Genomic DNA, 112,475 nt, shown 5'->3' with positions numbered 1-112,475 from the left:
GCGTCTCGTCGACGTCGAGCTCCTTCTCGAACATCGCCGAACGCTCGACGAAGTCCTTCTGGCGCTTCTCCGACGCGTCAGCCTCGGTGAGGATGTCGATCGCCTTGCCGGTCAGCTGCGACGCAAGCCGCACGTTCTGGCCACGACGGCCGATCGCCAGCGAAAGCTGGTCGTCGGGAACGACCACTTCGATGCGCTCTTCTTCCTCGTCGATCACGACGCGGCTGACCGAAGCCGGCTGCAATGCGTTGACGACGAAGGTCGCGATGTCGGGCGACCAGGGGATGATGTCGATCTTCTCGCCCTGCATTTCCTGGACGACGGCCTGGACGCGCGAGCCCTTCATGCCGACGCAGGCGCCGACCGGATCGATGCTCGAATCATGCGAGATGACGCCGATCTTCGCGCGCGAACCGGGATCGCGGGCTGCGGCCTTGATCTCGATGATGCCGTCGTAGATCTCGGGCACTTCCTGCGCGAACAGCTTCTTCATGAAGTCTGGGTGCGCGCGGGACAGGAAGATCTGCGGCCCACGGTTCTCGCGGCGGACGTTCAGGATCAGCGAGCGGATACGGTCATTGACACGCACCACTTCGCGCGGAATCTGCGCGTCGCGGCGGATCACGCCCTCGGCGCGGCCCAGGTCGACGACGACATGGCCGAACTCGACGCGCTTGACGACGCCGGTGATGATCTCGCCCGCGCGGTCCTTATACTCTTCGAACTGGCGCTCGCGCTCGGCGTCGCGGACCTTCTGGAAGATGACCTGCTTGGCGGCCTGTGCGGCGATGCGGCCGAACTCGATCGGGGGCAGCGGATCGACGATGAAGTCGCCGAGCGCCGCGTCCTTCTGGAGCTTTTGCGCGCCCTTGACGTCGACCTGCTTGAAATAATCGTCGACCGCCTCGACCACTTCGACGACGCGCCACAAGCGCAGATCGCCGGTGTTCGGATCGAGCTTCGCGCGGATGTCGTTCTCGGCGCCGTAGCGCGAGCGGGCGGCGCGCTGGATCGCGTCCTCCATCGCCTCGATCACGATCGCCTTGTCGATCATCTTCTCCGACGCGACCGAATTCGCGATCGCGATCAGTTCCGCGCGGTTTGCGGTGACTGCCGTGGCCATCAATGCTGTCCTTCTTCGGTGTCGGCCTCGTGAGCATCGGGCTCATCGGTGGGCGTATCTTGATAGAAAACCTCGTCCGCGCCTTCGGTTGAAAGCGGCGCGGTCGCGGCGATGAGACGGTCGGTCATGACGAGCTTGGCGTCGGCGACCTGCGAAAAGTCGATCGTCATGAGCTTGTGCTTGTTGACGTCGACGGTGATCTTCGTCCCCTCGACACCCATCAGATTGCCCGAGATCTGTTTCCGGTCCTCGAACGGCTCGACGAGGCGGATACGCGCCTCCTGGCCTTCCCAGTCGGCAAAGTCCTGGAGCCGAGTCAGCGGGCGATCGATACCCGGGCTCGACACTTCGAGACGGTACGCGTCCTCGCCGACCGGATCCTTGCCCTCGGCTTCGAGCGCATCGAACTTGTCCGAGATCCGGCGCGACAGCTCGGCACAGTCGTCGATCAGCAGCTGGCGCGTGTCAGGGCGCTCGGCCATCACCTGCAACGTCGGATCGGACTTGCCGCCCTGCATGCGCACACGCACGAGGCTGAGGCCGAGCGCGGTCGCCTCGGGTTCGATCAGGTCGGTCAGCAGGGCGATATTCGCCATCGAAATTCCAAACAGGGCCAAAGCACAGGTGATTGCCGCCGCGGAGCAAGCCCCGCAGCCTCTTCATCTGGCGATGTAGAGAAGTGGTGCCTCTATACGCGGGGTGGCGCTGCTCCGCAAGCGGGAGCAACCTTCGTTTAGTACGCTGCGTTAGCGCAGGGATTTCCGGGAGAAGATCATGATTCGCAAAACGCTGTTCGCCGCTGGGTTGCTGTCCGCCACGCTGCTCGCCTCGACCGCCTGTTCCGCGCAACCGGCAGCGGCGGGCAAGCCGTTCAAGGAGACGGTGGTCGCCGACTTCGATTCGCCCTGGGCGATGACGTTTCTGCCCGACAAGCGTATGCTGGTGACCGAGAAGAAGGGGCAGATGCTGCTCGTCTCCGCCGACGGCAAGTCGCGCCAGACGGTCGCGACCATCACGGTCGATTCGGCCGGGCAGGGCGGGCTGATGGACGTCGTCCTCGCCCCCGATTTCGCGACTAGCAACCGCGTCTATTTCAGCTATTCGACCGCAGGCGAGGGCGGCAAGGGCGTCGTCCTCGCGCGCGGGCGCCTGCGTCCGAACGGCGGTGGCGGCGAGCGTCTCGGCGAGATCGAGGTGATCTTCAGCGCCCGCCCGTTCGTCGAGGGCAACGGTCATTACTCCGGCCGTATCGCCTTCTCGCCCGACGGCAAATACCTGTTCTTCACCAACGGCGAGCGCCAGAAATTCACCCCCGCGCAGGACCCGAAGATGACGCTCGGCAAGGTCCTGCGTCTCACGCTCGACGGCAAGCCCGCCCCCGGCAACCCGCTCGTCGCAAAGGGCTTCGCCCCCGAAATCTGGAGCTACGGCCACCGCAACCTGCTCGGCATCGCGTTCGACGCGCAGGGTAATCTCTGGGAGCAGGAGATGGGGCCGAAAGGCGGCGACGAGGTCAATCTGATCAAGCCCGGCCTCAACTATGGCTGGCCCAACGCCTCGAACGGCAGCAACTACGACGGTACCGACATCCCCGATCACAAGCCCGGCGATGGCTACGAGCCGCCCAAGGTGTTCTGGAACCCGGTGATATCCCCCGGCGGCCTGATGATCTATTTCGGCACGATGTTCCCGCAGTGGAAGGGCGACGCGTTCATCGGCGGCCTGTCCTCGAAGTCGCTGGTCCGCGTCGACCTGAACGGCACCAACGCGGCAAAAGGCGACCAATGGGACATGGGGGCAAGAATCCGCGAAGTAGAACAAGGCCCCGACGGCGCGATCTGGCTCCTGGAAGACGGCGGCGACTCGCAAGGCCGCCTGCTAAAACTGACCGCGAAGTAGGCCTAATTCCCCTCCCGCTTGCGGGAGGGGTCAGGGGAGGGCGCGACATACGTACTGGCGTCCGGTTAATGAGGCACGCCCCTCCCCCGACCCCTCCCGCAAGCGGAAGGGGAGCAGAAGTCAGTCGCGCACGATCAAATAATTCATCCGCGCGGCCGCAATCGGCTTCTCCCGCTCGTCCTGCCAAGCGGTCGCCTCGACATTGGCTACCCGCGTCCCCAACCGAGTCACCGCGCCCGCCGCCCGCGTAGGCTTGTCCCGACCACCCCGCATAAAATCGACCGTGACATTCACCGGCTTGATCCGCGCGTCGGAGCCATCGGGACCTTCAGCCTCCAACGCATGCTGCAAAGCCGCGATCGCCGCCATCTCCAGCAACCCCGAGATCGCCCCCCCATGCAAGAACCCCGGCCGCCCGAGCACGTCATCCGCAAACGGCATCAGCAACACAGGCGGCGCGCCGTCCACGGCTTCGACCGACACGCGGAGAATCTCCGCATAGGGAGGCAAGCCGATCGTCACGCCTCGATCCTTCTGTTGAGACCCATGCCGGCGACATCGCCCACTACCATGAACGTCCCCGCGACGTGCGCGAGCGGATCGCTCGGGTCGCCGTCATGCGCCTGCCCGCGGACGAACGCGATCGAGCGCGTGATCCGGTAGCATTCGCCACGCCCGATCACCGTCTTCCCCGGTGTCGCCGGCCGCAGATAATCCACCCGCAGGTCGAGCGTCGCATGCGGCACGAACGCATTGCGCTTGATCCAGATCGCCAGGCTCGTCGCCATGTCCATCATCGTGATGATCGGCCCCGACGCGATCACGCCGCTTGCCGGATCGCCGATCAGCCGTTCGTCATAGGGCAGCGCAAGCTCCGCCCAGTCGTCGCCATGCGCGTGATAGCGCATCCCCAGCGCGGCGCCGTGCCCGCCGAACCCGCGCGTCGCAAACCATTGTGGATCAAAACCAGCCATTGCCCGCCTCTACACGCCGGGTGGCCGCGCGCAACGTTGCGGGCGGGTCCAGGTGCGGTTAGCGTCCGTGCAAAGATCGAGAGGATCGCCAGAATGAACGACCGGGTCACAATAAGCGTCGCCGACGGCATCGCCGACGTCCGCCTCAACCGCGCCGACAAGATGAACGCGATCGACCCCGCGATGTTCGAAGGCATCGCCGCCGCGATCGACCGGCTCAAGGGGATGACCGAAGTCCGTTGCGTCGTCCTGTCGGGCGAAGGCAAGGCGTTCTGCGCCGGCCTCGACATGGCCTCGATGGCGAACGGTGGCTCGGGCTTGGCACTGGGCGACCGGACCGACGAGGGTGCCAACCTCGTCCAGCAGGTCGCGTGGGGCTGGCGGACTTTGCCGATGCCGGTGATCGCCGCAGTCCACGGCGTCGCGTTCGGCGGCGGGTTCCAGATCATGTCCGGCGCCGACATCCGCATCGCGCATCCGGGCGCTCGCTTCGCAATCCGCGAGACCTATTGGGGTCTGGTGCCGGACATGGCCGGAATCGCCCTCTGGCGCACGCTGGCCCGCGACGACGTGCTGCGCGAACTGACCTACACCGCACGCGAGTTCGACGGTGCGGAAGCGTTGCGGCATGGCTTCGTCACGCGCCTGTCCGAAGACCCGCTCGGCGAAGCGATGATGCTCGCCCGCGAGATTGCAGCGAGGAACCCCCACGCGATCCAGGGCTCGAAGCGCCTCTACAACCTCGCCGCCGACGCCGACGCGACCGCGATCCTCCACGCCGAAACCGAAGAACAGCTAAAGGTCATCCGCACGCCCAACCAGATTGAACAGGTCCGCGCCAACATGGAAAAGCGCGCCGCGGTTTTCGAGGACTGAGTTCCTCCGTCGTCCGCACGAGAGTAACCCGTATCCGTCATCCTGACGAAAGTCAGGATCCAGGGTACCACGCACCGTCCTGAGTAATCCTGGATCCTGACTTTCGTCAGGATGACGGGCAGGGGGCGATTATCGCAAGACGCCACCCCACTTCCAACCACCCCGGCGAAGGCCGGGGCCCAATAGGCAAGGCCAATGTAACGGATCTCCGTCCTCCATCAGCACCGTCTCCCAGTTGGGCCCCGGCCTCCGCCGGGGTGGTACACCAAACGGGGGGCACATTGAGGTGGGACGAGCCCCCTACTTCACCTTGTCATACGGCGTGAAATCCCGAAACCGGCAATACCCCGACGGGATCGACATACCCGCCGACACCGTCCGGAACCGGTCGTTCCGGCACAACTGCCCGCCATAAACATCGACGATCAGCGTATCGAACGGCCGCAGCGAGGGACATTCCCCAACCGGCCCGGTCTTCCAGACCCGCTTGCCAGATTGCCGGTACAGGATCGTCTGCGAATCGACGATCTCCGGCCCGTTGAGCTGTTGAAGATCGATGCACCGCACCGGCGCTCCCGCAGTGCGCCCCGCTAGCGGGTCCGATCGGCCGGCGAGAAAAGGCAGCGCCAAGGCCGCGAGGAGCACCGCGCGCATCATGGCTTCCGATACGGCACGAAGTCGCCGAAGCTGCAGCTCCCGGTCGGAAAGCGCGATGTCTGGTCGAACGTCTGCGCGATATCGCCGCGGCAAAGTTGCCCGCTCGGCGTCCGCGTCACCAGGATATCGCCGCGCGCGATCCCCTCGCACCCTCCGACGGTATCGCTGCGATACACCAGCCCTTTATTCACCCGGTACAGGATCGTCGCGCCGTAGCCCGAACTCTGCTTTTGCGGAAACTGGTTGATGCACGTCTCGGGTTTGCCCGGCACCAGCCCGGCGAGTTCCTTCGCCAGCTTCTCCTGCACACCCGCCGCGCGCACCTGCGCGCGCTCGACATCCGCCTGGGTCTGCGTACACGCGCCAAGCAGTAGAGCCGGCAGCATCAACAGTGGCAGGGTCCGCATCCGCATCGCAACGCTCCTCAAAATCCCCGCCGCCCTCATACGCCTTTTACCCGCGAAAATTATCCTTCGCCGCACGATACGCGGCAAGCTGCTCGACAGATGTCGCCCGCAAGAACGGATTGGTCGCGCGCTCGAGCCCGATCGTCGTCGGTACCGTGGGCTCACCCTCGGCGCGCGCCGCATCGACCTCGACCATACGCGCGACGATGTCGGCATTGTCCGGCTCGGCGACCAGCGCATAGCGCCCGTTGCTCTGCGTATATTCATGCCCGCAGAACACTTCGGTCTCGTCCGGCAGCACCGCATAGCGCTGCATGTTCGCGAACATGTCGGCCGGCGTCCCCTCGAACAGCCGGCCACAGCCCATCGCGAACAGCGTGTCCCCGGTGAAGATCGCCGCGTCGTCGTCAAAGTGGAACGCGATATGCCCCTGCGTGTGCCCCGGCACCGTCATCACGGTCGCCTCGTGCGCACCCAGCCGGACGACATCGCCTTCGCCAACCTGCTCGTCGAGCGTCGGTATCTTGTCCGCCTCCGCCGCCGGGCCGACGATCGTCGCGCCATACGCCTTCATCTCGGCATTGCCGCCGGTATGATCGGGATGCCAGTGCGTCGTCCACACCCGGTCGATCCGCCAGTCGCGCATCTTGGCCGCGGCGATCACCGGCCCCGCCTCGCCCGGATCGACCACCACCGTCTCGCCCGAGACGGTGTCGTGGATCAACCAGGCATAATTGTCGGAAAGCACCGGCACGCGGACGATATCGAGCATCAGCGTGTCACCACTTGCCGGTGTTCGGCATCGACGCCCACGGCTCGGCGGGATCGAGCGCGCCGTTCGCCTGCAACAGCTCGATCGAGATGTTGTCGGGGGTCCGGACGAACGCCATGTGGCCGTCGCGCGGTGGCCGGTTGATCGTCACGCCGGCATCGTGGAGCCGCTGGCAGGTGTCGTAGATATTGTCGACGCGGTAGGCGAGATGCCCGAAATTACGCCCCTCGCCATAGACTTCCGGATCCCAATTGTGCGTCAGCTCGACCTCGGCGCCCTCGTCGCCCGGCACCGACAGGAAGATCAGCGTGAACCGACCCTTCTCGTTCTCCATGCGCCGGACCTCCTTCAGCCCGAGCAGTTCGAAGAACGCGATGGTCTTCGCCGGGTCGCTCACGCGGATCATCGTGTGGAGGTATTTCATGCTTGCTCCGAGGGTTGTTCGGAGAAGCAGATAGGGATGGGGGGAGTGGGGGGAAAGGGCCGCAAGTGATGGAGGGCATAAAGCCACCACCCCGGCGAAGGCCGGGGCCCAGGTGGGGGACGTTGCTAATTGAGGACGGCGCTTCGTTACAACCACCTTTCCAACTGGGCCCCGGCCTCCGCCGGGGTGGTGGCGCTAGCGGCCGATCGGAGCGCCGCTGTTCGGAGCGCTGGGCCGAGGAGCGCTGCCTCCCGTATCGAACTGCCGCAACGCCGTGACCGCACTCCGCCCCACCGGCGTATCCGGCGCCAGCCGCGCCGCCTGTCCCCAGGCTTCCCGCGCCGCGGTCTCGTCGCCGGCCATCGCCGCGATATTCCCCGCCTCGAGCTGCACCGAAGCATCGTCCGCCGATCGCTTCAGCGCCTCGCCGATGTCCTTCTTCGCCCGCACCGGGTTCCCCTCGCGCCGCGCCAGCGTCGCCGACAACAGCCACGCCAGCGGATCGTCCGCTGCATTGGTCAGCGCCAGATCGATATCGGTCCGCGCCGATTCCAGATCGCCGGTCGCCACCAGCGCGCGCGCATGATCGAGCTGCGCCTCACCCAGCGGCAATCCGGTCAATGTCCCCGCCGTCAGCGCCGAATCCAGCGCTGTGCGCGCCTTGGCTGGCTGCGCGGCGGCAAGCCATGCATTCCCGGCCTGCGCCCAATAATTTCCCGACCGAGTGTCCTTGGCGATCTGCGCTTCGCGCGCCGCGTCCTCGAACTCGCCGGCCGCCGACGGCCAGTTCTTCTCGGCCGCAAACGCGATCCCCGCACATTCCCGTGCGAAATACCGGCCCCCCGAAATTCGCCAGCGCCCCGCTTCCGCGTGCGCCGCGGCCGGATCGGTGCCCGCCAGCGCGATGCACCGACGGAAGCGACCCTCCTGGACGTCTGCCGGACCGGCCTGCGGCACACTCGCCTTGGCGGAGGGCCCTTGTATCGGGGCGACGGCGAGAAGCAGGGTAAGGATCATAGCGCGGCGATCACATCTTCGACCGCCCGGATGATGAGGGAAATGTCGCTATCGCGCGACAGGCGGTGGTCGCCGTCCTTGACCAGCCATGTCTGCACATCGGCTGAACGCAACAACTCGGCCAACCGCGCGGTCCGCTGCCACGGCACGTCCGGATCGCGCTGGCCCTGGACCAGTCGGACCGGACCATCGAACGCGATCTCGCCGAACATCAGCCGGTTCGCCTCGCCCGACGACCAGAAGGCGCGGGTGTAGACAGTCGGCTCCGGGCCATAGGGGTTCTTCCGCTCGATCCGCCCGTTGCTCAGCAACGCCATCTTCTCGTCGGTGGTGAAGCCCCAGTCGGTGAAGTCGGGCGCGGGCGCAACGCCGACCAGTCCCTTGACCAGGTCAGGGCGCATCTTCGCCGCGAGCAGCATCAGCCAACCGCCCATCGACGATCCGACGAGGATCGCGGACTCCTCCACCAGCGCATCGATCATCGCCAGCACGTCGTCGCGCCAGTCGACCAGGGTCTGGTCCTCGAACGCGCCCTCGCTTTGCCCGCAGCCGCCATAGTCGAACCGCAGGAACGCACGGCCCTCGGACTTGGCCCAGGCCTCCAGCGTCACCGCCTTGGTCCCCATCATGTCCGACGCATAGCCCGACAGGAACACGATCGTCGGCCCGGTACCGGGGCTGTGGTGATAGGCGAGGCGAGGGCGCTCCTTGGCAGGGGGCGTCTCGGCGGCGGTGGCGGTGGCGGGGGCGATATCGGTCATGCCGCCATCCTTAGCCGCGCGTCACGGACGGAGAAAGTCGTCCAATGCAGCCTGGAACGCGACAGGCTGATCGAGCATCACGAAATGCGCCGCATCGCCGATATCGACGAAGGTGACGTGCGGCGCAGTGGCGTAGGCCTTCCGATAGAGCGCGTCGGCCGCGGGCTTGGTCGGGCCCACCGTGTTCCACGGATAGACCAGCGTGATCGGCGCCGCGATCGACGCGATGGCGGGACGCAGGTCGGTGGTCAGATCCTCGTACATCGCCTGCGCCGAGACGCGCGCATCCGCCTTGGCCGCCCAGTCGGCAACGGTCGTGCGCGAGGCGGGCTTCAGCGCCATGCGCGCGGCAAGCGCTTCGTTCGCCGCCACGTTTGCCGGCTTGCCATACGCGGCGGCCATGCCCGCGCGCATCGCCTTGGCCTGCGGTTCGAGTGCCGCCACGGTGGCACCAGGCGCAAAGATTTCGCCGATATAGGGGAGCGAATCGACGATCATCAGCTTGCCGACCACATCCGGGTGCGTCTTGGCCAGCATCAGCGCGACCAGACCGCCCATCGAATGCCCGACGATGGCGGGCTTGCCGAGCTTCGACTGGGTGATCAGCGTGTGAAGATCGGCGACGATCCCGTCGAGGATACCGGGCGACAGGTTCGCGCGCGGATCGTCCCCGCCGAAGCCGTTGACCTGCACGACATACACTTGATGCGTCTTGGCGAGCGTCGGCACCACGCCGTCCCACACCGCGCGCGGCGAGGAGAGGCCGGGAATGAGGATCACCGGCGTGCCCTTGTCGACCTTCTGAACTGAGCCTGCTGTCCGAACGGAGATGTGGGGCATCGTCGTTTCGACCGAAGCATGCGCCGTGCCGGGGGCAGCCTGCGCATGGCTCGCGCCCGGATGCAGGACGATCATAAGCGTGACGGCGGTGGCGGCAAGGCGCGTTTTGAGATGCGAGATCATGTCACAGGCTCCTTCGACGGGCTGGTGAAGATATCCTCGATGGCGAGGTCGAACAGTTCGGCGATCTTGAATGCGAGCGGCAGCGACGGATCGTAGCGTCCCGTCTCGATCGCATTGACGCTCTGCCGCGAGACTTCGAGGCGCTCGGCCAAGTCGCCCTGGCTCCAGTCGCGCTCGGCACGCAAAACTTTCAAGCGGTTCTTCATGCTTCGCGGCGCATCGTGGTGATATTATAGCCCCAGCCGATCCACAGCCCGGCGAACCACAGCACTGCCGCGTAATAAGCGGGGATGTGCGGTACCAGCCCGAAGCCTTCGAGAAATCCCCATGCGGTCATGACGCTCAGCATGAACCCGCTCGCGACCAGCGACTGGCGGATCATTAGCATACGCAGATATTCGTCGGTCTCCTCGACGATGTAGCGGCCGAGCACGAGGAAGATGCCGATCAGCGGGAGGGCCGGCAGCAGCGCCGCGACATAGGCGATCGGTCCGTGCACCGAGCCATGTACGAACAGATAGATCGTCGCGAACAACAAGGCTGCGTAGACGAGACTGAGTAGCATGACGCGGCGGTTGTAACGGCGGATGGCGGGATTCGTGAGCATGGAAAGCGTCCTTTCGAATCAGTAAAGGAGGCTTGTCATTGCAGACGTATAGAGTCAATGACGCTTTACAAGTGATCTCGATCCTCCCCCGCCAGGGGGAGGTGGCACCGAAGGTGACGGAGGGGGAGGACACGGAACCGAGGTTGGCGCTGGCCTCCCCATCCGTCTGGCAAGCGCCAGCCACCTCCCCCTGGCGGGGGAGGATCGATGAGACGACCTCGCGCCTCGCGTCAGATGATGAATTCGACCGTCTTCATCTGCGTCTGATCCGCCGCGACCGCGCCGCGCTTCTCGACCATCTGGCGGTGCAATTCGGCGACCGTGTCGCTGCCGCGCGTCTTGCACAGCGCCGGCACGAAAGCATGGACCAGCGCGCCGAGCCCGCCCTTGATCATCGTCAGCCCGAAGCGTCCGGCGACGCCGAAATGCTCGGCATAGCTCTCGCCGACGGTGGCGGGGTGGTCGAGGAACAGGCGGCGAAACATCGGCAGTCTCCTGCTTGCTCTATATCAGGCGGCGGCCAAGGCGTCGACCATGCCCGCCGCCAGCACGCTCAGCGAGTCGTCTCGTGCGCCCATCACGACGATCCGGTCGCCCGGCCGTGCCTCGGCCACCAGCGCGGCGGCCGCCTCCGCACGGTCGGCGATGTGCCGCGCGTCGCGACCGCCCTCGACGATCTGCGCGACGATGTCGGCGCTAGTGACTTCCCGCGCGACCGTCCCGCCATAATAGGCGGGGTCGGGGAGCACGAGCACATCGTCCTCCGCCATCCGCTCGACGAACGTGGCGACGAGTTCGCGGCCCATCACCTTCAGCGGGCCATAGCCATGCGGCTGGAAGAACAGCAGCAGCCGGCCGGGAAACGCGTGTAGCGTGTCGAGTGTCGCGGCGATCTTGTCCGGGTTGTGCCCGAAATCGTCGATCACCGCGACCCCGCCGGCCTCGCCGACCAGATCGAAGCGTCGCCGCAGGCCCGTGAACCCCGCGATCGCCTTCACCGCATCGGCCAGCGACACATCCGCCGCCATCACTGCCCCGATCGCGGCGAGCGCGTTCGACACGTTATGCCGACCCGGCACTGCCAGCTTCACCGGCGTCCGCACGCCGCGCGACACGAGATCGAAGCGGATCGCGAACGGTTCGGGCTTGAGGTTTTCGGCACGTAGATCGGCCGAAGCGTCGATCGCGAACGTCGTGACCTGGCCGCGCGGCAGGCGTGCAGCGAGCGCGGCGGCGTCGGGATCGTTCGCATTCACCACCGCCGTCTCGGCCTTCGCGATGAAGTCCCCGAACAGCAGGCGCAGTTCCTCCAACGACTTGTGGTCGAGGCTGACGTTGTTGAGCACCGCGATCTTCGGCGCATAGCCCGCGATCGAGCCGTCGCTCTCGTCGACCTCGCTGACGAACGCCTCTCCCTCTCCGACCAACGCGCTGGCGAACGGCGCGTCCGGCGTGGCGAAGTTCTTCATCACCGCGCCGTTCATCACGGTCGGATCGCGTCCTACGGCGTGCAGGATCCAGCCGATCATGCCCGTGACAGTCGACTTCCCGCTCGTCCCGGCGACGCCGATCGGCAACCGGCTGTCGTTGAACAGCGACGCCAGCATCGCCGCACGGGTCGAGCGGGTGCAGCCGAGCGCGTCTGCTGCGATCATGTCGGGCACGGTGGCCTCGATCGCGGCGGAAGCGATCACCAACTGGTCCGCCGAGACGATCCCGCTGCCATCCTGTGGGAACAGCGCGACGCCCTTTGCCGCGAGGTCGTCGAACTTGGCGGGCACGCGGCCCTGGTCGAGATTGCGGTCCGAACCCGCGACGGTCGCGCCGCGGCCCGCGAGGATCATCGCGAGCGGCATCATGCCGGATCCGCCGATGCCGACGAAGAAACAGGGTTTGCTGATATCCATGCCGCCGCGATATGGGCGGTTTGGTAACGGGGCAAGGTCGGGAACACGAACAATGCGCATCGGTGTCCTCGCCGCGTCGAGCCGGACCAATCCCGCGGCGATCGCCAAGATCACCGCCTATGCGGCGACCGCGTTCCCGAAGGTCGAACTCGTCTTCCACCCGCAATGCCTGGAGACCGACGGCCACTTCGCCGGCTCCGACTTTCGCCGCGCGGCGGCGTTCCTCGAATACGCCAACGATCCGGCATTCGACGCGCTCTGGTTCCTGCGCGGCGGCTACGGCGCCAACCGCATCCTCGCGATGGTCATGCCCGAACTCGGCCGCGCGGCGCGTCACAAGACGTATCTCGGCTATTCCGACGTCGGCTTCCTGCTCGGCGCGCTCTATGCCCGCAGGATTGGCCGGCCGGTCCACGGGCCGATGGTCAGCGACATCAACCGCCACGACGGCGAGGCGACGGTAGCGCGGTCGCTCGGCTGGATGGTGCGAGGCGATCGCGAGGGACTTGAGCCTGGGCTGGATGGGCGTCCTTCAGCGGCGTTCAACCTCAGCATCCTGACCTCGCTGATCGGCACACCGTGGCTGCCCGATCTCGCCGATCACGTCCTGATCGTCGAGGAGGTGTCGGAGCCGATGTACGCGATCGACCGCATGCTCTTCAAAGTCGCCAACGCCACGCAGTTGAAGGGTGTCGCGGGGTTGCGGCTCGGCGCGGTGACCGCGGTGCAGGAGAACGATCCGCCATGGGGCGAAACGCTGGATTACATGATGGTCCGCTGGTCGCGTGACATGGGCGTGCCGTATCTCGGGCGGGCGGAGATCGGCCACACGCAGGCGAACCGCGTGGTGCCGTTCGGGGTGGTTTGAGAGGGTCTGGCTAGCGGGGGCTGCGAGGGCAGCGAGGAAGTCCCGTCCGTGCCCGGCTTCGACCGTCATCCCCCCGACCGTCAACCCCGCCCGACCGTCCCACCCCCTCTACCGTCACCCCAGCGAAAGCTGGGGTATCCCCGTTGGCGTATGTCGCGGCTCGAACCGGGAGATCCCAGCTTTCGCTGGGATGACGGAGGGGCTGAGCGAGAACGCCGAGCGCTGGCGTTTCACCTCGCCGTCGGATCGATCACCTGCATCCCCCCGAACCGCACCTTCGGCTGCCCCGGCACCGTATAGCTCTCCGCCGCCTGCTCCACAGCCCAGGCGCGCAGATTCGCCACCACCTCCACTCGCTGCAAGCGATCCCGCTCGCGCATGAACACGACCAGATCCTCGCGCCGGTTGCAGTCGCGCGTGTCCGCCGTCGCGCACGGCGAATACAGGATCGCCAGCGCCACGATCCTGCCGGCGGGGTCGAGCACCGCCGCGCCCTTCTCCGGGCAGCTGTGCGCGCGACACGCGGTGAAGCGGTACAGGCTCCCGATCCGCGTCGGTTCGTCGGGTGGCCCGTGCAGCACCTCGATCTGCTGATCCGCGACGTCGCCGTTTGCATACAGATACGACGCCTTGCGCTTGCCGATGAACCGCCGGATCGCAGCCGTGAACGCCGGCGTCACGATCAGCTGGTTCGTATCCCGACACGCCGCCAACCGCGTCGGCGCGCATGTTGCAGCAGGACCCGCAGCAGCGGACAGCATCATCACCAGACCCAGCATCGCACTCTCCCAAAGCGCCCAGCCACTCCCCAATCCGGCGCATGTCCGTCTGGAGTAGCCCTGTGCGCGTATCGTCTTATATACACGCCGTGCGCGGATCGGTCCGCGCGCGTCACCCTGAGAGAAAGTCTCCCATGTCCGCAATGTTCCGAATCACGCTGCCCGACGGTTCCGTCCGCGAGGTTGCGCCCGGGACTACCCCCGCGGATGTCGCCGCGGCGATCGGCCCCGGCCTCGCCAAGGCCGCGCTCGCCGCACGGATCGACGGTCAGGTGCGCGATCTCAACCGGCCGTTCGAAGGGGACACGCAGCTTGCCCTCGTCACCGCGCGCGACGAGGCCGACGCGCTCGAACTCGTCCGCCACGATCTCGCACACGTCATGGCGGAGGCGGTCCAGCACCTGTTCCCCGGCACGCAGATCACGTTTGGTCCTGCGACCGATGACGGCTTCTATTACGACTTCGCACCGAAGGACCGCCCGTTCACCGACGAGGACCTCCCCGCGATCGAGGCCGAGATGCGCGCGATCATCGCCCGCAACGAGCCGTTCGTGCGCGAGGTCTGGTCGCGCCAGCAGCTGATCGACCGCTGGACGCAGCAGGGCGAGAGCTTCAAGGCCGAATGGGCCGCCGAACTGCCCGAGGGCGAGGAACTGACGATCTATCGTCAGGGCGAGTGGCTCGACATGTGCCGCGGGCCGCACATGGCCTCGACCGGCAAGCTCGACCCCGCCGCGTTCAAGCTAACGCGCGTGAGCGGTGCGTATTGGCGCGGCGACCAGAAGAACGCGATGCTCAGCCGCATCTACGGCACCGGCTGGCTCAACAAGAAGCAGCTCGACCAGCACCTCTTCCGCCTCGAGGAAGCCGCCAAGCGCGATCATCGGAAAATCGGCGCGGAGATGGACCTGTTCCACCTCCAGTCCGAGGCGCAGGGGTCGGTGTTCTGGCATCCCAACGGCTTCGTGCTGTGGCGCCAGCTCGAGGCGTATATGCGTCGTCGCCTCGACGCCGCCGATTATGCCGAGGTGAAGACCCCGCAGCTGATGGACGCCAAGCAGTGGGAACAGTCTGGCCACTGGGGCAAGTACCGCGAGAACATGTTCGTGGTGCCGGACGAGATTCCGAATGCCGAGGACGAGGGCGCAATCCTGTCGGGCAAGGGCGACCTGATGGCGCTGAAACCGATGAACTGCCCCGCGCACGTCCTGATCTTCAAGCAGGGGATCAAGTCGTACCGCGACCTGCCGATCCGGATGGCCGAGTTCGGCTGCTGCCACCGCAACGAGCCGCATGGCGCGCTGCACGGCATCATGCGCGTCCGCCAGTTCACGCAGGACGACGCGCACATCTTCGTCCGCGAGGACCAACTCGTCGAGGAGGTGCGCAAATTCTGCGAGCTGCTCGACAGCGTCTACAAGCATCTCGGCTTCGAGGATTATGCGGTGAAGCTCGCGCTGCGCCCCGACAATCGGTTCGGCGACGACGCGATGTGGGACAAGGCCGAGGCCGAACTGCGCGAGGCGGTCATGCAGTCGGGTCTTAGCGACACGATCAAGGCGAACTTCGAGGAATTGCCGGGCGAGGGTGCCTTCTACGCGCCGAAGCTCGAATTTCACCTGACCGACGCGATCGGCCGGACGTGGCAGGTCGGCACGATCCAGTCGGACCGCGTGCTGCCCGAGCGACTCGACGCATCGTATGTCGGCGCGGACGGCGAGCGGCATCGTCCGGTGATGCTCCACCGCGCGATCCTCGGCACGTTCGAGCGCTTCCTGGGAATCCTGATCGAGCATCACGCCGGCCGCTTCCCGCTCTGGCTCGCACCGGTGCAGGCGGTCGTCGCGACGATCGTGTCGGATGCCGACGACTATGCGGTCGAGGTCGCGGCCAAGCTGAAGGCGGCCGGGATCCGCGTCGAAACCGATCTCCGTAACGAGAAGATCAACTACAAGGTGCGCGAGCACAGCCTCGCGAAGGTGCCGAACCTGCTGGTCGTCGGCAAGCGCGAGGCCGAGGAGGGCAAGGTCGCGCTGCGCACGCTCGGCAGCCAGGCTCAGACCATACTGACGCTCGACGAGGCGATCGCGCGTCTTGCGGACGAGGCCCGCGCACCCGATATGTGATCCAACGGGGCCGGCTTTCCGAGCGCGGGTTTCTGCGCTATACGCCGGCCCAAATATTGTCAGAAACTTCAGGAGCAAACCCCATACGTCCTCCCACGATGCGCCGGCCGATGCAGACGCCCGCAATGAACGGCCCGCGATTCAACGAATTCATCCAGAGCCAGAAGGTCCGCGTGATCGATCACGAGGGCGAGAATCTGGGCGTGATGTACACGCGCGAAGCGATCGAGCAGGCAGCCGAGCATGGCCTCGACCTGGTCGAAGTGTCGCCTAACGCTGATCCGCCCGTCGCCAAGTTCCTCGATGTCGGCAAGTTCAAGTACGAGGCGCAGAAGAAGGCGAACCTCGCACGCAAGTCGCAGAAGACGCAGGAGATCAAGGAGATCAAGATGCGTCCGAATATCGACGACCACGACTACGACACGAAGATGAAGAAGGTGAACGACTTCATAGGCGAGGGCGACAAGGTCAAGATTACGCTGCGGTTCCGCGGTCGCGAGCTCAGCCATGGCCAGCTCGGCATGAACCTGTTGAAGCGCGTTCAGGACGACGTCGCGGAGATCGCCAAGATCGAGGCGTACCCGCGCATGGAAGGTCGCCAGATGCTGATGGTGCTCGCACCGAAGTAAGGCTGCAACGCCACCGATCAGGGTGCGCAGGCTATGAGGCCGGTTCGACAGGGGTCGGACCGGCCTTTTTCGTGTCTGCATCGCTCCCGGACATCCGGGCGGTAGCGGAAGCGCCACTCAGCCCCTAGATTCCAGTCGATGTCCGCTCCCAATTCCCCCGACCGTTTCAACGAAGACAAATCCACCTTCGCCGTCCGCGGCGGCGGGGAGGCGCCCGATCTCGCGGCGGGCGTGGCCGCGATCCGCAACGTGCTCGACACGCTGCCGATCCGCCCCGGCGTCTACCGCATGCAGGATGCACGCGGCGACGTGCTGTACGTCGGCAAGGCGCGCGCGCTGCGGAACCGCGTCGCCAACTACGTCCAGGTCGAGCGGCTGACCAAGCGCCTTCAGCGGATGGTGTCGCAGACCCGGTCGATGACGATCGTCACGACCAACAACGAGGCCGAAGCGCTGCTGCTCGAATCGCAGCTTATCAAGCGGTATCGCCCCGCGTACAACGTGTTGCTGCGCGACGATAAGAGCTTCCCGTTCATCCTCCTGCGCGACGACCATGCCTTCCCGCGCGTCCAGAAACACCGCGGCGCGCGGCGCGCGAAGGGCAATTACTACGGCCCGTTCGCCAGCGCCGGGTCGGTCAACAACACGCTCAACGCGCTCCAGAAGCTGTTCCTCCTGCGCAGTTGCACCGACAGCTTCTTCAAGACCCGCGACCGGCCGTGCCTGTTGTATCAGATCAAGCGCTGCTCCGCGCCGTGCGTCGGCCGAATTGACGAGGCCGCGTACCGGGAACTGACCGAGGATGCGAAGGCGTTCCTCGGCGGCAAGTCGACCGGCGTGCAGGCCAAGCTCGGCGCGCAGATGCAGGCCGCCGCGGAGAACATGGACTTCGAACTCGCGGCTTTGCTCCGCGATCGTCTCCGCGCGCTCACCTTCATCCAGGGCACGCAGGCGATCAACGCGGAGGGCGTGGGCGACGCCGACATCTTCGCGATGGCGTGCAAGGACGGGCTGATCGGCATCCAGGCGTTCTTCATCCGCGGCGGCCAGAACTGGGGGCATCGCAGCTTCTTTCCGCAGCACACCAACGATGTCCCCGAGGATGAGGTGCTGACCAGCTTCCTTGGCCAGTTCTACGAGGACGTGCCGCCGCCCAAGCAGATCCTGCTCGACCGCGAATTGCCGGAGGGCGCGCTGCTGGTCGAGGCGTTGGGCGAACGCGCCGGCTACAAGGTCGCGATCCAGGTCCCGCAGCGCGGCGATCGCCGCCGCCTGATGGACCAGGCCACGCGCAACGCGGTCGAGGCGATCGAGCGCCGCCAGGCCGAATCGACGACGCAGGCGAAACTCTTGCGCGAAGTCGCCGACCTGTTCGATCTCCCGGAGCCGCCGCAGCGGATCGAGATCTACGACAACAGCCATATCCAGGGCACCGCGGCGACCGGCGCAATGGTCGTTGCCGGGCCTGAGGGCTTTCGGAAAGGCCAGTATCGAAAGTTCAACATCAAGAACAAGGATACCGCGCCGGGCGACGATTTCGCGATGATGCGCGAGGTCTTCACCCGCCGCTTCTCGCGCGCGCAGGCCGAAGACCCCGATCGTGACTCAGGCGACTGGCCGGATCTGGTGCTCATCGACGGCGGCAAGGGCCAGCTCAATACGGTCAAGGCCGCGCTCGAGGAGATCGGCGTCGAGGACGTGTGCCTGGTCGGCATCGCCAAGGGGCCCGAGCACGGCCGCGACGGCCGCGAGGTGTTCCACATGCTCGACGGCCGCGAGTTCCAGCTCCCCGTCAACGCGCCGGTCCTGTTCTACCTCCAGCGCCTCCGCGACGAGGTCCACCGCTTCGCGATCGGTGTCCACCGCGACAAGCGGAGCAAGGCGATCGGCGCCAGCCCGCTCGACGAGGTCCCCGGTATCGGTCCGGCGCGGAAGAAGGCGTTGCTGATGCACTTCGGCACCGGCCGCGCGGTCCGCAATGCCAGCTTGCAGGATCTGCAACAGGCGCCCGGCGTGTCCGCTGGCGTCGCGCAACAGGTGTATGATTTCTACCATTCGCGCTGATCGGTGGCCGTCGGCGACGCTCGCGGCCTGCGATCGTAAGGAAACGAAACCCGATCTTCATTATCCTCGGATAGAGAGGGCGCAGTGACCACGCCCGTCTTCCTGACTATTGATACGGAGTTCGCGTGGCGGCATCACGTCGCCGGGCTCGATTGCGACGCGATTTACGCGCGGTCGCTTGAGCCGGCCGGCGTCGGGCTTGCCTATCAACTGGGCGAACTCGCGCGGCACGATCTGAAAGCGTGTTTCTTTGTCGATCCGATGCCCGGCATCACCTTCGGCCTGGCTCCCATTCGTCGCATGATCGAGACGATCCTAGACGCGGGGCAGGAGGTCCAGCTTCACCTTCACCCCAACTGGACGACCGCGAAAGCCGGTGACCGGGGTGTCGCGCACGACCGGTTCTCGCTGTTCGACTATAGCCTGGCCGAGCAGACCGATCTGCTCATGCGCGCCACCGAACTGCTGGTCGAGGCAGGAGCGCCGCATCCGATCGCCTTCCGCGCCGGCAGCTATGCCGCCAATGACGACACGTTGACCGCGCTCGCGGCACTCGGGTTCAGCTACGACAGCAGCCATAACGGCTCGGAAGCCCCGGGAATGAGCCGCATCTCGCTGCCTGCGCAGCAGATCTCCCCGGTCCGCCGTTCGCAGGACAAGGGCGTGATCGAAGTACCCGTCACCGTGATCGAGGATCGGCGCGACAAGATCCGCACCTTCCAGCTCTGCGCGCTGTCGGCTGGCGAGACCTATGACGCGCTGGAGCATGCCGCGGTGTCGGGGCATGCGGTGGTGACGATCGTCAGCCACGGCTTCGAACTGGCGAACCGGAGCGGCACGCGGCCCAACGCGGTCCATGTGCGGCGTTTCACGGCGTTGTGCGGAATGCTGTCGGAGATGCGCGAAGTGTTGCCGACGCATCATTTCGCGGATCGCCCGCCGCTCGCGCTCGACCGCGCGGATACGCCGCTCGCGCCCGATCAGTTGCGGACCCGCTGGCGGCAGGCCGAACAGCTCTGGTCGAACTGGGTCGAGGAACGGCCGCGATCGCGCGGGCTGTAGTGGCGGACGATGCGGTTCGACGCCTGCCGCTGAAGTTCCAGATCGGCGCGCGGACCCTCGCGACCATTCCCCGGCGCCTTGTGCGCGTGTCGTTTTCGCTCGATGCCGTGCTCGCGCCGATAGCACCGATCCTGCCGCCGCTGCCCGACGATGCCGATGGATATCTGGTGACGTCGTTGCCCGAACTGATGCTCGCCGGTCTCGATCGCCACGGCCTGCTCGCGTTCGTTCGGCAGCACTATGTGCGGTATCATATCGATCTTGCGGCGGGGGAGGCGGCGTGGCTCGCGGGATTGTCCGGCAGCGCAAGGTCGGGGATCAAGCGCAAGGCAAAGAAGCTCGCCGCAGCGAATGGCGGCGTGCTCGATATCCGGCGCTATCACGATGTAGCGGCGTTCGCCGACTTCCACCCGCTCGCCCGCGCGGTGTCGGCGACGACGTATCAGGAGAAGCTGCTCGGATCGGGACTGCCCGACGATACGGCTTCGGTGCGCCATCTCGTATCGCTCGCGGCGCAGGACAGGGTGCGTGCTTGGCTGGCGTTCATTGCAGGCGTGCCGGTTGCGTATCTGTGCTGCACCGCCGATGGCCAATCGCTGTGTTACACCTATGTCGGGCATGATCCGGCGCAGAACGACCTGTCGCCGGGCTCGGTTTTGCAGGTCGAGGCGATGCGCGCGCTGTTCGCGGAGAAGCGGTTCGCACGGTTCGACTTCACCGAGGGGGAAGGCCAGCACAAGCGACAATTCTCGACCGGGGGGACGGCGTGCGTCGATGTGCTGCTGTTGCGGCCAACGCTGGCGAACCGCGTGACGGTGATGGCGTTGCGCGGGTTCGATAGTGCGATTGCGATGGCCAAACGCGCCGCAACGCATCCGGCGTTGGCCACGCTCGCAAAGAAGATCCGCCGCTGATCGTCTCCCCATCCTGAGGGAAAGAGGGGTGGAGACCTTTTTACACTCTCCCATGCGGAGCGGGGTATAGGACCAGCATGCACCTCCGCGCAGCCGCCATCGTCGTCGCCGTCCGCCAACACGGCGAGCACGGCGCGATCGTGCGCGCGCTCACCCGGAACGATGGCATCCAGCCCGGCTACGTCCGCGGCGGGCGATCGCGCGCGATGCGCCCGGTGCTGTTGCAGGCGAACGTCATCCAGGGTGAATGGCGGGCGCGCACCGGCGAGCAGCTCGCGTCGCTAACGGCTGAACTGATCCACAGCCGCGCGCAGATGCATGGCGAACCGCTCGGCGCCGGCGCGCTCGAATGGACCACCGCGCTGACGGCGGCGGCGCTGCCCGAAGCGCAACCCTATCCGCAGATCCACGATGCGCTGGAGGGCGTACTCGGCGCGATCGAGGCAGCACCATCGGCGCGCGGCTGGGCGGCGGCGCTGGTCCGGTACGAATTATTGGTGCTCGCCGAACTCGGCTTCGGCCTTGATCTCGACCGCTGCGTCGCGAGCGGAATCGAAGAGGATCTCGGCTTCGTCAGTCCAAAGAGCGGCGCGGCCGTCTCGCGTGGGGCGGCGTTCGGCTATGAGGCCAAGCTGCTCAGATTGCCGCCCTTCCTTCTCACCGGTGGCGAAGCGGTTTGGCCGGATATCTTCGACGGCCTGCGGTTGACCGGCCATTTCCTGGCGCGCGACATCCTCGTCGACCGTCGCGCCGATCCGTTGGCGGCGCGCGACCGGCTGGTCGACCGTCTCAAAAGGGCGGTTGCGTGAGCGTGCCTCGCCCGGCAAGGGCCGCGCAGGAGGAACGCACATGCCCTTGATCGCGATACTGGCCGGCGACGGCATCGGACCCGAAGTCACCGCGGAAGCGCGGCGGGTGCTCGATACGCTCGGCCTCGACCTCACCTACGAAGAGGGTCTCGTCGGCGGCGCCGCGTACAAGGCCGTAGGCCATCCGCTTCCCGCCGAGACGCTCGACCTCGCCCGCCGTGCCGATGCGATCCTGTTCGGGGCGGTCGGCGATCCCGACTGCGATGCGCTCGAACGCCAGTTCCGCCCCGAGCAAGCCATTCTCGGCCTGCGCAAGGAGCTCGGGCTGTTCGCCAATTTGCGCCCGGCCAAGCTGTTCGCCGGCCTTGAGGACGCCTCCGCGCTTCGCCCCGAGATCGCCCGGTCGATCGACATGGTCATCGTCCGCGAACTGACCGGCGACGTGTATTTCGGCGCCAAGGGCATCCGCACCACCGCCGATGGCCTGCGCGAAGGCCATGACGAGATGCGCTACGACGAGGCCGAGATCGCGCGCATCGCCCGCGTCGGTTTCGAGACTGCACGGACCCGGAAGGGCAAGCTGCTATCGGTCGACAAGGCCAACGTGCTGGAGACCTCGCAGCTGTGGCGCGACGTCGTGATCGAGGTCTCGGCTGACTATCCCGATATCGAACTCAGCCACATGTACGTCGACAACGCGGCGATGCAGATGGTGCGCAACCCCGGCCAGTTCGACGTGATCGTCACAGGCAATCTGTTCGGCGACATCCTGTCCGACGAGGCGTCGATGTGCGCAGGCTCGATCGGCATGCTGCCGTCCGCCGCGCTGAACGACTCTAACAAGGGCATGTACGAGCCGATTCATGGGAGCGCACCCGATATCGCCGGGCAGGGCAAGGCCAATCCGTGCGCGGCGATCCTGTCCGCGGCGATGATGCTGCGCCACTCGCTCGATCTGCCCGAAGTGGCCGACCGGATCGAGGCAGCGGTCGCCGCGGCGATCCTCAAGGGCGCGCGCACGCCTGACCTCGGCGGCACGCTGTCGACCTCGGCGATGGGCGACGCCGTTCTCGCCGAACTCGGCTGAGCCTGTGATCGCCGACCTTCTCGAACTTGCGATCGTCATCCCGACGTTCAACGAGAAGGCCAACGTCCCGACGTTGATCGCCAAGCTCGATCAGGCGCTGGCCGGGCGTAACTGGGAGGCGATCTTCGTCGACGACGACAGTCCCGACGGCACCGCCGACGCCGCGCGCGAGATCGCCCGCCTCGACAAGCGGGTGCGCGTGATTCAGCGGATCGGTCGACGCGGGCTGTCGTCGGCGTGCATCGAGGGGATGTGCGCGACGGCGGCGCCGGTCGTCGCGGTGATCGACGGAGACCTCCAGCACGACGAGACGTTGCTGCCGGCGATGCTCGACCTGTTGAAGGACAGCGAGACCGACGTAGCGATCGGCTCGCGCTTCGTCAGCGGCGGCTGCACGGGCGAGTGGGACAGCGACCGCGTCGCCAAGTCGGCGCTCGCCACCCGGATGTCGCGCCGCGTGCTGAAATGCGATCTCAACGATCCGATGAGCGGCTTCTTCATGATCCGCACCGACATCGTCCGCCGCCTCGCGCCGTCGCTGTCCGCGATCGGCTTCAAGATCCTGCTCGACCTGCTCACCGCCTCGCCCACGCCGCTGCGCTTCGTCGAAGTGCCCTACACCTTCCGCTGCCGCACCGAGGGCGAAAGCAAGCTCGATCACGTCGTCGCGATGGAATATCTGATCGCGATCTACGACCGGATGTTCGGGCGGGTTGTGCCGGTGCGGTTCGCGATGTTCTCGGCGATCGGCGTGCTCGGCGTCGGCATCCACATGGCGGTGCTGACCGCGTTGTTCGTCGGGTTCGGCACGCACTTCCTGGTTGGCGAGATCGTCGCGACGCTTGCCGCGCTCACGTTCAACTTCTTCCTCAACAACGCGCTGACCTATCGCGACCGGCGCTTGAAGGGCTGGCGGCAACTGGTCGATGGCTGGGTGTCGTTCGCGGTGATCTGCTCGGTCGGCGCGGTCGCCAACGTCGGCATCGCCGCGTTCCTGTACGAGATGCGCGACGGCGCCTGGGCGGCATCGGCGCTGATTGGCGTGCTGGTCGGTGCGGTCTGGAACTACGCGCTGTCCTCGAAATTCACCTGGGGGCGGTACTGAGCGAGGCACTCGGCCCGCTCTCTTCGCACCCGCAAGGCTTGTCATCCCGGCTCCCCACCGGCAAAGCGGCGCGCATGAAGCGCAAGACCGGCCAGGATCGTTCGATCACCCAGAATTGGCGTCCCGCGACGCGCGCCATCCGCGGCGGCACCGCCCGCAGCGAATATGGCGAGACGTCGGAGGCGTTGTTCCTCACCTCGGGCTATTGCTACGACAAAGCGGGCGACGCCGCGGCGCGCTTTGCCGGCGAGCAGGAGGGGATGACGTATTCCCGCTTGCAGAACCCGACCGTGCAGATGCTCGAGGAGCGGATCGCGCTGCTGGAAGGTGCCGAGGCATGCCGGACGATGGCGACCGGCATGGCGGCGATGACTGCGGCTCTGTTGTGCCAGCTCCAGACCGGCGATCACCTCGTTGGTGGCCGTGCGGCGTTCGGCTCGTGTCGCTGGCTGACCGACACGCTGTTGCCGAAGTTCGGGATCGCCACGACGATCGTCGACGCGCGCGACCCGCAGGCGTTCCTCGACGCGGTTCGGCCTGAAACGAAGGTGTTCTTCTTCGAGACGCCCGCCAACCCGACGATGGACATCGCCGACCTCAAGGCGATCTGCGACATCGCGCGCGAGCGTGGCATTACGACGGTGGTCGACAATGCGTTCGCGACGCCGGCCTTGCAGCGGCCGATGGAGTTCGGCGCGGACGTCACCGCCTACAGCGCGACCAAGATGATGGACGGGCAGGGCCGCGTGCTCGCCGGCGCCGTCTGTGGCACCGAGGACTTCATCACCAACACGCTGCTGCCGTTCACCCGGAATACGGGGCCGACCTTGTCGCCGTTCAACGCATGGGTGGTGCTCAAGGGCCTCGAAACGCTCGATCTCCGCATCCACCGCCAGTCCGAGAACGCGATGAAGGTCGGCGAATTCCTCGAAGGCCGCGTCCCCCGCGTGCTGCATCCCTTCCTGCCGAGCCACCCGCAGCACGAACTGGCCAAGCGCCAGATGGACGCGTGCGGACCGATCTTCGCGTTCGAGGTCGAGGGGCGCGAACAGGCGCACGCGTTGCTCGACGCGCTCGAACTGGTCGACATCTCGAACAACATCGGCGACTCGCGCTCGCTGATGACGCACCCCGCCTCGACCACGCACGCGAGCGTCTCACCCGACAAGCAGATCGAGATGGGCGTGACCGAGGGGCTGTTGCGGATCAACGTCGGGCTTGAGGATGCGCAGGACGTGATCGACGACCTCGATCAGGCCCTGAGGCAGGCTGGCCTGTGAAGGCGCTGTTCCCCAACGCGGCGACGACCGATGGGGTGACGGTGCGCGTGTCGGTCAGCTACCTCCCCGAACAGTCCGAGCCCGAGCGTGGCCGCTGGTTCTGGGCGTATCACATCCGCCTCGAGAACGAGGGCACCGAGACGGTCCAGTTGCTGACCCGCCATTGGGTCATCACCGACGGCCGCGGCGCGCGCCATTCGGTCGAGGGTGAAGGCGTCGTTGGCGAACAGCCGGTGATCGAGCCCGGCGCGAGCTTCGACTATGTCTCGGGCTGCCCGCTGGCGACCCCATCGGGGGCGATGCAGGGCAATTACCGCATGGTCCGCGAGGACGGTGCGCTCTTCGACGTCGAGATCCCCCGCTTCTCCCTGTTTGCGCCTGCGGTGCTCAACTGATGCGCCGTGCACTCATTAGAAGCGCGCGCCTCGAAGACCTCCGTCGCCTGACCTCATTCCGTCACCCCAGCGAAAGCTGGGGTATCCCGGTTGGCGGTCGTCACGCCCGCCCCACGAATATCCCAGCTTTCGCTGGGATGACGGTTGGGGTGAAGCTGCTGGCAAAGGGGCGAACCCAATGAAGCGCACGCATCTCCCGCTCAACGGCCTGCGCGTACTCGACGCGGCGGCGCGGCATCTGTCGTTCACGCGCGCCGCGGACGAACTGGCCGTAACGCCGGCCGCTGTTGGGCAGCAGATCCGGGCGTTGGAAGACACGCTCGGCGTCGTCCTGTTCCGCCGTACCACGCGCGGGCTTGAACTCACGCCCGAGGCCGAAGCCGGCCTCGGCGCGCTCCGCGGCGGTTTTCTCCAGTTCGAGGAAGCCGTGCGCGCGATGCAAGCGGGGCAGTCGTCGAAGTCGCTGACGATCGCAGCGCCGCGCGACCTGACCGAGAAGTGGCTGATGCCGCGGCTTGCGCAGATCGCCGAGGCGGATCCCGAGCTGCGCTTCGTGCTGATCACTGCGGATGAGAATGTCGACTTCACCGAAGCCAATCTCGATCTCGCGATCCGTTGGGGCGATGGCCCGGGCGAGCATGAGGGCGAGGCGCTTGAGTCGGAGGGCATGGTGACGATCGCCAAGCCCGGTACGGATAGCGAGGCGGCGATCGCATGGTCGGGTGAGGACGGCGTAGCGTTGGTGCGCGTCACCGATGCCGGGCTCGCGATCGACGCGGCGGCGGCGGGGCTCGGTCGCGCGACCGTCCCCGAACTGCTGGCGCGGCGCGATCTTGCGCAGGCCCGCGTGCGGCTGATTGGCGAGTCGCAGCCATCGAAGGGGGGGTATTGGCTGGTAGCCCCGCTCCCGCAGTGGCGCCAGAAGAAGGTCCGCGCGCTCGTGGATGCCCTCACCGCGTGAGACAGCCTGGACGGAGACCATGTCGCGCTGGAGTATCTCCGGTCCTCAAGACACGGCGGCTGCGGTTGCGGCCGCTTGTTGAGGGCGACGCGACCGCGTTGCACCCGATGCTCGCTGATGCGGAGCTGATGGCCTATTCCGCCGACGGTCCCCTGGGTTCGGTCGACGACGTCCGCACCTACCTCGCCGAGGAAGCCGCGCCGGGCAACCAGCGCACCTGGGCGATCACCCGCACCGGCGACGACCGCGCGATCGGCTGGGTCTCGGGGAGCGAGGCCGATGGGGCAGGGGTGACGGAGATCGGCTTCATCCTCGCGCGAGAGGCCTGGGGGCGGGGAATCGCGCGCGAGGCGGTGTCGGCCGTGATCGACCGGTTGTTCGCGGAGGGGCGGAGTCGCGTGTTCGCCGACGCGGATACCGAGAATACCGCGTCGATCTTGTTGTTGGAGCGGCTGGGCTTTCGCCGTGAACGGCTGTTGCGCGACGAATGGGAGACGCATTTGGGTCTGCGTGACAGCCTGATCTACGGGCTCTGCGCGGATAGTTGGCAGGCGGCTGGGAGGGCTTAGCGCCGATACGCCCCGTACTGATATCCACCACCCCGGCGAAGGCCGGGGCCCAATTGGCAAGGTGGATATAACGGAGCGATATTCCCCGTTAACAGCGTTTCCCAATTGGGCCCCGGCCTCCGCCGGGGTGGTGGCACGAGTTAGTGGCTCTTCAGATAAACTAACCTACCGCGCAGCCAACAACGCCAACGCCCGTCCCATCAGTCCCGCGAACCGAACCTCGTTCACCGCATCGTCAGCCCGATGCCAGTTCCCGGTCGCCGCATACCAGCGCCCGTCCTTCGCCTGCACCAGATAGTTCAGCGTCAGGACCCCAGGCTCGCCGCCACCCTTGAACCCGACATACCCAAACCGCTTGGCGATCGCCGGATCGACCCCCGCATTCACCGCGAGCACCGCTCGGGTCGTGGCATCTGCCCCGCGCAACCGATCCAGAACTCCCGCCATCGCCGCTGGGCTCGCAAACCACTCGACGCTGTCGATCGCCACCGGCTTCCCCCCGAACACGGCCGGATCCAGCTTGGCGGTGGAAATCTTCACCGCATTGTCGACCAGCAGCGCCCGCCGCTCGTCCACCGACCCTGCCGCCCACGCCTTGGTCAGTGCCGGATCGCCTTTGAGCGCAAACATCTCCCGCGTCGTCATCACCGGCACGCTGCCGCCGGCCGACGCCGCCATGGCGTCAACCTTCGCGCGCCCGAGCGTCGTCAGCAGCGTATCGGTCGCGGTGTTATCGCTGATCGAGATCATCAGCGTCGACAGCGTCTGCACCGTCACCGGCGACTCCGCCGGCCAGGTCTGCAACACGCCCGACGGCAACGATGGCGCACCCACCTTCACGACATCCGTCCAGTGACGCTCGTCCGCAGCCACCTGCCGCGCGAGTTCCGCCAGCACCCACAGCTTGAACGCCGACCCGAGCGGTGCGGCGATATCCGCCCGGTATTCGAGGATCGGCGCAGGCTTGCCGTTGCCCAGCGCATACAGCCCGAACCCACTAGCCCCCGGCAGTGCGCGAAATTCCGCTTCGATCTTGGCGAGGCTGTCGTCGCGCGCGCCCGTGCCGGTGATCAGCAACCCGGTAGCCGCATGCGGCGCGGCCGGGTCGAGCGCGAGGCGAACGCTCGCCGTTCCCCGTGCGTAGCCGACGATGAGATCGGCGCTCCACGCCGACGTCGCGGTCAGCGACTCGATCTTTTCCGGCGCGCCGAGTGTCGCCTTCAGCTTCTCGACGATCGTCGCGAACTGCGCCTTCGGCACCTTCTCACGGAAGCTCGCGGCGAAATACGCGTCATACGCGCCACGCCCGTCGAGGATCGCGACCAGCGCATCCGCCTTCGCCCGCAGCGCCGGATCTGCCACCGCACCCTGCGCCACCGCACTAACCGGCAGCAACGCCACCGCCAACGCCATCAGCCAGAGTGCCAGCCCGCGCATCAGTTCTTCAGCTTCCAACCACTCTTCAGCAACCGGTAGCAGAGCGTCGCCAGCACCACGTCGATTACCAGGATCACGATCCCGCCGATCATCACCGGCGAGTCGGCAATCCCGAGGAACCCGTAACGAAAGCCCGAGATGATGTAGAAGAACGGGTTCGCATGGCTGAACGCGCGGAACGCCGGCGCGAGCTTGTCGACCGAGTAGAACGTCCCCGACAGCAGCGACAACGGCGCGATCACGAAGTTGGTGACGGCCGCCGCATGATCGAACTTGTCTGCCCAGATCGAAGTCAGCACGCCGAGCAGCGCGAGGAACACCGCGCCGAGCAGCCCGAACCACACGATCGCGAGCGGCGCATGCGGCGTCACGTGCACGCCCGGATACAGCGCCATCGCCGCCCACACGACGATCCCGACGATCACCGCGCGAGTCACTGCCCCACCGACCAACGCCGCCAGGAGTTCACCCGTCGACAAGGGCGGCTGGAGGTAATCGACGATCGTGCCCTGCATCTTGCCGACCAGCAGCGAGAAGCTCGCATTGGCGAACGCCGGCCCCATCATGCCCTGCGCGATGATCAGCCCCGGCGCGATGAAATCGGCGAACGCGACGATCTGGCCGTCGACCGGCACCGGGCTTTTCGCGCCGGTCGCGATGGTGAAGACGATCAGAAACAGGAGGGTGGTGATCGCCGGCGCCCACACCGTCTGAAGCTGCACCTTGAAGAACCGGCGCACCTCCTTGATATAGAGGGTTCGCAATCCCTCCCAGTTCACGCTCTTTATGACGGGAACGCCGGGGGCGGAATGCACCGCCGAATGGATTTCACCGATTGGGGGCTGGCTGCTCATAGGCGTTGCGGGTAATCGCTGCCGCTTCCGCCCGCAACCCGGCTGAGCAAGACTAAGGAACGAACATGTCCTGGACCGACGAGCGCATCGAGACGCTCAAGACGATGTGGGAGGCGGGGCAGACCGCCAGCCAGATCGCCGAAGCACTGGGTGGCGTCAGCCGCAACGCCGTGATCGGCAAGGCGCATCGCCTCGAGCTGCAGGCGCGCCCGTCGCCGGTGAAGCCGAACGATCCCGAGGCGAAGGCGGCAGCTGCGGCTGCAGAGGCGTCGGCAGCGGTCGTGGCGGACGTGGCTGAGCCGGTGGCAGAGCCAGAGGTCGAAGCGCCCAAGCCCGCACCGGTCGCGCCGCCGGTCGTCGCTGCGCCAAAGCCGGCCGCACCGGTAGCGGCCGAGCCCGTCGCGGACGAGCCCGAGGATGATGAGGACGAAGACGAGGAGGAGGTTGCTCCGGCCGTCGTCGCCCCCGTCCGTGCGCCGCAGCCGATCCTGCGTTCGGTCGGCCCCGGTGGCTTCCTTCGTCAGGCTCCCGGTGAGCAGCAGCCACCGAGCACGCCGGCGCCGCCGCGTCGTCTGGTGCCCGCCAAGCCGTCGCCCGAAATGGCGAACAAGACGAGCCTGCTCGAACTGAACGACCGCATCTGCAAATGGCCGCTAGGCCATCCCGGCGAGCCCGACTTCCACTTCTGCGGCAAGGCGGTGAACCCGGGCTTCCCGTATTGCGTCGATCACTGCGGCCATGCGTACCAGGCGCAGCTGCCGCGTCGCGATCGCCGTCCGACTCCGCCGCTGCCATTCGGCGGTCCGCGGCCGAGGTGAGGCGCAGGGCGAGTCCTGCGCCAACTTGGCGCAGGACTCGCCCAAGCCCGGCCGGCGTGGCTCGCCGCGTCCGACGACATGGGCTTTGCCCATGGCTAGCGTGATATAGAAAGGCAGCTTCCTCAGTGAGGTGGCGGCCTTTTTCAAACAGGCTCCACCCCGGCGGAGGCCGGGGCCCAGTTGGAAAGGTCGTGGTAACTGAGCGCCCGGCGCGTTTAACAGCGTTTCCCAACTGGGCCCCGGCCTTCGCCGGGGTGGTGGGCGTGGTTAAGGGCGAGCATCCTTACCTTGTTCTCCCGCGAAGGCGGGAGCCCGGTCTGGGTCCCCGCCTTCGCGGGGACACAAGCTTCGGTTGGTAACGGGCTGCCGAATGTGGGGAGCCTAAGTACAGCGGACAAGAATAAGGCCGCTTCCCCGTGTGAGGAAGCGGCCTTTTTCATGTCACGCTAGCCATGGGCAAAGCCCATGTCGTCGGACGCGGCGAGCCGCGCCGGCCGGGCTTGGGCGTGTCCTGCACCAGCTTGGTGCAGGCCGCCCTTCGCCTCAGAACCTAAACGCAGCCGTGGCGCGCAGGCTGTGCCAACGGAAGTCCTGCGAGTCGCGACGGAAGTCGGTGCCCGCTGCGTTGCCACGCGTGAACGGACCGCCGGTCGGGCCGCCCGAGGCGCGGACGCGGTAGTCGTTGTCCTGATACTGGTGATACTGATATTCCAGACCGACCGAGAAGTTGCGACCCAGCTTCTGCTCGATGCCGCCGCCACCGACGATGCCCCATTCCTTGCTGCCACCGTTGGTGGTGAAGGTGTTGGCGGTGTTGCCGGTCGTGAAGCTGTTGTCGATGTTGGCATAGCCGACGCCGAACGTGCCGTAGAACAGCGTCGTGTTCGCCGCATAGCCCAGGCGGCCGCGTGCCGATGCTTCCCATTTCAGGTCGCGCGTCATCGTGTAGAAGGCGGGCGTGGTGCTGAAGGCGGTGACGCTGTCGCTGATCTCGTTCTTGCCGAACTCGCCGACCACGCCGACGACGATGTTGCCGCGCTGGTAATCCGCGCCGACCCGTGCCGAATAGCCGATGCCGTCTTTGTCGCTACGGCAACCACGACCACCAGCGGCGGGCGCGGTGTTGCTGGTCGCGCGACCGTTGCAGAAGCCCGGCGAGAACGCGTTGGCGGCGGTCGCAGTCGAGATGGTGTCGCCGAAGACGCCATCCAGATTGCGATCGAATGCGATCGTCTCGCCATTGTCGTTGGGCTGCACGTCATAGCCGAACGAGCCGCCGACATAGACTCCGCTGAACGGCGCATCGTCGGTCATATCCTGTGCAGCGGCAGGTGCTGCGAAACCCAAAGCGGCAGCGCCTGCAAGCGCCACCATCATCGTCTTAGTCATATTCACTCCCGGAAACTTCATGCCAGGTTTTTCATAAACGGCTGATCGGGGAAAATTATGCAGCAAGCATAACAATCTGCGGCAATGTGGCTTTCCAGTAACAGGGAGAACAAACAGAGCCTGTGGCTTTGTCCAACGCGTGCGGCTACGCTCTCGCCATGGCTGAAGATCTGTTCGCGTCCCCGGGCGCACCCGGCGTCGGCAAACCCGCCGCCAATACCTATGACGCCTCCTCGATCGAGGTCCTCGAAGGGCTCGAACCCGTCCGCCGCCGCCCCGGCATGTATGTCGGCGGCACCGACGAGCGCGCGCTGCATCACCTCGCCGCCGAAGTGCTCGACAACGCGATGGACGAAGCGGTCGCCGGTCACGCCACGCGGATCGAGGTCACGCTGGAGGCAAACAACCGGCTGACGATCGTCGACAACGGCCGCGGCATCCCGGTCGATCCGCACCCGAAGTTCCCCGACAAGTCCGCGCTGGAGGTCATCCTCTCGACGCTCCACTCGGGCGGAAAGTTCGCGGGCAAGGCGTACGCGACCTCGGGCGGGCTCCACGGTGTCGGCATCAGCGTCGTCAACGCGCTCTCGTCCGACACCGTCGTCGAGGTCGCGCGTGATCGGCAGCTCTACCGCCAGCGCTTCGCCAAGGGCCAGACGCTAGGCCCGATCGAGCATCTCGGCCCGACGCCGAACCGTCGCGGCACCAGCGTCGCGTTCACGCCCGACACCGAGATCTTCGGCAGCGAACTGAACTTCAAGCCACAGCGCCTCTACAAGCTCGTCCGGTCGAAGGCGTATCTCTTCGCTGGCGTCGAGATACGCTGGCACTGCACCCCCGACCTGATCGGAGACGACACCCCCGCGCAGGCCGTGTTCCAGTTCCCCGGCGGCCTAGCCGATCACCTGCGCGACCAGATCGCCGGCCGCGAATGCGCGACCTCCGACTTCTTCTCGGGCTCGCAGGATTTCCCGAGCGCGAACGGCGAAACCCAAGGCCGCGTCGAATGGGCGGTCGCGTGGCCGCTGTGGAGCGACGGCTCGTACAGCTGGTATTGCAACACCATCCCGACCCCCGATGGCGGCACGCATGAGCAAGGCCTGCGCCAGGCGCTGGTCCGCGGCTTACGCGCGTTCGGCGATCTCGTCGGCAACAAGAAGACCAAGGATATCAGCGCGGACGACGTCATGGTCGGCAGCGAGTTGATGCTGTCGGTGTTCATCCGCGAACCGCAATTCCAGAGTCAGACCAAGGATCGCCTGACCAGCCCTGAGGCCGCCGGCCTCGTCGAGAAGGCGGTGCGCGATCATTTCGACCATTTCCTCAGCCACAACATGGAGCGCGGCAAGGCGCTGCTGAACTATGTGCTGGAGCGGATGGACGAACGCCTGCGCCGCAAGCAGGAACGCGACGTCAAGCGTAAGACCGCCACTTCCGCGCGGAAGCTGCGCCTGCCGGGTAAGCTCACCGACTGCTCCGCCAACTCGCCCGAAGGCACCGAACTCTTCATCGTCGAGGGCGATTCGGCAGGTGGTTCGGCGAAACAGGCGCGTGACCGGAAAACGCAGGCGATCCTCCCGATCCGCGGCAAGATCCTCAACGTGGCGTCGGCCACCAGCGCGAAGATCTTCGCCAACCAGGAAATCGCCGACCTGACGCTCGCACTCGGCTGCGGCACGCGGAAGGACTGCACCCCGGATACGCTGCGCTACGAACGCATCGTCATCATGACCGACGCAGACGTCGACGGCGCGCACATCGCGACGCTGCTGATGACGTTCTTCTTCCAGGAGATGCCAGAACTGGTACGGCGCGGGCATCTCTACCTCGCCCAACCGCCACTCTACCGCCTCACCGTCGGCACCAAGAGCATCTACGCGAGGGACGACGCGCACCGCGCCGAACTCGAACGCACCGTGTTCAAGGGCAAGAAGGTCGATGTCGGCCGCTTCAAGGGCCTCGGCGAGATGAACCCGAGCCAGCTCCGCGAAACCACGATGGACCCCGCCACCCGCGGCATGCTCCGCATCACGCTCCCGCAGGAATATGAGGAGCGCGCACAGGTGAAGGACCTGGTCGACCGCCTGATGGGCAACAACCCCGCGCACCGCTTCGCCTTCATCCAGGAAAACGCCGGCCGCATGGACGAGGAAGCGATCGACGCGTGAAGCTAGTGGCGCATTGGGCTCGCGCGCACCTAACGTCACGGCCCAGGCGCAATCGAGGTCTGCGAGCCGGTGATGGCCCGCAGACGGCGAAAGTCACTGTCTGTAGGCGATCAGCGTTGAGGTCTTGCCGTATTTGATGTCGTTGACGTCCATCGTCATTTTCTTGCCGTCGGGCGAGATCGTCATGACGTATTTGCCGATCACCTTGCCGTCGAGATAGTCGGTCTCATGCAGCGTGTTGAGATCGGATTGCCGTAGCGACACCGTCGTCCAGCCGGCATCGCCGACGACCGCGACCGACGGGCCGCCCGTCGTCGCCACGTACGATGTCCCGGTCGGCGTCGAATAGGTCACGACCTTGCCGGTCTTCGCGAAGGTAAACACGAGGCCGCTGTCGGACACTTGGGTCTGGTTCGTCTGCAGCCACGATCCCGATGCCGCGTGCGACCCGGACGGGCCCGCTGCGACGCGCTCGCTGATGGTCGTGCCGGTGATCGGGATCCCGTTCGGCGCGCTGGTGTCGTTGAACACCGTGGAGATCGAACTGTTGTCGGCGGACAGCGTCGCGGTGGCGTCGCTCATCGGCTTGCCGGCCTTGCTCGTCGCATATTTGACGGTCGCCGGATCGACGACGGTGACCGACATCGCGTCATAATAGGCGTGGCCGGTAACCGGATGAAGCGCACCATCGGCAGCGATCTTGACCACCGGAATGCAGGTTGAACAGGTGTAAAACCCGTTCTCGATCAATGCGACCGAAGGTTTGGTCGAAAGTTCGCTCTCCTTGATGTCGCCTTTCCAAGTTCCGGTGAAGACGTCCTTGGCATAGGCCGGTGATGTCGTGGCAAGCATAAGTGCGATGCATGGTAGTAACCTGGACATGGTTCTCTCCCCTATAGTGCGGCGGGGCGATTCGAATCGAACCAAAGCGCACAGGATCCTGGCACCACGTCTTGCCGATCATGCGCCTATTCGCGTGCCTATTCCAGTGAATGCCGCAAACGCAGCGGCGAATAATCGGGATCGGCCATGTCGGCGTTCGCCGCGCGATGCCACGCGGTGTTGCCCCCGGCGTCGCGCGCTCGTATCAGGCGGTTCGGGCGGCCGTGTGGGTCGCCCTCGCTGTTTGAAGGAGCTTGCCGTCGTGACCATCACCCCGCTCATGCCCGTCTACCCGCGGTGTGGCGTGCGTCCGGTCCGAGGCGAGGGCGCGTACCTCTTCGGCGAGGACGGCCAGCAATATCTCGATTTCGCCAGCGGCATCGCGGTCAACGCGCTCGGCCACGGCCACCCGCATCTGACCAAGGCGATCGCCGAACAGGCTGCGACGCTGATGCACGTGTCGAACCTGTACGGGTCGCCGCAGGGCGAGCATCTCGCACAGCGGCTCGTCGACAACACGTTTGCCGACACGGTGTTCTTCACCAATTCGGGCGCGGAAGCGGTCGAGTGCGCGATCAAGACCGCGCGGCGCTATCATTTCGCCAACGGCAATCCGCAGCGTCACACGCTGATCACGTTCGACACGGCGTTCCATGGGCGGACGCTCGGCACGATTTCGGCGACCAACCAGGCGAAGATGCGCGACGGGTTCGAGCCACTGCTGCCGGGTTTCGCCTATGCGAAGTTCAACGATCTCGAAGGCGCGCTGGCGCTGATCGACGACAACACCGCGGGCTTCCTGGTCGAGCCGATCCAGGGTGAGGGCGGTATCCGCCAGGCGACGCCTGAATTCCTGACTGGCCTGCGGAAGGCCTGCGACGAACACGGCCTGCTGCTGGTGCTCGACGAGGTCCAGTGCGGCTATGGGCGCACCGGAAAGCTCTTCGCGCACGAGCTGTACGGGATCACGCCCGACATCATGTCGGTCGCCAAGGGTATCGGCGGCGGCTTCCCGCTTGGCGCATGCCTCGCGACCGAGGAGGCGGCCAAGGGGATGGTCGCGGGAACGCACGGCTCGACCTATGGCGGCAACCCGCTGGCCATGGCGGCGGGCGAGGCGGTGCTCGACGTGATTCTCGACGAGGGCTTCCTCGACAACGTCACGGCGATGGGCGACCGGTTGCGGCAGGGGCTTGAGCAGATGATCCCCAACCATGATCACCTGTTCGACAGCGTTCGCGGTACCGGGTTGATGCTTGGGCTGAAGCTGAAGAGCGACAGCCGCGCGTTCGTCGCGTTCGCGCGCGATCACCACAATCTGCTGCTGGTATCGGCGGGCGAGAATGTCATCCGCATTCTGCCGCCGCTGGTGATCGACGAGAGCCATATCGCCGAGTGCATCGACAAACTGTCGACCGCCGCGCGCGTGTACGTTCCGGCTGCCGACGACTGACTTAAATCCTCCCCGGTACGGGGAGGGGGACCATGCGAAGCATGGTGGAGGGGGCTTTCCCCGCAGCGCAGCGCCTGTGGAGGTCCCCCTCCACCCCGCTCTGCGAGCGCGGTCCCCCTCCCCGTGCCGGGGAGGATATTATGACCCGCCATTTCCTGAATCTCACCGACGCGGGCGCCGACGGCATCGCCGCGATGCTGGCCGACGCACTCGACCGCAAGGCGGCGCGCGCTGGCTTCCGCAAGGGCCGCGCGGACTCGGACGCGCCGCTCGCCGGCCACACGCTCGCGATGGTGTTCGAGAAGAATTCGACGCGCACGCGCTTCTCGTTCGACATGGCGATCCGCCAGCTCGGCGGTACCTCGATCGTGTCCGACGCAGGGTCGATGCAGCTCGGCCGCGGCGAGTCGGTCGCCGACACCGCACGCATCCTGTCGGGCTATGTCGACGCGATCATGATCCGCACCGACGATCACGCCAAGATCGAGGAGATGGCGCATTACGCGTCGGTTCCGGTCATCAACGGCCTGACCGACGCGTCGCACCCGTGCCAGATCATGGCCGACCTGCTGACGATCATCGAGAGCGGCAAGACGCTGCCTGGCCTGAAAGTCGCGTGGCTCGGCGACGGCAACAACGTGCTCGCCTCGATCGTCGAGGCCGCCGGGCTGATGCAGTTCGACGTCGTCGCAGCCTGCCCGCAAGGATATATGCCGACCGACGCCGAAGTCGCGCTGGGCAAGGGCCGGGCGCGTATCGTGTCGACGCCGCGCGAGGCGGTCGAGGGGGCGGACATCGTCGTCACCGACACCTGGATCTCGATGGGGCAGGCGCATGCCGAGACCAAGCTGGCGGCGCTGACGCCGTACCAGGTCGATGCCGCGCTGATGGCGCTGGCCAAGCCCGACGCCAAGTTCCTCCACTGCCTCCCCGCGCACCGCGGCGAGGAGGTGACGCCCGAGGTGATCGACGGCCCGCAGTCGCTGATCTGGCAGGAGGCGGAGAACCGCCTCCACGCGCAGAAGTCGGTCTTGCGCTGGTGTTTCGGCCAGATCGGCTGACGGACCGGCGGTAACACGCCGTTCACGCCACCCCGCGCCCCATCCGTCATCCCAGCGAAAGCTGGGATCTCCCGGTTCGAGCCGCGGCACCCGCCAACGGGGATACCCCAGCTTCCGCTGGGGTGACGGAGATGGGTGGGTGACGGATGGGGGATCGGGTTGACCCGCCGCCTTCGCTCCCCATCTTCCCTCCGATGAACGACCCCAACATGACCGATCTCGACCGCGCGCTGGCCTTCGCGATCCCGGCGCGCAGTGCCCGCGGCCGGATCGTCCGGCTCGGCACCGCGCTCGACGAAGTGCTCGCCGCCCACGCCTATCCGCCTGCGATCGAAAAACTGCTCGCCGAGGCGCTGACGCTCGCCGCGCTGATCGGCTCGACGCTCAAGGACGCCAGCGGCCAGCTGACGATGCAGACCCGCACCGACAACGGCGTCGTCCAGCTGCTCGTCTGCGATTACCGCGGCGGCGAAGTGCGCGGTTACATCGAATACGACGCCGACAAGCTTGCCGAAGCACCCGCCGAGCCATCGTTGTTCGCGCTGTTCGGCGCCGGCTACCTCGCGATCACGTTCGACATGGCGACCAGCAACGAACGGTACCAGGGCATCGTCCCGCTCGATGGCGATACGCTGTCGCAGGCCGCGCAGAGCTATTTCACACAGTCCGAACAGATACCGACAATGATTCGGACCGGTATGGCGAAGGGCCCGGACGGGCGCTGCGTCGCAGGTGGGCTGTTCCTCCAGCATCTTCCCGAGGGCGAGGATGGTCGCGAGCGGCTCCACACCAAGCTCGACCACCCGGAATGGGAGCATGTCGCTACGCTCGGCAACACGATCGGCGCGGACGAACTCACGAATGCGTTCCTGCCGCTGGAGACGCTGGTCTGGCGCCTGTTCAATGAAGAAGACGACGTCCGCATTCTCGCGGATATTCCGATCTCGCGTGGATGCCGCTGCGACCCTGATTATATTCAGGGGGTGATCTCCAAATTTCCCATCGAGGAGCGGCGGTCGATGGCCGACGAGAGCGGTTTCATCATCGTCGATTGCGCGTTCTGCGCGAAGAAATTTCCTGTTCCAGTCGGCGCCTGACTTGCAGGATTTTTTCCCAGCAACGATAACTTAAGAAATTAACTCCCTATTCACTTATGTTGGGTATAGAAGGGACTGTGCTTTTTATTCGGCACGTTTTTTCTCCCTTGTGGCGCGGTTCGCGCCAACCTTAGGGGGCTGCCTTACCGGGCGGCCCCTTTCTTTTTGCGCGCCGCTGGCCTAGCGCATTGCGCATCATGACATCTCCTGCTCCCTTTGCGGTCGCGCTCGTTTCGGGCGGGCTCGACTCGATGGTATCCGCCGCTTTGGCGCGCGAAGCCGGCCAGCGCGTGCTCGCGCTGTCGTTCGATTATAATCAGCGCCATCGGATCGAACTCGACGCCGCCCGCCGCGTCGCCGCCGCGATCGGCGCCGAACGCCACATCGTGTTGCCGATGGATCTCTCCGCTTTTGGCGGGTCGGCACTGACCGCCGATATCGACGTGCCGAAGGATGGCGCGGGCACTGAGAATGGCGGTGGCATTCCCGTCACCTACGTACCCGCACGCAACACCATTTTTCTCAGCCTTGCGCTGGGCTGGGCCGAGGCGGCGGGCGCGCGCGACATCTATATCGGCGTCAACGCGCTCGATTATTCGGGCTATCCCGATTGCCGCCCCGAGTTCATCGCCGCGTTCGAAGGCTTGGCCGAACTCGCCACCAAGGCTGGCGTCGAGGGCGAACCGTTCCGTATCCAGGCGCCGCTTCAGATGATGACCAAGGCGGATATCGTCCGCGAAGGCACGCGTCTTGGCTTGGATCTCGGGCTGAGCTGGTCATGCTACGATCCGACGCCCGTCGGCGAGCATTGCGGCCTGTGTGACAGCTGCCGTCTGCGCTCCAAGGGGTTCGAGGACGCAGGCATTGCCGATCCCACCGTCTACGCCGTGCGTCCTGGATCCGGGCTGGCCTGAGCGATGAGCTACGCGGTTAAGGAAATGTTCCTCACGTTGCAGGGCGAGGGCGTGAACGCCGGCCGTCGTGCGGTGTTCGTGCGATTCGCCGGCTGCAACCTGTGGTCGGGTCGCGAACAGGACCGCGCGACCGCGGTCTGCAAGTTCTGCGATACCGAGTTCGTCGGCACCGACGGGCTAGGCGGTGGCAAGTTCGCCGATGCGCAGGCGCTCGCAGCGGCGGTTGCCGACTTCTGGGGGGACGGCACGAGCGATCGATTCGTCGTCCTGACCGGGGGGGAGCCGATGCTGCAGATCGACGACGCGATCGTCGATGCGCTCCACGGCGAGGGCTTCCGGATCGCGATGGAGAGCAACGGGACGATTCGGGCGCATCCGGGTATCGACTGGGTCTGTATCAGCCCCAAGGCCGGCAGCATCGTCGTTCAGCGCACCGGCGACGAACTGAAGCTGGTCTGGCCGCAGCCGGGCACCGATATCGACGATGTCGAGACCTGGGCGTTCGCAAACCTGCTGCTCCAGCCGCTCGACGATCCGCAAGCCGACGCGAACCGCGAGGCGTGTGTGGATCTGGTCATGCAGCGGCCGCAGTGGCGCTTGTCGCTGCAGACGCACAAGCTGCTGGGCCTGCGCTGATAATTTAAGGCGCGCTATGTAGGGGACTTCATTCTTTCCCCACCATCATCCCAGCGGAAGCTAGGATGACCCCATGAGACTCTCGTCGCTCGCCTCGTGAGATACCCCAGCTTTCGCTGGGGTGACGGCCGAACGCGAGGATAAAATCATCCGGTAATTCGGGTGAGACGGAGACATTACCGCCCGGCGATGCCGACGCCAACCGGCGGCCAGTTTTGGGCGCCGCACTTCTTTTCGACCCACTCGCCCTTCTTGTTCCAGCAGATCGTATCGAGCCGCGGCATTGGCGCATTGCGATCGCGGCCGATGTAGCGCGGGAAGCGCTGTTCGCCCCAGGGGATCAGGCTGTTGCGCAGTTCGCGCGACCGCGCCAGCGCGACGTCGGCAAAATGCCCGCGCGGTGCGAACACCGCGTCGCGTCCGATCGAGGCTGCGGTCTGGCAGAACCCGTATTGCGCGGCGACCGTGGCGAAGCTGGAATAGGTCCGCGTGCCGAACTGGTCGAGCGCGGCCTGCCCGGCGCGGAGGCCCGAGGCCTTGTTCACGCGGATGAAGTATTTGGTCAGCGTATCGAACGCACCCTTCAACTCGTCGCCATGATCGGCGAGAATCGAATTATAGTTCGGTACGGTCAACAGCGTCGGCTCGAACTGGCATTGCAGGGCCGCCACGTTGAGCGCGGCGCGCATATGCCACACCAGGGCGGCACGCGTTTCCGCGGGCGTCGCACCCGGCAGGGGCTGGCCGAGATCGGCTTCGTCGCCGGTCACCGCGGCACCGGAAAAGTCACGCGACTGCAAAAAGAACTGCGCCGACGCCGACTGCGCCACAGCGAGACCGCTCGACGCCACGCAGAGCGCGAGCGCGGTACGCAACACTTTCATTCAAACCTCCCCAGGGGCATTCCAAGTCGACGAATCTAAAGCGTTTCCGCCAAACCCCCAAGCGATTTTAACCTTTTGCCGGGATCGATTTTGCGAGCAGAATACCCCGATCCGGTATGCAAACCGTCGCATCCGAAACGACCGCGGTTTGCCGCCATTCGACGTGCGCAAACGCGCTGACCGGCATCCAGGGTCGGCGTTCCCCATCCCGCAACGATAAAGGGCCGCCCGGTTGCCCGGGCGGCCCTTCACATCGCATAATGCCGTTGAAGGTCATCCGCCGTAACGGTCGACCTTCGCGACCATCACATTGCGTTGTTGGTCATCATGGTGTCGTTCGACATCATCGTGTCGTTCGCCATCATGGTGTCGTTGGCCATCATGCCACCGTTCGACGCGCCGTCGACTGCGGTCATGTTGTCGGTCATGGTGTCCATGCCTTCAGTGGCGTTCATGTCGGTGACCATCGTGTTGTCGGTGGTCGTCTCGGTCTTCGGACCGCAAGCCGAAACGGCGAGTGCTGCGCTGGCGATCAGCGAACCGGTCAGGACCTTGGAAATGAGTGCACGCATGTGGAAGCTCCCTAGATAGAGGATTTGGCTGGCTGCTCGCCCTTAATACCCAAATCGTAGTGGACATTAATCCGATAACGCTTTGTCCTCAAGCCTCGTTTTCTTGAGGACAAGAAACTGTTTCAAGGAAAGCATCGGCCGTCAACGCCAGGGCGGCGTCGAAGGTTGCAAGGTCGGCGGAAATGCCCAGCGATTGCAGGCTGGTAACGCCGTACTCGGACAGGCCGCAGGGCACGATGCCACCAAAGTGCGACAGGTCCGGATCGACGTTCACCGAGAAGCCGTGGAGCGTCACCCAGCGTTTTACCCGTACCCCGATCGCGCCGATCTTGGCTTCCCGGCCCCGATCGAGCGTCCAGATGCCGACCCGGCCATCGACCGCGAACGCCTCGACGCCGAGCTCGCCAAGCGCCGCGATCACCCAGGATTCGAGCGCGTGGACGTAACAGCGGACATCCCGTCCGCGCTTGGTCAGGTCGAGCACGACATAGCCGATCCGCTGGCCCGGCCCATGATAGGTGTATTTGCCGCCGCGTCCCGTCGGGATCACCGGGAAGCGCGCGTCGATCAGGTCGCCCGGATCCGCGCTGGTGCCCGCGGTGTAGACCGGCGGATGTTCGAGCATCCACAACAGCTCGCGCGCCTCGCCCGCGCCGACCGCGAGCGCGCGCGCCTCCATCTCCGCCAGCGCATCGGCATAAGGGGTGAGGCCGGCGCTGGTCCGCCATTCGATATCGGAGGGGAGGGGGTTGGTCACCGATCCCAATTGCGCACCGACGCTCGCACTTGCAACTCCGACGTGCGTTTCAACCATGTGGTCAAGCGCAGGGGCTTGGGCTAACCCGCGCGATACAGCAACCGGGGGAGCGTGACGCATGGTGAAGATGGGAACGGTCTGGGATCGCACGATCGAGGTGCTCAACGGGCGTACCGGCATGATCGCGCCGATCGCGGTGCTCGGCATTCTGCTGCCCAGCGTGATCCGTGACGGCTATGTCGCGTTCTCGACACCGGGGACGATGAGCTTCGCCTTGATCGGCAGCGTTCTGGCGATCGGTACGCTGGTCGCGATGCTGTGGGCGCAGCTCGCGATCGTCGCGATTGCCAGCGATCCCGGCACCGATGCTGCGGCTGCGCGCCGCCAGGCCGGTGCGCGCGTGCTGCCGGCGCTCGGCATCACCGCGCTGATCACCCTGGTCGCCGCGCTCCTCGCCGTGCCGCCGGTGATCGTTCTGGTTCAGTCGGGCTTTGATTTCTCCGCCGCTGCCAATGGATCGAGCGTGCAGATGACCCCGCCGACCGCTGGTGCCGCTGGGTTCACCGCGCTGTACGGCATCGCCTATCTGCTGCTGGCGATCTGGATCGGCGCGCGGCTGGTGCTGCTCAACCCGGTGATTCTCAACGAACGCCGCGGGATCGGTGCGATCCGTCGCTCGCTCCAGCTGACCAAGGGGCTGACGTGGCGGATCATCGGCGTGTTGATCCTGTTCGCGATCGTCATGCTCGTCTCGACCTGGGCCGCACAGTCCGTGACCGGGATCATCTTCCGGCTCGCGCTCGGCGCCGACGGGATCGCCACCGCGACCTTCCTGTCGGGGATCGCCGCGACGATCGTCACCACCGCCTTTACCGCGCTTGCCGCGGTCTTCACCGCGCAGCTCTATGTCGCCGTCAGAGAGAAATCCGTCACCCCATGAAGCTCGATTTCGCGACCGTCCTCACTGATGCCTGGAGCCTGTTCAAGCGCGACCGCGACCTGTTGCTACGGATCGCCGCGCCGTTCCTGTTCCTGCCCGCGTTCGCGCTGGCGCTGGTCGTGCCCGATCCGCCGATGCCCAACGCGGCGGCGGGCGATAACGAGGCGCAGGCGATGGTCTGGGCCGATGCGGTGCAGACATGGGCGGCGGCACATGGCGGCTGGTACCTGCTCGCCTATGTGATGAGCTTCTTCGGCACGTCGCTGTTCTACGCGCTGTATCTCGACCGCGATCAGCTCGATCTGCGGCAGGCGCTGACGCGCTGCCTACGGATATTCCCGCGCTTCCTGCTGGCGATGGTGATCGTGTCGCTGCCGGCGGGGGCGGGGCTGTTGCTGTACGCGATCCCCGGCCTCTACATCCTCGGCCGGACGATGCTGACCGGCCCGGCGCTGTTCGCCGAAGCGCCGCTCGGGGCGCTCGGCGCGATCCGCCGCAGCTTCACGCTCAGCCGAGGTTCGGGGTTGCCGTTGATGGGGTTGGCGGCGTTCAGCTACATCAGCGGCTGGCTCGCCGGAGCGCCGTTCATGATACTGGATCGTGCCCTGCGCGAAGCGGGCGAACCCAACCCGGTCGCGCTGGCGATCGTCGATGCGGGCGCTGCGGTGGCCGCAATGGCGGCGGGTATAGCCATGGCTCTGATCGCAATCTCCGCCTACCGCCGCTTGGCGCGGTAGGGCGCACCAACGGAACAAAAGCACCACCCCGGCGGAGGCCGGGGCCCAGTTGGAAAGGTCGCAGTGATCGGGCGCACCGCTCAGTTAGCAACGTCCCCCAACTGGCCCCCGGCCTCCGCCGGGGAGGTGGCTGAGGTCTAGTCGCGCTTCCCCAGATAAGGGATCTGCGGCGCGGTCTCCGGCGGCAGCAATCCAGAAGCCCGCGGATCCGGAAACGTCTCGATCGTCCGCTTCACCGCCACGAACCCCTGCGCTTGATAAAACCCCAGCGCGCTGGGATGGTCGAGCGTGCAGGTATGCAGCCAGACCCGCTCCACCCCCTTGGCCCAGGCCCGCGCGCAAGCCTCCGCCATCAGCCACCGCCCATGACCCTGCCCGGCCAGCTCCGGGATCAACCCGAAATACGAAATCTCGCACGCACCCGCCGCGCGAAAATCGAGTTCGAGCATCCCGACCTCGATCCCCGCCGGGTCGATCACCGCGTACACCGCGATGCCGGGGTCGTGGACGATAGAGGTCAGCATGTCGTCCGCCATCACCAACCGCGAGAACCACAGCCACGGACTTCCCACCCGCCGAAACAACGCACGGTATTTCTCCAGCGCCGGTCCCTCCCACCGTACCAACCGCAACCGCGACCCCGGGCTCGGCCGCAGCGGCGGCCGCTTGCGCATCTCCAGCGTCGTGACGATCGTCGCGAGGACGTCGTCGGCAACCGGGATCAGCGCCACCGGATCACGACCACGTCGCGCGGGGCGGCAGGCTCATCAGGATCGCGTCGATGTTGCCACCGGTCTTCAGCCCGAACAAAGTCCCACGGTCGTAGACGAGGTTGAACTCGGCATAGCGCCCGCGCCATTCCAGCATCCGTGCCTCGTCGGCCGCAGTGAACGGCGTATCCATCCGCCGCCGCACAATCCGTGGATACGCATCGAGAAACGCCTCGCCGACATCGCGCGTGAACGCAAAGTTGGTTTCGAAATCGCCGTCGAGATGATCGAAGAAGATCCCGCCAACACCCCGGCCGACTTTCCGGTGCGGAATGTAGAAATAGGTCTCCGCCCATTCCTTGAACCGGGGGTAGTGCGCCGGATCATGCGCGTCGCACGCCGCCTTCATCGTCGCGTGGAAGTCCGCCGTGTCTTCCTCGATAGGCAAGGGCGGGTTGAGATCGCCGCCGCCGCCGAACCAGCGCTTGGTGGTGTTGAGGAAGCGACAGTTCATGTGCACCGCGGGGACGTGCGGGTTGGTCATGTGCGCGACCAGGCTGATCCCGGTCGCGAAGAACCGCGGGTCCTCGCCCGCACCATGGATCGACTTGGCGAACTCGCCTTCGAACGTGCCGCCGACGGTCGAGACGTTGACGCCGACCTTCTCGAACACGCGGCCCTTCATGACGCCCATCACGCCACCGCCGCCCGGCTCGCCCGAGGGATCGACGCGGTTCCACGGCGTGTACTCAAACGATGCGTCGGAGCCTGCCTCGCGCTCGATCGTCTCGAACTCCGCGCAGATGCGATCGCGCAGGGATTCGAACCAGGTTCGGGCGGCGGCTTGCTGGGGGTCGAGTTCGATCATGCGGGCGTCTCTACCAAATCCTCCCCGGAACGGGGAGGGGGACCGTTCGGCTACTTGGCCGAAGGGTGGAGGGGGGCTTCCACGAGCGTACCGGTTGTGATGACGAAGCGGTACGTCCGCGGTGAGCCCCCTCCACCATGCTTCGCACGGTCCCCGTCCCCGTGCCGGGGAGGATTAGCTCGGCCAGCCGCCGGTCTGCCGCAGCGCCTCCGCGGCAACGATCCCAGTCGCCACCGAGATATTCATCGACCGCAACCCAGGCCGCATCGGGATCAGCACGCGCACATCGGCCCGTGCATGCACCTCCTCCGGCACGCCGGCCCCCTCGCTCCCCATCAACAACACGTCATCCTCGCAAAACTCGGCCACATCCAGCCGCACCGCGCCCTTCGTCGTCAGCAGCACGATCCGCCCGCTGAATTGCGCCAGGAACGTGTCCCAATCGACATGCCGCACCACGTCGACCACGCCGACATAATCCATCCCCGAGCGCGCGACGGCCTTGTCGCTCCAGGTGAATCCCATCGGTTCGATCAGGTCGACGCCGATCCCCATGCACGCGGCAGTGCGGAGAATGGCGCCGACATTTCCGGCGATATCGGGCTGATAAAGGGCAATACGCATACCCGATCCCCTAGCGCGCCGAGCGCCGGACGGTAACCCAAAGCAAAATGCAGTTGGCAAACCGTCGCCCCGCCGTCTATCAAAGCGCAGCCTCCGTGGGGACGGTCGGATGGATTGGGGATATGGTTTCGCGAAACCGAAAGCCTACTCCGTCACGAAAAAAATAACGTGCAAGGGCGAGATGAATGGCGACAGTCGACGACATGGTTCATCCCGGCGAATCGCCAGAGCCGTTTCACGAAGAGGCCCATGACCCTCGCCGCCGTGATTTCATCAACATCGCAGCCGTTTCCTTCGCCGGCGTCGGCGCGGTCGCGATCGTCCTGCCGCTGATCAACCAGATGAACCCATCGGCCGACGTGCTCGCGCAGTCGACCACCGAGATCGACCTGTCGAAGATCCTCCCCGGTCAGGCGATCAAGACCTCGTTCCGCAAGCAGCCGCTGTTCGTGCGCAACCTGACGCCGAAGGAAATCTCGGAAGCCGACGCGGTCGATATCTCGACATTGCGCGATCCGCAGACGCTCGAACAGCGCACCAAGGCGGGCAAGAAGAACTGGCTGATCACGCTGGGCGTCTGCACGCATCTCGGCTGCGTCCCGCTCGGCGCCGGCGAGGGCGAGAACAAGGGTCCGTTCGGCGGCTATTTCTGCCCGTGCCACGGCTCGGCCTATGACACCGCCGCACGCATCCGCAAAGGCCCCGCTCCGTCGAACCTCCACGTTCCGGACTATGCCTTCAACTCCGACACCGTCGTCACGGTAGGCTGAGGAAAACACCATGAGCTTTCCCTGGGCCAAGCAATACGAACCGAAGCTGCCGCTGACGCGGTGGCTGGATGAGCGGCTTCCCGTTCCCCGGCTCGTCTACAATTCACTCGGCGGCGGCTATCCCGTCCCGCGCAACCTCAATTACTTCTGGAACTTCGGTGTGCTCGCCGGCGCCGCGCTGGCGATCCAGATCATCACCGGCATCGTGCTGGCGATGCACTACGCCGCCAACGGCGCGGTCGCATTCGACTCGGTCGAGAGCATCATGCGCGACGTCAACGCCGGCTGGTTCCTGCGGTATGCGCACGCGAACGGCGCCTCGATGTTCTTCATCGTCGTCTACACGCACATCTTCCGCGGGCTCTATTATGGCTCGTACAAGGCGCCGCGCGAGATGGTGTGGCTGCTCGGCGTCGTCATCTTCCTGCTGATGATGGCGACCGCCTTCATGGGCTACGTGCTGCCCTGGGGCCAGATGAGCTTCTGGGGCGCGCAGGTCATCACCGGGTTCTTCTCGGCGATCCCGCTCGTCGGCGACACCATCCGCATATGGCTGCTCGGCGGATTCGCGCCGGACAACGCCGCGCTCAACCGCTTCTTCTCGCTGCATTACCTACTGCCGTTCGTGATCGCGGGTGTCATCATCCTGCACATCTGGGCGCTGCACATCCCGGGGTCGAACAACCCGACCGGCGTCGACGTGAAGGGCGAGCAGGACACCGTCCCGTTCCATCCGTACTACACCGCCAAGGACGGCTTCGGGCTCGGCATCTTCATGCTGATCTTCGCCAGCCTGCTGTTCTTCTTCCCGAACTATCTTGGCCACCCGGACAACTACATCCCGGCGAACCCGCTTTCGACGCCCGCGCACATCGTGCCCGAATGGTATTTCTGGCCGTTCTACGCGATCCTGCGCGCCTTCACTGCGGACTTCATCCTGCCGGCCAAGCTCTGGGGCGTGCTGGCGATGTTCGGCTCGATCCTGCTGCTGTTCTTCCTGCCCTGGCTGGACAGCTCGCCGGTCCGTTCGATGAACTATCGTCCCAAGGCGCGGATCGCGTTCTGGGTGCTGGTCGCCGACATCTTCGTGCTCGGCTATTGCGGTGGCGCTCCGGCCAACGCGTTCTACGTGATCCTCAGCCAGATCTGCGCGGCGTATTATTTCGCGCACTTCCTGATCATCCTGCCGATCATCTCGCGCTCCGAGCGTCCGCGGCCGCTGCCCAACTCGATCACCGAGGCCGTACTTTCAAAGCACGGCGGCACCAGCCCGGCCAAAACCGCGCTCGCGCACTGATACGAACTAGAGGACACACACATGGTTCGTCTCATCGCCTCCATCGTCGGCGCGGCCTTCGTGCTGGTGCTCGGCATCGCGCTCTTCGGCAGCGTGGCGGGGGTCATCACCGACCCCGTCGCGCCGACCGCGGAGAGCGTCGCGCACAAGCACCCCAAGGAACTCGAGCTCGCCTCCAACGGCGTGTTCGGCAAGTTCGACCGTCGCCAGCTCCAGCGCGGGTTCCAGGTCTACAAGGAAGTCTGCTCGGCCTGCCACTCGCTGCGGCTGGTGTCGTTCCGCGACCTGACCAAGATCGGCTATACCGACCCCGAGGTTAAGGCGATCGCCAACCAGTGGGTCATCGAGCAGCCCTCGATCAACCCGGAGACGGGCGAGCCCGCGACCCGCAAGAACATCCCGTCGGATCGTTTCCCGTCGCCGTTCGCTAACGAGATCGCCGCGCGCGCCGCGAACAACAACGCGCTGCCGCCTGATCTTTCGCTGATCACCAAGGCGCGCGAGGACGGCACCGCGTACGTCCACTCGCTGCTGACCGGCTACACGACGCAGCCGGCCGCGCTGCTGAAGGAATTCCCGGACATCAAAACGCCGGCGGGTCTGCACTACAACCCGTATTTCGCGAACCTCAACATCGCGATGCCGCCGCCGCTGACGTCGGATGGCCAGGTGACCTACGCCGACGGCACCAAGCCGACAATGGAGCAGATGTCGACCGACGTCTCCGCGTTCCTGACCTGGACCGCAGAGCCCAACCTCGAGGCACGCCATGCCGCCGGGTTCGCGTCGATCATCTTCATCCTGATCTTCTGCGGCCTAGCCTGGGGCGCGTACCAAAACGTCTGGCGCGACGTTAAGCATTGATGACGGCCCGGCTCCCGCGGTAAGGGCGCACGGATAAAGGGAGCGGCGGACGGGCAGGGTGCCTTGTCCGCCGCTTTCGTTTTGGCCGTAGCGCAGTGTCGCGCACCGGCGCATCCGCCGCCATCGTGCGGAGAGAAGGGAGCTTCCATGCTCGATACCGAAGAGCGCAACGCCGACCTCAAGGCGCTGATCCGCACCATCCCGGATTTCCCCAAGCCCGGCATCCAGTTCCGCGACATCACGACGCTGCTGCTCGACCCCCACGGCTGGGCGACTGCGATCGAGCGGATGGTCGAAGCAGTCTCTGGCCCCGTCGACCTGGTCGCCGGCATCGAAGCGCGCGGTTTCCTGTTCGCCGCCGCGCTCGCCGCACCGCTCAAGGCCGGCGTCCTGCTGATCCGCAAGGACGGCAAGCTCCCCGGCGCGACCATCGCCGAGGACTACGCACTCGAATACGGCACCGACCGCATCGCGATCCACGCCGACGCCTTCGCGCCCGGCGCGCGCGTCCTACTGGTCGACGACCTGATCGCCACCGGCGGCACCGCCCGCGCCGCGGTCCGCCTGCTCCACAAGGCCGGCGCGGTGGTTACGCAAGCGCAGTTCCTGGTCGACCTCCCGGACCTTGGCGGCGCAGACGCGCTCCGTACCGAAGGCATCGAAGCGACCGCCCTGATTCACTTCCCCGGCCACTGACAACGCGCTTACGCGAGAGCCCCCCCAGTCTTGTTCCCCCGCGGACGCGGGGGCCCAGCTAAATACCGTCGCGCACCGCTACCCTGGCCCCCCGCATTCGCGAGGGAACAGTAGGGGGCGTGTGCAACGAAACATGCGGGCGCCCTGCACGACCCCAAACCCCGTCAGACCTCATTCATGGAACTTGCGACATAACGACTCCGTTGTAGGACGAATAGCGGCGCGTTGTGTCCGCTCTCCACGTACGGGAGACTCCCCATGTTTATGAAGCGCTTCGGCATCATCGGCCTAGCCTTGGGCCTCGGACTAGGCGTCGCGGGCTGCACCGATGGCTACGGCTATGGTGGCGCCGGCGTCGGCTATGCCAGCGATCCCTATTACGGCGGCGGCTACGGCGACGGTTATTATGGCGCAGGCTATGGCGGTTACGGCGGCGGCTATGACGGGTTCGCCGGCTATGGCGGCCTGAACTCCTATTACGGTTGGGCCGGCGATTATTATTATCCCGGCTCGGGGGTCTACGTCTACGATCGCTACCGCCGCCCGCACCGCTGGAACGGCAACCAGCAGCGCTACTGGCAGGGTCGCCAGCAGTATCGCGGCAACCGAAACGACGGCGGACGCGGCAATTGGGGCGGCTTTGGCAACCGAGGCGATGGCGGCCGGAACGGCGGCTGGCGCGGCAACCGTCCGGGCTATCAGAATAATCCCGGCACGCCCGCTCAGGGCCAGTTCGGCAACGGCCGTCCCGGCCGCGGCGACGATCGCGGCCGTGGTCCCGGTCGCGCACAGTTCGGTCAACCAGGCCAGCCCGCGCAGCCCGGCCAAGTCGCCAACCCGCAGCAGCCCCAAGTCCAAGGCGGCTTCCGCGGTAATCGTGGCGACGGCGCATTCCGAGGCAATCGCGGCGGCGGCGGCCAGCGCTTCGGCGGTGGACGGCCCGGCGGCGGTCGTCAGGGCGGCGGCAACCGTGGCGGTGGTCGTCCAGCGCAGTAACTAGAGCAGGTTGGTTCACGCGAAGGCGCGAAGAGAAGGTTTGTTCGCGCAGAGGCGCAGAGGCGCAGAGGCGCAGAGGCGCAGAGGCGCAGAGGCGCAGAGGCGCAGAAAGTAATTAAGTACGAGTGGGCGAGCCTTCGCGTGGCAGCGAAGCTCAACCGAAGCTATGCCATCTAATATCTCTCTGCGCCTCCGCGCCTCTGCGCGAACAAACACTATCTTCCCGCCCGTTCGGCGAAGCTCAGGACGGCTTCGCGCTTTCGCATAAATCATTACTGAATTGGCAATTCCGTCAGCCGCCCTTCCGGGCAACAGCTCGGCAATCAGCCGGCGTTAGCGTCCGTGGGGCGCGTCGCCACCAACCCGTTCGACACGAACGTCATCACCATAACGTCGTCCTGATTGAACACCCGCATCCGGCTCTTGAAGATCCCCATCTCTGGCCGGCTCGCCGACACGCGCTTCTCCAGGATCTCGGTCTCGCAGCGCAGAGTGTCCCCCGGATACACCGGCTTCACCCACTTCAATTCGTCGATCCCCGGCGACCCGAGCCCGGCCTGCTGGTTCTCCTTCAGGTTCGCGACCACCATAGACATCACCATCGCGCACGTATGCCAGCCGCTCGCCGACAACCGCCCGAAATGCGTCTGCGCAGCCGCCTCGTCGGACAGATGGAACGGCTGCGGATCGTATTTGGCGGCGAAGTCCATCACCTCCTCGCGCGTGACCGCGTAGGAACCGAACGACGCGGTCCGACCGACCTCGATATCCTCGAAATACTGCACAACCTCTCCTCTTATCGTTGCAGCACCTTCTGGAAGGGTGCGTCGGTGCCGTCCAGCCCCGCCTCGGCCGGCAACCCGATCAGATCGCGCAACAAAGGCTCGATCGCGACATTGTCGAAGCTCGCAATCGTCTTGCCGCGCGCAAACGCCGGCCCGTTGGCGATGAACAGCGCCTGCATCTCCGGCGCCATGTTGTCATACCCATGCATCCCGCCGACCGAAGCCTTGGTCGGCGCACTCGAATCCACCTGCCAGCCGACATCGGCCAGGCACAGATAGCTCGGCACCCGCGGATTCCGCCCATAATCGAACCGCGCCGGGATCTCCCCCTTCCGCCAGCATTGCAGGTGATCGTGGGGCTTCAACAACCGCGCCTCCAGCGCCGCCTCATGCCCCGGCACCGCGAACAAAGTCGCGTACGGCCCCGTCTCGACGGTGCGATAATCCGCCTTGTCCGCGATCGCGTCGAGCGCCACGACTCGCGTGCTGCTCGTCGCCGCCATGCCGTGGTCCGCGACGATCACCAGGTTCGCCCGCTGCCCCAGCGCGGCCAGCCCATCGACCAGCGCGCCGATGCTCGCATCGACATCCGCCACGGCCTGGGTAACGCCAGCGCTGTCGGGCCCGCCTGCATGCCCGGCGCTGTCGACCGTATCGAAATACAGAGTCACCAACTTGGGACGTATGGCGGCAGGCCGCCGCATCCAGTCGAGCACCGCGTTGACGCGCTGTGTCCCCGAAACCTGCTGATTGAACTGCTGCCAGTCCTCCGGTCGCGTACCGCCCTCGATCGCACCATGGCTGTCGGCCTTCACCGTACCCCCGACCGCGACGTTCGCGCCCGGCCAGAACATCGTCGCGGTGCGGATCCCCGCCTTCTCCGCATCGACCCAGATCGGCGTGCTCTCGCTCCACCAGAACGGATCGTCCGTCGCCATCGTGAAGCTCTCGCCCGGCCGCGCCGGATCCTCCATCTTGTTGCCGACGATCCCGCTGCGATCGGGCCGCAGCCCCGTCACGAGCGTCCAGTGATTGGGAAAGGTGACGCTCGGAAACGACGGCCGCATGCTCGCGAATACCCCGCCCGCGCGCAGCTGGTTGAGATTAGGCGTCACGCCGCGATCGAGATAATCCGGTCGAAACCCGTCGATCGACACCAGTATGGTAACCGGCGCCCGAGTCTCGCCCGGCATCGCAGCCACCGCCGTCGATACGGGCGCCGGCGCAGTGATGGGCGCGAGGGCAGGGGGCGTATACGGATAAGCACACCCTGCGAGTGCAAGCGCACAACCACTCAACATAATTTTCATTGGTGTTCGTCCTGAGCAAGTCCCGGCGTCGCGGCCTCTACCCGGCAAGCTCGACGAACGAAAGCGCCGGGGTACGCGCGCCGAGCATGTCTGGCCTGCAGGCGATCACGTGTCGTAACAGCTGATCACGGTGCTGCGCATGTCGACTTCCGCGCGTTCACCCGGCAGCACCTCGGTTGAAATCTTGCCCTTCTTGGTACCGACGTTCAACCGCGCCGGCCCTTCGATCTTGCACGTCATGCCCTTTGCGGTGATGCCGCAAGCATTCTCCAGACGCTTGCTCTCGGACACCGAGTCTTCGTCGATCGGATGCAGCGAGAACGACGCGGCGAACGTCCCACCAAACAAGGCCGGACCCAGACCGCTCGCAAGGTTGACCTTCCAGCCGCCAGCCCGCGTCTTCCCACCACTTTTAGCGTTCGGCTTCATGCCGAGTTGCGGTGCCAGGCGCTGGCAAAAGCTCGGCACCGCGGGCTGTTGAAAGGGCGTCACCGCAGACGCCGTCGTCGACAGGGCAACGAGCATTCCCAACAGATGCATGACAGCCAACGCAATTCCCCCGATATGTCGGAGGCTACGCTAGCCATCAAATCTTACATTGAAAATGCGCGATTGCCCGGTTCCGCATCTCAGCGGCCGTCCGGTTTCAGCTATGCAGGAAGTGCATCACGTCGCCGTCGTGGACGACGTACGCCTTGCCTTCCGCGCGCAGCTTGCCCGCCTCGCGGGCCTTCGATTCGCCACCCAGCGCGATGAAGTCGTCGAACGCGATGGTCTCGGCGCGGATGAAGCCCTTTTCGAAATCGCCGTGGATCTCGCCCGCGGCCTGCGGTGCGGTCGCGCCCTCGTGGACGGTCCAGGCACGCGCCTCCTTCGGCCCGACCGTGAAGAACGTCAGCAGGTGCAGCAGCTTGTACCCTGCGGTGATGACGCGCGCGAGGCCCGTCTCTTCCAGCCCGAGTTCGCCGAGAAACTCGCCGCGATCCTCGGCGGGCATCGTCGCGATTTCCGCCTCGATCGCCGCCGACACCACGACAGCCTCGGCGCCCTCGGCCTTAGCCTTTTCGAACACCCGCGCCGACAGCGCATTGCCGTTCGCCGCATCGCCCTCGTCGACGTTGCACACGTACAGCACGGGCTTCGCGGTCAGCAACTGCGCCTGCGCGAACACGCGCGCCTCATCCTCGTCCTTCGGCACGGTCAGCCGCGCGGGCTTGCCTTCGCGCAGCAGTTCGAGCGCCTGGCCGAGCACGGCCGCGCCGATCTTGGCCTCCTTGTCGCCCTGCATGCCCTTCTTGGCGAGGTTCGGCACGCGCTTCTCGAGGCTTTCGAGGTCGCTCAGCATCAGCTCGGTGTCGACCGTCTCGGCATCGGCGATCGGATCGACCTTGTTGTCGACATGCGTCACGTCGCCGTCCTCGAAGCAGCGCAGCACATGGACGATCGCATCGACCTCGCGGATGTTGCCGAGGAACTGATTGCCGAGCCCTTCGCCCTTCGACGCGCCGCGCACCAGGCCGGCGATGTCGACGAAGCCGAGCTGCGTCTCGATGATCTTCTGCGATCCGGCGATCTTGGCCAGCGCGTCGAGCCGCTTGTCGGGCACGCCGACGTTACCGACGTTGGGCTCGATCGTGCAGAACGGATAGTTCGCCGCCTGCGCCGCGGCCGTCTCGGTCAGCGCGTTGAAGAGAGTGGACTTGCCGACGTTCGGCAGCCCCACGATGCCGCAGCGAAAACCCATGATATGCCCTTGGTATAAGAATGTGGTGGCGCTTTAGGGCAGGGCGCGGAGGAAGGCCAGCGGAGGACGCCTGCGCGCATCATCGGCGCCAACTCAATTATCTCCACCACCCCGGCGAAGGCCGGGGCCCAGTTGGGCAACGTCGCTAACGGAAGGTCGGCACGCCGTTATTGCCACCTTTCCAACTGGGCCCCGGCCTCCGCCGGGGTGGTTGCTCAGTTGGACGGCAGCCCTGATCGACTTACTCGATTGCCGCAGTGCAGCAAAATAATCATACCGAACGGTAGTTATCATATGGTCGACGATTATATCCCGAGTCCAGCTTGAGATAGATCAGGAATTCCATGACCACCACCGCCCACGGCTACGCCGCACAATCCCCAGAAACCCCGCTCGCCCCGTTCAGCTTCGAGCGCCGCGAACCCGGCAAGACCGACGTCGCGATCGACATCGCATTCTGCGGCGTCTGCCATTCCGACCTCCACACCGCCAAGGGCGAGTGGGAAGGCACGCTCTACCCCTGCGTCCCCGGCCACGAGATCGTCGGCCACGTCACCGCAGTCGGCAGCGACGTCACCAAGTTCAAGGTCGGCGACGTCGTCGGCGTCGGCTGCATGGTCGACAGCTGCGGCGAATGCCCGTCGTGCAAGGACGGCGAAGAGCAATATTGCGAGACCACCGGTTTCGTCGGCACCTATAACGGTCCCGATCCCGTGCTTGGCGGCCACACCTTCGGCGGCTATTCGGACAAGATCGTCGTCGACGAAGGCTTCGTGCTGAAGGTCTCGCATCCCGAGGCCGACCTCGCTGCGGTCGCGCCGTTGCTCTGCGCCGGCATTACGACGTACTCGCCGCTCAAGCACTGGAAGGTCGGCCCTGGGCAGAAGGTCGGCATCGTCGGTCTTGGCGGTCTCGGCCACATGGGCGTAAAGATCGCCAACGCGATGGGCGCCGAGGTCTATGTCTTCTCGACCTCGCCGAACAAGCGCGACGATGCCAAGCGTCTCGGCGCGAAGGACCTGATCGTGTCGAAGGACGAAGCCGCGATGGCCGAACACGCCAACAGCTTCGACTTCATCCTCAACACCGTCGCGGCGAGCCACAACCTCGACACCTTCACCGCGTTGCTGAAGCGCGACGGGACGATGACGCTGGTCGGCGTCCCCGAGCACGCGCATCCGTCGCCCTCGGTCGGCAACCTCATCTTCAAGCGCCGCGCGATCGCCGGCTCGCTGATCGGCGGCATCGCCGAGACGCAGGAGATGCTCGATTTCTGCAACGAGCACGGCCTGGTGTCGGACATCGAGATGATCCGCATGGACGAGATCGAACCCTCGTATCAGCGCATGGTGAAAAGCGACGTGAAGTACCGCTTCGTCATCGACATGGCGACGATGAAGACGGCCTGATTGGGGAAGGGGCGGCGCGCGCGTCGGGTGCCGCCCCCACTGCTCCCTCCCCTTCAGGGGAGGGTCGGGGGGGGCAGTGCCACAAGCGCTTGCATGTGCGGCCAGGCCCCACCCCAACCCTCCCCTGAAGGGGAGGGGGTAAGAAGGAGCAACACCACCACCCCGGCGAAGGCCGGGGCCCAAGTGGGAAGGCCAATCTGATGAAGGGCAGCTCTTCGTTAGCAACGTTTCCCAATTGGGCCCCGGCCTGCGCCGGGGTGGTACTTTGCCTGCCGAATTTTCTCAGCCGTCCCAATCACCACCGATAATTAAAACTGATACTGATCCGCTCGCCCTTGGCAGCATTCGGCACGACCTCATGCCGCAACCAGCTCTCCCACAAGAACACACTCCCCGGCTTAGGCTCGGCGTAAACAAACGTCCGCAGATCCTCCGCAGCATCCTCCAGCCGCGTTGGCGCCGCCATCATCATAGGCAACCGCGGATCCTCCAGCTTCAGCGCCCCAGCCCCTTCCGGAATCGCGACGTACATCGTCCCCGACACCACGCTATGCGGATGAATATGCCCCGAATGCGCGCCACCGGGCTTCAGGACGTTCACCCAAAGACTGTCGAGCTTCAACTTCCGCCCGCCCAGATCGAACGCACAGTCCTTAGCGAACTGCGCGACATGCTTGTTCAGCAGCCGCACCAGATCCCCGAACCGCGGATCGCGCAGCGGCAGGTCGTTCAGCGACGCATACGACGTATACCCGCGATACCCATGCGCCTTCGACCACGCGACCCCGGCGCGATCCGCTTTCGCCAGTTCGAGCGCCGCGTCCTCCAGTTCCTCGACCAGATCGTCGTCGCCGAGATCGGCCTCGTAGAACCGCGTGGCAAACAAAGAGCGAGTGGTCATGGCTGCATCCTCAACGCGACATCGTTCATGAAGCGGACGTCGTCGCCCTCCGCCAGCCACTTGGCCTCCGCCGCGACCGCGCCGAGCATGTCGGACAACGGCTCGATCTCGGCTTTCGCATAATTGCCGAGCACGTACCCGGTTACGCGATCCTTGTGCCCGGGATGCCCGATCCCCAGGCGCACGCGGCGAAACTCCGGCCCCAGATGCTGGTCGGTCGAGCGCAGCCCATTATGTCCCGCGGTCCCGCCGCCGGTCTTCACCTTCACGCGGAACGGCGCGATATCGAGTTCGTCGTGGAACACCGTCAGCGCCTCGACGCCGAGCTTGTAGAACCGCAGCGCCTCGCCGATCGCGCGCCCACTCTCGTTCATGAAGGTCGCCGGCTTCAGCAGCAGGATCCTGGTCGAGCCGATCCGCCCCTCCTGCGTCCAGCCCTGGAACTGCTTCTTGACCGCGCCGAAGCCGTGCACCTCGGCGATCGCGTCGGCGACCATGAACCCGACATTGTGCCGGTGCATCGCATATTGCGCCCCCGGATTGCCGAGTCCCGCCCAGATCTGCACGTGTGATTCTCCAAAACGAAACGGCTCGCCGGCCCGTTAAACCATTGTTGTTCCCCTGCGAAAGCAGGGGCCCAGGATTACAGGCGATACCGCTGCTTGATCCTGGACCCCCGCGTTCGCGGGGGAACGGTGAGGTGCGTTCCGAGCCAGCAGCCCCATAAAACGAAACGGGCGGGAAAGCCCTAGCTTTCCCGCCCGCCAGATCATCCTAGGACGAAGGGCTGAACCCTCAGTCCTTCTTCTGCGGCGTGATCTTGTCGTCGTCGTTGTCATCGTCGTTAGGCTCGACGGCCGGCTCGTCCTCGGCAGCAGCCTCGGCAGCCTGTGCTTCGGCGACTTCAGCCTCGAGCTCTTCGTCCTCGACGGTCGGCACGGTCGGCGGCACGATCGTGGCGATCGCGAAGTCGCGGTCGTCGATCGCGGGCGTGGCGCCCTTGGGCAGCTTCACGTCGCTGATGTGGATCGAATCACCGATCTCCAGACCGGCGAGCGAAATCGTGATCTCGCTCGGGATGTCCGAAGCGTCGACGACCAGCTCGATCTCGTGACGCGTGATGTTGAGGACGCCCTTGCCCTTCTTGATGCCCGGTGCGTCGTCCTCGTCGGTGAACGCGATCGGCACCGCGACGGTGACGGTCGAATGCTCGCCGATGCGCAGGAAGTCGACATGGATCGGACGATCCGAAACCGGGTGGAACGACACGTCCTTCGGCAGCGTGCGCACGCCGTTGACCATCACGACGGAATTCATGAAGTGGCCGGTCATCAGCGCCTTCATCAGCGCCTTTTCCTCGAGGTGAACCGAGGTTGGTTCCTGGTTCAGGCCGTAGATCACGGCAGGCACGCGGCCATCACGACGCAGCGCCCGGGAGGCTCCCTTGCCAACCCGGTCACGCGTCTCGGCTGCGAGCGTCAACTGGTCGCTCATCTGTATTCTCCGAAACTCGTTTGTTGTCCTTCCCGCCCACGCCTCCAGGGATGACCATGGACCGGAAGCGCGGGCGCATAGCGGAAGTGGCGGGGAAAAGCAATTCTGCGCCTTGGGAGTGCGTCCCCGCCAGCCTCGGAGGTGCGTCCCCACCAAATGCCGTCACCCCAGCGAAAGCTGGGGTATCCCCGTAACGAAGCGCTCCAGCCGCACGAGACCCCAGCTTTCGCTGGGGTGACGCAATGGTTGGGCGGGGCGTCGCGATTAAACCCGGCAGATTAAACCCGGTAGTGGCTTAATACTGTACGCGCTCGGCCTTCACGCCAAGCTTAGCCAACTGCGCCTGAACGCTATCCTTGCCTGCCAGATGCCCCGCACCAACCGCGATGAACACAGTCCCCGGCGTCCCGAGTCGAGTCTTCACCCACTCCGCCCAACGCGCATTGCGATCCACCAGCAGCACCTTCGCCACCTCTGGCGAGTCCTTCAAACTATCGTTCATCTCCTTGGCAAGCGCCTCAGGATCCCCCTTCGCCCACTCGTCCACCATCGTCGCCATCGTCGTCTCAAGCTTAGGCAACTCGTCGATCGTGCTCCCCAGAAACTGGATCTGCGCCTTCTGCGACAGCCCCCCGAAGTACCCCAGCTGCTGCTCCGCCGTCTCAAGCCCAATCACCGGCTTCCCCGCAGCCTTGGCCGCCGCGGTAATCACCTGCTCGGGCCCGTTCGACGCATCATACCCAAGCTTCGACAGCGGCGCGATCGACAGGTTGGTCGCCGCCAGCCAAGGCTTGAACCGATCGAACGCATTCGCCGGCAGCCCCAGATCGGTCACCGCCTTTGCATACGCCGCACGCTTGTCCGCGGGCAGCTGCTCGGTCAGCGTCGGCCCGTCCTTCGCCACGCCGGTCGCCATCACCAGCGACTGCATCTTTGCAGGGTCCGGCATCACCAGCTCCAGCACCACCTGGTTCGAGCGATCGAACGCGGTCTTCACCGCCTCGTCGAACCACGTCATGCCGGGCTTCAACACGTGGATCGTCCCGAACAGGTAGATCGTCGTGTCCTTGTCCTTCACCACCCACAGCGCCGGATCGGCATCGTTAGCGGCTTGTGGTGCAGCCTTAGGCGCAGTTTGCGCACAGGCGGGGAGGGCAAGGGTTAGGGCTATGGCTGAAAGCGCCGAGCGGATAGGCCTAAAGTTCAACGAACGTCCTTCTATCGATAGATGCGGCTTGCCAGCCACGCTGTGTGTATGTCGTGTGCCATACGACTATTGCTAGATCATGCCCCATCCGCCAAAGCCCGCGCGTGACAAAGCCTCTTAGCTTCCAGCGCATGATCCTGACGCTCCACGATTACTGGAGCGAACACGGATGCCTGATCCTGCAGCCCTACGACATGGAAATGGGCGCGGGCACCTTCCACACCGCCACGACGCTCCGCGCACTCGGGCCGAAACCGTGGAACGCCGCGTTCGTCCAGCCCTGCCGCCGCCCGACCGACGGGCGGTATGGCGAGAACCCCAACCGGCTCCAGCATTACTACCAGTACCAGGTCATCCTGAAACCGAGCCCCGCCAACCTCCAGGAACTCTACCTGGGATCGCTCGCGGCGATCGGCATCGACATGCTGAAGCACGACATCCGCTTCGTCGAGGACGACTGGGAGAGCCCCACGCTCGGCGCCTGGGGTCTCGGCTGGGAAGTCTGGTGCGACGGCATGGAGGTGACTCAGTTCACCTATTTCCAACAGATGGGCGGCTTCGACATGAAGCCCGTCGCCGGCGAACTCACCTACGGGTTGGAGCGCCTCGCGATGTACATCCAGGACAAGGACTCGGTCTACGACCTCGCGTTTAACGACGCCGGCGTGACCTACGGCGACGTGTTCCTGGAGAACGAGCAGGAGATGTCGAAGTGGAACTTCGAGATCGCCGACACGGACTCGCTGTTCGACCAGTTCCGCAAGCACGTCGCGGAATGCGAGAACAGCCTGTCAGCCAAACTCCCGATCCCGGCCTACGAGCAGGCGATCAAAGCCAGCCACATCTTCAACCTGCTGCAAGCACGAGGCGTAATCTCCGTAGCCGAACGCCAAGCCTATATGGGCCGCGTCCGAGACCTTGCGAAGGGCGCCTGCGCAGCCTGGATGGACAAGCACGGATGGGCAGCGTGATGCGCGCCCGTAGCGCCGCAGGCCTGAATCAATCCTTCTTATCTCTTCGCGCCTTTGCGCCTTCGCGTGAGAAAATCTTGTTCACGCAAAGGCGCGATGGCGCGAAGATGGAGCGTTCCGCGTGACTGATTTCCTCCTAGAACTCCGCTCAGAAGAAATCCCAGCCCGGATGCAGGCGCGTGCGCGCGAAGATCTGTCGAAGCTGTTCACCGCCGAGCTCGCCAAGGCCGGCATCGCCACCAGCGCCATCGTCACCTACGCGACCCCGCGTCGCCTGACGCTGATCGCGCGCGACCTGCCGCTCGAGACCGCCGCCGTCTCCGAGGAAACGAAAGGCCCCAAGACCTCGGCGCCCCCGCAGGCACTCGAAGGCTTCCTCCGCAAAACCGGCCTCATGCGCGAGCAACTGATAGACCGCAGCGGCACGCTGTTCGCGGTCACCGAGAAGCCCGGCCGCGCCACCGCCGCCGTGCTCGCAGACGCGATCCCCGCGATCGTCCGCGCGTTCCCGTGGCCGAAGTCGATGCGCTGGGGCGACGCCTCCGCCAGCACTGAATCGCTCCGGTGGGTCCGCCCGCTGCAAGGCATCGTCGCGCTGCTCGGCGAAGAGATCGTGCCGTTCGAGATCGCCGGGATCGCCAGCGGCGCCGCTACGCTCGGCCACCGCTTCCACCACCCGTACCAGATCACGATCGGCGGCGCGCACGACTATGTCGAGAAGCTGCGTGCCTGCCACGTCATCGTCGACCACGACGAACGCGCCACGCTGATCCGCGACCACGCCCGCGAAGCCGCAATGCAGGCCGGTCTCGAACTGATCGAGGACGAGGGCCTAGTCGCGGAGAATGCCGGGCTGACGGAATGGCCGATTCCCCTGCTCGGCCAGTTCGACCCCGCGTTTCTCGACGTCCCGCCCGAGGTGATCCAGCTCACGGCGCGCGTGAACCAGAAATATTTCGTCTGCCGGAGCGCCGACGGAAAATTGGCGAACGCGTTCGTCTGTACCGCTAACATCGCCGCGCACGACGGCGGCGCGAAGATCGTCGAGGGCAATCGCAAGGTGTTGGCGGCACGGCTGTCGGACGCAAAGTTCTTCTACGACACCGACCTGAAGGTCCCGCTCGCAGAGCAGGCGGCCAAGCTGTCGAAGATCGTCTTCCACGAAAAGCTCGGCACGGTAGCCGACAAGGTCGACCGCGTCGCGAAGCTCGCCCGCTGGCTGGTAGAAGAGGGCATAGTCACTTCTGCTTCTGCTCCCCTCCCGCTCGCGGGAGGGGTCGGGGGAGGGCCTGACGCAACCACCACCGCTGCGTTCGAGGCTAACCCCTCCCCCGACCCCTCCCGCAAGCGGGAGGGGAGCAGTGAGTTGGCAACCCTAGCCGACCGCGCAGCCCGCCTAGCAAAAGCAGACCTCGTCACCGGCATGGTCGGCGAGTTCCCCGAGCTACAAGGCCTGATGGGCGGCTACTACGCCGCCGCGCAGGGCGAGCACCCGTCCGTCGCCACCGCCATCCGAGACCACTACAAGCCGGTCGGCCAAGGCGACGACGTCCCCACCGACCCGGTAACGGTTGCTGTAAGCTTGGCGGACAAGCTAGATACGCTTGTCGGATTCTTTTCGCAGGATATGATCCCAACAGGATCAAAAGATCCATTTGCTCTCCGAAGAGCGGCGTTGGGATGCATCACTTTACTCGAGAAAAACTCGATAAGGTTGCCGATCATAAAAACCTATGCGCAGCAAGCTGGCGGCTTTTTATATAAGTCGATGGTAGAAAATGCGGATATAGTAATTAAGCGAGATTTCGAAGGTTTGAAGCGTACGAACCTTTCGCCACGAGATTTTGATATCGATGCTTATGTTGCGCAATTTACACAGGCCCCAGTAGATGAAGCAACCGAGCGGTTCTTCGGTGGTCTTCCACGTCTTCTCGACTTCTTCGCCGACCGCCTCAAAGTTCAGCAACGCGAAGCCGGCGTCCGGCACGACCTGATCGACGCGGTGTTCGCGCTCGGTGGCGAGGACGATCTCGTCCGGCTGCTCGCGCGCGTCCACGCGCTCCAGGCGTTCGTCACCACCGAGGACGGTGCGAACCTGCTCGCCGGCTACAAGCGCGCCGCCAATATCCTGAAGAAGGAAGGCGGCGCTCAACCAAAGCCCGTCACCCCAGCGAACGCTGGGGTATCCGCGGGGAGCGAGGGACAGGAGCCGCAGGAAACCCCAGCTTTCGCTGGGGTGACGGATGGGGCGGGGGATGACGTTGTGGTCGGAGGGCCCGCGCAACAAACGCTGTCCTACACCCCCGAACCGGCAGAGACCGCGTTGATGACCGCGCTCGACTCCGCCGAACCCCGCGCCACCGCCGCGATCGAACGCGAGGATTTCGCCGCCGCGATGGCCGCGCTCGCGTCGCTGCGTGCGCCGATCGACGCATTCTTTGATAGCGTTATCGTCAACGATTCCGACGCCGCCAAGCGCTCCGCCCGTCTCGCGCTACTTGAGCGAGTCCGCGCCGCAGTGCACAATGTCGCAGATTTTTCGAAGATCGAGGGCTGATTGAAACCGGAAGTGCAGACGGCTCCCAGCGTCTGTACTTCCTATACTTCACTTTTGCCCCACCCATAAAAACAGGCACTTAGAGGACCGACCATGACCCAATATGTGTACCGCTTCGGCGGCGGTGTTTCGGATGGCGGCAAGGGCGACAAGAACCTGCTCGGCGGTAAGGGCGCGAACCTCGCCGAGATGGCGTCGATCGGCCTGCCGGTCCCGCCGGGCTTCACGATCTCGACCGATTTCTGCGCGGTCTATTATGACGAGGGCGGCCAGTTCCCGCAGAGCCTGCGCGACGAGGTCGCCACCGGCCTCGCCCACATCGAGGGCGTCACCGGCAAGACATTCGGCGACCCCGCCGACCCGCTGCTCGTCTCCGTCCGGAGCGGCGCCCGCGCGTCGATGCCGGGGATGATGGACACCGTCCTCAACCTCGGCCTGAACGACGAGACCGTCGAAGGCCTCGCCGCCAAGTCCGAGGACGCACGGTTCGCGTGGGACAGCTATCGCCGCTTCATCCAGATGTACGCCGACGTCGTCCTCGAACTCGATCACGGCGCGTTCGAGGAAGCGCTGGAGATCGCCAAGGAAGACCAGGGCTTCACGCTCGACACCGAGCTGTCGGCCGACGACCTGCGCAAACTCGTCGCGGAGTATAAGGGACTCGTCGAGAAGCTCTGGGGCAAGCCGTTCCCGCAGGACGTCCACGACCAGCTCTGGGGCGCGGTCGGCGCGGTGTTCGGCTCGTGGCAGTCGGAGCGTGCGAAAGTCTATCGCCGGCTCAACGACATCCCCGGCGGCTGGGGCACCGCGGTCAACATCCAGGCGATGGTGTTCGGCAACATGGGCGACACCTCGGCGACCGGCGTCGCGTTCACGCGCGACCCGTCGAAGGGCGACCGCGCCTATTACGGCGAGTTCCTGATCAATGCGCAGGGTGAGGACGTCGTCGCCGGCATCCGCACGCCGCAGTATCTGACCAAGACCGCGCGCGAAGACGCCGGCGCCAAGCCCGCCTCGATGGAAGAGGCGATGCCCGAGGTCTATCATCAGCTCGCCGACGTGTTCGACACGCTCGAAAACCACTATCGCGACATGCAGGACATCGAGTTCACGGTCGAGAAGACCAAGCTTTGGATGCTCCAGACGCGCGCCGGCAAGCGCACCGCCAAGGCCGCGCTCAAGATCGCCGTCGACATGGCGAACGAGGGGCTCATCACCCGCGAGGAAGCGATCCTGCGCATCGAGCCGATGGCGCTCGACCAGCTCCTCCACCCGACGCTCGATCCCAAGGCGACGCGCGACGTGCTGACCAAGGGCCTCCCCGCATCGCCGGGTGCAGCCTCGGGTGCGGTCGTGTTCGACGCCGATGCCGCGGAGAAGAAGGCCGCGGACGGTGTCGCGGTGATCCTCGTCCGTACCGAAACCTCGCCCGACGACATCCACGGCATGCACGCGGCCAAGGGCATCCTGACCGCACGCGGCGGCATGACGAGCCACGCTGCCGTGGTGGCGCGCGGCATGGGACGCCCCTGCGTCTCGGGTGCCGGCACGCTGTCGATCGACGCCAAGGCGAAGATCATGCGCTGCGGCGGCCGTGAGGTGAAGGAGGGCGACCTGCTCACCATCGACGGCACCACCGGCGAAGTGATGATCGGCGCGGTCGCGACCGTGCAGCCCGAGCTGTCCGGCGATTTCGCGACGCTGATGGTCTGGGCCGACGAGGTCCGCCGCCTGAAGGTCCGCGCCAACGCCGAAACGCCGGAAGATTGCCGCGTCGCGCGCGAGTTCGGCGCCGAGGGCGTCGGTCTCTGCCGCACCGAGCACATGTTCTTCGAGAGCAGCCGCATCACCAACGTCCGCCAGATGATCCTAGCATCGGACGAGAAGGGCCGCCGCGTCGCGCTCGAGAAGCTGCTCCCCGAACAGCGCAAGGACTTTACGGAAATCCTCGAGGTGATGGCGGGGCTCCCAGTGACGATCCGCCTGCTCGATCCGCCGCTGCATGAATTCCTGCCGCACGAGGAATCCGAGTTCGCCGAAGTCGCAACCGCAGCGGGCGTCGACGTCGACACCCTCAAGCGCCGCGCTGCGGAACTGCACGAGTTCAACCCGATGCTCGGCCACCGCGGCTGCCGTCTCGGCGTGACCTATCCCGAGATCTACGAGATGCAGGCGCGCGCCATCTTCGAAGCGGCCGTGGATGTCGCCGAAAAGTCCGGCGCAGCCCCGATCCCCGAAGTCATGATCCCGCTCGTCGCCACCCGCCGCGAGCTGGAGCTGATGAAGGCCGTGGTAGACAAGGCCGCCCAGGCCGTGTTCGCCGAGAAGGGCCGGACGATCGAGTATCTCGTCGGCACGATGATCGAGTTGCCGCGCGCAGCCCTCCGCGCCGGTGAAATCGCGGAAGTCGGCGAGTTCTTCTCGTTCGGCACCAACGACCTGACGCAGACGACGCTTGGCGTCAGCCGAGACGACGCTTCGCGCTTCCTCGGCGCGTATGTCGAGCAGGGCATCTACGCCAAGGACCCGTTCGTCAGCATCGACGTCGAAGGCGTCGGCGAACTGATCGAGATCGCAGCGGAACGTGGCCGGAAAACCCGCGAGGGCATCAAGCTCGGCATCTGCGGCGAACACGGCGGCGATCCGGCAAGCATCGCGTTCTGCGAAAAGGTCGGCCTCGATTACGTCTCGGCCAGCCCCTACCGAGTCCCGATCGCCCGCCTCGCCGCGGCGCAAGCAGCGCTGTCGAAGAAGTAAGCACTACCCTCAAGCAAGGCACCACCCCGGCGAAGGCCGGGGCCCAATTGGAACGTCCAAGGTAACGAAGGACAGCCTCCAGTTACCTCGCGTCCCCAATTGGGCCCCGGCCTCCGCCGGGGTGGAAGAAGAAAAGAATGTTTCCCCGCGAAGGCGGGGACCCAGACTGGGCTCCCGCCTTCGCGGGAGAACAAGGGGCAGGGGGCTGAGCTAGTAGCCAACCCCCAGACCTCACTGACGCTGATCGAAATCGAACCAACCACGCTTAGTCCCATCGGCATTATACGCCGGCCGAGCATAAGCATACGCCGGCCGAGCATAAGCCGGCCGCGCCGAAGACAGTGCCCCGGGCCGCGACGTATCGACAACCGGATCACGCCCGACAACCGGGTCACGTCCGACCACCGGCGCCCGCTCGACAACCGGAGCCGCAACCCGCGCGGCCTCGACCTCCTTCACCAACCGAGCATTCTCCCGCTCGGCCTCGACCGCCCGCTTCTCCGCAGCCGCCGCCCGGACATCGCCATCCTTCTTCACCGAAGCATGCGCATCGCGCTCTGCCAGATAGCGCGCCTTCCACTTCTTGCCCCCCGGATGGCTCGCTAATCCGAACAGCCAGCCGGCAACGAAAACCAGCGCAAGCGCCGCAAACTGCGTAGGTGTGGAAAACAACGGCATCGTAAAAACCCTCCTGTTACGGGAGCCCAACGATCCGCCGCGCCGCCGGTTGCTTCAGGTCTTGATCAGCGCATCGGAGATCGAACACGCCGCCGGCCCGAGGATGACGACGAACAGCACCGGCAGGATGAACAGGATCAGCGGGATCGTCATGATCGCCGGCAACCGCGCCGCCTTCTCCTCCGCCCGCATCATCCGCTCGTTGCGGAATTCGCCCGACAACACGCGCAGTGCAGACGCGAGCGGCGTGCCGTATTTCTCGGTCTGGATCATCGTCGTGACGACGCCCTTCACCGCATCCAGCTTTACCCGCTGTGCCAGATTCTCGAACGCCGACCGTCGATCCGTCAGGAATCCGAGCTCGATCGCAGTCAGCGTAAATTCCTCGCCAAGCTCGGGATAGGCCCGCCCCAGTTCGCGCGCGACGCGGTGGAACGCGGCATCGACGGTCAACCCGGCCTCCGCGCAGATCACCAGCAGATCGAGCGCGTCGGGAAGCCCCTTGCGGATCGCATCCGACCGTTTCTTGATCTTGTTGTCGAGATACAGATCCGGCGCCTTGTAGCTCAGGATAAAGGTCAGCGCGACGAGCCCGTATTTCTTCAGCGGCGACCATGTCGCGAAGCCATCGGTGCCGTACACCCAGTACAACATGGCGCTGCCCAGCACGATCGGCAGCACGAGCCGGCCGAAGATCACCGCCGGGGCCCATTCCTTCGACCGGATCCCTGCCTGCATCAGCTTGAGCTGGACCGCCTTGACCTGGCTGTCCTGCAACATCTTCATCGACGACAGCATGCCGCGCATCTTGTCGGCGGTGTCGTTGCGCTGGACGAGCTTGGCGCGCCGCTTGGTCGAGGCGGTGATACCTGCCTTCAACTGTTCGCGGCGATCGTTGAGCGCCTTCACGCGCTTGGTCATCGGATCGCTGACCGTGGTGGCGGCATAGATCGCGACCATCACCGCGAACGCGGCAACGCCCGACAGGATCGTCGCGACCCATAATACGTCGAATCCGAGCAGGGTTGGTCCGGCCGTCGTGCCCATCATTGCGCCCCTAAATCTCGAAGCTGATCATCTTGGACATGATGAAGGCGCCGATCGCCATCCACACCATGCCGCCCATGCCGATCGCCATCAGCCGCTCGTCGATGAAGAAATTCTGCATGTAGGTCCCGTTGATGAACCAGATCAGCCCGAAGACGATGAACGGCAAGGCGCCGATGATATACGCCGATGCCTTGGATTCCGACGACATCGCCTTGATCTTGAGTTTCATCTGGCCGCGCATGCGCAGCACGTGCGACAGGTTGGCGAGCGTCTCCGCCAGATTGCCGCCGGTCTCGCGCTGAATCGCGATCGTGATCACAAAGAACTGGAATTCGGGCGTGCCGAGCCGGTCTGCAGTCTCCTGCAGCGCCGCATCCATCGTCCGGCCGATCTTCATCTTGTCGCTGACCGCGCGGAACTCCTCGCCGACCGGGCCCTCGACCTCATGCCCGACGACGCCGATCGTCTCGCTGATCGGCAGGCCCGAGCGCAAGCCCCGGACCAGCAGGTCGATCGCATCGGGAAACTTCGCGGTGAACTTGCCGATCCTCCGCTGGATCGTCTTGCCGACGATGAAATGCGGCAGGCCGACGCCGACGAACACACCGAACAGCAAAGCGAGCAGGATCGGCAGCCCTTTGAGCAGCATCAGCGCCGCGACGACCACCAGTATCCCCGCGGTCGCCATGCCATATTGGCCGACCGTCCAGGTCTTGCCGGTCATCGCGAGGCGCTTGGCGAGCTGGACCGGATTGGGGAGGATGCGCCCGAAGGCGAGATCCATCTTGGTATCGCGGTTCATCGAGATACGTCGCAGCTGCGCTTCGGCAACTACCAGCGCGTCGCCGTGACGTTCGCGCAGCGAGGCGATCCGGCGCGACTGCGCGCGGCCGGCGGACGGTCCCGCAAACGCGAACGCGATCATCCCGAGCACGATCGCTGCGCCGAGGATGACCAACAGGAACGGCATCATCTCCATCGCAGCTATCGCCTTCCGCTCGTCGCGGTCCGGAAGATCCGGCTGCGGCTCATTTGGTTTTCGCCTTGACCGTGCGCTTCGGGATCAATCCCTTCAGGTCGCCAAACTTGCCGATCAGCGATTTGCCCTTTGGCTTGGCGCCATCGGCTGCACTGTCCGGGACGGCGGAGGCGATCGCGGTCACGAGTGCCATGATCGGTGCGATCGTCTTGGACGCCTTCCCGACCTCGGCGAACGGCTTGCCGAGCTTGGCCGCCTGCGCCGCGAGCTTCTGGTCGAAGGGGACGACATAATCGATCTTGCGTTCGATCGAGCCCTCGAAATCCTTGCGACTGATCTCGAGCTGGCCGCCGGCGTGCATCCGGTTCGCGAGCACGAACAGCTGCGTCTGCGGTGCGTTCGTCTTCATCCAGGACAGGATGCGGATCGTGTCGCGGGCGGATGCAAGCGTCAGTTCGGTGACGATCACGCCGAGCTGAACATCGCTGACGAGTTGCGGATGCTGGATCAGCATCCCCCGCGGCAGGTCGACGACGGTGCATTCGAACGCCGCGCGCATTTCTTCCTGCAACTGGTAGAACGCCGATCCATCGGTGACGAGCGGCGCGTTGATCGGCGCTTCGGCGGACAGCACCGACAGTTTCTCCGACGCCTTGACCATCGCGCGTTCGATGAACAGCCCGTCGATCCGGCTCGGATTATCGATCGCGTCGGTCAGGCCGCGGCCCGGTTCGAGATCGAGGCTGAGTGCACCCGTGCCGAAATGCACGTCGAGATCGAGCAACGCGGTTGCGCGCTTTTCCTTGTCCGCGAGCAACCAGGCAAGCGACGTCGCGACCGTCGAGGCGCCGACGCCGCCACGCGTGCCGATCACCGCGACCGAGCAATGCGGTCGATCGGTCGAGATCTCGACATGCTTCGGCGTATTCAGCAGCGTCTGCGCATGACCGAAGGCCTCGCGCAGCATATCGGCGTGCAGCGGCTTCAGGAGATAGTCCTGGATCCCGCTCGACACCAGGTCGCGGTAGAGGCGGACGTCATTGACCTGCCCGGCGGCGATCACCACCGTACCGGGCTCGCACACTTCGGCCAGCGCATTGATATCGTTCAGCGGGTCGCCCGATTCGGCGAGATCGACGAACAGGATCTGCGGCGATGCGGACACCGACAGCGACTGGATCGCGTTGCGCAGGCCGCCCTTGTGGATCTTCTCGACCGCCCAGCCGAGTTCGCTCGCGATCGGCCGCAGGGCCTCGGCGGTGATCTCGTCGCAGACATAGGCGGTAAACGGTTCGCGATGCGCGATGCCGCCCGGCTTCCAGGGTGCGTTCATCACTTCCCTCCCGTGCTGGACGCGGCAAGGCCGGCGGTCCCGGTCGGCGCCTTTTTGCGATAGCTGTCGATCGCCTTGTACGACACCGCCGTATCCGTCGTCTCGTTGCCGGGCGCGCCACGGACCAGATCCGCCGGGTTGGCAACCATCGCCGCAAGGTTGCGGTTGATCGCGCAGCCATAGTTGGACGACGTGTTGGAGGTGAAGTCGTTGGTCGCATCGCGCGACCAGTCGGGGCAGCGCGGTACGTCTGCATGCATCCGGCTGACGACGATCCGGATCGTGCCGGGCGCCACCGGTGCGGGCGTTACCGGCGCATCGGCACCGAGCAACAGGCCATATCGGGCAACCACGGCAGCGACATCGGTACGCGCCGCATACCCCTCCGCCGCCGGATCGTCGATCGCGACCCGGTCGCCATAGCTAAGCCGCATCACGTCTAGCCAGTGGGCCAGCCGCTGCTGTTCCCCGCGGCCCAGCGCGCCGCCGGCGACGCCCAGATCGAGCGCATAGTCCGATCGACTGACGACGGGTTGATGAACCGATTCGAGGCCGCGATTCTCCGTTCCCATGCAGCCGCCGAGCAGCAGCGGGGGGATCAGGAACGCTAGGATCGATTTGTTGATCATCGGAAATCCTTGGTGCGGGAGGCGCGTGGTCGGCTCGGGTTCGTCATCTCAGTTCGAGAAGCCGGGCGCCGGCACGCTGCCGTTCTTGGCTTTGCCGCCGGTGTTGCGCGTGGTTGGTGGCACGACGTCGTCTTCGGGGCGTCGCACATCGCCGCCGAGCGGTGTCGGACGCACCACCGCCGCTGCGCCGACCGAGGGTTGCGCATAGGAGGCAGGGGCAACCGTCGGAACGGGGCGTTTGCCGCCGCCGCTCGCACTGAGCGTCCCGAGCAATACCCGGTCGAGATCGGTCGGTGCGCGCGCGCCGTCGGTCGGCAGCGCGATGTCGCTGGCATTGTTGACCGGTTTCACCAGGTAAGGCGTGATGACGATGACCAGTTCGGTCTCGTTGCGCTGGAACGCGTTCGAGCGGAACAATGCGCCGATAATCGGCAGGTTCGAGAGTCCCGGGGTCTTGTCGTACGAGTTGTTGTGGCTGTTCGACAACAGGCCGCTGATCATCATGCTTTGGCCCGAGCCGAGCTCGACGGTCGTCTCGGTGCGCCTGGTCGTCAGGCCTGGTACGCGCGTGCCGCTAAGCGTCACCGCGTTCGAATAATCGAGCTGCGAGACTTCCGGACGAACACGGAGCGAGATCCGTCCGTCCGACAGCACCGTCGGCGTATACGCCAGGCTGATGCCATATTGCTTATACTCGACCGAGACCGTGCCCAGCGCCTGCGCCAGCGGGATCGGGACTTCGCCGCCTGCAAGGAACGTCCCGGTCTCGCCCGACAGTGCGGTGAGATTGGGATTGGCCAGCGTCGTTACCTGCCCGGTGGTTTCACCGAGATCGATCGCGGTCAGGAAATCCATCCCCAACAGCTTGCCGGCGATACCGAGCGTCGTGCGCTGTGCACCCTTGGTATAGGTCGATGTCTTTAAACCGGTCGTGGGATCATAGGTGATCGTGCCGGGCGTCCCCGACGTGCTGCCGAACAGGATTCCCGATCCGCTGCGGTCCTGCGTCAACAGGTTGACGCCGATGTTCTTGACGAAGCTGCGGCTGACTTCGGCGACGCGCACCTGAAGGTTGACCTGCAACGGCGTCGCGGTCTTCAGCCGCGAGAGGACTTTGGTCGTATCACCCACGAACGCCTGCACCAGGCGTTCGGCCTCGGCGGCATCCTCGGGGGCGAGGACGGTGCCGGTCAGCAGGATCAGGCCGTTCATCGGAGTCGCGACGACCTGCGCCTCGGGCATCGCCAGCCCGAGCATCTGCTGGACCGAATCGAGGTTGTTGCCGACCCGAACCGTCGCCGCATAGACGACCGCGCCACCCTTGGTGGTGGCCGAGATCGTCGTCTCGCCGGTCTTCTTGCCGAACAGATACAATTGGGTCGGCGAGCGGACCTGGACATCGGCGATCGAGTCGTCGGCGACGAACAGGTCGGTCATCGGCCGGGCGAGCGTCACCAGCCGGCCGCGACCGGTGTTGACCTGGACGACCGGCGAACCGGCCGGGGCGATCGCCGCGCCGCGGCGCTGGGCGAGGGCGGGCGCCGACGGTGCGGCACTCGCAGCGGCCAGGGCGACGGCCAGCGGCCAGCCCAGCGGGGTCATCCGGATACGCATGTCAGTTCTTCCCCCCGACCGGAACGATGGTCATTGCGTTGCCGCGTGCGATCCGGACCACCGGCCCCTGAACGATCGGCGTACCGCCGCCACCACCACCGGACTGCGCCATCGGCATGCCCTGCATCGGCGCACCGCCACCTTCGATTGCTTTGCCGGGCACCGTACTGCGCTGGTAGCGCGAGACGTCAGCACCGGTCTGATAGCTCGATGCGCCGGCCGACGGCTGGCTCGCGAGCCGTACCATCATCGCCTTTTCGGCCTTCGGATCATTGCCTTGCGGCACCTTCACGGCCCCGGAGGCGATCGCCTCCTCGAGTTCGGCCGAATTGTCGGCGATCGAGCGGAGCGACAGCGAGAGCGAGCCGAGCGTCTGCGCCACCGCCACCTGTTCGGCCATCTTGGGCGTCGCCTCGATCGTCACGTTCGAAAACGTGCGGACCTGCGTCTTGCCGTCTTCGCCGACGAGATTGTCGGTGCGCTGGTCGGTCGCGAGCACGCGGATGTTGCGCATGATCGTCTCGGACACCTTGAGCGGCTGGCCTTCGCCGCCGCCCGCGACCGTCTGCGTCAGGACCAGATCGATCCGATCGCCTGGAAACACGAAGCCTGCGACCGCGGCCTGCGCCGAGACGGGCACCGTGACCGCGCGCATGCCAGGTCCGAGCGCCGCTGCCAGGAAACCGCGGTCACCGGGCTTTACCAGCGACCCTTGAGTCACCGGCTGCCCGGCGGTGATGATGCTGCGCACCACCGTGCCCTGCAACGACTGGAGATTGGTCTTGTCCCGGAGATAATAGGCGTTGTCGACCAGCTCCTTCGGCCAGGGCTGGAATTTCAGCGCGGTCGCGTCGAGGATCGTGCCGACCGGCAGCGAGCGGGTCGCGACGAGCACCTCGGGGCCGTCGACCACCGGCGCGGTCATGGCGACCGCCCCGGCTTGCGGCGCCGAGCTTCCGGCGATCAGCGTTCTGGCAAAGAATGCTGTGATGGCCGCGACAATCAGCGCGCCAGCCAGCAATATGATTTTACGACTGTCCATGACTAGTTCGTGCCTTTCAGGCGCCGGAATTCTGCTTCGGCGTTAATCATGACTGAAACTGATTAAGGAGTGGTTCGCGCAGCGCGAGCAGCCCTGCGAATGCTATAGCCACGCCGTACGGGACTTCGATCGTCGCCGATGTCTTCTTGATAAGGCGCTCGGCCATCATGACGAGGGTGACGACGCCGCCCGCGATCGACATGACCATCAGCATCGAGAGGAACGCCGGAAACGGCAACCACAGGGCCAGCGCGACGATAAGCTTGACGTCGCCGCCGCCCATCAGGCCGAAATGGAACGCGACCAGGAACGCGGCGAACACCGCGACTGCGACGCCCAGCTGCAATACGACATCGGGCCAGATTTCGAGCCCGTTGGCGTACCACCAGACCGGCGCGAGCAACGCGACCGCGGCATTTTTCCAGTTGGCGATTTCCCGCGTTCGCGCGTCTTCGATGCCGGCGGACACCAGCAGGCCGCCAAGCGCGAAAATCAAAATTGGAAGAGCAATGTTCCACCCCATCGGCTAGACCCTAACGAAGATGGCTTTCGAAAAAGTAACCGTCCCGACCGATTCTTCGTTCGGTTACACGCACGTAGCGCAGCGTGGTGCCGCCGAGGCGGTTCGGCGTGCGATCCCGGCCGATGCGCGAATCGGGTATTGGACTGCCCCCGACGGCTGGGCACTGCGCCGCTTCGACTGGCCTGCCGACGCAGTGTCGCGGCCGCCGCGGGGCGCGGTGCTGTTCCAGACCGGGCGCGGTGATATCTTCGAAAAATACCTGGAGACGTTTGCGCATCTCCATGCAAACGGATGGTCGGTGACCGCGTTCGACTGGCGTGGGCAGGGGGGCTCGGGACGGCTTTCCGGGGACCCCCATGTCGGGCACGTCGACGATTACACGACCTATGACCGCGACCTGGCGGCGTTCTGGTCGGATTGGGTGGCGGAGCGGGGGGTAGCGAGCCAACCTCACGTGATCTTGGGACATTCGATGGGCGGCATGATGGTCGTGCGCGCGCTCGCGGCACGGTCGATCCAGCCCGATGCCGCGATCCTGGTGGCGCCGATGATCGGGCTGAAGTCACCGGTCGGCGCCGGGATCGCCGGTCGTGTCGCGCGGTGGATGGCGTCGCGCGGCAATCCCGCGCGGGGTGCTTGGCGCAGCAACGAGCGGCCGGGTTCGATCGCGTCGCGGCAATCGCTGCTGACGCATGACGCCTCACGCTATGATGACGAGCGCTGGTGGCAGGCGGAACAGCCCGCGCTGTGCCTCGGGCCGCCGAGCTGGTCGTGGTTGGCGCAAGGCTTTGCCGCCGCCGCGGCGCTCGCGGTCGATCCGCGGATCGAGGCGATGGAGACGCCGGTGCTGATGCTTGTCGCGGAAGCCGACAAGCTGGTCGATCCCCATGCGGCCTTGCGGCTCGGCGCGCGGTTGCCCGATGCGCAGATCGTCCGGTTCGGCCGCGAATCGGCGCATGAGATCCTCCGCGAGGCGGACGGCGTGCGTGACCGGGCCTTGGGCGCCATCGATTCGTTCCTCGATGCCGTCGTGCCGCCGCGTCCGTAATGGCCGCGTTCGCGACGCCCGTGTTCGGACCGGTTTACGACGTGGCGATCGTCGGTGCGGGCATGGCCGGCGCCAGCCTCGCCGCCGCCCTTGGATCGGACGCGCGCGTCCTCGTTCTCGAGGCGGAGGCGGCGCCCGGCTATCATGCCACTGGACGATCCGCGGCGTTCTGGTCGGAGACCTATGGCGGTCCAGATATCCAGCCGCTGACCACCGCCTCGGGGCCGCTTCTCCACGCCGGCGGTTATCTGGCACCGCTCGGATCGGTGCATATTGGTCGCGCGGGGGACGAGGCGGCGATCGATGCGTTCCTTGCGGCGTTCGCGGATAGCGCGGTGGTCCTGGATCCGGTCGACCCCGCTGCGTTCGTCCCTGGCCTGCGAGCCGACTGGGTGTTCGGCGTGCAGGAAGCGAGTTGCGCCTATATCGATGTCGCGGCGTTGCATGCGGACAGCATCGCGACCGGCCGGCGTGCCGGCGCGCAGTTCGTCACCGATGCTGCCTTCGTCGAGGCACGCCGCGCCGACGGTATCTGGACGATCGTCACAACCGCGGGAACCGCGCGTGCACGGATCTTGGTGAACGCTGCCGGGGCGTGGGCCGATCGTGTCGCGATCGGCGCGGGGGCGAGGCCATTGGGCCTGCAGGCGTATCGCCGGACGATGGCGCAGTTGCGGACCGATCCCGGTGCGCCGGATACCATGCCGCATGTCGCGGACATCGCCGGGCGGTTCTACTTCAAGCCCGAATCGGGTGGGCGGTTGTGGCTTAGCCCGCACGACGAAACCCCGACCGACCCTTGCGATGCCGCGCCGGAAGAGATCGATGTCGCGATTGCGATCGATCGGTTCGAGCGCGTCGTCGACTGGCGGGTCGCTGCGGTCGAGCGACGCTGGGCCGGGCTGCGGACGTTCGCGCCCGATCGCGTGCCGGTCTACGGCTTCGACCGCGATGTTCCCGGCTTTTTCTGGTGCGCGGGACAGGGCGGCTTCGGGATCCAGACGGCACCTGCCGCCGCCTTGCTCGCTGCCAGCCTGTTGCTGGGCACTGCCCCTGACGCCGCGATCGCGACCCTCGATACGCAGCGCTACTCGCCCCATCGGTTCGCCTGACAGGCGCTACGCTTCGCGAAGTTTAAGCTTCGAAATCGCGAGTCGCGACCGCGCAAACTGATTTTCCTGCTGTGAAAACGATCTGCCGAGAAAAAATTCGCTTACCATTGTGATAAGCAAAAACGGGAATCTATTGAATAAAATTCCGAAATTTTCGGGCGAAAACCAACAGAATCGGTTTCTTGAGTAAAACTAAAAAAATGTTAATTCCCCGCTATGGTTAACGCGCCATGAGTGCCGGCACGAACAAGCATCCGATGATGTCACGATGTGATATTCAACAGATGTGCTTCGCCGGTCCGGTCACTTGGCAGTGGTGTAGTTGCGGATGGACAATATCTTCGTTGGAAGCGCGGTATCTACGATAAGTGTACGTGGCGATCTGGTTCTTCCCGATCAATTCTGCGTTACGATCCAGTCCAGGGGTGTACGGGACGATTTGTTCGTTGGTCTTCATGCCGAAGATCCTTGCCTGCTGGTCTATGATCGCGCGAGCGTCGACGATCATCATGGCGACGTTGCGCGAAACTGGGAGGGGGGTGCGCGCGATACGGTGCTCCGGCGGCGGCTCGGCTTCGTCGCGCCCGCGCAGATGGACGGCAAGGGCCGGCTCCGCATCGCGTCGTGGATGCGGGCCCGCCGCGGGGTGCAACAGCGCGCGTTGCTGGTCGGCATGGGCCGTCATTTCGAAGTCTGGAATCTCGATCAGGTACTCGAACAGGGGCCGGGGGATCTGATCGTCCTCGCCGCGCTGCATCTCAATACGTCGATCATCAAGGAGGATCATCATGAACCTGCTCTGTCACGCCTCGGGGCACGTCGCCGCGCCGCTGGTGCTGGAAAATCAGGGGTTTCTGTTCAGTCGTTGCCAGCGCTGCCGGCACGATCTGATCCGCTCCGCGCCGTCGGTGGTCGGTTCGGCGGGCGATAGCTGGACCGGCGTGCCCGAGGGGTTGCGCGTGGCGTGGCGCTCGGCGGACGTGTCGGCCTTCGATCAGCCGTCATGGGTACGCCAGTCCTGGCGCCGGATGCGCGAGCGCGGCCAGCAATCCGCCACCGCCGTCAGCGACGCCGCGCAGGTCGCGCTTGCGGTGGTCGGCTGGCACGCCACTGACGCGGCGCGCCGCGCGAAGGATACGACGTTGGCCGCCTATCGCTCGGGCCGCCGCGTGATCCGCCTGCCGCGCCCGGCCCGGCCGCCGCACGCCGGCATCGTCATCATCAACCTGACGATGAACCGAGACCCGTCCTGGCAGGACGCGGTCCGCGCGGGCACGCAGTTCGGCGACATGATCGGCGCGTGATGCGGTGGCAGCTGGATGGCGGCGGTTCTGATAGTCCGGTCACACCGGCGCAACGCCGCCGACAGGTGTACAATTACCACCCCGGCGAAGGCCGGGGCCCAATTGAAAAGGTCGGCGTAACGACACGCCGTCCTTAATCAGAGGCGTTTCCCAGTTGGCCCCCGGCCTTCGCCGGGGTGGGGTAACAGACGCCCGGTCTCAGCGTCGCCCAGCCTAGCGCCGCCCGGCGGCCACCGCCGCGTCGCTCGCCAGCTTGTCCGCGCGCTCGTTCTCCGGGTGGCCGGCGTGACCCTTGACCCATTGCCATTCGATCTTGTGCCGGGCCACCGCAGCGAGCAGCGCATGCCACAGCTCCGCGTTCTTCACCGGCTTCTTGTCGGCGGTCTTCCAGCCATTGCGCTGCCAGCCCTTCACCCACTTGGTCAGGCCGTCCATCACGTATTTGCTGTCGGTGTACAGCGTCACCGCACACGGCCGGGTCAGCGCGTTGAGCGCCTCGATCGCCGCGGTCATCTCCATCCGGTTGTTGGTCGTCGGCGTCTCGCCGCCCGACAATTCCTTCTCGTGCGCGCCCATCCGGATCACCGCACCCCAGCCGCCGGGCCCCGGATTGCCCTTGCACGCGCCGTCGGTGAAGATCTCGACCTTGGTGATGGAAACGTCGGTGTCGTCAGTCATGCAAACAGATCGTCCTTGCGATACGCCTCGAACCGCCGCCAATACGCCAACGGATCCTTGCGCGTTACCAGCGCATCCGCTGGCGTATTGAGCCAATCCCACGCGCGCGTCGCCAGGAAGCGAAGGCACGCCCCTTGCGCCAGCACCGGCAGCGCGGCACGTTCGGCATCGGTTAGCGGATGCCGATCAACATACCCCGCGACCAGCGCCTTGCCGACCCCCGCATCATAGCCTTCGCCCTGCGCATCGAACGCCCAGGCGCTGTGCAGGATCGCGAGATCGTAGGCGCGGATATCGGTGCAGGCGAAATAAAAGTCGATCAGCCCCGTCACCCGGTCGCCGAGCATCAGCACATTGTCGGGAAACAGATCGGCATGGATCACGCTGCGCGGCAAGTCGGCGGGCCAAGCCGCGACGACCGCATCCGCTGCCGTGCTCACTGTATCGAACAGCCCGGGCTCGATCGCATCCAGATCGCGGCCGCATTTCGCCAGCAAGGCACGCCACCCGTTGGGCCCCAGCGTGTTCGGCCGCACGCCATCAAACTCGGCGAGGCTGACGTGCATCGCCCCCATCGCGGCGCCCGCCGCATATGCCTGCGCCTCGCTCGGATGCGACACCGACACCCCGGTCAGGAACTCGATCAGGCACGCTGGCCGCCCGCAAAGCTCGTGGATCAGCGCACCGCTGCGATCGGGCAGCGCACGCGGCACCGGGTTGCCGTCGACCGCAAGATGGTCGAGCATCGCCATGAAGAACGGCAGATCGTCCGCGGACACGCGCTTCTCGTACAGCGTCAGGATGAACCGCCCGGTCGTCGTATCGACCAGGTAGTTGCTGTTCTCGACCCCCTCGGCGATGCCCTTGGCCGAGACCAGTTCGCCGTGATCGAACTTGGCGAGGAACGCGCCCAGCGCCTCCGCGGACACCTGCGTGTAGACCGCCATGCTAGGCGGCCGCCTCCAGCCCGCGGGGCAGCTTGAACGCGATCGTCTCGCGGTTGGTCTCGACCTCGCGCTCGGACACCGTGTAGCGCTCCGACAACCGGTCGACGAGTTCGCGCACCAGCAATTCGGGTGCGGACGCGCCCGCGGTGATCCCCAGCGTGCCGACGCCGGCCAGGAAGTCCCAATCGAGCTCGCTCGCACGCTGGATCAGCATCGCCGGCGTACCCTCGCGCTCGGCGACCTCGACCAGCCGCACCGAGTTGGACGAGTTCGGCGCGCCGATCACCAGCACAGCATCGACGCTGTGCGCGATCGCCTTCACCGCGGTCTGGCGGTTCGACGTCGCGTAGCAGATATCCTCGCCGCGGGGCGGCAACATCTGCGGGAAGCGGCGCTGCAACGTCGCCACCACCGCAGCAGTATCGTCCACCGACAACGTCGTCTGCGTCAGGAAGGCGAGGTTCGACGGATCGGCGGGCGCGAATACCTCGGCGTCCTCGACGGTCTCGATCAGCGACATCGCGCCCGCGGGCACCTGTCCGAACGTGCCGATCACCTCGGGATGCCCGGCGTGGCCGATGAACACGATATGCCGGCCCTGCGCGACCAGACGCTCGGCCTGGCGATGCACCTTCGACACCAGAGGACAGGTGGCGTCGAGATATTCGAGCCCGCGATTCTGTGCGTCGAGCGGTACCGATTTCGGCACGCCGTGCGCCGAGAAGACGACCGGCGCCCCATCCGGCACCTCGTCGAGCTCCTCGACGAAGATCGCGCCCTGCGCCTTAAGCGTGTCGACGACGAACTTGTTGTGGACGATCTCGTGGCGGACATAGACCGGAGCACCATGCTTCTCGATCGCCAGTTCGACGATCCGGATGGCGCGGTCGACGCCGGCGCAAAAACCTCGGGGCGCTGCGATCAACAGTTCGAGCGGCGGCTTGTCGATTGGGCTCATGATGCGTCAGCCTCTACGCGATTGCTTGCCTGGACGATAGCCGGTTCCTATGGTGCGCCGCGACAGGGGCCGCTTGCGACATGCGGTGGCCCTTTCGCTCGTTCGAGAAGGTAAGCGTCGCCGTGAAAGCCCCCATCCTAGCCGTTTCGGCGTGTGCGATCCTCCTGACCGGTTGCGCCGGCAAGGGCGAAGTCGATGCGACCGGCGGCATTTCCGCGGTCCGCTCGGTCTGCCCGCCTGTCGCGATCCCTGCTGCGACCGGCGACATCACGCTGTTCAATCCCGCCACTAGCCGTGACCAGTCGGCGATCGACGTCGCCGCGCTGATGACCAATGTCCGCTCGACCTGCGCCGATGCGACCGACCAGGTCGTCACCAGCGTCACCTTCGACATCCGCGCCCGTCGCAACCGCACGGAGGGCGCGCGCGACGTGACGTTGCCGTACTTCATCACGGTAGTCCGAGGCGGCACCGCCGTCGTCGCCAAGCGCATCGGCCGCGTCTCGCTGCACTTCGATGCCGGTCAGGCACTCGCCTCGACCTCGGCGACCGCTTCCGCAACGGTTGCCCGCTCAGCGGCAACGCTACCCGACGACGTCCGTGAAAAGCTGACCCGCAAGCGCAAGGCCGGCGATCAGGACGCCGCCGTCGATCCGCTGAGCACGCCGGAAGTCCGCCAGGCCGTCCTCCGCGCCAGCTTCGAGGCATTGGTCGGCTTCCAGCTCACCGACGATCAACTCAAGTACAACGCCACCCGCTAAGCCATTGTCCCTCTCCCCGCCGGGGAGAGGGAAGGGGCCCGCCGCCCTTGCGGTGGGAAGGGAGAGGGGAGTGAGGCTCAAAACGCCCGCCCCGCCGTCATGCCGAGCTAGTTCCGAGGCAACGAAACGATGGCCGATGCGCGCTAAATCTTCCCCCGCCCCCAAACCCTCGATTGACTAAGATTGTGCGCCGCGTCACAACTCGCGGCGTCGATGCCGGGTAACCGGCATGGCACCGCGCGGGAGAGCGTTTCCGGTCCTTTGAGGGCTGATGGAACCGCCGAAGGAGCAACCACCCCGGAATCTCTCAGGCACCAGAGACCGCGCGGGGCTGATCGACACTCTGGAAAGCGTCCTGGCGTAAGCCGAGGGCCACCGAAGGGGTAAGCGCTGGACAAGTCCCGCGCGAAAGCTCTCAGGTCCCGTGACAGAGGGGGTTCGGATCGCAGCACCACCGGGTGCCGCGCGCCCCTTCGACGGAGACAAGCATGAGCGATTACGCCAGCATCATCGATCAGGCCGACGATTACGTCGAGCCCGAGATCCTGCCATTGCCGCTCGACGCGTGGCACCGGGCGCACGGCGCGCGGATGGTCGAGTTCGCGGGCTACGAGATGCCGATCCAGTATGAAGGCATCATGGCCGAGCACGCCTGGACGCGCGACTCGGCCGGGCTGTTCGACGTCAGCCACATGGGCCAGCTCGTCTTCTCCGGCGAAGGCGTCGCGCACGCGCTCGAAACCGTCCTGCCGGGCGACATCGCAGGCTTGGGCGAAGGCAAGATGCGCTACTCGCTGCTACTCGCACAGGACGGCGGCATCCTCGACGACCTGATGGCCACGCGCCTCCCCGACGACCAGCCGTCGCCGTTCTCCGCGGCCGACGTCGAGCCCGAGGCGTACGACCCGCTCCACCCGTCGCCGACTGCGAGCGGCAGCTTCTACGTCGTCGTCAACGGCGCGACCAAGTATGACGACATCAGCTATCTGATCGAGCATCTGCCCGACGACGTCACGATCAACATCCTCGAAGACCAGGCGCTGCTCGCGGTGCAAGGTCCGAAAGCGGTCGAGGCAGTCGCGCGGATCGTCCCCGGCGTCGACGGCCTCGTGTTCATGACCGCCGGCGCGTTCCACTGGAACGACGTCCCGCTCTGGATCAGCCGCTCGGGCTATACCGGCGAGGACGGCGTCGAGATTTCGCTCCCCGCCGAGCACGCCGTCGCGTTCGCCGACGCGCTGCTCGCGCTCCCCGAGATCAAGCCGATCGGCCTCGGCGCGCGCGATTCGCTGCGCCTCGAAGCCGGCCTGCCGCTCTACGGCCACGACCTCGATCCCGAGATCACGCCGGTCATGGCCGACCTCGGTTTCGCGCTGTCGAAGCGCCGCCGCGAAGCCGCCGACTTCCCCGGTGCCGAGCGCATCCTCACCCAGCGCGAGCATGGCCCCGCCACCAAGCGCGTCGGCCTGATCGTCGAGGGCCGCCAGCCCGCCCGCGAAGGCGCCGAGGTGATCGACGACACCGGCGCGACGATCGGTCGCCTCACCAGCGGTGGTTTCGCACCCACCCTCGGGAAGCCGATTGCGATGGCCTATGTGCCGCTCGCGCTGTCGACGCCCGGCACCCGCATCGAAATCGCGCAACGCGGCAAGGTCCACACCGCCACCGTCACCGCGATGCCCTTCATTCCCCACCGCTACGTCCGCGCAGGAGCCAAGTGATATGAGCCGTTACTTCACGCAGGATCACGAATGGGTCGATGTCGACGGCGACATCGGCACCGTCGGCATCTCCGAATACGCGCAGAGCCAGCTCGGCGACGTCGTGTTCGTCGATGTCCCCGAAGCCGGCAAGACGCTGAGCAAGGGCGACGAAGCCGCAGTCGTCGAGTCGGTCAAGGCAGCGTCGGACGTGTACTCCCCGGTTTCGGGCACCGTCACCGAGGGCAACGCGGCTTTGACCGACGACTCCAGCCTGGTGAACTCGGACGCCGAAGCGGCGGGCTGGTTCTTCAAGCTGACGCTCAGCGACCCGAGCGAACTCGACAGCCTGATGGACGAAGCCGCCTACGCGACGTTCGTCGAAGGGCTCTGAACTAACTCGCTCTGACGTAATCCGTCATCCCAGCGAAAGCTGGGACCTCCCACCGCGGGGCCGACACCAGCGTCTCCCCCGCGGTATGAGACCCCAGCTTTCGCTGGGGTGACGGTCTTTTTGGAAAGACCGCCATGCGCTACCTTCCCCTGACTCAGCCCGACCGCGAGGCGATGCTCGCCGTCATCGGCGCCGCGACCATCGACGACCTCTTCGTCGACGTGCCCGAAGCCGCCCGCCTCGACGGCCCGGTCCGCGACCTGCCGATGCACGCCTCCGAAATGGCGGTCGAACGCCACATGTCCGCGCTCGCCAAGAAAAACCTCACCGCCGGCGAAGCGCCGTTCTTCCTAGGCTGCGGCGCGTACAAGCACCACGTTCCCGCGTCGGTCGACCACCTGATCCAGCGCGGCGAGTTCCTCACCGCCTACACGCCGTACCAGCCCGAGATCGCGCAGGGCACGCTGCAGATGCTGTTCGAGTTCCAGACGCAGGTCGCGCGGCTGCTCGGCACGGACGTCGCCAACGCCTCGATGTACGACGGCTCTACCGCGTGCTGGGAAGCGATCGTGATGGCTAGGCGGATCACCAAGCGGGGCAGGGCGATCCTGTCGTCGGGCCTCCACCCGCATTATGTCTCGGTCGCGAACACGATGGCCAAGTTCACCGGCGACGTGCTCGACACGACCGCGCCCGAACTGGTCGCCGACATGGACCTCGACCAGCTGATCGAGAAGATCGACGACGACACCTCCTGCGTCGTCGTCCAGTATCCCGACATCCTCGGCCGCATCGCCGACCTGCGCCCGCTCGCGGATGCGTGCCACGCGAAGAAGGCGCTGCTGATCGCGGTCGTCACCGAGCCGGTCGCCTTGGGCGCGATCACCTCACCCGGCGAGATGGATGCGGACATCGTCGTCGGCGAAGGCCAGTCGCTCGGCGTCGGCCTGCAGTTCGGCGGGCCTTATGTCGGGCTCTTCGGCTGCAAGGACAAATACGTCCGCCAGATGCCCGGCCGTCTCTGCGGCGAGACCGTCGACGCGGATGGTCGCCGCGGTTTCGTCCTCACGCTGTCGACCCGCGAGCAGCACATCCGCCGCGAAAAGGCGACGTCGAACATCTGCACCAACTCCGGCCTCTGCGCGCTGGCCTTCTCGATCCACATGACGCTGCTCGGTGAAGCAGGCCTGCGACGCTTAGCAGGGTTGAACCATGCGGGTGCGGTTCATGCCGCGCGCCGACTGGCTAAGGTGCCGGGCGTTGAATTGCTCAACACGCTGTTCTTCAACGAATTCACGCTGAAACTACCCGTCGAAGCCCGCCCGGTCGTCCGTACGCTGGCCGACCGCGGTATCCTCGCAGGCGTCTCGCTGGGCCGGCTCTATCCAGGCAATGACGACCTCGCCAACGGCTTGGTCGTTGCGGTGACCGAAACGACCACGGCGGAGGACGTCGAAACGCTTGCGTCCGCACTCGAGGAGATACTGGCATGAGCATCAACCAGAGCGGCTGGCGCCCGACCTCCCCCGAGGCGAGCACCGGCAGCGTTCCCGCGAGCGTCACCGGCAACAAGGCGCTGATGCTGGAAGAAGCGCTGATCTTCGAGATCGGCGATGCGAAGACGACGGGCGTCGACTTCGGCGAAGGCGACGTCGCACACGACATGCTCGGTGACCTCACGCGCAAGGCGCCGATTGGCCTCCCCGGTCTCTCCGAACCGGAAACCGTCCGCCACTACACCCGCCTCTCACGCCAGAACTACGGCATCGACCTCGGCTTCTTCCCGCTCGGCAGTTGCACGATGAAGCACAACCCGCGCCTCAACGAGAAGATGGCGCGGCTGCCCGGGTTCTCCGACGTCCATCCGCTCCAGCCGGTCGACACGGTGCAGGGCGCATTGGAGGTCATCCACCAGCTCGCGCACTGGCTCGTCACACTCACCGGCATGACCTCGGTCGCAATGAGCCCCAAGGCCGGCGCGCACGGCGAACTCTGCGGCATCCTCGCGATCCGCGCCGCACTCGAAGCCAAGGGCGAAGGCGCGCGGAAGATCATCCTCGTCCCCGAGAGCGCGCACGGCACCAACCCCGCCACCGCGGCGTTCGCCGGCTACAGCGTCGAGGATATCCCCGCCACCGCCGAAGGCCGCGTCGACACCGCCGCGCTGAAGGCCCGGCTCGGCCCCGACGTCGCCGGCGTGATGATCACCAACCCCAACACATGCGGCCTGTTCGAGCGCGACATGCGCGAGATCTCCGACGCGGTGCATGCGGCGGGCGGCTTCGTCTATTGCGACGGCGCGAACTTCAACGCGATCGTCGGTCGCGTGCGGCCGGGCGATCTCGGCATCGACGCGATGCACATCAACCTGCACAAGACCTTCTCCACGCCCCACGGCGGCGGCGGTCCCGGCTCGGGCCCGGTGGTGTTCTCGGAGGCTTTGTCTCCCTACGCACCGCTCCCGTTCGTCGAGAAGCAGGACGGCCAGTTCGTCCTCGTCGAAGAGGAAACCGCAGGCGAACATCACGCCGGCAGCTTCGGCCGCATGGTCGCGTTTCACGGCCAGATGGGCATGTTCACGCGCGCACTCACCTACATCCTCAGCCACGGCGCGGACGGCCTGCGCCAGGTGTCGGAGGATGCAATTCTCAACGCGAACTACATCCTGCGCAGCCTCGACGACACGCTCGACGCACCGTTCGGTCCCTCGGGTCCGTGCATGCACGAGGCGCTGTTCTCGGACTCGGGTCTCGCCGCCGGCTTCTCGACCATCGACATCGCGAAGGGCCTGATCGACGAGGGTTTTCACCCGATGACGATGTATTTCCCGCTCGTCGTCCACGGCGCGATGCTGGTCGAACCGACCGAGACCGAATCGAAGGCGGCACTGGACCAGTTCATCGCCGCGCTCCGCTCGGTCGCCGAACGCGCCAAGGCCGGCGATCCGAGCCTCAAGACCGCGCCGCATTTCGCCCCCCGCGCGCGCCTCGACGAGACGCTCGCGGCACGCAAGCCGGTCCTGGTCTGGAAGGACCCGGCCCCGCTGGCGCAAGCCGCCGAGTAACGATACGCTCCCCGTCTAGCTCGGGATCACCGGGCAGGGCGGGGGGCTATCAATGCAGGCGCACGAAGCACAAGGCTGGATCAGCTACGCGATCACGGCCGTCATCATCGGCATCGTCTTCGCGGTCCGCTGGCGCCGCATGAGCGTGGTGAAGCCGCTCAAGCTCGAGCGCCTCTGGGTTTTCCCTGCGGTCTACGCTGCCGTCGCGCTCTACATGTTCGTGATGTACCCGCCGCAGGGCCTCGCCTGGCTGTTCTGCGCGCTAGCCTTGATCATGGGCGCCGCACTCGGCTGGCAACGCGGCAAGCTCATGCGGATCACGATCGACCCCGACGGCCACGCGCTCAACACGACCTCCTCGCCGGCCGCTGTCTTCTTCCTGATCGCGATCGTCGCCGTCCGCACCGGCGCGCGCGCCATTATCGGCGACGGCCACGCGCTGCACCTCAACGCCTTCGCGATCACCGACATGCTGGTCGCGCTCGCGCTCGGCCTGTTCACCACCCAGCGCGTCGAGATGTACCTGCGCGCCAAGCGGATGCTGGAAACTGCCCGGGTTCGCTAGCCCCACCCATCCACGAGCCCCACCCGTCATCCCAGCGAAAGCTGGGATCTTTCGCGGCTTGGGAGCGACATTCCTCAGAGAGATCCCAGCTTTCGCTGGGATGACGGTGGGGAGGGAGTGAAGGTCACGCAACCGGACCGACGACGGAATCGAGCCGCAACTCACACGTGACGAACCCCCGCACACCCGCTATCCGCACCCCATGATAAAGCGCGCACTCCCCGTCACCCGTGAGGCGGATTTCTCCGCCTGGTACCAGGCCGTCATCTCCGAGGCCGATCTCGCCGAGGAATCCGGCGTCCGCGGCTGCATGGTCATCCGGCCCTGGGGCTACGGCATCTGGGAGCGCATCCAGCGCCTGCTCGACGACCGGATCAAGGCGACCGGTCACGAGAATTGCTATTTCCCGCTCTTCATCCCGCTCTCGTATTTCGAGAAGGAGGCCGAGCACGTCGACGGGTTCGCCAAGGAAATGGCCGTCGTCACGCACCACCGGCTCAAGGCCGACGGCTATGGCCGGCTGATCCCCGATCCCGACGCCAAGCTCGAGGAGCCGCTGGTCGTCCGCCCGACCTCCGAGATGGTCATCGGCGCCGCGTTCGCGCGCTGGGTCCAGTCGTGGCGCGACCTGCCCGTGTTGATCAACCAATGGGCGAACGTCGTCCGCTGGGAGATGCGCACGCGCATGTTCCTGCGCACCAGCGAGTTCCTCTGGCAGGAGGGCCACACCGCGCACGCCACTCCGCAAGAAGCGCGCGACGAGACGCTCAAGATGCTCGAAGTCTATCGCGATTTCGCGGAGGAATGCCTCGGCGTCCACGTCATCGCTGGCGAAAAGCCCGAGAATGAGCGCTTCCCCGGCGCGGTCGCGACCTATTCGATCGAGGCGATGATGCAGGACGGCAAGGCGCTGCAAGCCGGTACCTCGCATTTCCTCGGCACCAACTTCGCCTCGGCGCAGAACATCCGCTTCCAGAATGCCGGCGGCGAGTTCGAGCTGTGCAACACGACCAGCTGGGGCGTGTCGACGCGGATGATCGGCGCGGTCATCATGGTCCACGGCGACGACGACGGCCTGCGCGTGCCGCCGATGATCGCGCCATGGCAGGTCGTGATCGTCCCCATGTTGCGCGACGTGCCCGAGGACGCGGCGATCGTCGAGTATTGCAAGTCGCTCCAGGCCGAGATCGCCAAGCAGTCCGCGCTCGGCGAACCGGTCCGCGCGCTGCTCGACCTCAAGCCCGCCAAGGCCGCGACCAAGCGCTGGGGCTGGGTCAAGAAGGGCGCACCGATCGTGATCGAGGTCGGCGGCCGTGATGTCGCCGGCGGCAACGTCACCGTGATCCGCCGCGACCGCCTCTACCGCGAGGACGGCAAGCTCGACAGCAACGCCGTCGCGCGGACCGAGTTCGTGAGCGAAGTCTCGGGCATGCTGCACGACGTTCAAGCGACGCTCCATGTCGAGTCGATGAATCGCGTGAAGGGCAACATCGTCCCCGCCGACGACTTCGCCGCGGTCGAAGCGCATTTCGCCGACGGTGTGAAGAACCCTGGCTGGGTCGATGTTCGCTGGTCGAAGCCGACCGGGCCTGCGCTCGACAAGGTGGTCGAGCGGTTGAAGGCGCTCAAGCTCACCATCCGCAACGCGCCGATGGGGCAGACCGGCTGCGACGACGGCGCGTGCATCTTCACCGGCGAACCCGCGGTGGAGCGCATCCTGATCGGCCGCGCTTACTAAGCGCGCCGATCGGCTTCGGTCGGCGTCACGTCGAGGGCTTGCTCGAAGTCGGGGGCGGGGTGCCAAACGGCCCGGATACCCAGTGCGGCGGACCAACCGAAACGGACCGGTCTGTCGGCTGCGTCGCGGTTCCCTGTCTGGTATCGTCGCATCGGCTTTGGGCGGTGCGACCTTAGGGGGCAGGCATGGGCGTGACGGGGATCGGCGGCTTTTTCTTCCGGGCGAAGGACCCGGAGGGGATCCGCGCCTGGTATGTCGAGTATCTCGGCGTCGGATCGGTGCCCTATGGTTCGTGGGAGACGCAGGCAGGGCCAAGCGTCTTTGCGCCGTTCGCGGTCGACGCCGATTATTTCCCCGCGGATCGCCCCTGGATGCTCAACCTGCGCGTCGACGACCTCGACGGCATGTTGGCGACCCTCCGTGCGGCCGGGATAGCGGTGATCACCGATCCCGAATGGGACATGCCCGGCTTCGGCCGCTTCGCCCGCATCCATGACCCGGAAGGCAACCCGATCGAACTCTGGCAACCCGACGATCCTTCATAAGGATGGCGCATTCAGCTTCGGTCGGATGAGCGGCGGTGCCGCCAGCCGATCGGTTGAGAATTCAGCGACCCCACTTGCGCGGAGTTCGACCCCCTCGCCAGTGCACTCACTTTGCCGCCATTGATCTGCTGTCTGGCCTGCCGGATGATTGGCGCACGCGCTGCGTTATTGCTTCGGCCGGGACAGATCGACATTCGACCATTCACCGTTGCGCGCGTGCTACAGCGGTTGGCTCTCCGAACGATGCCCATGTTTCCCCGCGAAGGCGGGGATCCAGACTGGGCTCCCGCCTTCGCGGGAGAACAAGGAGGAGGAGCGTAACGAACGCGTTGGGCATCGCGTGCAGGTCCGATCGCGACAGTACCGACAAATTCCGAGTGCAGCCGTTCCGCAAAACCAGATTTTCTCGACTCCGCGACACCTGGATGCCGACCCAAGCCGGCCCGAGCGTAGCCTAAGGGCGGCATGACGAGAACAAATCAGACGGCACACGCTAAAACCCGGCTATCCGCACCCGCGCGCGCCGGTCTCCAGGTGGTCAAAACAATTCCCCCTGCGGCCCCCGCGGCGCCCGGAACAGGTCGTTGCGGAGTGCGATCCGCTCCTGGTTCAGCCCGTGCTTCGCGCACGCGATCCGGAACCGCGTTCCCAGCAGGTCCGCCCACGGCCCTTGCCCCTTCATCCGCGTAAAGAAATTCGGGTCGTTATCCTTGCCACCGCGCAGCGACGCGATCGTCGCCATCACCTTCCCCGCGCGATCGGGGAAATGTTCGTCGAGCCACGCGCGGAACAGCGGTGCGACTTCATGCGGCAATCGCACGGGAATGAAGAACGCCCGGCTCGCCCCGGCTTCCGCCGCCCGCGCGACGAGGTGTTCGATCTCATGGTCGGTGATTGCCGGGATGACCGGCGCGATCGACACGTAGACCGGCACGTGCGCATCGGCGAGCTTGCGCACCGCGGCCAAGCGTCGCTCGGGATGCGGCGCGCGCGGTTCGACGGTCGACGCGATCTTCGGATCGAGCGAGGTGATCGACATCGCCACCGCCGCCAACCCCTTCGCCGCCATTGGTGCGAGCAGGTCGAGATCGCGCACCACGCGGTCGGACTTGGTCGTGATCGTGAGGGGATGATCGGTTTCCGCCAGCACCTCGATGATTCCCCGTGTGATCCGCCAGTCGGTCTCGATCGGCTGGTACGGATCGGTGTTCGTCCCCAATGCCATCGGCGCACAGACATAGCCCGGCTTCGACAGTTCGGCGCGCAACAGCGTCGCCGCCGAAGGCTTGGCGAACAGCTTGCTCTCGAAATCCAGCCCCGGCGACAAATCGTGGAACGCATGGCTCGGCCGCGCGAAACAATAGATACAGCCATGCTCACACCCGCGATACGGATTGATCGAGCGGTCGAACGGTACGTCGGGCGAGGCATTGCGGCTGATGATCGTCCGCGGCGTCTCGACCGTCACGGTCGTGCGCAGTTTTGGCGCTATCCCGTCGATCCCCTCGCGCATGTCGAGCCAGTCGCCGTCCGCCTCAGTCTGCGGCATGTTGAACCGGCGGCTTTCGTCATTGCGCGTCGCACCGCGAACCGGACGGACCTGTTTCATCGCACGATGATACGCTCGACTACGGAACATATAAAGAACATAATGTTTCGGTCTAAAAAATGCTCGAACGGCTGAGTTAATCTGCATCTACCTGAAATTGATCGCTTTTCACCAAGTGCGACGACACGCGAATCAATACTCGCGGGCGGTCGCGATCCGGCGTAGGGCAAAGCGATGACGGGACAGATGACCACGGTGGAACGCGCATTCGAACTGGCACGCTCGGGCGAGTGCGAGTCGGTCAATGCGCTACGGCAACGCTTGCGCCGCGAGGGGTATGACGCGGTGCATCTTCATCTTCATGGCTCGTCGATCAACAAGCAGCTTGTCGATCTCATCCATGCGGCGAGGGGCGGGTCCGCGCTGGCGTAGCGACAGGCGTCACGCCTTGAACAGCGAGCGGGCCTTCAGCACCGATGTTGCGCCGCTCGCGTCGGTTACCGCGTACGTGAAGCCCGGCAGCAGACAGTAAGCCCCGACATTCCCGTTCGTATCGAGTGCCAGGAAGCCGACCTGAACGCCCCGGATCGCCGCGCCGCGCAGCGTTGCAATATGACGAACGACCTCTTCGCACGCCTGCTGCGGCGTTGCGCCCGCGCGCATCGAGGCCACGACCCGCGCCGATCCCGCCACGCGCGTGACTTCCTCGCCAAGACCCGTCGAGGTCGCGCCGCCGACGCCCGCCTCGACGTACAATCCCGAGCCGACCTGCGGAGAATCGCCAACCCGGCCGCGCATCTTGAACGCCATGCCCGACGTGGTGCACGCGCCGGCCATCCGTCCGTCGGTCGTGCGCGCAAGCAGACCGATCGTGTCATGGTCGAGCGCGCCGCCGGGCGTACGGGTACTGCGGTTCTCGCTATTGGCCTCAGGTTGGTATTTCGAGGTCTTGAGCCACTCGCGCCACGCCTTTTCGGACTCGGGCGTGAGCAGCGACTGTTGCGGAAAGCCCTGGTCGCGCGCGAACCGCGTCGCGCCTTCGCCGACCAATAGCGTGTGCGGGGTCCGCTCCATCACCCGGCGCGCGACCGAGATCGCGTGCACCGTGTCCTCGAGCGCGGCGACCGCGCCGACGCCGCCGGCATCGTCCATAATGACGGCATCGAGCGTGACGTGGCCATCGCGGTCGGGATAGCCCGAATAGCCGACGCTGTGGTTGTTCGGGTCCGCCTCGGGCACCATCGCTCCCGCCTCGACCGCATCGAGCAACGATCCGCCGGCGCGCATCTTGGCGAATACCGCGTCGTTGGCGGCGGCGCCGAAGTCCCAGGTCGAAAGTATCATCGCACCTGATCCGCCGCGAATGCGGGGCGAACCGCCTTGCTCGCGCGTGTCCGGTCGCGACGCGGCGCGCGCGAACGGTGCGGCGAGATTGATCGCGCCAAGGCTGCCCAGGACTCCCAGCAATGACCGTCTCGAATTCATCGTTCGTCCCCCCGGGCACCAATCGCGGGATGCTATCGCAGACCATATCGGCTGACCAGTCGCCATGCTGCTTTGCAACATTATTTCTTCGATGTCCTAGATCGGTATTGTTTAGGCATTGACGAAAACTCTCTTTTGACCAAACCTGTCATCGGGGCCGGTGAACGCGTCGTGACGCAGCCGGAGTTAAAAGGGGAACATGATGATATTGGATCAGTCCGTGTCGCGGATCGCTCTCGCAGCGTCGATCTTTCTCGCGGCGATGCCGGCAGCGGCGCAGGTCAGTCCCGCCGATGCGGTAAGCCCGGCGCAGGCTGCGGCAACGACGCCGGCGGACGCGAAGGTCCAGGCCGACGCCGATACCGCGCTCGCCACGCAAGAGACCGCCCGTACCGCCACGGTGGCGGACGACACCGTCGTCGTCACCGGTTCGCGGATCCGCCGTCCCAACATGACGTCGGCGGCGCCGATCACCACGGTCACCGCGCAGGATATCCGCGCGCAGGCCGCGATCACCGTCGAGGACGTGCTCAATCGCCTGCCGCAGGTGTCGCCCGACAGCCAGCAGACCTATCAGGATTCGGACGGCCGCCAGCGGATCAAGCTGCGCAGCCTCGGCTTTGAACGCACGCTCGTGCTGGTCGACGGCAAGCGGCTCGGTACGCAGAACGGCCAGGACGTCGGCATCATCCCGCCCTCGCTGCTCGAACGCGTCGACGTGCTGACCGGCGGCGCATCGTCGGTCTATGGCTCGGATGCGGTCGCGGGCGTCGTCAACTTCATCCTCAAGAAGGATTTCGAGGGCATCCAGCTCGACGGCAATTACAGCTTCTACAATCACGACAACAAGGACACGATCGTCTCGCCGCTGGCGCGCGCGAACGCATTCGGCAGTCCGCGCGGACTCGCCAACGACGGCGGCCGTTCGGACGTCACGCTGACCGCGGGTTCGAAGCTGTTCGACGGCGCGCTGCGTTTCTCGGGCTTCGTCAATTACCGCCAGGCCAACGACGTTCCCTATGATGCGCGATCGACATCCGCCTGCCAGCTCGTCCAGACCGGCAAGGACGGCCCACTGTCGTGCTCGCTGTCGACCTATTCGCCGAGCGGCTATATTTCGCCGCGCAGTGGCGCGAACAGCGGCGTCGGCTATGTCAACGATCCCGCCGGCACGCAGACGTTCGTGCCCTACGGCGCCGGCGCGGGGAACGCCGCCAATCCGTATGACGGCTATTCCTATCAGCGCCAGTTCGAGCGGTATACCGCCGGTGGCTTCGTCAGCGCACGGATCACGCCCGAAATCGAGCTGTACGGCTCGGGGATCTGGTTCCGCGACAAGTCGATCAATCCCTACCCGACGCGCATCTACAGCTACACCGCCTATGGCGATGCGCCGTATCAGGTGAACTGCAACAACCCGTATCTGTCGGCCTCGCAGGCCAGTACGATCTGCGGCGCGCAGGCGGGCACGTCCGCGACGGCACCGCTCGATGTACGTTATCGCTTCAACGACCTGCCGTTTGCACCCGATACGTATCTGAACACCGCGATCCGCGCGACCGCGGGCGTACGCGGCACCGTCGGCAAGGCGTGGACCTATGATGTCGGCGGCGTCTTCTCGCGCAACCAGCAGGATATCACGTTCGGCAATTTCGCCGATTACGACCGGGTCAATCGCTCGCTCAACGTCGTCAACGTCAATGGTACGCCGACCTGCGCCTCGAAGGTATCGGGCGTCGATCCCGCCTGCGTTCCGTTCGACGCGTTCAGCGCCGGAACGCTCGGCGCACCACTCGCCGATTATCTGTTTACCGGCCGCAGCGGCACGTCGAAGGGCGTCGCCAAGCTATGGGACGTCGTCTCGTCGGTCACCGGCGATCTCGGCAAATACGGCGTCACCTCGCCCTTCGCGAACGACGGCGTCGCGATCGCGCTCGGCGCCGAATACCGCAAGGACAGCTATGCCTCGTCCGCCGATGCGATCTACCGCGAGCAGAATGGCGGCACCGACTTCAATCTCAGCCAGGACGTCTGGGAATCGAACATCGAGGTTCAGGCGCCGCTGGTCCAGGAGCGTCGCTTCGCGCATCTGTTGCAGGCGACCGGCGGTTTCCGCGTCTCGAAATACAGCAGCAACCCGAGCGTCTTCAACACTTGGAAGCTGGAGGGCGTCTATGCGCCGATCAGCGACCTGACCTTCCGCGCCTCGTTCAACAAGGCGCAGCGCGCACCGACGGTGTTCGAGATCCGCCAGGCGACGAACATCGATTACAGCCGCCAGGGTGGATCGCAGAACGACTTCTGCGCGCCAGTCGCGCGGCAGGTGGCGGATCCGAACAATCCGGGCCGCACGATCACCAGCACCACGCCGCTCGCCTCGCGCGAGGTGTGCGCCGCGACCGGACTGTCGGACGCACTGTACGGCAGCGCCACGCTGCTGTGCCCGAACGACCAGTGCACGGTGCGCTCGGGTGGCTTCACCGCGGATCCCGAGACCGCCTACACGCAGACCTATGGCTTGGTCGTGAAGCCGAGCTTCCTCAAGGGGCTGGTCTTCTCGGTCGATCGCTATCGGATCAAGATCAACAACTCGCTCGGCTATAACGACGACAGCTATTACACCGATGGCTGCCTGCGCTCGGGCGGCGACCAGTTCTTCTGCTCGGGGATCGTCCGCCAGCCGGGCACCGGCATCCTCTACGCCGCCGCCGCGAGCAACCCGACCAGCGGCTTCATCCGCGCAGGCACGACCAACTACTATTTCTCGATCGCCCGCGGCTGGGACTTTCAGAGCCAGTACACGGTCGGCCTTGGCGGTGCGGGCAAGCTCGATCTGAACTTCAACGGATCGCTGACGACGTTCGCGGGCGGCCAGGATTCACCGCTTCAGCCCAAGCGCAACTGCGCAGGCTATTTCGGCAACGGTTGCAGCCAGCTGCTGCCGAAATGGTCGCACGGTCTGCGGACGACCTACACGACTGGCGACGGGATCTTCAGCACGTCGTTCAACTGGCGCTATGTCGGTTCGCTGACGCATGCCGACAATTCGGGTGACGAGGCGATCGGCGGCACTGCGGCCCGCGCGCGGACGACCTTCTACCATATCGCGCCGGTCAGCTATTTCGATCTGGCGATGACGTTCGCGATCTCGAGGGACTTCTCGCTTCGGTTCGTCGCCAACAACCTGCTCGACAAGACGCCGCCGATCCTGGCGAATTCGTACGACATCAGCCTCGCGCGCAGCAACACCATCCCCGCGCGTTACGACTCACTCGGCCGCAACCTGGCGGTAGGCGCCACCGTCCGGTTCTGACCGCTCGGATGAACGACTGACCTCCGAAACCCTCCCCCCCCCACCGGGAGAGGGTTTTCGGTTCAGTCCCCTTCGATCAATGCCGCGCCGCCCTGCGCATCCAGATCGAGCATCGCCGGCGCGTCCGCCTTCGTCGCCGGCCATTTCGGCAGCCCTGTACCGTTCGGGTTACCGGTCTTGACGAAGTTCACGAGATACGCGCTCGCGGTGTGCGCCGCCGCCCGGTCGGTCGCGCTGGTCTGCGCACCATATTTTATCGCTGCGGTATCGAAGAAGAATGGGATGTCCGTCGCATGCGATGCGCCCGCGGTTTTAGCGGTCCGAACCGACGTCGCCACATACGAGAACCGGTAATGATAGGTCGGCACGCCCTTCGCCGCGAGCACCGCCGCGGTGTCGCGCGCGCCGGCGATCATATAGCCTTGCGGCCCACCGATATCGTCACTGGTCGCGCCAATCATCACCGGCACCCGGGCGAACCGTCCCGCGGCATAGGCGGCGACGGGATCGACCGCGAGCCTGCCATCGACCACCGGCCCGCTATACGTCCGCGGCCCCGATCCCGGCGTGAACATCGCCGCCAGGCTCAAGCCATCGGTCACCTGGTCCGCCGACAGTCGACGCAGCTTGGCCAAGGCCTGCGGATCATCGGCCGCAATCCCCTTCGACTGCGCGAACGCGATGCCGATCGTCTCCGCCGTGGCGATCGTCCCGGCAGGCCCGGTGCTGGGGCCGCCCGATTGCACCACCGCCTTCTGGAATGTCCCGCGCGCCATCGGTGACGTCAGCAAAGTGTGGACCGACATGCCGCCTGCGCTTTCGCCGATGATCGTCACGTTGACGGGGTCGCCGCCGAACGCCGCGATGTTGCGCTTGACCCATTTCAGCGCGGCGAGCTGATCCATATAGCCATAATTGCCAAGCAGCCCGTGATCGGGATCCTGCTTCGTCAACTGCGGATGCGCGAACGTGCCGAACCGTCCGAGGCGGTAATTGAAGCTGACGACCATGATGCCGGACTTGGCCAATTCGCTGCCGGAATAGGTCGGTGGCGACGATCCGCCGTTCACGAAGCCGCCACCGTAGATCCACACCATCACCGGCAATTTCGCCTTCGCACCAGCGGGCTTCCACACATTGGCATAGAGGCAATCCTCGGCCGGCGGCGTGCCAAGCGGCGCGGCATCGCTTGGGAAAGGTTGCTGCATGCAGTCATTGGCATAGCGGCTCGCGTCGCGCTCGCCGCGCCAGGCGGCCGCGGGCTGGGGGGCTCGCCAGCGGAGCGGACCGACCGGCGGCGCAGCGAACGGAATACCCTTGAACGCCACGACTCCACCGGACTCGCGACCCTGCAATCGACCGGTATCGATCCGCGCACGCGTCTCGCCAGCTTCGGCTTGCGCCAATGTCGAACTGGCCAGCAAGGCCGCCGCAAGGGTGAAGGTCAAACGCATGGCACTATCCTCGTCTCTGATCGAAGCGATAACGGCCGAAGCGCGCGACAGAAATCAGTGATGGGGCCCGCGGCGGGAAATCGAACCCGGACCCATCTCCTGCATCGCTGTAACGCAACGTCTGACAATTCCGCCACATTGGCCTGGCAATGGTAGCGCACAGTTAATCGCATAGACAACGGCTGGCTGAACGTAGCGTATAGTATCGACGCAGCCATGATGACTGGGGCAAAGGCGATCCGAACGCTTTCGAAACCTCACGATGGGAAAGCCGCCACCAGATGCCCGCGTGAACACGCCTCCGACGTCGTCCATTGGCGTCTAATCTTCTGGTCGCAGGCTTCGTGCCACCGACACCGATGTGCTTGGACGGTGCCGCCGGACGATCGCAACCGATTTGCCCCCGACAGAGTAGACTTGGCGGTCGGTTTAGATAATCATGGCGTTTGCCAGACACTTGAAGGGTAAAGCCTTGGTATCCTGCTACTCACCGACCCCGGTTTTGGAACAGATCGGTGAACGGTGGTGGCGACGCATCGGGGCTGGCACCGGATCTGGTAACGGCGTCGCCGGCGGTGAACTCGACGGCCCAGGCCCGCTCGACGTTCTTCGAAAGGCCGATTGGGTATGGAAACCTGGCGACAGTGCGTTGCAGCCGTTTGCACCCCGGCAGGCCGTCGAGAAACGCATTTCCGGAAAGGCGGTCCTCGCCTGCCGGGTTCTGCTCTCGACCCGCGTCCATGATTGCCGCGTCATCGCCGAGAGCGCCGGGGGATTTGGCTTTGGCAAGGCGGCGCTGACCGCCTCACGGATCTTCCGGGTTCATCCCCCGCGGCGCAACAGCAAGCCGCTGAACGATGCGTGGGTCGGCATTCCCGTTGTTTGGATCACGGACTCCGTGGTCAAGATGGGCAAGCTGGAAATCGTGACACCAGCCGTCCCAGACACCGCGCCGACCCACTGAGTACATAACAGCGACCCGCGATCGGGCGCACGGATAGAATTCTCAAGTTCCGCCAAGGCGATGAGCCTGGCCGCGTCTGCGAACACAGCCCGTTAGCAAACTCTCAATCAGTCGCTGCGAAACCATCCCGCCGGATCACCCGCGGGTCTGGCTGTACTCTAAGCGCTCTGATTTGCCAGCAATCCTGCAGGCGTTGCAGGACGGACGTTTTTGGAACGGGAAGGTGCGCCAGTGACGCTAAATGCAATCTGCAAGGCCATCTTGGGATGGCTTCCGCCCGTATATTTATTGGCGGGCTGGGCTGTCAGTGGATGGTATGTTTTCCACTATACCAGTGCAGTAGCCGCAATCGGGATAGTTTCGGGCATCGCGATATTCGTCCATTACAATGTGATAATCCGGTCGAATATCGTGGACGAACGCAAGTCTATTGACCTGGATCGGGCAGCCAAGATCGCCCTTGTTCTCGCCAGCTTGGGATTTTGTGCAGTATTTCTGTATCTGGTGATCGCCAGCTGGACAGCCTATAAGGCGTACGCGGCTGCACCGCTATTTGGCGTCGGAATGGTCTACGTTCCCGCCTTCTCGCTCGGCGTTGCTTCGGCCGCGTATATAAAACTGATCGCGGTGCACGTATCCAAGCTCAAAGGGTGACGCGAGCAGGCCGGTCGGGGATGCCGGCTAAGAGGTCGCGCGGGTCAAAAGCCCGGGGATCGCGCGACGTGGACGACCGGGAAACGAGATAGATGGGCCGGTCGTCGGACCGGCCCACTATACTTACGCCTTCTTGCGCGCGCGCTTCGGGCTTGCGGCGGCCTCGGTGTCTTCCTCCTCGTCCGGCGAATCCTCACCGGCTTCGGTCAATGCCTCGCCAAGCGCCTTGAGTTTCTCCTGCGACTTGTCGGACTTGTCGGCGATCTTGGTCGTCGCCGTGCCCAGGCGGTGCAACAGCGCATGGACGCGATCCGCGTCGGGCGTGTCCTTTTCCAGTTGCTTGCGCAGCGAGGCGAGGTCGCGCAGGATGCCCTTGGCACCCGCAGTATCGACGTCGGCCAGCGCGGCTTCCCAATCCTCAACCATGTCGGCACCCTTGGTGGGCTTGGTAGCATCAAGTCCGCGGTTGATCGCGTTCATCGTTCCGGCGAATTTAACGGCCATGTCATTCTCTCCGCAAAGCCTGTGGTGGCGATCGTCAACGCGGTGTCGAGGAGGAAATGTCCGGGCGGATCGGGTTACCGTATTGCTCTCGATCAATTGGGTGACGAAAACCGTACGGACCGTATCCTGGGTTATCTTTTGCCGACGCGGCCAAGGCCGAAGTCGACGGGCGGGTGGTAGCTGAGGGACGCATGAGCCGACCGCCAAAACTCGGCAACCGCGCTAATTCTCCATCAAGGACAACAGTTGCCAACAGCCCACACCCGGCGCAGCGGCACGCAACGACCCCCACCGCCACGCCGGTATTTAAGCGAATTCCTCAGGCGAGCGTCAACCCAACATCCACATTCCCCCGCGTCGCGTTGGAATACGGACAAATCTGATGTGCTGCATCGACCAGTTTCTGCGCATCGTCACGCTCCAGACCCGGCAACGATACCGTCAGGTCGGTCGTGATACCGAAACCACCCGCGGACCGGGGACCAATGCCGACCTTGGCCGTGACCGCGACGTCTTCGGGCAATTTCATCTTCAACTGCTGGCCGGCGACCTTCAGCGCGCCGATGAAGCAGGCGGAATAACCGGCCGCGAACAGCTGCTCCGGGTTGCTGCCGTCGCCGCCTGCGCCGCCCAGTTCCTTTGGCGTCGAGAGCGCGACGTCGAAGCGACCGTCCTGCGAACGAGCATGTCCGTCACGACCACCGGTTGCTGTGGCTTCAGTGGTGTATTTCACGTCGATCGACATTTTGAGTCTCCAATTGCTTATCGCGATAAATATCTAGGTAGCCTTGCTACGGTTGTCCAGCATTATTTTGTGCAATAATAATTTCCGTGATAGTGATAGTTATAAAGGAGCTATATGTGTCCGACCCTCTGCCACTCGACGATCAACTGTGCTTTTCGCTCTACGCTGCGACGATCGCGATAAATCGTGCCTATAAGCCTGCGCTCGACCGGCTTGGCATAACCTACCCGCAGTTTCTCGTTCTTCAGACCTTGAACGAGGTTCAGGATGGCCGTTCGATCGGCGCCATCGCCGAGAGGCTCGCGCTGGAACCGAGCACGATCACGCCACTGGCCAAGCGTTTGGAGGCAGCGGGGCTCGTTACGCGGATTCGCAATCCCGCCGACGAGCGTGAGGTCCGCGTCCGTTTGACCGACGCGGGTCGCGCCTGCTGGGCTGAGACGGGATGTCTGGGGCCGTTGATCGTGGAACGATCGGGAATGACGCCGGACAGGCTGGCGTATCTCAACGCTGAAGTGGCGGCGCTTCGTCAGGCGCTAGCGCTCAAGCCCGGGGCCAAATCCGCAGTGGTTCAATGAAATTTGCGGTAGATCTTAGGATGCATCTGCTAAAAGCATAGGCGCTAAGATGAAGCCTTCGCTCATTTGATGAGATAGCAACCCGTCATTCCGCCCCGCGGTTGCGGCTCCGACTGACAATGTCAGAGGGGCTGCCGCTGCGCCCGCAACCATCCCGTAATCGAATACCGCTTCGTCGGCGCGGAGGGCGTTACATAGGACACGCTGTGGAGTTGCGGGACAGCTAGGATATCGAGCGTGTTGAAGTCCGGGACAAGTCCCTCGACCATGCCGTCGCGATGATGGAACAGCAGCAGGCCGCCCCATTCGGCGCGCCACTGCGGGGTGAGGCCGAACACATAGGCCGCACGTCGATCCTTGCCGGCAACCTCGTCGTCGTGCGCGGTGAGGAAGTCGCAGGCTGCGTGGGCGGTCGCCTGCGCATCGACGAACCGCGTATCGTCGGCGCCGGTGATCGCCTTCAGCACCGCCAGCGGGGCGGGACTCGACAACTACGAAGCGAATAGCGTGAGCAGATCGGGGTTCGCTACGCGTGCGCCCACGCCGTCCGCCACGCGGATCGTCTCGTAGCGATATTGGCAACCGTTCTCGGCGCCCTTGTGAACCGCGGCATCCAGCGCCTTTCGCTGCGGATCGCTCATCGCGTCGCGGACCGAGCGATCGAGTTCGTAAAAAAGTGTCGTTGCTGTTCAGCACCTGCCGCCAATCCGCATGGTCCTGAAGATATGCGTGCAGGCGTTGCGGCCCATCGCCCGACAACAGGTCCTTAATCCTGACGCGACCTGCGCGCGCGTACCGCGCGCGCAGGTCCGAGACATCGAGGTTGGGGTTGAGCAGGAATGGGTCGGTCGGCATCGAAAACCTCGCAGAGGATGCCCACACCTAACGCCGATGTGCGGCCAGCAGAAGGGTGCGTGTTTATCCCGCTACGCCACCGATATGAGTTCCAGCGCGCGTGGTGGAGCCGAGGGGAATCGAACCCCTGACCTCTGCAGTGCGATTGCAGCGCTCTCCCATCTGAGCTACGGCCCCGCGCGGTTGGCCATAGGCCAGGATCGATGATCTAGCGGCTCGATTTGGGCGTTGCAACCGGGTTGGCGCGACTGCGCCAACTGACCTTCGGCGCGTCGTCGCAACGGAGCGTCGGGTCGCCGTCAAGTTGCCGCAATCACAGGAACATTCCGCCAGCTTGGCGCTTGTAATCCTCGGAATGTACGACCCCGCGATCAACGGGGCCGGCAGCCGCAGGACAGCAATTAGGAGGTTCCTATGGTCTACGAACGCAACACCCGAGATCGCCAGTCGGGCGACTATTACGGTCGGCCGAACTCGAACGACTATGGTCGCGATTTCCGCGCAGACGGTGGCGGTTATGGCCGTTCCAGCGCGCGTGAGTATGAAGCCGCCGGCGAATATGACCGCGACGACAACCGCAGCGGTCGCGGCCAGGGATATCAGGGGCGTGACGACCAGGGACGCGGCGACCAATATGGTCGCGAGCAGGGCGGGCGTGACTATTACGGCGGCCACAATGACCGCTCGCAGCCATCGGGCGGCGATCGCTATGGCCAGTCGCGCTACGGACAGGGATCGGGCCAGGGTTACGGCCAGCAAGGTTATGGCCAGCAGGGTTACGGGCAGCAGGGCTATGGCCAGCAGCGCTCCGGCCAGGGCTATGGCCAGCAGTCCTACGGCCAGCGCAGCCAGGGTTCGGGCGATACCGAATATCACGGCAGTTATGCATCGGACGGTCGCCGCTTCGAGGATGTAGGCCGCAACCGCGATGCCGATGACGACAACCGCAACACTTCGCGCGGCGGCAGCCGTAACGAGGGGCGTGACTATGGTCGCCAGCCACAGGGCTATGACTATGACGATCGCGGGTTCATCGCGCGCGCAGGCGACGAAGTTCGCTCGTGGTTCGGTGACGACGAGGCCGAGCGCCGCCGCGAAGCCGATGCACGCTATGACGAGCGGTCCTATGGCAACTCGGACAACAGCTCGTTCGGCAATCGCTCGTCGAACACGCACGACGACCATTATCATGGCTGGCGCAGCACGCAGATCGCGGCGCTCGACCGTGACTATGACGAATATCGTAACGAGAACCGCTCGAAGTTCGAGAACGAGTTCTCGTCGTGGCGCAACGAGCGCCAGGGGCAGCGCAGTTCGCTGTCGCAGGTCACCGAGCATATGGAAGTCGTCGGCTCCGACGGCAGCCATGTCGGCACGGTCGACAAGGTGAAGGGCGACCGGATCCTGTTGACCAAGAACGACCGCGATGCGGGCGGTGTGCATCATTCGATCCCGTCGCGCTGGATCAAGACCGTCGATGGCAAGGTCACGCTGTCGAAGTCGGCCGACGAAGCCAAGTCGGCGTGGAAGGAAGAAGAGCGCAACTCGGCGATGTTCGAGTACGGCGATCGTACGGGCGGTGACAAGAAGGATGCCGGCACCAGCGGTTATGCGTCCAGCTCGCAGACGGGCAGCACGGCGACCGGCAGCACCGGGACCAGCACGGCATCGACCACGGGCACGACGACCGGCGGTACGACCACTGGCACGACGTCGGACACGCTCGGCAAGTCGGGTTCGACCACGTACTAACTGGTTGAACTAACTGGTTGAAAGCGTTGGCTGGCGTCGCATGATGTCAGCCGAACAGGGGCCCGGGCGGAAACGTCCGGGCCTTTTTGCAGGTTGCGTTGAGTGTGCGTTTCGCCATACCCGCAACACGAATAATCAAGACAGGAGCAAGTTTATGGCCCGTGCATGGAGCCTGAAGGCACGTCCGCAAGGCATGCCGAAGCATACCGACTTCGCCATGATCGATCTCGACCAGTCGACGCTCGGCGCCGGCGAGGTGCGCATCGCCAATCGCTGGCTGTCGGTCGACCCGTACATGCGCGGGCGGATGAACGACGTGAAGAGCTATGTCCCGCCGTTCGCACTGGGCGAGGCGATGCAGGGCGGCGCGGTCGGCGAAGTGGTCGAGAGCAACGACGACGGCATCAAGGTCGGCGACATGGTGCTGCACATGGCAGGCTGGCGCGACGAGGCGGTGGTGCCGGCCTCTCAGGTGCAGAAGCTGCCCGCGCTCGACGTGCCTCCGCAGGCGTTCCTGGGTCAGCTCGGCATGCCGGGGATGACCGGGTATTTCGGCCTGCTTCAGGTTGCCGAGGCGAAGGCGGGCGACACGGTGTTCGTATCGGCGGCGGCGGGTGCGGTCGGATCGACCGTGGTGCAAGTCGCGAAGGCCAAGGGCATGACGGTGATCGGGTCGGCCGGCGGCGCGGAGAAGTGCGCGTGGGTGAAGTCGCTCGGCGCGGATGCGGTGATCGACTATAAGAGCGACGTGCCGGTGGTGAAGGCGCTTGGCGAGGCTGCTCCGAAAGGAATCGACGTGTATTTCGACAACGTCGGCGGCGAGCATCTCGACGCGGCGCTGGCGCATGCGAACATGCATGCGCGGTTCGCGGTGTGCGGGATGATCGACGTGTATAACAGCGGGGCTGCGACGCAGCTGAAGTATCTTGCGCGGCTGATCGGTAACCGCGTGCAGATCCGAGGGTTCATCGTCAGCGACTACATGGATCGCGCCGAGGAGTTCTACAAGGACATGGGCAGGATGCTGGCGGCGGGGACGCTGAAGCGGCAGGAGACCGTGCACGAGGGTCTCGAGACGATGCCGGATGCGTTTCTGGGGCTGTTCTCGGGTGGGAACACGGGGAAGATGCTCGTCAAGGTTTGAGCGAGAGCCGGCCGGGGGATGAACTTTGGCATGTGTCCCGGCCGCTTTCTTGTTCTCCCGCGAAGGCGGGAGCCCAGTCTGGGTCCCCGCCTTCGCGGGGAAACAAGCTAAGCTAGGTCCTAGTTAGAGCCACTTCGCCTGCTTGAACTTCACGTACAGCGCGGCGCAGACGACCCCGATCACACCCAGTACGACGAAATATCCGTACTCTGTCTTCAACTCGGGCATGTTCTCGAAGTTCATGCCGTAGATCCCCGCGATCGCGGTCGGTACGGCGAGGATCGCGGCCCAGGCGGCGAGCTGGCGGGTGATCGCGCCGGTGCGTTGTTGTTCGAGCAGGTTGCTGAATTCGAACACCGACGTCAGCACTTCGCGCAGGCCCTCGACCATCGTCTGCACGCGGCGGACGTGATCGAGTACGTCGCTGAAATACGGTTTCGCTTCGGTATCGATGCACGGCAGGTCTAGGCGGACGATCTTGCTCGCGACCTCGCCCATTGGTCCGAGGATGCGCTGGAAGCGGATCATTTCGCGTCTCAGACCAAAGATACGGACAATTTCGTCGCGGCCGAGGAAGGCGTCGATGGTGCGTTGCTCCATCGCCAGCACCTCGTCCTCGATGCTCTCGACGATCGGGAGGTAGCCGTCTACGACGTAGTCCAGAATTGCGTGGAGGACGTAGTCGACGCCGTTGATGAGCAAGGTGGGCGCGGCTTCGAGCTGTTCGCGGAGTGCCCTGTGCGAGCGTGCCGAGCCGTGGCGGACGCTGATGATGTGACTGTGGCCGACGAAGATCGCGGTTTCGCCGTACGCGATCTTGTCGTCTTCGAGTTGCGCGGTGCGCGCGACCACGAACAGCTGGTCGCCGTACACGTCGACCTTGGGCAGCTGGTCAGCCTTGATCGCGTCCTCCACTGCCAGCGGGTGGAGGTTATACTGATCCTTCAGCGTCCGCATTTCCTCGGCCGACGGATCGCAGATGCCGATCCAGACGAACTCCGAGCGATCCGCGGGGCAATCGACCTTTTCGTCGATCGAGACCGCGCGGACACGCTTGCCATGACGATAGAGATACGCGGCGACGACCGTCATGGAGCCTCTGAATTACGCTAACGAGGCTCGCGCCGGTATCAGAACGCCGGGAGCACCGCACCCCGATAATGCTGCTCGATGAAGGTCTTGGTCGCCGGGCTACGCAGTGCGGCGATCAGTTTCACGACGCGCGGGTCCTTCTCGCCACCGGGCAGGCCGACGACGAAATTGACGTAAGGGCTGTTCTTGTCCTCGATCGCGAGCGCGTCGCGGACCGGGTTGAGCTTCGCGTCGAGCGCGTAGTTGGTGTTGATCAGCGCGAGATCGACCTCGCCGAGCGTGCGGGGCAGGGTGGCGCCCTCCAGTTCCTTGAAGTTCAGGTTCTTCGGGTTGGTGGCGATGTCGTTGAGGCTCGACAGCGGATTGGTCGGGTTCCGGAGCGTGATCAGCCCGGCCTTCTGGAGCAACAGCAGCGCGCGGCCACCGTTGCTCGGCTCGTTCGGGATCGCGACGGTGGCGCCGTTGGGGATCTGCGCGATCGACTTCCACTTGCGCGAATAGGCACCGAGCGGTTCGACATGGACGCCGGCGTAGGTCACGAGATGCGTGCCGCGCGAGGCGTTGAACTGGTCGAGATACGGCTTGGTCTCGAAATAACTCACGTCGATCTGCTTCTGCTCGACCTGGAGGTTGGGCTGGACATAGTCGTTGAAGACGCGGATCTGGAGGTCGACGCCTTCCTTGGCGAGCGTCGGCTTGATCGATTCCAGGATTTCCGCGTGGGGTACTGCGGTCGCGGCGATCGTCAGCGTCTTGCCGTCGTTGGTCTTGGCGCCTCCGCAGGCGGCGAGCGCGAGCAGCGAGAACGAGGCGAGCAGGGTGCGACGGTTCATACGAAATCCTAGCGGCGGGTGAAGTGGCGGGCGAGCGCGTCGCCGGCGTATTGGATGATCTGGACGAGCACGACCAGCAGCACGACGGTGACGACCATGACGTCGGTCTGGAAGCGCTGATAGCCGAACCGGATCGCGAGATCGCCGAGTCCGCCCGCGCCGACCACGCCCGCCATCGCGGTGAACGAGACGAGCGCGACCGCGGTGACGGTGGCGCCGGCGATCAGTCCTGGCAGCGCCTCGGGGATCAGCGCGCCGGTGACGATCTGGCGCGTGGTGGCGCCCATCGACTGCACCGCCTCGATCGTGGTGCGGTCGACTTCCTTAAGCGATCCCTCGACGAGGCGCGCGTAGAACGGCGCGGCTCCGACGACGAGCGGCGGGATCGCGCCGGCGACGCCTAGCGAGGTGCCGACGAGCATGACGGTGAGCGGAATCATCACGATCAGCAGGATGATGAAGGGGACCGAGCGGAGGATGTTGACGATGATCCCGAGCACGGCGTTGGCGACGCGGTTCTGCGACAGCCGGCCCCGGTCGGTGAGGTAGAGCAGGACGCCGAGCGGCAGGCCGAACGCGATCGTCAGGATCAGCGATCCGCCGAGCATGATCAGCGTGTCGAGGCACGCCTGGCCGATGTCCGACCAGTCGATGTTGGCGAAGAAGCTCATGCCGCCAGTGCCGCCAGCATGCGCTGCGTTGCCGGGTGGGTGGCGTTGGCGAATATATCGGTGACTTCGCCGGTCTCGACGATGCGGCCGCGTTCGAGGACGGCGACGCGGTCGCAGACGTAGCGTACAACGTCCATTTCGTGGGTGATGAGAACGATCGTCAGGCCAAGGTCTCGGTTGAGGTCGCGAAGGAGGGTCAGGACCGAGCGGGTGGTTTCGGGGTCTAGTGCGCTGGTGGCTTCGTCGCAGAGCAGGATGTCGGGGTCGGTGGCGAGCGCGCGGGCTATGCCGACGCGCTGCTTCTGGCCGCCGGAGAGCTGGGCGGGGTATTTGGTGGCGTGATCGGCCAGGCCTACGCGGTCGAGCAGCGCGGCGACTTTCGTCTCGCGCTCGGCTTGGGATACGCCCGCGAGCACCAGCGGGAACGCGACGTTCGCGGCGACCGTGCGCGACGACAGCAGGCCGAAGTTCTGGAAGATCATGCCGATCCGGCGGCGCAGCGCTCGTAGGTCCGCGGCCGACAAGGCGGCTACGTCGACGCCATCGACTTCGACCCGGCCCGAAGTCGGGCGTTCGAGCGCGTTGATCAGGCGAATCAGCGTCGATTTGCCTGCGCCGGACTGGCCGATGACCCCGAATACGCCGCGCGCCGGGATTTCAAGCGACACGCCGTCGAGGGCCGCGGCCTCGCTTGCCGGGTAGGTTTTAACGACGTCGGTCAGGCGGATCATGTGGTGCCCATGACCTGCACCGCGAACCGCTCCATTTCCTCGGCCTGCGGGCTCATCTGGAGCAGCAGTAGGTCGAGACCAGCCGCCTCATACTCTGCGACACGCTCCTTCAACTGTTCGGGCGTGCCGACCAGATTGGGGCGCAGGCCGCGGTTGGAGACGGAATATTCCTGGATCTTCATCTCGCGTTCGAGCTGCGTGCCCGACAGCCACTGGTCGAAATTCGCATAGCCCGCGGGAAGCTCGGTGACGCTGGTGATGCGCTCGAGTTCGCGTTTCGCCTCCGCCTCGCTGTCGCGGACGATCGCGTAGGCGGCCATGCCGTATTGCATCGGCGCGCCGCCTGCTGCTTCACGTCGCGCCGCCATGTCGGCGATCTTTGGCGCGATCGCGTCGGCGGGGTCGCCGTGCATGACGTACGCGTCGCACTGCGCGGCGATCATCGCCTTGGCCTTCTCGCTCTCCCCGCCGGCATAGACGGTCGGGCGCTTGGCGGGCTTAGGTGAGCAGATCGCCTGCTGCGTGGTGTAGAACTGGCCCGCGAAGTCAAAGCGCTCCTGCGTCCACAACCCATCGACGACGGTCAGCCACTCAGCGGTGCGCGCGTAGCGATCGTCGTGCTGGTCGAACTGGAGGCCGTATTGCTTCGCCTCGTCCGCCCACCAGGACGAGACGACGTTGAGCGCGAGCCGCCCGCCCGAGATCCGATCGATGTTCGCCGCGGCCTTGGCGAACAGCGCGGGGTGATGGAAGTTCGGACGGACCGCGACCATCAGCTCGATGCTGTCGGTCACCGCCGCCAGCGCCGCCGCCGTCGACCACGCGTCGAGCGCGGGCTGTTCGATGCCCTTGATGTCGTTGAGGTTCAGCTCGGCGATCAGCGTCAGGTCATAGCCCCAGCGCTCGGCATTCTGCGTCAGCGCCTTGGTGTACGCCCAGCTCGCCTCCATCCCCTCGTCGGGGACGTTGCGAAGCCAGCCGCCGAAGACGGGAGTCCAGTAACCATAGCGCATCAGCGGACCTTCTCGATCTGTTCGACGAGGTAATCGACGAGGCGGTCGTGCGGATCCCAGCCGAGTACATCCAAGGGCTTGGCGACGAAGTTCGACAGCGCGTTGATGTCGTAGAAGCGCGCGACGCCGTCACGGTCGTCGATCATCACCTCGACCCCGCCGACGTCGAGATCGACGGCACGGGCGATCGCTTCGGTAGCGTCCTTCAGGGTTTGCGAGGGCTCGACCGCGGCCATCTTGATGCCCGAGCCGGGGACGACGCACGCGTCCGCCGGGCAGAGATCGAACGCACCGCCGCCTGTGACTTCGATCGCATAGAGGAACTTGCGGTCGAGCGTCTCGATCCGGGTGATCGCGCCGTCGCGGACGGGGACGTATTCCTGCACCAGCAGGACGCCGTCGACGCTGTTTGGGAGGCCTGCGTCGGCGACGGCGGTGCGCAGTTCGTCGAGGCTGTCGAAGCGGATGATGCCTGCGCCGGAGCCGCCGATGTTCGCCTTCACGACCAGCGGGAAGCACAGCGTCTGCGCGGCGGGGACGACGTCGGCGGCGCGGTGGACGACGCGTGTCTCGGGGATTGCGAGGCCGAGCGAGGCGATCAGCGACAATTGGCGCGCCTTGGAGGCGTCGATCGCGAGGACGTCGGTGCCGTTTACCACGCGCGCACCAGTGCGGCGCCAGTGATCGAGCATCGCCATCGTGTCGAAGATCGGATGCTCGTCGTTGCGCAGGAAGCTCGACATCGCGATGCGGTTGAAGACGATGGGGGCGGGGGCGCTCTGGTCGGCGGGGTTCCAAAAACCGTCGGGCGTGGCGCGGGTGAACGCGACGCCGCGGCGATCGAGCGCGGCGAACAGCGGTTCGAACCAGAGCGGGTGCTCGTAGAGAATGGCGAGATCGGTCATCGCGTCCCGGATACGCATTGCGCACGGGCGTGCAAACCCAAGCAATAGTTTGCGCCACGCAATTTCGCATCGTTGTCGGCTGATGTTCTCGGCTGACAGGGCGCGTTTGCCGCGGTAGCCTTGGTCATGATCTTGAAAACGCTCGGCGCTTCGCTCGTCCTTCTCTGTGCTGTTTCCGGCTCGGCGCAAACTATCGCTCCGGCGGCACCTGCCACGCCTGTTCCGGCCGAGGCGGCGCCGGCGGCGACCGTCTCGATCGTGATGACGACCAGCGAGGGGCCGATCACGCTGACGCTGGAGAAGGATCGCGCACCGCTGACGACCGCGAATTTTCTGCGCTATGTCGATCAGAAGCGGCTCGATGGGGTGACGTTCTATCGCGCAATGAACCTGGGGCAGGGAACCGGGCTAATCCAGGGCGGGCCGCAGAACGATCCCAAGCGTATCTTGAAGCCCGTCGCGCACGAGCCGACCAGCAAGACCGGGCTGTCGCATGTCGATGGGACGATCTCGCTGGCGCGATTGGCGCCGGGGACGGCGACGGCGGATTTCTTCATTACCGTCGGGCCGGTGCTGTCGTTGGATGCGAACCCGACGGGAAGTGGGGACACCGCGGGGTATGCGGCGTTTGGGCATGTCGTCGAGGGGATGGACGTTGTGAAACGCATCCTTGCTGCGCCGATTTCGGCGACCGCTGGGGTCGGGGTGATGAAGGGGCAGATGATTGCCGCGCCGGTTAAGATTCTGATGGTTCGGCGGGCGAAGTAGCTCGCCCGTCTTTTCCACCCCGGCGAAGGCCGGGGCCCAATTGGTAAGGTCGCAGTGATGTTGGACTGCGCTTCGTTATAGCCGTCCCCCAATTGGGCCCCGGCCTTCGCCGGGGTGGTGTTGGGGTTGGGTCGGTTGGACCGTGACACAGAGCGCCGCCTAGCCGTTCCCCCGCGGACGCGGGGGCCTAGCTAAATATAGGACGGTGAGTGTGGCTCCTGGGCCCCCGCGTTCGCGAGGGAACAAGGAAAAGAAGTGTAGTTAGTGACAGGGAGCTCTCGAACGCGAACTCGACTGTGTCAGGCGGCGACTGCGTCCGCCCTCGTCGCCATCCATGCCTCGGCCTTCGCCAGAGCAGGCGCGTCGTCGACGTCGATCCAGTCGATGTCGCTGCAATCGACGATCCGGGCGAGGCCTTGCGCGGCCAGCAGGCGGACGCCTTCGGTCAAAGACGGGCTCGCGAGCGTTGCCAGCGCGTCCGACAGCGCAGGGCCGATCGCGAAGACGCCGGTGTCGTAGCAGTCGTGCGGTTCGAGGCCCTTGCCGATCGCGACGATGCGGTCGCCTTCGGTGGCGACGCAGGTGACGTCCTCGGGGTCGACCCAGTCATGGCCGAGCCGTCGGTCGATGCCGAGGCGTAGACCACCGCCAGCGCCGGCTTTCGCCATGAGGGCGTAGAGTTCGGGGCTGACGAGGTGGTCGCACATTGCGAGGATCGCTTCGTCACCGGCTAGCGCATCACGCGCCGCCAGTACCGAAACGCCGTTGGGTTCGCGGTGATCGGCGAGCACCGTCTCGACCGCCAGCGGCCAGCGCCGGCTCGCGAGATACGCTTCGATCGCCTCACGCCCGTAGCTCACCGTCACGATCGCCCGCGCGAAACCGGCTTCCGCCAGACCTTCGAGCGCATGAGCGATCAGCGGCCGCCCCGCGACCGCGCAGAGCGGCTTATACGGGGCGGAGGTGCGAAGGCGGCTGCCTTCCCCGGCGGCGAGGATGATCGCCGTTTCAATCCGGGGCGTGTCGATCATGTCAGGCGGCCTTGATGAACCGCTCGACTTCGATCTGTGCGAGATCGTCGGTCATCTGCGTACGCGGGTGCTTGCAGAAATAGGCCGATGCAGGGTCGATCACGCCGGCGATGCCGCGATCCTTGGCGATCTTGGCGCAACGGATCATGTCGATCGCGACACCCGCCGAGTTGGGGCTGTCCTCGACCGAGAGACGCAGCTCGATGTTCATCGGCACGCCGCCGAACAGCTGGCCTTCCATGCGCAGGAAGCAGACCTTGTTGTCGTTCTGCCAGGGCACATAGTCCGACGGGCCGATATGGACGTTGTCGTCGTCCATCCGCTCGGCCGCGACCGACTGAACCGCTTCGGTCTTCGAGATCTTCTTCGACTCGAGACGGCGATGGTTCGACATGTTGAGGAAGTCGGTGTTGCCGCCGGTGTTGAGCTGATACGTGCGATCCAGCTTCACGCCGCGCTTGGCGAACAGGTCGGTCAGCACGCGGTGGACGATCGTCGCGCCGAGTTGCGCCTTGATGTCGTCGCCGATGATCGCGACGCCAGCGTCCTCGAACTTCTTCGCCCAGACCGGGTTCGAGGCGATGAAGACGGGGATGTTGTTGACGAACGCAACGCCTGCTTCGATCGCGCACTCGGCGTAGAATTCGGTCGCTTCCTGCGAACCGACCGGCAGGTAGTTCATGAGCACGTCGGCGCCCGATGCCTTCAGCTCGGCGATGACCTCTTCACGCGTCGGCTCGGCAGCGTCGGAGACGAGGAACGTGCGGTCGTCCTTGAAGTCGGCCATGTGGTCGGCGACGCCGTCCAGCTTCTTGCCCATCTTCACGATCGTGCCGGTGTTGCTCACGTTCGGTGCGAACACCGCGGTGCAGTTCGGCTTGGCGAAGATCGCCTCGGCGACGTCCTTGCCGACCTTGCGGCGATCGACGTCCCAGGCCGCGACGACCTTGATGTCGCTCGGCTTGTAGCCACCCATGTCGAAATGCATCAGGCCGACCTGGTCGTTGGCGCCCTCACGGTAGTGCTCGAGGCCTTGCACGAGCGAGCTCGCGCAGTTGCCGATGCCGACCACGGCGATCCGAATGCTATTCATTACTGACCCTGTTCCTTACGAAAGATGCATGCGCGACGCGGTCTTTGGTCGCGTTGCAGAAGTATTACGAACGAAAGCCCGCTCGACACGACGGTGCCAGACGAGCCCGACGATGGCCACGAGCGTCAAAGGGACGATCTCGAACCACCAGAAGATGCGTGGGTTGCCCGCGAAGCAGGCGACGAAGATCGCCCATACCCGGACATTCGCGGTAAGCAAGGCCATGAAGCGCAAAGGGGCGACGGCGCGGGCCCCGTACAGCGCGCCGAGCGCGACCGGATCGCTGGCCTGGCCGAGCGTCCGCTCGAACGGCATGGCGATCCGGTCGATGCTGCTCGCGACGCCATCATAGAAGCGGACGAGCGCGTTGCCGGTCGGAACGGGAAGCGCTTCGAGCGCCACGCCCTTGATGCGACGATGGAAGCGCGAGCGCTCGCCTTCGTACATGTTCGACTGAACGGCATGCGCGCCACCAGCCGCGACGGCGAGGACCCAGGCTTCGGGCGTATCGATCATCAGCGCGAGCGAGACGTAGATCAACGCGAACACGCCGTGATCGCACAGCCCGTCGAGCATCCGGCCGAGCGGGCTCGCGGTCTTGGTCGCGCGCGCGACCATGCCGTCGAGTCCGTCGGCGATCAGCCATCCCATCGACAGCACCAAGCCGACCAGTGCCAGCGCCCAATTGCCCCATTGGGTATAGGCGAGCGCAGCGGCTCCGCCGAGACAGAGCCCCATGACCGACACCGCATTCGCGGAAATTCCACGCGCCAACGCGAACGGCAAAAGCGCACGGCCTGCCGGGTGTATCAGCCAAAGGTTAGATGGGATCTCGATCCGGCGATCGCGCGATCCATCCGGTGGAGCCACTGTCATAGGATTTTCATAATGCGCCGCGCGGGCGGTTTATGCAAGGTAGCGCAGCTAACCCTATGGAACGCTTGACCGCAATTCTTCGATCCACGCCGTCGCGATCCCGTCCGACGGCGCCCGCCAATCGCCGCGCGGCGACAAGGCGCCGCCCGCCGAGACCTTCGGGCCGTTGGGCATCGCCGACCGCTTGAACTGGCTGGTCGTGAAGAACC

The 112,475-nt window shown here is 65.4% G+C and carries 115 protein-coding genes, 1 tRNA gene and 2 riboswitches (2 of these 118 running past the window's edge); of the genes, 52 read left to right on the top strand and 64 right to left on the bottom strand.

Going from position 1 to position 112,475, the window contains the following annotated elements:
- On the bottom strand, positions 1 to 1,123 hold the 5' portion of the coding sequence (gene nusA / locus U1763_RS07185; protein ID WP_332754676.1) for a transcription termination factor NusA. It extends 662 nt beyond the left edge of the window; 1,123 of the gene's 1,785 nt are visible here — the first part of the coding sequence; its start codon is at positions 1,121 to 1,123; its stop codon lies beyond the left edge, outside the window.
- The gene (gene rimP, locus U1763_RS07180; protein ID WP_120301366.1) at positions 1,123 to 1,719 is read right to left on the bottom strand and encodes a ribosome maturation protein RimP; all 597 of its coding nucleotides are present in this window, start codon (positions 1,717 to 1,719) and stop codon (positions 1,123 to 1,125) included. The genes nusA and rimP overlap by 1 nt, the downstream gene beginning before the upstream one ends.
- A gap of 178 nt (positions 1,720 to 1,897) precedes the next feature.
- Between rimP and U1763_RS07175 the strand changes: the two genes are divergently transcribed.
- Positions 1,898 to 3,022, top strand: a complete 1,125-nt coding sequence (locus U1763_RS07175; protein ID WP_332754675.1) for a PQQ-dependent sugar dehydrogenase — start codon at positions 1,898 to 1,900, stop codon at positions 3,020 to 3,022.
- 120 nt (positions 3,023 to 3,142) lie between these two features.
- Here the strand turns inward: U1763_RS07175 and U1763_RS07170 are convergent, their stop codons facing one another.
- Complete coding sequence (locus tag U1763_RS07170; protein WP_332754967.1) at positions 3,143 to 3,538, bottom strand: PaaI family thioesterase; 396 nt, start codon at positions 3,536 to 3,538, stop codon at positions 3,143 to 3,145.
- A 2-nt stretch (positions 3,539 to 3,540) separates the two neighbouring features.
- Positions 3,541 to 3,996, bottom strand: a complete 456-nt coding sequence (locus U1763_RS07165) for a PaaI family thioesterase (RefSeq protein ID WP_132735829.1) — start codon at positions 3,994 to 3,996, stop codon at positions 3,541 to 3,543.
- Between the two features lie 93 nt (positions 3,997 to 4,089).
- Here U1763_RS07165 and U1763_RS07160 point away from each other — a divergent pair, with 93 nt between their 5' ends.
- Positions 4,090 to 4,872 carry a crotonase/enoyl-CoA hydratase family protein gene (locus U1763_RS07160; protein WP_332754674.1) on the top strand — a complete coding sequence of 261 codons (783 nt, stop codon included), beginning with the start codon at positions 4,090 to 4,092 and terminating at the stop codon, positions 4,870 to 4,872.
- A gap of 300 nt (positions 4,873 to 5,172) precedes the next feature.
- Here U1763_RS07160 and U1763_RS07155 read toward each other — a convergent pair whose 3' ends face one another.
- From U1763_RS07155 to U1763_RS07105, 11 genes are all read right to left on the bottom strand, one after another.
- Positions 5,173 to 5,526 carry a hypothetical protein gene (locus U1763_RS07155; RefSeq protein WP_332754673.1) on the bottom strand — a complete coding sequence of 118 codons (354 nt, stop codon included), beginning with the start codon at positions 5,524 to 5,526 and terminating at the stop codon, positions 5,173 to 5,175.
- Positions 5,526 to 5,942, bottom strand: a complete 417-nt coding sequence (locus U1763_RS07150; RefSeq protein ID WP_332754672.1) for a hypothetical protein — start codon at positions 5,940 to 5,942, stop codon at positions 5,526 to 5,528. The genes U1763_RS07155 and U1763_RS07150 overlap by 1 nt, the downstream gene beginning before the upstream one ends.
- A gap of 40 nt (positions 5,943 to 5,982) precedes the next feature.
- Positions 5,983 to 6,708, bottom strand: a complete 726-nt coding sequence (gene gloB / locus U1763_RS07145; RefSeq protein WP_332754671.1) for a hydroxyacylglutathione hydrolase — start codon at positions 6,706 to 6,708, stop codon at positions 5,983 to 5,985.
- 7 nt (positions 6,709 to 6,715) lie between these two features.
- Positions 6,716 to 7,132 carry a VOC family protein gene (locus U1763_RS07140; RefSeq protein WP_332754670.1) on the bottom strand — a complete coding sequence of 139 codons (417 nt, stop codon included), beginning with the start codon at positions 7,130 to 7,132 and terminating at the stop codon, positions 6,716 to 6,718.
- A 195-nt stretch (positions 7,133 to 7,327) separates the two neighbouring features.
- Positions 7,328 to 8,149 (bottom strand): tetratricopeptide repeat protein, encoded by an 822-nt coding sequence (locus tag U1763_RS07135; protein WP_332754669.1) that lies wholly within the window; start codon positions 8,147 to 8,149, stop codon positions 7,328 to 7,330.
- Positions 8,146 to 8,910 carry an alpha/beta fold hydrolase gene (locus U1763_RS07130; protein WP_332754668.1) on the bottom strand — a complete coding sequence of 255 codons (765 nt, stop codon included), beginning with the start codon at positions 8,908 to 8,910 and terminating at the stop codon, positions 8,146 to 8,148. The genes U1763_RS07135 and U1763_RS07130 overlap by 4 nt, the downstream gene beginning before the upstream one ends.
- Before the next feature lie 21 nt (positions 8,911 to 8,931).
- Complete coding sequence (locus U1763_RS07125; protein ID WP_332754667.1) at positions 8,932 to 9,873, bottom strand: alpha/beta fold hydrolase; 942 nt, start codon at positions 9,871 to 9,873, stop codon at positions 8,932 to 8,934.
- Positions 9,870 to 10,079: a helix-turn-helix transcriptional regulator gene (locus U1763_RS07120; protein ID WP_132735806.1), complete on the bottom strand. Its 210-nt coding sequence runs from the start codon at positions 10,077 to 10,079 to the stop codon at positions 9,870 to 9,872. Before U1763_RS07120 ends, U1763_RS07125 begins: the two co-directional genes overlap by 4 nt.
- Entirely contained in the window at positions 10,076 to 10,480 is a 405-nt protein-coding gene (locus U1763_RS07115) for a hypothetical protein (RefSeq protein ID WP_332754666.1), read from the bottom strand. The genes U1763_RS07120 and U1763_RS07115 overlap by 4 nt, the downstream gene beginning before the upstream one ends.
- 230 nt (positions 10,481 to 10,710) lie before the next feature.
- The gene (locus U1763_RS07110) at positions 10,711 to 10,965 is read right to left on the bottom strand and encodes a DUF6356 family protein (protein ID WP_332754665.1); all 255 of its coding nucleotides are present in this window, start codon (positions 10,963 to 10,965) and stop codon (positions 10,711 to 10,713) included.
- 24 nt (positions 10,966 to 10,989) lie between these two features.
- Complete coding sequence (locus U1763_RS07105) at positions 10,990 to 12,387, bottom strand: UDP-N-acetylmuramate--L-alanine ligase (protein ID WP_332754664.1); 1,398 nt, start codon at positions 12,385 to 12,387, stop codon at positions 10,990 to 10,992.
- Between the two features lie 52 nt (positions 12,388 to 12,439).
- On the opposite strand from U1763_RS07105, the gene U1763_RS07100 reads away from it, so the two are divergent.
- Positions 12,440 to 13,255: an LD-carboxypeptidase gene (locus U1763_RS07100; RefSeq protein ID WP_332754663.1), complete on the top strand. Its 816-nt coding sequence runs from the start codon at positions 12,440 to 12,442 to the stop codon at positions 13,253 to 13,255.
- Positions 13,256 to 13,485: 230 nt separating this feature from the next.
- On the opposite strand, the gene U1763_RS07095 is transcribed toward U1763_RS07100, so the two are convergent.
- Positions 13,486 to 14,034, bottom strand: a complete 549-nt coding sequence (locus tag U1763_RS07095) for a hypothetical protein (RefSeq protein WP_332754662.1) — start codon at positions 14,032 to 14,034, stop codon at positions 13,486 to 13,488.
- A 134-nt stretch (positions 14,035 to 14,168) separates the two neighbouring features.
- On the opposite strand from U1763_RS07095, the gene thrS reads away from it, so the two are divergent.
- The 12 genes from thrS to U1763_RS07035 all read left to right on the top strand — a co-directional run bounded on the left by thrS (position 14,169) and on the right by U1763_RS07035 (position 27,035).
- Positions 14,169 to 16,160, top strand: a complete 1,992-nt coding sequence (gene thrS / locus U1763_RS07090) for a threonine--tRNA ligase (protein ID WP_332754661.1) — start codon at positions 14,169 to 14,171, stop codon at positions 16,158 to 16,160.
- Between the two features lie 98 nt (positions 16,161 to 16,258).
- Positions 16,259 to 16,789: a translation initiation factor IF-3 gene (infC, locus tag U1763_RS07085; RefSeq protein ID WP_031396176.1), complete on the top strand. Its 531-nt coding sequence runs from the start codon at positions 16,259 to 16,261 to the stop codon at positions 16,787 to 16,789.
- A 138-nt stretch (positions 16,790 to 16,927) separates the two neighbouring features.
- Entirely contained in the window at positions 16,928 to 18,853 is a 1,926-nt protein-coding gene (uvrC, locus tag U1763_RS07080; protein WP_132735786.1) for an excinuclease ABC subunit UvrC, read from the top strand.
- A gap of 84 nt (positions 18,854 to 18,937) precedes the next feature.
- Entirely contained in the window at positions 18,938 to 19,915 is a 978-nt protein-coding gene (locus tag U1763_RS07075) for a polysaccharide deacetylase family protein (protein ID WP_132735783.1), read from the top strand.
- Positions 19,915 to 20,829 carry a GNAT family N-acetyltransferase gene (locus U1763_RS07070; protein ID WP_332754660.1) on the top strand — a complete coding sequence of 305 codons (915 nt, stop codon included), beginning with the start codon at positions 19,915 to 19,917 and terminating at the stop codon, positions 20,827 to 20,829. The genes U1763_RS07075 and U1763_RS07070 overlap by 1 nt, the downstream gene beginning before the upstream one ends.
- A gap of 77 nt (positions 20,830 to 20,906) precedes the next feature.
- Complete coding sequence (recO, locus tag U1763_RS07065; protein ID WP_132735780.1) at positions 20,907 to 21,638, top strand: DNA repair protein RecO; 732 nt, start codon at positions 20,907 to 20,909, stop codon at positions 21,636 to 21,638.
- Between the two features lie 40 nt (positions 21,639 to 21,678).
- Positions 21,679 to 22,725, top strand: a complete 1,047-nt coding sequence (leuB, locus tag U1763_RS07060; RefSeq protein WP_332754659.1) for a 3-isopropylmalate dehydrogenase — start codon at positions 21,679 to 21,681, stop codon at positions 22,723 to 22,725.
- A 7-nt stretch (positions 22,726 to 22,732) separates the two neighbouring features.
- On the top strand, positions 22,733 to 23,830 hold the full coding sequence (locus U1763_RS07055; protein ID WP_332754966.1) for a glycosyltransferase family 2 protein: 1,098 nt from the start codon (positions 22,733 to 22,735) through the stop codon (positions 23,828 to 23,830).
- Between the two features lie 74 nt (positions 23,831 to 23,904).
- Entirely contained in the window at positions 23,905 to 25,110 is a 1,206-nt protein-coding gene (locus U1763_RS07050; protein ID WP_132895373.1) for a trans-sulfuration enzyme family protein, read from the top strand.
- On the top strand, positions 25,107 to 25,505 hold the full coding sequence (gene apaG, locus U1763_RS07045) for a Co2+/Mg2+ efflux facilitator ApaG/CorD (protein ID WP_332754658.1): 399 nt from the start codon (positions 25,107 to 25,109) through the stop codon (positions 25,503 to 25,505). The genes U1763_RS07050 and apaG overlap by 4 nt, the downstream gene beginning before the upstream one ends.
- 178 nt (positions 25,506 to 25,683) lie before the next feature.
- Positions 25,684 to 26,466, top strand: a complete 783-nt coding sequence (locus tag U1763_RS07040) for a LysR family transcriptional regulator (RefSeq protein ID WP_056055436.1) — start codon at positions 25,684 to 25,686, stop codon at positions 26,464 to 26,466.
- A 65-nt stretch (positions 26,467 to 26,531) separates the two neighbouring features.
- Positions 26,532 to 27,035, top strand: a complete 504-nt coding sequence (locus tag U1763_RS07035; protein WP_332754657.1) for a GNAT family N-acetyltransferase — start codon at positions 26,532 to 26,534, stop codon at positions 27,033 to 27,035.
- A 165-nt stretch (positions 27,036 to 27,200) separates the two neighbouring features.
- Here the strand turns inward: U1763_RS07035 and U1763_RS07030 are convergent, their stop codons facing one another.
- Positions 27,201 to 28,472 (bottom strand): serine hydrolase, encoded by a 1,272-nt coding sequence (locus tag U1763_RS07030; RefSeq protein ID WP_332754656.1) that lies wholly within the window; start codon positions 28,470 to 28,472, stop codon positions 27,201 to 27,203.
- Positions 28,472 to 29,326 carry an ABC transporter permease gene (locus U1763_RS07025; RefSeq protein WP_132895368.1) on the bottom strand — a complete coding sequence of 285 codons (855 nt, stop codon included), beginning with the start codon at positions 29,324 to 29,326 and terminating at the stop codon, positions 28,472 to 28,474. The genes U1763_RS07030 and U1763_RS07025 overlap by 1 nt, the downstream gene beginning before the upstream one ends.
- 65 nt (positions 29,327 to 29,391) lie before the next feature.
- Here U1763_RS07025 and U1763_RS07020 point away from each other — a divergent pair, with 65 nt between their 5' ends.
- Positions 29,392 to 30,144, top strand: coding sequence for a GcrA family cell cycle regulator (locus U1763_RS07020; protein WP_132735759.1), 753 nt, complete (start codon positions 29,392 to 29,394; stop codon positions 30,142 to 30,144).
- 543 nt (positions 30,145 to 30,687) lie between these two features.
- Here U1763_RS07020 and U1763_RS07015 read toward each other — a convergent pair.
- On the bottom strand, positions 30,688 to 31,533 hold the full coding sequence (locus U1763_RS07015) for an outer membrane protein (RefSeq protein WP_332754655.1): 846 nt from the start codon (positions 31,531 to 31,533) through the stop codon (positions 30,688 to 30,690).
- Positions 31,534 to 31,691: 158 nt separating this feature from the next.
- Between U1763_RS07015 and parE the strand changes: the two genes are divergently transcribed.
- Positions 31,692 to 33,701 (top strand): DNA topoisomerase IV subunit B, encoded by a 2,010-nt coding sequence (gene parE / locus U1763_RS07010; protein ID WP_332754654.1) that lies wholly within the window; start codon positions 31,692 to 31,694, stop codon positions 33,699 to 33,701.
- A gap of 93 nt (positions 33,702 to 33,794) precedes the next feature.
- Here the strand turns inward: parE and U1763_RS07005 are convergent, their stop codons facing one another.
- Positions 33,795 to 34,583: a hypothetical protein gene (locus tag U1763_RS07005; RefSeq protein ID WP_332754653.1), complete on the bottom strand. Its 789-nt coding sequence runs from the start codon at positions 34,581 to 34,583 to the stop codon at positions 33,795 to 33,797.
- Between the two features lie 262 nt (positions 34,584 to 34,845).
- Here U1763_RS07005 and U1763_RS07000 point away from each other — a divergent pair, with 262 nt between their 5' ends.
- The 5 genes from U1763_RS07000 to queE all read left to right on the top strand — a co-directional run bounded on the left by U1763_RS07000 (position 34,846) and on the right by queE (position 39,744).
- Positions 34,846 to 36,036, top strand: coding sequence for an aspartate aminotransferase family protein (locus U1763_RS07000; RefSeq protein ID WP_132735749.1), 1,191 nt, complete (start codon positions 34,846 to 34,848; stop codon positions 36,034 to 36,036).
- 140 nt (positions 36,037 to 36,176) lie between these two features.
- The gene (argF, locus tag U1763_RS06995) at positions 36,177 to 37,097 is read left to right on the top strand and encodes an ornithine carbamoyltransferase (RefSeq protein ID WP_332754652.1); all 921 of its coding nucleotides are present in this window, start codon (positions 36,177 to 36,179) and stop codon (positions 37,095 to 37,097) included.
- Positions 37,098 to 37,291: 194 nt separating this feature from the next.
- The gene (gene hslO, locus U1763_RS06990; RefSeq protein WP_132735744.1) at positions 37,292 to 38,194 is read left to right on the top strand and encodes an Hsp33 family molecular chaperone HslO; all 903 of its coding nucleotides are present in this window, start codon (positions 37,292 to 37,294) and stop codon (positions 38,192 to 38,194) included.
- 197 nt (positions 38,195 to 38,391) lie between these two features.
- Positions 38,392 to 39,108, top strand: a complete 717-nt coding sequence (gene queC, locus U1763_RS06985) for a 7-cyano-7-deazaguanine synthase QueC (protein ID WP_332754651.1) — start codon at positions 38,392 to 38,394, stop codon at positions 39,106 to 39,108.
- A 3-nt stretch (positions 39,109 to 39,111) separates the two neighbouring features.
- Complete coding sequence (gene queE / locus U1763_RS06980) at positions 39,112 to 39,744, top strand: 7-carboxy-7-deazaguanine synthase (RefSeq protein ID WP_132895359.1); 633 nt, start codon at positions 39,112 to 39,114, stop codon at positions 39,742 to 39,744.
- A 176-nt stretch (positions 39,745 to 39,920) separates the two neighbouring features.
- Here the strand turns inward: queE and U1763_RS06975 are convergent, their stop codons facing one another.
- The 3 genes from U1763_RS06975 to lipB form a co-directional block, all read right to left on the bottom strand.
- On the bottom strand, positions 39,921 to 40,628 hold the full coding sequence (locus U1763_RS06975; RefSeq protein ID WP_332754650.1) for a hypothetical protein: 708 nt from the start codon (positions 40,626 to 40,628) through the stop codon (positions 39,921 to 39,923).
- 305 nt (positions 40,629 to 40,933) lie between these two features.
- On the bottom strand, positions 40,934 to 41,200 hold the full coding sequence (locus U1763_RS06970; RefSeq protein ID WP_055881015.1) for a hypothetical protein: 267 nt from the start codon (positions 41,198 to 41,200) through the stop codon (positions 40,934 to 40,936).
- 88 nt (positions 41,201 to 41,288) lie between these two features.
- Positions 41,289 to 41,957 carry a lipoyl(octanoyl) transferase LipB gene (gene lipB / locus U1763_RS06965; RefSeq protein WP_332754649.1) on the bottom strand — a complete coding sequence of 223 codons (669 nt, stop codon included), beginning with the start codon at positions 41,955 to 41,957 and terminating at the stop codon, positions 41,289 to 41,291.
- Positions 41,958 to 42,075: 118 nt separating this feature from the next.
- Here lipB and U1763_RS06960 point away from each other — a divergent pair, with 118 nt between their 5' ends.
- Positions 42,076 to 42,897, top strand: coding sequence for a hypothetical protein (locus U1763_RS06960; RefSeq protein ID WP_332754648.1), 822 nt, complete (start codon positions 42,076 to 42,078; stop codon positions 42,895 to 42,897).
- Entirely contained in the window at positions 42,894 to 43,634 is a 741-nt protein-coding gene (locus tag U1763_RS06955; RefSeq protein WP_332754647.1) for a hypothetical protein, read from the top strand. Before U1763_RS06960 ends, U1763_RS06955 begins: the two co-directional genes overlap by 4 nt.
- Before the next feature lie 137 nt (positions 43,635 to 43,771).
- On the opposite strand, the gene U1763_RS06950 is transcribed toward U1763_RS06955, so the two are convergent.
- The 3 genes from U1763_RS06950 to U1763_RS06940 all read right to left on the bottom strand — a co-directional run bounded on the left by U1763_RS06950 (position 43,772) and on the right by U1763_RS06940 (position 45,836).
- Positions 43,772 to 44,365 carry a GNAT family N-acetyltransferase gene (locus tag U1763_RS06950; protein ID WP_332754646.1) on the bottom strand — a complete coding sequence of 198 codons (594 nt, stop codon included), beginning with the start codon at positions 44,363 to 44,365 and terminating at the stop codon, positions 43,772 to 43,774.
- 4 nt (positions 44,366 to 44,369) lie between these two features.
- Positions 44,370 to 45,212: an oxygen-dependent coproporphyrinogen oxidase gene (gene hemF, locus U1763_RS06945; RefSeq protein WP_332754645.1), complete on the bottom strand. Its 843-nt coding sequence runs from the start codon at positions 45,210 to 45,212 to the stop codon at positions 44,370 to 44,372.
- Between the two features lie 174 nt (positions 45,213 to 45,386).
- Positions 45,387 to 45,836, bottom strand: coding sequence for a tRNA (cytidine(34)-2'-O)-methyltransferase (locus U1763_RS06940; protein ID WP_332754644.1), 450 nt, complete (start codon positions 45,834 to 45,836; stop codon positions 45,387 to 45,389).
- Between the two features lie 203 nt (positions 45,837 to 46,039).
- Between U1763_RS06940 and petA the strand changes: the two genes are divergently transcribed.
- The 5 genes from petA to U1763_RS06915 all read left to right on the top strand — a co-directional run bounded on the left by petA (position 46,040) and on the right by U1763_RS06915 (position 50,459).
- Positions 46,040 to 46,606 (top strand): ubiquinol-cytochrome c reductase iron-sulfur subunit, encoded by a 567-nt coding sequence (gene petA / locus U1763_RS06935; protein ID WP_332754965.1) that lies wholly within the window; start codon positions 46,040 to 46,042, stop codon positions 46,604 to 46,606.
- Between the two features lie 10 nt (positions 46,607 to 46,616).
- Positions 46,617 to 47,903 carry a cytochrome b gene (locus U1763_RS06930; protein ID WP_132735718.1) on the top strand — a complete coding sequence of 429 codons (1,287 nt, stop codon included), beginning with the start codon at positions 46,617 to 46,619 and terminating at the stop codon, positions 47,901 to 47,903.
- Between the two features lie 21 nt (positions 47,904 to 47,924).
- Positions 47,925 to 48,767, top strand: a complete 843-nt coding sequence (locus tag U1763_RS06925; protein ID WP_132735715.1) for a cytochrome c1 — start codon at positions 47,925 to 47,927, stop codon at positions 48,765 to 48,767.
- Positions 48,768 to 48,914: 147 nt separating this feature from the next.
- Complete coding sequence (locus U1763_RS06920) at positions 48,915 to 49,463, top strand: adenine phosphoribosyltransferase (RefSeq protein ID WP_332754643.1); 549 nt, start codon at positions 48,915 to 48,917, stop codon at positions 49,461 to 49,463.
- A 258-nt stretch (positions 49,464 to 49,721) separates the two neighbouring features.
- Entirely contained in the window at positions 49,722 to 50,459 is a 738-nt protein-coding gene (locus U1763_RS06915) for a hypothetical protein (RefSeq protein WP_332754642.1), read from the top strand.
- Positions 50,460 to 50,782: 323 nt separating this feature from the next.
- On the opposite strand, the gene U1763_RS06910 is transcribed toward U1763_RS06915, so the two are convergent.
- From U1763_RS06910 to ychF, 4 genes are all read right to left on the bottom strand, one after another.
- Complete coding sequence (locus tag U1763_RS06910) at positions 50,783 to 51,244, bottom strand: MaoC family dehydratase (protein WP_332754641.1); 462 nt, start codon at positions 51,242 to 51,244, stop codon at positions 50,783 to 50,785.
- An 11-nt stretch (positions 51,245 to 51,255) separates the two neighbouring features.
- The gene (locus U1763_RS06905; protein ID WP_443026889.1) at positions 51,256 to 52,554 is read right to left on the bottom strand and encodes an alkaline phosphatase family protein; all 1,299 of its coding nucleotides are present in this window, start codon (positions 52,552 to 52,554) and stop codon (positions 51,256 to 51,258) included.
- Between the two features lie 105 nt (positions 52,555 to 52,659).
- On the bottom strand, positions 52,660 to 53,046 hold the full coding sequence (locus U1763_RS06900) for a hypothetical protein (protein ID WP_332754640.1): 387 nt from the start codon (positions 53,044 to 53,046) through the stop codon (positions 52,660 to 52,662).
- Between the two features lie 154 nt (positions 53,047 to 53,200).
- A complete protein-coding gene (gene ychF, locus U1763_RS06895) occupies positions 53,201 to 54,298 on the bottom strand; it encodes a redox-regulated ATPase YchF (RefSeq protein ID WP_056047251.1) in 1,098 nt (365 codons plus the stop codon).
- A 344-nt stretch (positions 54,299 to 54,642) separates the two neighbouring features.
- Between ychF and U1763_RS06890 the strand changes: the two genes are divergently transcribed.
- Positions 54,643 to 55,707: an NAD(P)-dependent alcohol dehydrogenase gene (locus tag U1763_RS06890; protein WP_056065036.1), complete on the top strand. Its 1,065-nt coding sequence runs from the start codon at positions 54,643 to 54,645 to the stop codon at positions 55,705 to 55,707.
- Positions 55,708 to 56,002: 295 nt separating this feature from the next.
- On the opposite strand, the gene U1763_RS06885 is transcribed toward U1763_RS06890, so the two are convergent.
- The 4 genes from U1763_RS06885 to U1763_RS06870 form a co-directional block, all read right to left on the bottom strand.
- Positions 56,003 to 56,608: a TIGR02466 family protein gene (locus U1763_RS06885; protein WP_056047257.1), complete on the bottom strand. Its 606-nt coding sequence runs from the start codon at positions 56,606 to 56,608 to the stop codon at positions 56,003 to 56,005.
- A complete protein-coding gene (pth, locus tag U1763_RS06880; protein WP_120301056.1) occupies positions 56,605 to 57,174 on the bottom strand; it encodes an aminoacyl-tRNA hydrolase in 570 nt (189 codons plus the stop codon). Before pth ends, U1763_RS06885 begins: the two co-directional genes overlap by 4 nt.
- A gap of 229 nt (positions 57,175 to 57,403) precedes the next feature.
- The gene (locus U1763_RS06875) at positions 57,404 to 58,102 is read right to left on the bottom strand and encodes a 50S ribosomal protein L25/general stress protein Ctc (protein ID WP_332754639.1); all 699 of its coding nucleotides are present in this window, start codon (positions 58,100 to 58,102) and stop codon (positions 57,404 to 57,406) included.
- Positions 58,103 to 58,397: 295 nt separating this feature from the next.
- Positions 58,398 to 59,309, bottom strand: coding sequence for a TraB/GumN family protein (locus U1763_RS06870; protein WP_332754638.1), 912 nt, complete (start codon positions 59,307 to 59,309; stop codon positions 58,398 to 58,400).
- Positions 59,310 to 59,440: 131 nt separating this feature from the next.
- Here U1763_RS06870 and U1763_RS06865 point away from each other — a divergent pair, with 131 nt between their 5' ends.
- The 3 genes from U1763_RS06865 to ppdK all read left to right on the top strand — a co-directional run bounded on the left by U1763_RS06865 (position 59,441) and on the right by ppdK (position 65,594).
- Entirely contained in the window at positions 59,441 to 60,280 is an 840-nt protein-coding gene (locus tag U1763_RS06865; protein ID WP_056047263.1) for a glycine--tRNA ligase subunit alpha, read from the top strand.
- A gap of 121 nt (positions 60,281 to 60,401) precedes the next feature.
- Positions 60,402 to 62,837 carry a glycine--tRNA ligase subunit beta gene (gene glyS / locus U1763_RS06860; RefSeq protein WP_332754637.1) on the top strand — a complete coding sequence of 812 codons (2,436 nt, stop codon included), beginning with the start codon at positions 60,402 to 60,404 and terminating at the stop codon, positions 62,835 to 62,837.
- 93 nt (positions 62,838 to 62,930) lie between these two features.
- On the top strand, positions 62,931 to 65,594 hold the full coding sequence (gene ppdK / locus U1763_RS06855) for a pyruvate, phosphate dikinase (RefSeq protein WP_332754636.1): 2,664 nt from the start codon (positions 62,931 to 62,933) through the stop codon (positions 65,592 to 65,594).
- 231 nt (positions 65,595 to 65,825) lie between these two features.
- Here ppdK and U1763_RS06850 read toward each other — a convergent pair whose 3' ends face one another.
- From U1763_RS06850 to U1763_RS06815, 8 genes are read right to left on the bottom strand one after another with little or no spacing between them, the layout of a single operon-like run.
- Positions 65,826 to 66,272, bottom strand: a complete 447-nt coding sequence (locus U1763_RS06850; protein WP_332754635.1) for a hypothetical protein — start codon at positions 66,270 to 66,272, stop codon at positions 65,826 to 65,828.
- A 54-nt stretch (positions 66,273 to 66,326) separates the two neighbouring features.
- Positions 66,327 to 67,319: a type II secretion system F family protein gene (locus tag U1763_RS06845; protein WP_132736827.1), complete on the bottom strand. Its 993-nt coding sequence runs from the start codon at positions 67,317 to 67,319 to the stop codon at positions 66,327 to 66,329.
- A gap of 10 nt (positions 67,320 to 67,329) precedes the next feature.
- Entirely contained in the window at positions 67,330 to 68,301 is a 972-nt protein-coding gene (locus U1763_RS06840) for a type II secretion system F family protein (protein WP_132895344.1), read from the bottom strand.
- Between the two features lie 49 nt (positions 68,302 to 68,350).
- Positions 68,351 to 69,634, bottom strand: a complete 1,284-nt coding sequence (locus tag U1763_RS06835; RefSeq protein ID WP_132895343.1) for a pilus assembly protein CpaE — start codon at positions 69,632 to 69,634, stop codon at positions 68,351 to 68,353.
- Positions 69,634 to 70,263, bottom strand: coding sequence for a CpaD family pilus assembly protein (locus U1763_RS06830; RefSeq protein WP_332754634.1), 630 nt, complete (start codon positions 70,261 to 70,263; stop codon positions 69,634 to 69,636). Before U1763_RS06830 ends, U1763_RS06835 begins: the two co-directional genes overlap by 1 nt.
- Before the next feature lie 48 nt (positions 70,264 to 70,311).
- Positions 70,312 to 71,877: a type II and III secretion system protein family protein gene (locus tag U1763_RS06825; RefSeq protein WP_332754633.1), complete on the bottom strand. Its 1,566-nt coding sequence runs from the start codon at positions 71,875 to 71,877 to the stop codon at positions 70,312 to 70,314.
- Between the two features lies 1 nt (position 71,878).
- Complete coding sequence (cpaB, locus tag U1763_RS06820; protein WP_132895341.1) at positions 71,879 to 72,919, bottom strand: Flp pilus assembly protein CpaB; 1,041 nt, start codon at positions 72,917 to 72,919, stop codon at positions 71,879 to 71,881.
- Positions 72,920 to 72,965: 46 nt separating this feature from the next.
- The gene (locus U1763_RS06815) at positions 72,966 to 73,442 is read right to left on the bottom strand and encodes an A24 family peptidase (protein ID WP_332754632.1); all 477 of its coding nucleotides are present in this window, start codon (positions 73,440 to 73,442) and stop codon (positions 72,966 to 72,968) included.
- A 19-nt stretch (positions 73,443 to 73,461) separates the two neighbouring features.
- Between U1763_RS06815 and U1763_RS06810 the strand changes: the two genes are divergently transcribed.
- Together U1763_RS06810 and U1763_RS06805 are read left to right on the top strand one after the other, a co-directional pair.
- Positions 73,462 to 74,490: an alpha/beta fold hydrolase gene (locus U1763_RS06810; protein ID WP_332754631.1), complete on the top strand. Its 1,029-nt coding sequence runs from the start codon at positions 73,462 to 73,464 to the stop codon at positions 74,488 to 74,490.
- Positions 74,490 to 75,602 (top strand): NAD(P)/FAD-dependent oxidoreductase, encoded by a 1,113-nt coding sequence (locus tag U1763_RS06805; protein ID WP_332754630.1) that lies wholly within the window; start codon positions 74,490 to 74,492, stop codon positions 75,600 to 75,602. The genes U1763_RS06810 and U1763_RS06805 overlap by 1 nt, the downstream gene beginning before the upstream one ends.
- Positions 75,603 to 75,879: 277 nt before the next feature.
- Here the strand turns inward: U1763_RS06805 and U1763_RS06800 are convergent, their stop codons facing one another.
- Entirely contained in the window at positions 75,880 to 76,392 is a 513-nt protein-coding gene (locus U1763_RS06800) for a hypothetical protein (protein ID WP_332754629.1), read from the bottom strand.
- Here U1763_RS06800 and U1763_RS06795 point away from each other — a divergent pair.
- A complete protein-coding gene (locus U1763_RS06795) occupies positions 76,391 to 76,906 on the top strand; it encodes a hypothetical protein (RefSeq protein WP_332754628.1) in 516 nt (171 codons plus the stop codon). The genes U1763_RS06800 and U1763_RS06795 overlap by 2 nt on opposite strands.
- 213 nt (positions 76,907 to 77,119) lie before the next feature.
- Here the strand turns inward: U1763_RS06795 and rnhA are convergent, their stop codons facing one another.
- From rnhA to ispH, 3 genes are read right to left on the bottom strand one after another with little or no spacing between them, the layout of a single operon-like run.
- The gene (rnhA, locus tag U1763_RS06790) at positions 77,120 to 77,584 is read right to left on the bottom strand and encodes a ribonuclease HI (RefSeq protein ID WP_132735670.1); all 465 of its coding nucleotides are present in this window, start codon (positions 77,582 to 77,584) and stop codon (positions 77,120 to 77,122) included.
- Positions 77,581 to 78,531 carry a homoserine kinase gene (gene thrB / locus U1763_RS06785; RefSeq protein ID WP_332754627.1) on the bottom strand — a complete coding sequence of 317 codons (951 nt, stop codon included), beginning with the start codon at positions 78,529 to 78,531 and terminating at the stop codon, positions 77,581 to 77,583. The genes rnhA and thrB overlap by 4 nt, the downstream gene beginning before the upstream one ends.
- 1 nt (position 78,532) lies before the next feature.
- Entirely contained in the window at positions 78,533 to 79,489 is a 957-nt protein-coding gene (gene ispH / locus U1763_RS06780) for a 4-hydroxy-3-methylbut-2-enyl diphosphate reductase (RefSeq protein WP_132735665.1), read from the bottom strand.
- Between the two features lie 158 nt (positions 79,490 to 79,647).
- On the opposite strand from ispH, the gene U1763_RS06775 reads away from it, so the two are divergent.
- The 8 genes from U1763_RS06775 to U1763_RS06740 all read left to right on the top strand — a co-directional run bounded on the left by U1763_RS06775 (position 79,648) and on the right by U1763_RS06740 (position 88,256).
- Complete coding sequence (locus U1763_RS06775; RefSeq protein WP_443026901.1) at positions 79,648 to 80,250, top strand: hypothetical protein; 603 nt, start codon at positions 79,648 to 79,650, stop codon at positions 80,248 to 80,250.
- A 230-nt stretch (positions 80,251 to 80,480) separates the two neighbouring features.
- Positions 80,481 to 80,584: riboswitch (glycine riboswitch) on the top strand.
- Position 80,585: 1 nt separating this feature from the next.
- Positions 80,586 to 80,691: riboswitch (glycine riboswitch) on the top strand.
- 47 nt (positions 80,692 to 80,738) lie between these two features.
- Positions 80,739 to 81,971: a glycine cleavage system aminomethyltransferase GcvT gene (gcvT, locus tag U1763_RS06770; RefSeq protein WP_332754625.1), complete on the top strand. Its 1,233-nt coding sequence runs from the start codon at positions 80,739 to 80,741 to the stop codon at positions 81,969 to 81,971.
- Between the two features lies 1 nt (position 81,972).
- Entirely contained in the window at positions 81,973 to 82,344 is a 372-nt protein-coding gene (gene gcvH / locus U1763_RS06765; protein WP_332754624.1) for a glycine cleavage system protein GcvH, read from the top strand.
- 134 nt (positions 82,345 to 82,478) lie between these two features.
- Positions 82,479 to 83,837, top strand: coding sequence for an aminomethyl-transferring glycine dehydrogenase subunit GcvPA (gene gcvPA / locus U1763_RS06760; protein WP_332754623.1), 1,359 nt, complete (start codon positions 82,479 to 82,481; stop codon positions 83,835 to 83,837).
- Complete coding sequence (gcvPB, locus tag U1763_RS06755; protein ID WP_332754622.1) at positions 83,834 to 85,408, top strand: aminomethyl-transferring glycine dehydrogenase subunit GcvPB; 1,575 nt, start codon at positions 83,834 to 83,836, stop codon at positions 85,406 to 85,408. Before gcvPA ends, gcvPB begins: the two co-directional genes overlap by 4 nt.
- A gap of 52 nt (positions 85,409 to 85,460) precedes the next feature.
- On the top strand, positions 85,461 to 85,973 hold the full coding sequence (locus U1763_RS06750) for a CcdC protein domain-containing protein (protein WP_332754621.1): 513 nt from the start codon (positions 85,461 to 85,463) through the stop codon (positions 85,971 to 85,973).
- A gap of 202 nt (positions 85,974 to 86,175) precedes the next feature.
- A complete protein-coding gene (locus U1763_RS06745; protein WP_332754620.1) occupies positions 86,176 to 87,711 on the top strand; it encodes an aminoacyl--tRNA ligase-related protein in 1,536 nt (511 codons plus the stop codon).
- A 185-nt stretch (positions 87,712 to 87,896) separates the two neighbouring features.
- On the top strand, positions 87,897 to 88,256 hold the full coding sequence (locus U1763_RS06740) for a VOC family protein (RefSeq protein WP_332754619.1): 360 nt from the start codon (positions 87,897 to 87,899) through the stop codon (positions 88,254 to 88,256).
- A gap of 538 nt (positions 88,257 to 88,794) precedes the next feature.
- Here U1763_RS06740 and U1763_RS06735 read toward each other — a convergent pair.
- A complete protein-coding gene (locus U1763_RS06735; protein ID WP_332754618.1) occupies positions 88,795 to 89,865 on the bottom strand; it encodes a PA0069 family radical SAM protein in 1,071 nt (356 codons plus the stop codon).
- A gap of 174 nt (positions 89,866 to 90,039) precedes the next feature.
- Between U1763_RS06735 and U1763_RS06730 the strand changes: the two genes are divergently transcribed.
- Complete coding sequence (locus tag U1763_RS06730) at positions 90,040 to 90,237, top strand: hypothetical protein (RefSeq protein WP_132735639.1); 198 nt, start codon at positions 90,040 to 90,042, stop codon at positions 90,235 to 90,237.
- A 9-nt stretch (positions 90,238 to 90,246) separates the two neighbouring features.
- On the opposite strand, the gene U1763_RS06725 is transcribed toward U1763_RS06730, so the two are convergent.
- Positions 90,247 to 91,290, bottom strand: a complete 1,044-nt coding sequence (locus U1763_RS06725; protein ID WP_332754617.1) for a glycosylasparaginase — start codon at positions 91,288 to 91,290, stop codon at positions 90,247 to 90,249.
- A gap of 220 nt (positions 91,291 to 91,510) precedes the next feature.
- On the opposite strand from U1763_RS06725, the gene U1763_RS06720 reads away from it, so the two are divergent.
- Positions 91,511 to 94,603, top strand: coding sequence for a TonB-dependent receptor domain-containing protein (locus U1763_RS06720; protein ID WP_332754616.1), 3,093 nt, complete (start codon positions 91,511 to 91,513; stop codon positions 94,601 to 94,603).
- A 62-nt stretch (positions 94,604 to 94,665) separates the two neighbouring features.
- Here U1763_RS06720 and U1763_RS06715 read toward each other — a convergent pair whose 3' ends face one another.
- Positions 94,666 to 96,057 (bottom strand): carboxylesterase/lipase family protein, encoded by a 1,392-nt coding sequence (locus tag U1763_RS06715; RefSeq protein WP_332754615.1) that lies wholly within the window; start codon positions 96,055 to 96,057, stop codon positions 94,666 to 94,668.
- A 439-nt stretch (positions 96,058 to 96,496) separates the two neighbouring features.
- Here U1763_RS06715 and U1763_RS06710 point away from each other — a divergent pair, with 439 nt between their 5' ends.
- Both U1763_RS06710 and U1763_RS06705 read left to right on the top strand, forming a co-directional pair.
- Positions 96,497 to 97,021, top strand: coding sequence for a TonB family protein (locus U1763_RS06710; protein ID WP_332754614.1), 525 nt, complete (start codon positions 96,497 to 96,499; stop codon positions 97,019 to 97,021).
- 411 nt (positions 97,022 to 97,432) lie between these two features.
- The gene (locus tag U1763_RS06705) at positions 97,433 to 97,675 is read left to right on the top strand and encodes a hypothetical protein (RefSeq protein ID WP_165886456.1); all 243 of its coding nucleotides are present in this window, start codon (positions 97,433 to 97,435) and stop codon (positions 97,673 to 97,675) included.
- A gap of 123 nt (positions 97,676 to 97,798) precedes the next feature.
- Here the strand turns inward: U1763_RS06705 and U1763_RS06700 are convergent, their stop codons facing one another.
- Positions 97,799 to 98,179: a hypothetical protein gene (locus U1763_RS06700; protein WP_332754613.1), complete on the bottom strand. Its 381-nt coding sequence runs from the start codon at positions 98,177 to 98,179 to the stop codon at positions 97,799 to 97,801.
- A gap of 319 nt (positions 98,180 to 98,498) precedes the next feature.
- Positions 98,499 to 98,924: an organic hydroperoxide resistance protein gene (locus tag U1763_RS06695; RefSeq protein ID WP_332754612.1), complete on the bottom strand. Its 426-nt coding sequence runs from the start codon at positions 98,922 to 98,924 to the stop codon at positions 98,499 to 98,501.
- A 116-nt stretch (positions 98,925 to 99,040) separates the two neighbouring features.
- On the opposite strand from U1763_RS06695, the gene U1763_RS06690 reads away from it, so the two are divergent.
- Positions 99,041 to 99,502: a MarR family winged helix-turn-helix transcriptional regulator gene (locus U1763_RS06690; RefSeq protein ID WP_332754611.1), complete on the top strand. Its 462-nt coding sequence runs from the start codon at positions 99,041 to 99,043 to the stop codon at positions 99,500 to 99,502.
- 122 nt (positions 99,503 to 99,624) lie between these two features.
- On the opposite strand, the gene U1763_RS06685 is transcribed toward U1763_RS06690, so the two are convergent.
- From U1763_RS06685 to U1763_RS06675, 3 genes are all read right to left on the bottom strand, one after another.
- On the bottom strand, positions 99,625 to 99,993 hold the full coding sequence (locus tag U1763_RS06685) for a 2OG-Fe(II) oxygenase family protein (protein ID WP_332754610.1): 369 nt from the start codon (positions 99,991 to 99,993) through the stop codon (positions 99,625 to 99,627).
- A complete protein-coding gene (locus tag U1763_RS06680; RefSeq protein ID WP_332754609.1) occupies positions 99,994 to 100,143 on the bottom strand; it encodes a hypothetical protein in 150 nt (49 codons plus the stop codon).
- Between the two features lie 315 nt (positions 100,144 to 100,458).
- Positions 100,459 to 100,534, bottom strand: a tRNA-Ala gene (locus tag U1763_RS06675).
- 237 nt (positions 100,535 to 100,771) lie between these two features.
- On the opposite strand from U1763_RS06675, the gene U1763_RS06670 reads away from it, so the two are divergent.
- On the top strand, positions 100,772 to 102,109 hold the full coding sequence (locus U1763_RS06670; protein ID WP_332754608.1) for a DUF2171 domain-containing protein: 1,338 nt from the start codon (positions 100,772 to 100,774) through the stop codon (positions 102,107 to 102,109).
- A gap of 154 nt (positions 102,110 to 102,263) precedes the next feature.
- A complete protein-coding gene (locus U1763_RS06665; protein ID WP_332754607.1) occupies positions 102,264 to 103,253 on the top strand; it encodes an NADP-dependent oxidoreductase in 990 nt (329 codons plus the stop codon).
- Between the two features lie 123 nt (positions 103,254 to 103,376).
- On the opposite strand, the gene U1763_RS06660 is transcribed toward U1763_RS06665, so the two are convergent.
- Genes U1763_RS06660 through U1763_RS06635 form a run of 6 tightly spaced genes read right to left on the bottom strand, consistent with a single transcriptional unit; the run spans position 103,377 to position 108,498 of the window.
- Positions 103,377 to 104,345, bottom strand: coding sequence for a magnesium and cobalt transport protein CorA (locus U1763_RS06660; protein WP_332754606.1), 969 nt, complete (start codon positions 104,343 to 104,345; stop codon positions 103,377 to 103,379).
- Positions 104,346 to 104,383: 38 nt separating this feature from the next.
- Entirely contained in the window at positions 104,384 to 105,178 is a 795-nt protein-coding gene (locus tag U1763_RS06655; RefSeq protein WP_332754605.1) for a MetQ/NlpA family ABC transporter substrate-binding protein, read from the bottom strand.
- Positions 105,179 to 105,186: 8 nt separating this feature from the next.
- Positions 105,187 to 105,849, bottom strand: a complete 663-nt coding sequence (locus U1763_RS06650) for a methionine ABC transporter permease (RefSeq protein WP_332754604.1) — start codon at positions 105,847 to 105,849, stop codon at positions 105,187 to 105,189.
- Complete coding sequence (locus U1763_RS06645; RefSeq protein WP_332754603.1) at positions 105,846 to 106,580, bottom strand: methionine ABC transporter ATP-binding protein; 735 nt, start codon at positions 106,578 to 106,580, stop codon at positions 105,846 to 105,848. Before U1763_RS06645 ends, U1763_RS06650 begins: the two co-directional genes overlap by 4 nt.
- On the bottom strand, positions 106,577 to 107,593 hold the full coding sequence (locus U1763_RS06640) for an LLM class flavin-dependent oxidoreductase (protein WP_332754602.1): 1,017 nt from the start codon (positions 107,591 to 107,593) through the stop codon (positions 106,577 to 106,579). Before U1763_RS06640 ends, U1763_RS06645 begins: the two co-directional genes overlap by 4 nt.
- Positions 107,593 to 108,498 (bottom strand): ATP-grasp domain-containing protein, encoded by a 906-nt coding sequence (locus tag U1763_RS06635; protein ID WP_332754601.1) that lies wholly within the window; start codon positions 108,496 to 108,498, stop codon positions 107,593 to 107,595. Before U1763_RS06635 ends, U1763_RS06640 begins: the two co-directional genes overlap by 1 nt.
- A 126-nt stretch (positions 108,499 to 108,624) precedes the next feature.
- Between U1763_RS06635 and U1763_RS06630 the strand changes: the two genes are divergently transcribed.
- Positions 108,625 to 109,266: a peptidylprolyl isomerase gene (locus U1763_RS06630; RefSeq protein WP_332754600.1), complete on the top strand. Its 642-nt coding sequence runs from the start codon at positions 108,625 to 108,627 to the stop codon at positions 109,264 to 109,266.
- A gap of 299 nt (positions 109,267 to 109,565) precedes the next feature.
- Here the strand turns inward: U1763_RS06630 and U1763_RS06625 are convergent, their stop codons facing one another.
- The 4 genes in view from U1763_RS06625 to U1763_RS06610 are tightly spaced (at most 54 nt apart) and all read right to left on the bottom strand, a layout consistent with a single transcriptional unit that may run on beyond the window.
- Complete coding sequence (locus U1763_RS06625) at positions 109,566 to 110,297, bottom strand: phosphocholine cytidylyltransferase family protein (protein ID WP_332754599.1); 732 nt, start codon at positions 110,295 to 110,297, stop codon at positions 109,566 to 109,568.
- 1 nt (position 110,298) lies between these two features.
- Positions 110,299 to 111,390 carry an inositol-3-phosphate synthase gene (locus U1763_RS06620; protein WP_132735585.1) on the bottom strand — a complete coding sequence of 364 codons (1,092 nt, stop codon included), beginning with the start codon at positions 111,388 to 111,390 and terminating at the stop codon, positions 110,299 to 110,301.
- Positions 111,391 to 111,405: 15 nt separating this feature from the next.
- On the bottom strand, positions 111,406 to 112,266 hold the full coding sequence (locus U1763_RS06615) for a CDP-alcohol phosphatidyltransferase family protein (RefSeq protein ID WP_332754598.1): 861 nt from the start codon (positions 112,264 to 112,266) through the stop codon (positions 111,406 to 111,408).
- A 54-nt stretch (positions 112,267 to 112,320) separates the two neighbouring features.
- Positions 112,321 to 112,475: the 3' end of an NAD(+) synthase gene (locus U1763_RS06610; RefSeq protein ID WP_332754597.1), read on the bottom strand. 1,891 nt of this gene lie beyond the right edge of the window; 155 of the gene's 2,046 nt are visible here — the last part of the coding sequence; the start codon falls outside the window, past its right edge; its stop codon occupies positions 112,321 to 112,323.

The sequence above is a fragment of the Sphingomonas sorbitolis genome (assembly GCF_036663875.1).
GTDB lineage: Bacteria > Pseudomonadota > Alphaproteobacteria > Sphingomonadales > Sphingomonadaceae > Sphingomonas.
Note: the sequence above shows the minus strand (reverse complement) of the source record. Positions and strands in the feature narration are given on the sequence as shown.

Coding starts and splice junctions, on each gene's coding strand:
- thrS (WP_332754661.1), top strand. CDS start 14,169: ATGTCCGCAATGTTCCGAATCACGCTGCCCGACGGTTCCGTCCGCGAG.
- U1763_RS06615 (WP_332754598.1), bottom strand. CDS start 112,266: ATGACAGTGGCTCCACCGGATGGATCGCGCGATCGCCGGATCGAGATC.
- U1763_RS06955 (WP_332754647.1), top strand. CDS start 42,894: ATGAAGCTCGATTTCGCGACCGTCCTCACTGATGCCTGGAGCCTGTTC.
- U1763_RS06825 (WP_332754633.1), bottom strand. CDS start 71,877: ATGCGTATCCGGATGACCCCGCTGGGCTGGCCGCTGGCCGTCGCCCTG.
- U1763_RS06710 (WP_332754614.1), top strand. CDS start 96,497: ATGGCGTTTGCCAGACACTTGAAGGGTAAAGCCTTGGTATCCTGCTAC.
- U1763_RS06850 (WP_332754635.1), bottom strand. CDS start 66,272: ATGCCGTTGTTTTCCACACCTACGCAGTTTGCGGCGCTTGCGCTGGTT.
- U1763_RS06620 (WP_132735585.1), bottom strand. CDS start 111,390: ATGAATAGCATTCGGATCGCCGTGGTCGGCATCGGCAACTGCGCGAGC.
- U1763_RS07030 (WP_332754656.1), bottom strand. CDS start 28,472: ATGCGCGGGCTGGCACTCTGGCTGATGGCGTTGGCGGTGGCGTTGCTG.
- U1763_RS07015 (WP_332754655.1), bottom strand. CDS start 31,533: ATGACTAAGACGATGATGGTGGCGCTTGCAGGCGCTGCCGCTTTGGGT.
- U1763_RS06740 (WP_332754619.1), top strand. CDS start 87,897: ATGGGCGTGACGGGGATCGGCGGCTTTTTCTTCCGGGCGAAGGACCCG.
- U1763_RS07165 (WP_132735829.1), bottom strand. CDS start 3,996: ATGGCTGGTTTTGATCCACAATGGTTTGCGACGCGCGGGTTCGGCGGG.
- gloB (WP_332754671.1), bottom strand. CDS start 6,708: ATGCTCGATATCGTCCGCGTGCCGGTGCTTTCCGACAATTATGCCTGG.
- gcvH (WP_332754624.1), top strand. CDS start 81,973: ATGAGCCGTTACTTCACGCAGGATCACGAATGGGTCGATGTCGACGGC.
- U1763_RS06725 (WP_332754617.1), bottom strand. CDS start 91,290: ATGAATTCGAGACGGTCATTGCTGGGAGTCCTGGGCAGCCTTGGCGCG.
- U1763_RS06650 (WP_332754604.1), bottom strand. CDS start 105,849: ATGAGCTTCTTCGCCAACATCGACTGGTCGGACATCGGCCAGGCGTGC.
- rimP (WP_120301366.1), bottom strand. CDS start 1,719: ATGGCGAATATCGCCCTGCTGACCGACCTGATCGAACCCGAGGCGACC.
- queE (WP_132895359.1), top strand. CDS start 39,112: ATGAGCTACGCGGTTAAGGAAATGTTCCTCACGTTGCAGGGCGAGGGC.
- U1763_RS06680 (WP_332754609.1), bottom strand. CDS start 100,143: ATGAGCGATCCGCAGCGAAAGGCGCTGGATGCCGCGGTTCACAAGGGC.
- U1763_RS06815 (WP_332754632.1), bottom strand. CDS start 73,442: ATGGGGTGGAACATTGCTCTTCCAATTTTGATTTTCGCGCTTGGCGGC.
- U1763_RS06640 (WP_332754602.1), bottom strand. CDS start 107,593: ATGCGCTATGGTTACTGGACTCCCGTCTTCGGCGGCTGGCTTCGCAAC.
- U1763_RS06960 (WP_332754648.1), top strand. CDS start 42,076: ATGGTGAAGATGGGAACGGTCTGGGATCGCACGATCGAGGTGCTCAAC.
- U1763_RS07095 (WP_332754662.1), bottom strand. CDS start 14,034: ATGCTGGGTCTGGTGATGATGCTGTCCGCTGCTGCGGGTCCTGCTGCA.
- U1763_RS06845 (WP_132736827.1), bottom strand. CDS start 67,319: ATGGGCACGACGGCCGGACCAACCCTGCTCGGATTCGACGTATTATGG.
- petA (WP_332754965.1), top strand. CDS start 46,040: ATGGTTCATCCCGGCGAATCGCCAGAGCCGTTTCACGAAGAGGCCCAT.
- U1763_RS06905 (WP_443026889.1), bottom strand. CDS start 52,554: ATGAAAATTATGTTGAGTGGTTGTGCGCTTGCACTCGCAGGGTGTGCT.
- parE (WP_332754654.1), top strand. CDS start 31,692: ATGGCTGAAGATCTGTTCGCGTCCCCGGGCGCACCCGGCGTCGGCAAA.
- U1763_RS07020 (WP_132735759.1), top strand. CDS start 29,392: ATGTCCTGGACCGACGAGCGCATCGAGACGCTCAAGACGATGTGGGAG.
- U1763_RS07135 (WP_332754669.1), bottom strand. CDS start 8,149: ATGATCCTTACCCTGCTTCTCGCCGTCGCCCCGATACAAGGGCCCTCC.
- thrB (WP_332754627.1), bottom strand. CDS start 78,531: ATGGCGGTCTACACGCAGGTGTCCGCGGAGGCGCTGGGCGCGTTCCTC.
- gcvPB (WP_332754622.1), top strand. CDS start 83,834: ATGAGCATCAACCAGAGCGGCTGGCGCCCGACCTCCCCCGAGGCGAGC.
- hslO (WP_132735744.1), top strand. CDS start 37,292: ATGAACGACCCCAACATGACCGATCTCGACCGCGCGCTGGCCTTCGCG.
- gcvT (WP_332754625.1), top strand. CDS start 80,739: ATGAGCGATTACGCCAGCATCATCGATCAGGCCGACGATTACGTCGAG.
- U1763_RS06745 (WP_332754620.1), top strand. CDS start 86,176: ATGATAAAGCGCGCACTCCCCGTCACCCGTGAGGCGGATTTCTCCGCC.
- U1763_RS06670 (WP_332754608.1), top strand. CDS start 100,772: ATGGTCTACGAACGCAACACCCGAGATCGCCAGTCGGGCGACTATTAC.
- U1763_RS07120 (WP_132735806.1), bottom strand. CDS start 10,079: ATGAAGAACCGCTTGAAAGTTTTGCGTGCCGAGCGCGACTGGAGCCAG.
- U1763_RS06665 (WP_332754607.1), top strand. CDS start 102,264: ATGGCCCGTGCATGGAGCCTGAAGGCACGTCCGCAAGGCATGCCGAAG.
- U1763_RS07100 (WP_332754663.1), top strand. CDS start 12,440: ATGCGCATCGGTGTCCTCGCCGCGTCGAGCCGGACCAATCCCGCGGCG.
- U1763_RS06810 (WP_332754631.1), top strand. CDS start 73,462: ATGGCTTTCGAAAAAGTAACCGTCCCGACCGATTCTTCGTTCGGTTAC.
- U1763_RS06885 (WP_056047257.1), bottom strand. CDS start 56,608: ATGACCACTCGCTCTTTGTTTGCCACGCGGTTCTACGAGGCCGATCTC.
- U1763_RS07050 (WP_132895373.1), top strand. CDS start 23,905: ATGAAGCGCAAGACCGGCCAGGATCGTTCGATCACCCAGAATTGGCGT.
- U1763_RS06635 (WP_332754601.1), bottom strand. CDS start 108,498: ATGACCGATCTCGCCATTCTCTACGAGCACCCGCTCTGGTTCGAACCG.
- U1763_RS06875 (WP_332754639.1), bottom strand. CDS start 58,102: ATGAGCGACCAGTTGACGCTCGCAGCCGAGACGCGTGACCGGGTTGGC.
- uvrC (WP_132735786.1), top strand. CDS start 16,928: ATGTCCGCTCCCAATTCCCCCGACCGTTTCAACGAAGACAAATCCACC.
- rnhA (WP_132735670.1), bottom strand. CDS start 77,584: ATGACTGACGACACCGACGTTTCCATCACCAAGGTCGAGATCTTCACC.
- U1763_RS07140 (WP_332754670.1), bottom strand. CDS start 7,132: ATGAAATACCTCCACACGATGATCCGCGTGAGCGACCCGGCGAAGACC.
- infC (WP_031396176.1), top strand. CDS start 16,259: ATGCGCCGGCCGATGCAGACGCCCGCAATGAACGGCCCGCGATTCAAC.
- leuB (WP_332754659.1), top strand. CDS start 21,679: ATGCCCTTGATCGCGATACTGGCCGGCGACGGCATCGGACCCGAAGTC.
- U1763_RS07155 (WP_332754673.1), bottom strand. CDS start 5,526: ATGCGCGCGGTGCTCCTCGCGGCCTTGGCGCTGCCTTTTCTCGCCGGC.
- hemF (WP_332754645.1), bottom strand. CDS start 45,212: ATGATCGAACTCGACCCCCAGCAAGCCGCCGCCCGAACCTGGTTCGAA.
- queC (WP_332754651.1), top strand. CDS start 38,392: ATGACATCTCCTGCTCCCTTTGCGGTCGCGCTCGTTTCGGGCGGGCTC.
- U1763_RS06970 (WP_055881015.1), bottom strand. CDS start 41,200: ATGCGTGCACTCATTTCCAAGGTCCTGACCGGTTCGCTGATCGCCAGC.
- U1763_RS06975 (WP_332754650.1), bottom strand. CDS start 40,628: ATGAAAGTGTTGCGTACCGCGCTCGCGCTCTGCGTGGCGTCGAGCGGT.
- U1763_RS07150 (WP_332754672.1), bottom strand. CDS start 5,942: ATGCGGATGCGGACCCTGCCACTGTTGATGCTGCCGGCTCTACTGCTT.
- U1763_RS06805 (WP_332754630.1), top strand. CDS start 74,490: ATGGCCGCGTTCGCGACGCCCGTGTTCGGACCGGTTTACGACGTGGCG.
- argF (WP_332754652.1), top strand. CDS start 36,177: ATGACCCGCCATTTCCTGAATCTCACCGACGCGGGCGCCGACGGCATC.
- U1763_RS06695 (WP_332754612.1), bottom strand. CDS start 98,924: ATGTCGATCGACGTGAAATACACCACTGAAGCCACAGCAACCGGTGGT.
- recO (WP_132735780.1), top strand. CDS start 20,907: ATGCACCTCCGCGCAGCCGCCATCGTCGTCGCCGTCCGCCAACACGGC.
- U1763_RS06835 (WP_132895343.1), bottom strand. CDS start 69,634: ATGAACGCACCCTGGAAGCCGGGCGGCATCGCGCATCGCGAACCGTTT.
- U1763_RS06795 (WP_332754628.1), top strand. CDS start 76,391: ATGAACCTGCTCTGTCACGCCTCGGGGCACGTCGCCGCGCCGCTGGTG.
- U1763_RS06660 (WP_332754606.1), bottom strand. CDS start 104,345: ATGACGGTCGTCGCCGCGTATCTCTATCGTCATGGCAAGCGTGTCCGC.
- U1763_RS06920 (WP_332754643.1), top strand. CDS start 48,915: ATGCTCGATACCGAAGAGCGCAACGCCGACCTCAAGGCGCTGATCCGC.
- U1763_RS06800 (WP_332754629.1), bottom strand. CDS start 76,392: ATGATGATCCTCCTTGATGATCGACGTATTGAGATGCAGCGCGGCGAG.
- U1763_RS07025 (WP_132895368.1), bottom strand. CDS start 29,326: ATGAGCAGCCAGCCCCCAATCGGTGAAATCCATTCGGCGGTGCATTCC.
- gcvPA (WP_332754623.1), top strand. CDS start 82,479: ATGCGCTACCTTCCCCTGACTCAGCCCGACCGCGAGGCGATGCTCGCC.
- U1763_RS06865 (WP_056047263.1), top strand. CDS start 59,441: ATGATCCTGACGCTCCACGATTACTGGAGCGAACACGGATGCCTGATC.
- U1763_RS06840 (WP_132895344.1), bottom strand. CDS start 68,301: ATGGAGATGATGCCGTTCCTGTTGGTCATCCTCGGCGCAGCGATCGTG.
- U1763_RS07160 (WP_332754674.1), top strand. CDS start 4,090: ATGAACGACCGGGTCACAATAAGCGTCGCCGACGGCATCGCCGACGTC.
- U1763_RS06890 (WP_056065036.1), top strand. CDS start 54,643: ATGACCACCACCGCCCACGGCTACGCCGCACAATCCCCAGAAACCCCG.
- U1763_RS07105 (WP_332754664.1), bottom strand. CDS start 12,387: ATGGATATCAGCAAACCCTGTTTCTTCGTCGGCATCGGCGGATCCGGC.
- ispH (WP_132735665.1), bottom strand. CDS start 79,489: ATGAGCCCAATCGACAAGCCGCCGCTCGAACTGTTGATCGCAGCGCCC.
- U1763_RS06735 (WP_332754618.1), bottom strand. CDS start 89,865: ATGAAACAGGTCCGTCCGGTTCGCGGTGCGACGCGCAATGACGAAAGC.
- U1763_RS07005 (WP_332754653.1), bottom strand. CDS start 34,583: ATGTCCAGGTTACTACCATGCATCGCACTTATGCTTGCCACGACATCA.
- U1763_RS06830 (WP_332754634.1), bottom strand. CDS start 70,263: ATGATCAACAAATCGATCCTAGCGTTCCTGATCCCCCCGCTGCTGCTC.
- U1763_RS06655 (WP_332754605.1), bottom strand. CDS start 105,178: ATGAACCGTCGCACCCTGCTCGCCTCGTTCTCGCTGCTCGCGCTCGCC.
- U1763_RS06625 (WP_332754599.1), bottom strand. CDS start 110,297: ATGATCGACACGCCCCGGATTGAAACGGCGATCATCCTCGCCGCCGGG.
- U1763_RS06915 (WP_332754642.1), top strand. CDS start 49,722: ATGTTTATGAAGCGCTTCGGCATCATCGGCCTAGCCTTGGGCCTCGGA.
- U1763_RS06750 (WP_332754621.1), top strand. CDS start 85,461: ATGCAGGCGCACGAAGCACAAGGCTGGATCAGCTACGCGATCACGGCC.
- U1763_RS07115 (WP_332754666.1), bottom strand. CDS start 10,480: ATGCTCACGAATCCCGCCATCCGCCGTTACAACCGCCGCGTCATGCTA.
- U1763_RS06645 (WP_332754603.1), bottom strand. CDS start 106,580: ATGATCCGCCTGACCGACGTCGTTAAAACCTACCCGGCAAGCGAGGCC.
- U1763_RS07175 (WP_332754675.1), top strand. CDS start 1,898: ATGATTCGCAAAACGCTGTTCGCCGCTGGGTTGCTGTCCGCCACGCTG.
- U1763_RS07040 (WP_056055436.1), top strand. CDS start 25,684: ATGAAGCGCACGCATCTCCCGCTCAACGGCCTGCGCGTACTCGACGCG.
- U1763_RS06700 (WP_332754613.1), bottom strand. CDS start 98,179: ATGGCCGTTAAATTCGCCGGAACGATGAACGCGATCAACCGCGGACTT.
- U1763_RS07125 (WP_332754667.1), bottom strand. CDS start 9,873: ATGATCTCGCATCTCAAAACGCGCCTTGCCGCCACCGCCGTCACGCTT.
- U1763_RS06930 (WP_132735718.1), top strand. CDS start 46,617: ATGAGCTTTCCCTGGGCCAAGCAATACGAACCGAAGCTGCCGCTGACG.
- U1763_RS07130 (WP_332754668.1), bottom strand. CDS start 8,910: ATGACCGATATCGCCCCCGCCACCGCCACCGCCGCCGAGACGCCCCCT.
- U1763_RS07110 (WP_332754665.1), bottom strand. CDS start 10,965: ATGTTTCGCCGCCTGTTCCTCGACCACCCCGCCACCGTCGGCGAGAGC.
- U1763_RS06730 (WP_132735639.1), top strand. CDS start 90,040: ATGACGGGACAGATGACCACGGTGGAACGCGCATTCGAACTGGCACGC.
- U1763_RS06925 (WP_132735715.1), top strand. CDS start 47,925: ATGGTTCGTCTCATCGCCTCCATCGTCGGCGCGGCCTTCGTGCTGGTG.
- ychF (WP_056047251.1), bottom strand. CDS start 54,298: ATGGGTTTTCGCTGCGGCATCGTGGGGCTGCCGAACGTCGGCAAGTCC.
- U1763_RS06630 (WP_332754600.1), top strand. CDS start 108,625: ATGATCTTGAAAACGCTCGGCGCTTCGCTCGTCCTTCTCTGTGCTGTT.
- ppdK (WP_332754636.1), top strand. CDS start 62,931: ATGACCCAATATGTGTACCGCTTCGGCGGCGGTGTTTCGGATGGCGGC.
- U1763_RS06940 (WP_332754644.1), bottom strand. CDS start 45,836: ATGCGTATTGCCCTTTATCAGCCCGATATCGCCGGAAATGTCGGCGCC.
- cpaB (WP_132895341.1), bottom strand. CDS start 72,919: ATGGACAGTCGTAAAATCATATTGCTGGCTGGCGCGCTGATTGTCGCG.
- U1763_RS06715 (WP_332754615.1), bottom strand. CDS start 96,057: ATGCGTTTGACCTTCACCCTTGCGGCGGCCTTGCTGGCCAGTTCGACA.